Genomic DNA, 115,343 nt, shown 5'->3' with positions numbered 1-115,343 from the left:
AAGGACTATCCGCAGTGGCAGGAGGCCACCCTTCCCGGCGGCCTGGGCAACATCGTCGCCGGCCGGGTCGCGAACCGGCTCAACCTGCACGCGGTGAACTACACCGTGGACGCCGCCTGCGCGAGCTCCCTGGCGGCGGTGTCGGCCGGCGTGAACGAACTCGTCCTCGGTCGCGCCGATATGATCATCAGTGGTGGCGTCGACGCTCTGAACAACCCGTGCACGTTCGTGAGCTTCTGCAAGACGCCGGCCCTGTCGCCCACAGAGGACTGCCGGCCCTTCTCCGCGCAGGCCGACGGCACGCTGCTCGGCGAGGGCGTCGCGATGGTCGCGCTCAAGCGCCTCGACGACGCCCGTCGGGACGGCAACAAGATCTATGCCGTGATCCGCGGGATCGGCTCCTCGTCGGACGGGCGGGGCGCGGCGATCTACGCCCCGGCGCCGGGCGGCCAGGTCAGGGCGGTGCGGGCCGCCTACGCCGACGCCGGCTACGGGCCGGAGACGGTCGGGCTCGTCGAGGCGCACGGCACCGGCACCGTCGTCGGGGACCGCACCGAGGTCACCGCGCTGACCGAGGTGTTCGGCGCCGCCGAGCGCGACGGCGATCGCTGGTGCGCGCTGGGATCGGTGAAGTCGCAGATCGGGCACACGAAGTCGGCGGCAGGCGCGGCCGGGCTGCTCAAGGCCGTGTTCGCCCTGCACCATCACACCCTGCCGCCGACGATCAAGGCAGCGGAACCGAACGCCGATCTCTCGCTCGATTCCAGCCCCTTCTACCTCAGCACCGTCTGCCGCCCCTGGGTGCGCCCGGCGGACCACCCGCGCCGGGCCTCGGTGTCGAGCTTCGGCTTCGGCGGCATCAACTTCCACATCGCGCTGGAGGAGGCGCCGACCCACGCCGGCGGCGGGTCCGGCGATCTTGGCGTGCCCGGCGAGTCCAGTGCAACCGGCGAGTCCAGGGAAACCGGCGGCGGCCACGTCCGGCAGCCTCGTATGCCGCGGGCCGCCGGCAGCGAGCTGGTGCTGTTCGGTGCCGACACGCCCGAGCAGATCGTCGCCGCGCTTCGGGCGATCGACACCTCCCGGCCCACCGCGAGGATCGCGCGGGCGAGCCGGCGCGAGTTCGACTCCCGCCGCCCGGTCCGCCTCGCCCTGGTCGCCGGCTCCGCCGAGCAGCTCGGCACCCGGATCGACCAGGCCGCGAATCTGATCGGCCAGCGGCCGCGGGAGCCGTTCACCAACCCGCGTGGGCTGCACTACGCGACCTCGAACCACATGACCCCGAACCACGTGACCCCGAACTACGCGAGCCCGACCGACGAGTCCGGCACCGGCATCCCGCCCGTGCCGCCGCCGGCGGCGGCCCCGCCGGCGTTCCTCTTCCCCGGCCAGGGCAGCCAGTACGTCGGGATGGGCACGGACGTGGCGCTGCGATACCCTGCCGCGCAGGAGGTCTGGGACCGCCTCGGCGGCCTGCGTTTCGGCGGCACGCCGCTGCACGAGGTGGTGTTCCCGCCGCCGACCTTCGACGAGGCCGAGCGCGTCGCCAGGCAGAGCACGCTGACCGCCGCCGAATGGGCGCAGCCGGCGATCGCGCTGCACTCGCTGGCCCTGCTCGCCGTCCTCGACAGCTACGGGGTCCGCCCACCCTGCGTGGCCGGACACAGCTTCGGTGAGCTGACGGCACTGTGCGCCGCCGGCGTCCTCGACGCCGAATCGCTGGTCATCCTCGCCCGCCGGCGCGGCGAGCTGCTGCGCAACACCACCGAGCGGGCGGGCGGGCGGATGCTCGCCGCCGTTGCCACCCACGACGACGTCGCGGCGGCCCTCGACGGGCTGCCCGACCGGGACGTCTGGGTGGCCAACCACAACGCCCCGAGGCAGCTCGTGCTGTCCGGCGCGGCGGCGGCGCTGGAGACGGTGCAGGGCAAGCTCGCCGCCGAGGGCATCGCCACGCGGTGGCTGGAGACGGCGACCGCCTTCCACTGCCCCCTGGTCGCGCCGGCCCGCGACCCGCTGCGCGAGGTGCTCGAGGGCATCGAGATCCACCCGGCGCGCTGCGAGGTCATCGCGGGCTCCGACGGCCGGCCCTACCCGACCGACCCGGCGCTGATCCGGGAGCGGATCGTCGACCAGCTCACCGCGCAGGTGCTGTTCGTCGACCAGATCGAGACCATGTACGCCGACGGCGTGCGGACCTTCGTCGAGGTGGGCCCCGGCGGGGTCCTCACCGGTCTGGTCAACCAGATCCTCGACGGCCGGGAGCACCTCGCGATCAGCCTGGACCGCCGCGGCCAGGACGGCGACGCCATGCTGCAGTCCGCGCTCGGCCAGCTCGCCGTCCAGGGCGCGCGGCTGACCTTCGACGACCCGCCGCCCGCCCCTGCCGGTGGGCGGCGCCGGAAGCCGGTGATGACCATGCGGATCGACGGATCCAACTACGGCCGCAACTACCCACCGCCGTTGGGCGAGCCATCGCCCAACGGTGATCACCCAGCCCGGTCCGCCGCCACCGCCTCTCCCGCGACCGCCTCTCCCGCGACTGCCTCTCCGGCGACCGAGTCTCCCGCGCCTGTCGCTCCGACGACCGCCGCCGGGGTGGCCGTGCCGGCTCCGGCTCCGGCCGACGGCATCGCCGCCCCGCCGCGTCCCACCGTCCCCGCCGCACCTCCAGCCCCGGCATCGGCCGACGGCGCGATTCCGACCGCACCGACGGCACCGACCGCGGGACCGCCGACGCAGCCCGGCGCACCGTCGCCGGCCGCGGAAACCACGTCGACACCGCCGGCGACCGCGCAGGCGAGCGCGCCGCCGGCCGCGGGTCCGGTGCCGGCACCGCCGCCCGCCGAGCCGATGCCGGCACCCCCACCCGAGGAGCCGATGCCGGCTGCGTCGGCCGCGGAGCCGATGCCGGCGCCCCCGGCCGCGCAGCCGCCTCCCGCACCTGCCATAACCGGGACGCCGACCCCTGTGACCGGGTCGGGGGCGGCCGAGCCGACGCCCTTGGCGGCGTCCACCGTGCCGGCCACCACCACGGAGGCGCCGGCGGTTGCGCCGTCGCCCGATGCGGCCCTGGTGGGCGATGTCGTCGCCGGGCCGGGCTGGTGGGCCGCCTTCGTCGAGGCGCACCGGCAGACCGCCCAGGTCCAGGCCGCCTACCAGCACCTGATGACCGAGGCGCAGGTGGAGTTCCTGCGCACGACGGAGGCCATGTGCGCGCGGCTGGCCGGCGCACCCGCCATGGACCTGTCCCCGGCGCCCGGATACCTGCCGGCTGTGCCGGCGGTGAACCCCGCCGCGTTGCCACCGGCGGTCCCGCCGTCGGCGATGCCTGCGACGGCGATGCCTGCGTCGGCGATGCCTGCGTCGGCGATGCCTGCGACGGCGATGCCTGCCACGGCCATGCCTGCCACGGCCATGCCGCCGGTGCCGGAGGCGCCGGCGAGCACCGAGCCCCGGCCGGCCGAACCGGTCCAGGCCGGTCAGGCCATGACGGCGCCGCCCGCGGTGCCGGTGGCCGACCCGACGGTCGCGCCGCCCGCCTCCGCCGCGGTCGCCGTGCCGCCGGCACCCGCCCCGACCGCTCCCGTCTCCCGGCCCACGGCGACACCGCCCGCCACCATGCCCTCCGCCGGCGTGCCGCCGGTGGTGGCGCAGGGCACCGTCTCGGCCGTTGCCGCGGCGCCTGGCGTTGCTGCTGATCAGCCGGTCGGCGGCTCGCCCGCAGTTGCCCCGGCACCAGGCGATGTCGGGGCCGTGGGGGCGCCGGCGCCGCGCAGCGTCGAGGAGCTGGAGGCGTTGCTGCTCGACGTCGTCGCGGAGCGCACCGGATACCCCGTCTCCGCGCTGGCGATGGACATGGAGCTGGAGGGCGACCTCGGCATCGACTCGCTGAAGAAGGTCGAGATCCTCTCCGCGCTGCGCCAGCACGTCGGCGAGATCGCGGTCGACGTCAGCGAGGGCGACGCCCTGGCGCAGCTCACCGCGCTGCGCACCCTCGGCGAGGTCGTCGACCTCATGCGCAACCGGGCCGACGAGCCGCAACCGGCGGCGAGCGGACCGAGCGGGCCGGATCCGACCGGCCCCGGCACGGCGGCGGCCGCAGCCATCCCGGACCTCGCCGAGCGCCCCGCCGGGGACCCGACCAGGGCGGCGGCGACATCGGTGCAGGGCTCGACGGGCGTGGCGGCCGATGCCCCCTTTCCGGCCGGTTCCACAGGAGGGGCCGCCGGCTGGCCGCCGCTGACCCGGCTCGTGCCGGAGGTCAGGCCCGTCGCGGCCCCGGGGCTTGCTCCCCTCGGGCTGGGCGCGCGTCCGCTGACGATCGTCGACGGCGGCAGCGGCCTCGGGTCCGCGCTCGCCGCCGAGCTCGACCGGCACGGCATCGGCGCGGTCGTCACCGACAGCCCGCCGGACGCCGGGCCGGACGGGCCGGACGGGCCGGGCGGGCTGGCCGCCGACGCCGGCGGGGTGATCCTGCTCGGCGGGCTGGCGGCCGCCGACTCCGTCGAGCAGGCCCTCGACCGGCAGCGGGACGCCTTCCGCTGGGCGCGGGCCATGGCCTCGTCGTCGGCGGTGCACGGCGGGCTGTTCGTGACCGTGCAGGACACCGGCGGCGACCTCGGCCTCGACGGTCGGCAGGGGACGCGGGCCTGGCTCGGCGGGCTGGCCGCGCTGGCCCGCACCGCGGCCGCCGAATGGCCGGACGCGGCGGTCCGGGCGATCGACTGCGAACGGGCCGGGCGGGACCCGGCGTCGCTCGCCGCCGCTGTCGCCCACGAGCTGCGCCAGGGCGGGATGACCCCGGTCGTCGGCCTGCGCGCCGACGGCACCCGCCTCGTTGCGGGGGTGGCGCCGGCCCCGCCGGAGCCGGCGGACACGCACCCGCTTCGGCTCGCGCCCGGCGCGGTGATCGTCGCGACGGGCGGCGCCCGCGGCGTGACGGCCGCATCCCTGATCGAGCTGGCCCGGACCTGCCAGCCGCGGCTGGTCCTGCTGGGCCGCACGCCCCTGCTCGACGAGCCGGCCGGGCTCGCGGCCGCGACCGACGAGCCGTCGCTGGTGCGGCTGCTGGCCGAGCGCGACGACGCGGCGGCGGGCCCGGCCCGGCTGCGGGCGCAGGCGCGGGAGATCCTGGCCGCGCGGGAGGTGCACGCGACCCTCGCCGCCCTCCGGCGCGCCGGTTCGCAGGCCCGCTACCTGCCGGTGGACGTCCGCGACCCCGACGCGGTCGCCCGTGCCCTGGAGGAGGTCCGGGCGGACTGGGGGCCGGTCAGCGGACTCGTCCACGGAGCCGGCACGCTCGCCGACAAGCTGCTCGTCGACAAGACCGACGACGCTTTCGACCGGGTGTTCGACACGAAGGTGCGGGGTCTGCGGACGATGCTGGACGCGCTCGCCGACGATCCCGTGGAGCTGCTGTGCCTGTTCTCCTCGGTGGCGGGCTGGTTCGGCAACGCCGGCCAGGCCGACTACGCCATGGCGAACGCGACCCTGGACCAGGTCGCCGGCGCCTACCGGGCCGCGCATCCGGACTGCCTGGTGCGCTCGATCGCCTGGGGCCCCTGGGCCGGCGGGATGGTCGGACCGCTGCTCGCCGAGGTCTTCGCCAGCCGGGGGGTGCCGGCGCTCCCGGTCGCCCAGGGCGCGGCGGTGTTCGTCGACGAGATCACGGGCGTGCGCAGCGCCGGGACGCAGCCGCGGATCCTGCTCGGCGCGGGCGGCCCGGAGGCGCTCGGTGCCTCCGTCGACGGCCGGACCCGTTCGTCCGACGTCGGCGCGGCCGTGGGCAGCCTCGCGGGCGGCGAGTCCGGGCCGGCGGGCGGGGGATCCGGGCCGGCGGGCGGGGGGCCCGGGCCGGCGGTCGCCCGGCGGGTCCTCGGCCAGCTCTCGGTGCACGAACGCACCCATCCCTGGCTGACCGACCACAGCCCGGCCGACATCGCCGTGCTCCCGCTCGCGATGGCGCTGGACTGGCTCGCCCGCGGGGCCCGCGCGCTGCGCGGCGACGGCGAGGCCGGGATGGTGCTGCGCGACCTGCGGGTCCTGCGCAAGATCGCCTTCCCGCACCTGGCCGACACCGGGCACGAGCTGTACGTCAGCGTGACCGAGGCCGTGACCGAGGCCGGGGCCGGGGCCGGGGCTGGGGCTGGGGCCCCGGGCGCCGGTGACCTGCCCGCCGCCGGGGCCGGCGCGGCGCCGCTACCCGTGCTGCGCCTCGACGACGCCGACGGCATGCCTCACTACCAGGCCAAACTCGACGCCGCACAGCCACAGCCGGTGCCGGCGTCGGCGTGGCCGACCCCGGCAGGCCTCGCCGAGAAGGCAGCCGAGGTGTCGACGTGCCGGGACCTGATCTACCGCAGCGACGCGCTGTTCCACGGCCCGCGTTTCCAGGCGATCCAGTGGCTCAAGGGGATGTCGGAGCACGGCGCCGAGGGGTCCGTCGTCGGCGTGCGGGAGCTGGCGTGGGGCCTCGACGACTGGTACTTCGACGTCGCCGGCCTCGACGGCGGGATGCAGCTCGCCGGGCTGTGGGCCTGGCGGGTGCTCGGCGGCGCGTTGCCGGTCGCGGTCCGCGAGTGCCGCATCCACCGGCCGGGTCTGATGACCGGTGAGGCCCGCAGCGTCGTCACCGCCCGGGAGATCGACAACATCCACGCCCTGTGCGACGTGGTGGTCCTGGACGACGACGCCGCCCGGATCGAACTGATCGGGGTGGAACTGGTCCGCCGCCCCGACTGGATGCCCTCGTCCTGACCCACTTCTGACCCCAAAAAGGCGATCGAGCGGATGGTCGCGCGTGAAAGCGACCAGGGAAAGGAACCGGCGGTCAGGCCGTGAATCCGCCTGACCGTGCTGGTCGCTGCACGACCACTGACTCCAGGGCGCTGTCCGCGGAGGTCCCGGACGGGCGATCGATCGGCACCGGCTCATCGTCCCCCGGATCAGTCCGGCACGAGGCCCACACTGGGTCCTGCCGCCAGCTCGTCCCTCCGCGGTGTGATTGATATCCCCGCCGCGATGGTGAACCAAGACGCGCTGCGGAAACGCCCACGTGATTTCCGCTGGTCAGTGACGTCGGCAGGTATTGGGCGGCGCCCTCGACCACTGTCGCGTGGTCCCTTCGGGCGGAGAAGGGGATCTTCGTATAGGCACTTCCTGGTAGCATCCGGCTGGGGTTCGTCGCGCTAGTCTCCGTGTTGTCGCCGGATCGCACAGCGAACATCCCCGGCTGCTGCCGAGGATCCTCGGCCGATTCTCCAGTGAATCCCTGGGTGATTTACCGGCAGGGAACTACCCATCGACAAAAGGTGCAAAGATGCGAACCCTAGCTCTGCGGCGGATCCAGTTGACCGTGGCGGCCGTCGGTCTTCTCGTTGTCGCTTTCGGGATCGGCGGCATCGTCCCAGGGGGGATTCAATCCCCCCTGGGTCAGTCGCCCGCGAACCGCGGAGCCGTGAATCTTCTCGCCGACGGCGGCAACGGGGTGGATCACGGCAACGGAGTCGACCACGGCAACGGGGTGGATCACGGCACCGGGGCGGGCCGGGGGCATTAGGGCGCGTGCGGTTGCCGCGGGATCCGCCGCCGGCCGTCGGCTCGGCTCCTGGTCACCGACGACCGTCGGCGGCTCGCGGCCGCGGCCGCGCCGGACGTGCATTCGCCCACGGGACGCCGCCGCGTTCGTCGAGGCGTAGGGCGAGGCTGTAGCCGACGAGCACGATCAGGTGCAGCACGAACAGCCAGAAGCCGACCGCGACGGCCCCGCCGATGGCCCGGAAGCCGCCGAACGGCAGGCCCAGGTCCAGATGGAAAGACAGGAACAGCACGAACCCCTGCACGAAGCCGGCGACGAACGACCCGGTCGCCGCCGCCGCCCACAGCGTCGCCGTCCAGCCCGGCCGCCCCGGCCCCACCACCCGGTAGACGATCACGAGTGTCGCGGTCAGCGCCAGCCAGTCGGCCATGAACGCGACGACCACCCCGAGCCCCGCCGAGGCGTCGCTCTCGGCGAACAGCCGGGCCAGGGTCGGCGTCACGAGGAGCACCGGCAGCAGCAGTACCGGGGCGACGGCGAGCAGCGGCAGGACGCCGAGGCGACCCCGCCACCCGACGAGACCCTCGGTCGTTCCGGCGAGCCGGACGAAGGCCCGCCGCAGCCCCTCGCCGTAGAACGAGGCGGGCACCGCGGCGGCCACGACGACCAGCGGCGACATCGTCAGCGCCGCGTCGAACGCGGCGAGCACGACCGCCGGGGCGCCGAGACCACCCGGCAGCGCGCCGGCCAGGGAACAGCCGAGCTCCGCCGTGCGCGGCCGCCCCAGCAGCAGGCCGAGCAGGTTGACGGCCACCAGCACCCCGGGAACGATCGCGATCGCCGCGTAGTAAGTGACGCCCGCCGCGAGCAGTGCGAGGTCGTGGCCGCGCAGCGCGCCGACCACGTCCCGCCCCAGCACCGTCAACCAGCGCAGCCTCATAAACCAGCGCACCTCATAAACCAGCGCAGCCTCACGAGCCAGCGCAACCTCGTCAACCAACGCAGCCTCATGACGTCCCCGCAGTCAGCCGGCGGTCCTCATCCTGCCCGCCCCGGCCCTGCGCGGTGTTACTCGATGACCCGAAGGGTGGAGGGGACGTCCATCCGGCGGACCCGGCGGGCCGCGGCCAGCGGCGCGACCGCCACCGCGCCGACGCCGAGCAGCAGGATGACGACCAGGGTGCGGCCCGACAGGATCGCCTGCACGCCGAGGTCGGGCAGCGTCTCGGCGAGCAGCACCTCCACGGTGTAGCGCAGCGCCCAGTAGCCGGCGGCGATCCCCAGCAGCGTCCCGACCAGGCCCATCACCGCGCTCTCGGCGACGGTCAGGCCGAGCACGGTGCGGGTGGACAACCCGTAGGCGAGCATCGTCGCGTGCTCGCGGCGCCGCTCGTCCACGGCGATGCTCATCGCGTTGTAGGCGATGAGCACGGCCAGCAGGAGCACCACCACCTCGCCGATGCGCAGGATCCCGACGAAGCTGCGCAGCAGGGCCCGGATCTCCTCGATGCTCGCCGTCGCCGACACCACCGACGCCACTCCCGGGATGGCGGCCAGCGTCCGGGTGGCCGCGTCCCGCCCGTACCCGGCCGCCGGCTGCACGACGACCACGTTGGTGGTTCCGGCGAGCCGGAACGCGCCGGCGTCGGCGTTGTCGAGGAACACCACCGAGCGCACCGGGAAGGCGTGGATGCCGGCGATCCGCTGCGGCGTGTCGACGGTCCGGTAGCCGGTGCCGACCCGCTGCGGATGGCGCAGCGTGATCGTGTCGCCGGGGTGGACGCCCAGGTCGTGGGCGGCCTTCTGGGAGATCAGCAGCCCCCCGGTGGGAGACCCGGAGACGACCGAGGGCGACCACAGCCCGTGCCCGATGTCGAGGATGTAGGTGAGTACGTCGATCGGCGCGGCCGAGGTGTCGCCACCGGCCCGGGTGCCCGCCGCGGTGCCGGTCCGGGCCCCTGGGGCGATGCGGCTGGGCAGCGCCAGCGTGGGATCGGTCTCGGCGATGGCGGGGGAACGGCGCACGGCGTCCACCGTCGGGGAGTTCACCGGTTCGACCCGGGGCAGCATCACCCGCAGCCGGTCGGGGGCGCTGGTTGTCAGGTCCGCCTCGGCCCGGTTCGTGGTGCGGGTGAAGGTGTCCAGCTCGCCGGTGAAGACCACCAGGGCGGTGATCACCGCGGCGATCGCGACGGCGGTGAGCAGCAGCCGGCGCGGGGCGCGCGCCAGGTTGCGCAGCGGCATCTGGGCGAGGCTGCCCCCCGGCAGCCGGGCCCGGCCCAGCAGCCGGACCAGCGGTCCCGTCCCCCCGGCCACGGCGCTTGCCCGGATCGCCTGCACCGGCTCCACCCGCACCGCCCGCCACACCGGCGGCAGGGCGGCGAGCACCGGCAGGACCAGGCCCACGGCCGCGGCCCGGGCGAACACGCCGACCTGGAAGTTCGTGCGCCACACCGGCAGCGGCCACACTCCACGCAGCAGCGCGCCCATCGCGGCCCCCACGACGAGGCCCACCAGGACGCCGGCGACCACGCCGAGCACCCCGACCTGCGCGCCCAGCAGCAGCGGGCGCAGTGCGAGCCGGCGCGGTGCCACCCCGAGCGCCATCCCGATGCCGATCTCCCGGCGCTGTGCGTCGACGACCCGTCCGACCAGGTTGAACGCGGCGAACACCGCCCCGACCAGGACGAGGACGGCCAGCACGTCCCACAGCCGCTGATCGCTGTTCACGTCGTCGTAGAGGATCTGCCGGGTCTGGATGTCGTCCCGGTCGGTCACCGTCACGCTGGTGCCCGGCAGCGCGGCGGCCAGGGCCCGGGACAGCTCGGCGGCGAACGCGCCGGTGTTCGTGCCCGGTCGCAGGGTCAGCACCAGGTCGTTGACGGCGCCGGGCTGCCCGGTGAGCCGCTGCGCGGTCGGCAGCGACGTGTAGAGCACCCCGAATCCGGACTGGGTGACCAGGCCCGGCTGCTCGCCGGGCAGGATGAAGTACTCCGGCGACTGGCCCTGCCCGACGTAGCGCACCTCGCCGCCGCCGCTGGTCCGCACGGTGCCGGTCGGCGGGAGGTGGTTCGCGTTGGCGAAGGTACGGTCCAGCACGCCGACGTCGCGCCCGTCGTCGGCGGGGACCAGCCCGCGTCCCCGAGCCACCGAGACCGCGTCGACCGGCGGCCGGGCGGTCAGGTCGATGCCGACCAGCTCGCCGCGGGAGAGCACGGTGTGCCCGGGGCGGGAGGCGTCGATCTCGGTCGGTAGCACCAGTCGTTCGGCGTCGGCGGTGACGGCCGCCGCGGCCGGCAGCGACCGGACCACCGCCGCGAGCCGGCCCTGCGCCACCGTGGCCCCGGCCCCGACGGCGACCCGCAGATCGTGCACGTTCAGCCGGGCGTAGCTGGCGTCGTAGGACTGCCGCCGCCAGTGCGAGGAGCTGGTCAGGCCGGCGTAGAGCCCCGTGCCGAGGCCGATCATCACGGCGATCGCGACCACGAGCAGCAGGCGCTGGCGCAGCTCGCGCAGCGACCAGCGCCACCACAGCCCCGTCGATGCCATCCGTCCGCCGCCCGACTACCCGTCCGCCAGCGCGCACCCGTGCGCTGGCCTGTGCCCGGTCACCAGCGCAACTCCGTCACCGGCACCTGGCCGCCGGGCGGCGGGCCGTCGTGGACGATCCGCCCGCCGGACAGCTCGATCACCCGGTCCGCGACCCGGGCGATCTCCCGGTTGTGGGTGACGACGAGGACGGTCCGGCCCTGGGCGGACTGGCCGCGCAGCAACTCCAGGATGCGCACGCCGGTGGTGACGTCCAGCTCGCCGGTCGGCTCGTCGGCCAGCAGGATCGGGTTGCCGGTGGCGATGGCACGGGCGATCGCCACCCGCTGCTGCTCCCCGCCGGAGAGCTGGTGGGGGAAGTGCGCGGCGCGCTCGTCGAGTCCCACCCCGGCCAGCACCTCGTCGGTGACCTCGCCGGCCCGGTCCCGTCCGGCGACGTCCGCGCCGAAGCGGACGTTCTCCCGCGCGGTGAGCGCCGGGAACAGGTTGAACGACTGGAACACGAAGCTGACCGCCCGGCGGCGAACCTCCCGCCGGGTCCGCCGGGACGCGCTGGTGACGTCGACGCCGTCGAGCCGCACCGTCCCCGTGGTGGGGGTGTCCAACGTGCCGATCAGGTTGAGCAGCGTCGTCTTGCCGCATCCCGACGGCCCGAGGATCACCAGCAGGCCGCGGGCGCCGACCCGCAGGGTGACGTCCGCGAGCGCCGTGACGCCGGCCGCCCCGCCGTCGTACCGCTTCCCGACGCCGACCAGGTCGATGCGCACCGCCTCGGCTGTTCCGGTCTCGTCGGCTGTTCCGGTCTCGTCGGCTGTCCCGGTCTCGTCGGCTGTCCCGGTCTCGTCGGCTGTCCCGGTCTCGTCCGCCGTTCCGGTTTCGTCCGCCGTTCCGGTTTCGTCGGCCGTTTCGGTCTCCCGATCCGCCGGGCCGCCGGGCAATGCCACGCTCGGCCCCCTGTCGTCGCGGTCCCCGGCCTCCGGTCGCGCCGGGCTCGGGCCAGTATCGGCGCGGCCCGCACGGCGCCGGGGGAACCGGCCGGCGGCCGGATTGCGCGCGCCGCCGGGCAACGCCCCACGAATGCGGTGGCATCCACCGGGGCCCGCCGTCGGGCACGGCGGACCCCGGTGGATGGTGGTCCGGCGGCGGCGCCGCGCATCCGCCGGCGCCCCTGGCGGATGGGGGTGACGCGGCGGCCGCCACCGGTGGGGGAGTGGTCGGCGGACGGGGATGGTCAGGACGGGGATGGTCAGGACGGGAGCCGTCGGGAGGTGTCGGGGCGAGGGGAAGGGTGGCTGCCCGCCGGTGGGCGCCAGGGCGGACCCGCTCGCCGGTGAGGGTTACCGGGGGGTCGGACGCCGGCGCTGGGATGTCGGCGGGCAGCCGGTCTGGTGGGGATGGTGCATCCGGTGCGGGGATCTGGCGGGCTGCCCGCCGTGAGGGGTGCGGCGGGCAGCCCGCAGGTCCGACGCGGTGGGACCGGCGTTGGTCCGGCCCGCGCGGCCGTCGTGCGAGCCCGCCGCGGTCCGCCCTCCGCGGACCGCGGCGGGCCCGGCTAGCGGGTGGGGTGGCTGTGGTGGGGACGCGGTTGCGTGCTGCGGAACCGATCGGAGCCGCCCTCGCGCTGGCGGACCAGCGGCAGGGCGCTGCCGTGCACCGTGCGGAAGCCGGTCGGGCGCCGGTCGGTGGCCGCGTCGTCCACGCCGGCGTCCAGGTCGTCGATGGCGTGGGCGCGGACGGCCACCAGGATCTGGTCCCAGATCGTCTGCGGCAGCCGGTTCTCCCGCATGGTCCCGAGGTGGCGGAACCGGACGATCACCTCGTCCGGCAGGCCGCGGGCGACCTGGCCGCTGCCGGCCCCCCAGGAGGTCCAGCCGAGGGGTCCGTCGTGCGGGGTCAACCGGTCGAACACGCCGGTGCGGACGTCGTGGACGAACGGCGCCCACAGTGCGACGGGAATCCGGACCTCGCGGATCCGCCCGGCGTAGCGGTACCGGACGACCACGTCCGTATGCTGGCTGGCGAACTTCAGCCCGGGGGCGCAGGCCGGCCGCCGCCAACGCAGCGGCGGTTCCCCCGCGGTCCTGCCCGTACAGTCGCCCTGGCCCACCCGCCCGTCCATGGGTTCGTCTCCCGTCCTGGCCAGTCCGCCCGCGGCAACGGTCCACCGGGGGCCGCAGGCGGCCCATCGGGAGCCCGATGCGGGGGTGGGAGATGTGGTGGTCGGGCCCGTGCCGGTGGAGGACCGGCGTACGCAGACCCGGTGTGTGCGCTCGGTGCTGGTGCCCGGTGTGCGGGCAGGGTCCGGGAGAGGACCGGTGCGTGCGGTGCCCGTGGCCCTCTCCCGGTGTGCCTCACCGCCCATGAAGACCCGCGCGGCGATCCGCCCATCGCAGTGGGTGATCGAGTGCGGGCGGGGCAGCCACCCTCGGCGGAATCCGACGTCCCAGGAGGAGGATCCCGTCGACATCATCAGGTGTCCTCCTCGCCTCGGTAGCTGGGAAGCGGGCTGCGCGTCCGCCGGTGGACACATCACACCGTGCTGGGCGTATCTGGGACAGAGTGCAACGAGCCGTTGCGGCCGCGCGCATATTCGTTGCGCCTGATCGGCGGCTTCGGGCTTCGTCGGAGACGAGAACGCCGTGTTCGGTCGGTGATTACACACCGTCGTTGCCGGGCCGACCGCCATCAGGGCTCTCCCGCCGTGAGCGGAGAGGGTCGCCGACCAGCTCCGCCTACCTGTGGCGGTACTGCTGATGCCTGCCTGCGCGCATTCAGCCTACGAGAGTTCCGCGCAATTGGCATTGATCAAAGATGGTCTGTTTTGTTGTCGGGTGAGAATTGACTACCCGTGTCGTCGCCGTTGCGTGCGGGCAGAGGATATCAATTCGGCTTGGCCGTTGGAGGATCTGGGTGTGGGTGACGGTTGGGCTGTAGTTCACCCGGTGTGATACCGAGAAGGTGGCCCCTCCTGTCGGACCGCCGAGCGTCCGCCAGAACGTGTCCCGCCTCCGCGCCCGACCTCCGCGCCGGCCAGGCGCCCCACCTGCGGCGCCTGGCCACCGGTGGCGCGACTTGTCGAAACCCTACCTCGAAATGGCGGCCACTTCCGGGGCGCCGAACCGCCGTTACGGCAGCTCGGCGTCATCCGGCGGCTCGGCCCCATCTCCGAGTAGGGCGCCATCTCCGAGTAGGGCGCCATCTCTCCGAGTAAGGCGCCTTGCCGGAGTAGGGCGTCATGCCCGCGTGGGCCGAAAGTCGAGAGGGCCGGCGGGCAGGCCGGACGGGTCCGGCGGTTTCGCGCCGGACCCGCGGTTCACCAGGTCAGCACGAGCCGGCCGCGGACGCCGCCCTTCTCCAGGAGGTGGTGGGCCTCGGCGGCCTGCTCGACCGGAATGGTCTTCGCCACCCGCAGGGTGAGGGCGCCCTCCTCGACGAGCTGGCGCAGCCGGTCGAGCTTGGCCTGCTCGCGCGCGTAGGAACGCACCCACACCTGGTGGATCGTGATCCCACGCTCGGTCTCGCCCTGGAACGGGCGGACGGCGGCGAACCCGCCGCCGTCGCGGATCGCGCCGAGCAGGGCGTCGTTCTGGATCGAACCGTCCGCCAGCCCGTCCACCCCACCTGGCACCGCCGCCCGGATCCGCTGCGCGACGTCGTCGCCGCGGCGCACCACGATGTCGGCGCCGAGCCCCCGGACGAGCTCGGTGTCCGCCTCGGAGGCGTCGGCGACGACCCGCAGCCCATCGGCCTTGGCCAACTGGACGGTGTAGCCACCGAAGCAGCCGGCCGCCCCCGTCACCGCCAGCGTCTGACCGGGGGTGAGGCCCAGCAGGTCGAGCGCCAGCCGCGCGGTGAGCCCGTTCATCGGCAGCGTCGAGGCGGCCACGTCACCGACGCCCGCGGGGACCCGCGCGACGGACTCGGCCGGCACCACCACCTGCTCGGCGTAACCGCCGTTCGACGCGGCGGGAACGACGATCGCCATCACGTGGTCGCCGATCGCGAGATCCGTCGACACCCCCTCGCCGATCTCGTCGAGGACGCCGGCGACGTCCATCCCCGGCACGTAGGGCGGCGCCCATTTCGACAGCCATTTCGCCCGGTCACCGCTGCGGGTGAAGGTGTCCGTCGGACTCACGGTGGCGGCGGCGGACCGGATCCGGACCTCGCCCGGACCGGCATGCCGCTCGGGCACGTCCACGATGCGCAGGGCCTCCGGCCCGCCGAACTCGACCACTCCCACGGCTCTCATGACAGACGACCCTAACGCCGTCCACCCTCCCGCCGCGCTGGGAATGCGCTGGGGCGAGCCACGTGCGCCGCCGCAGTCGGACCGACGCATTCCGCCGCCGAAAGGGGCGGATGAACAACCCAGGCAAGACGCATTGTGGTCGACTCGGTACTCTTGCCGACATGGGGGTGGATCTCGGCGCCGATCGGTCCCTCCGGCGGATCGACCGGACCGTGGGGGCGGTGCTGCAGGCGCAGCGGGATCTCTCCGGATGGCTGGACGGCCGCCGCGGAGATGACCGGTTTCTCCGCTTTGGAAATCATTTCCGAATACTCGACGGGGTGCTGGGCGAGATGCTCGCCGCCCTGGCCGGCCGGGCCGGTTCCCTGCGGGAGCTGGGCGACAGCGGCGCGCGCTACGACGGATGCCGGTCGGCGGAGACGATGCTGACCGTCGTGCGGCGCACGTTCGACTGGTATCGCGAACGTTATGACCAGCGGCTCGACGAGCGGCTGGGCCCGATTCTGCTCGCCGCCGACGAACTCGTCCGGTCGTGCTGGTCGCAGCCGTTCGCGGCGATGGGGCTGCCCGCGCCGACCGGTCCGCTCGCCTACATCGACCCGCGTTTCAACGCCTTCGCCGTCACCCGGTCGAGCATGCCGGTGGCGCTGCGGCCGCCGGCCCGCACCGACGCGGTGGACGAGGCCGTCCGCGCCCTGCTGCGCGAGCTGCCGATCCCGGCGATCGCCCTGCCGGAATGGGCCACGCGCCAGGCGTGGTGGTTGGCCCCGGCGGCCCACGAGACCGGCCACCACGTCCAGCGGGACCTGATGGCGGGCCTGCCCGACCTGACCCGCGCCGCGCTGGACCACGCGGTGCGCGCAGCCTCGGGCGGTGACGCGGAGCTCGCCGCCCAGTGGTCGGGCTGGCAGGCGGAGCTCTTTGCCGACGCCTTCTCCGCCGTCATGATCGCCGATGCGGCGGCGTGGGCGGTCGACGAGCTCGAACACGCCGCGCCCACTCGCCTCGCCGGGCTGTCCCCACCCGGCCACCCGTACCCGCCGCCCCTGGTCCGCCGCGCTCTGCTCGGCGAGCTCGTCCGCCGCGTCCGCGGCGAGCACCCGGCCACCCATCCCATGGGCGTACTGACGACGGTCGCCGCGGCCGAGGCGTGGCTGGCGGACACGAACGCCGCCGGGCCGACCGCGGCCGAGCTGCGCCGGCACCTGGCCGTCGTGCCCGCCGTCGCCCAGGCCCTGCTCGCCCTGCCGATCGGCGCCCCCACGCTGCTCGCCGTCGCCGGCGTCGACCCGGCCTGGTTCGACCCCGGCGGCCGCATCGCGAGCTGGACGAGGGCCCTGCGCAGTGACCCGGTGCCGATTAGCCCGCATGCCCGCCGGTCGCGTCCGGCCGCGCGCCTGGCCGTGCAGGCCGGCGTCGCCGCGCACCTCGCCGTCGCCGGCGAGCAGCTCGACGACCTGCACCGTCGGTTCGCCGCACTGCTGCGCACCTGCGGCGAACCGGGGGTGCTCGCCGGCTCGCCCCCGCCCGGCGACGTGGCCGCTCTCGCCGCCCGCCTCACCACGTGGTTGCTCGCCCGCGGCGACACCCTGCCCGCCGAGGCCGATCTGCCCGCCGAGGCCGAGATGAAGGTTCGTTGACGATGACGGGATCTCGGCGAGGTCAACTGACGAACGGGGGTCCGCCGCGCCGCCCGGGAATCCGGTGGGCGGCGGACTCACGGGCGGAGGTGCGTGCGTGACGGCCCTGGAATCTTCGACCCTGGCCGAGGGACGGTGAGGATCCCCCGGGTCCTCGTCGACGTCGAGGACCGTGGGGACGGATGGACCGTGCACGTGCGGGGCGCGGGGATCACGGCTCGGTACGGGATGGCCGCGGTGGTGGTGACCGACGTCGACGGGCTGCCGCGGCGAGTGCCGACCTGGTGGGTCGAGCCGGCGGGTCCGCCCGCGCTGCCCACGCCCGCCGCGCCCGACGGCGCCGAGGGGACCGACGGTGCCGCCGCGCCCGACGGTGCCGCCGCGTGGGAACCGCTAGCCGACGCCGATCTCGTGGTGGGGCCGCAGCTCGCCGCGGGGCCGCGGCCCGGTGCCGGGTCGTCCCGTCCGCGTTCGCGTCCGCGGTGGGGCCGGGAGATGGGACTGTGGGCGGGCGCGCATCAGGATCATCCTCCCGGTCACGGTCACCCTGCGGCTCACGCCGGCCGTTCGGGCGGCTCGGCGCCCTCGGCGCTGTCCGTGCCCGGTGCGGGCCCGTCGTTCGGGCCGGGCGAAGCGGACCCGGCACTGGCCGCGGTGTGCGCCGGCGATCCGGGCGAGATCTCCGGCCTGCTGGCCCGGATCGCCGGCCGGGAGCTGCGCGACAACGACGCCCAGCTCTACGGCCGGTGGCTGTTCGAGTGCCTGCTCGCGCCGGTGTGGAGACGCCTGCTCGCCGCGCCCGCGGTGCACGCCGCCCGGGGGGTGGAGCTCGCATTGCGCTGGCCGGCGGACGACACGGCGCTGGCCGGCCTGGTGTGGGAGGCGATGCACGACGGGGAGGCGCCGCTCGCCGGGCATCCTCGGGCGCTCGTCGCCGTCACCCGGGTGGTGCCCGCCGCGACGCCGGCCCCGGCGACGATCCGGCGGGTGCCGCGGGTGCTGTTCGTCGCCGGTTCCGCCCTCGACGACGTGGTGATCCGCCCGGGGGCGATGTTCATGGGCCTGATGCGCGCCTTCGAGGCGGAGGGCCTGTGCGTCTCGCGGGCGATGACGAACGCGACGCTCGACGACATCGGCGAGGCGTGCGCGCACTTCGAGCCGGACGTCGTCCACCTGGTCGCGCACGGTGACATCAGCGAACACCGCGCGGTTCTCCGCGTCGCCGATCCCGGTGAACCGGACGGGTTCCGCTTCGTCGACGGCGAGACCCTGGCGCTCGCGCTGCGCGGCCCGGCGGGGATGCCGGTGGCGGTCATCCTGAGCGTCTGCGGCAGCGCCCGCCCCGGTGGCCCGGACGCGGGCGGCCCCGGCGACGGGCCGGCGGGAAACGGAAACGCCGATGCGCCTCCGGACGCGGCCCGGGCCGCCGGGCGGTCGCTCGCGGCCGAGCTCGCCGTGCGCGGCGTGCCGATCGTCGTCGCGATGTCCGGGGAGGTCAGCGAGCAGGCGAGCCGGTTGTTCACCCGCCGGTTCGTGCGAGCGGTGCAGCAGGGTGCTTCGGTGGTCGACGCCGCCGCGGCCGGGCGGCGTGCGGCGCTGCTGCACGGTGACCCGCCGAGCCGGTATCTCGACTGGGCGATGCCGACGCTCGTCCTCGCCGAGAACGTCCCTGCGGACCTGCGGGTGGTCGACCCGGCGCCGGTGCTCGGGCTGCGCCGGGCCGCCGAGAGCCTGGGGCTGCGCCAGGCGCCGGTGTTCATCGGCCATGACAGGGTGCTCGCGGCGACTGACGCGCTGACCGCCCCGGCGGCCGAAGCCTGCCCCGGGTTTGTCGCCGCGGTCGCCCAGGATTCGATGAGCGGCCTGGGTGGGAGCCGGCTGCTGCGCGAGGTCGGGCTGCGCCTGCTGCGCACGGGGCATCTGCCCCTGCTCATCGGCCCCTTCGGTGACGGCGCCGCGCCCCCGGACCTGCGTGCGGTTGTCAGCCAGATCCTCGAGAAGGCGATCATGATCGCCGAGGTGCTGGGGATCGACCCGCCGCCGCTGACCGTCCTCGACGCCGATCCCGACTCGCGGCTCGCGGGCACCGTCAGTCCGCAGGCGTTGCGCGGCGTCGGCACCGAGGCGCGGTTCGACTTGCTCTACGACGCGGTCGCGGAGTTCGCCGCCGGGTCGGCCCCGCTGCCCGGACCAGGGCTGCGCCACCGCCTCGCCCGCGACCTGGGCGCACTCGCCGACGCGGCCGTGGCCGCCGGCGAACCGTTCGGCGCGGCGACGCGGGTGGTCGTGCTCGGCGACGAGGTGCACCGGTGGGTCGGCGGGCTGCGGCCGCTGCTGGCGATGATCCGCCGCGACGGGCTGGGCAGCCCGGACCGGCCGATCCCCGTGGTCGTCACCGCCTCCCTGGTGGAGCAGGAGGGGGTGTTTCTCAAGGACTTCCGGGACGGTCAGGCCGGCCAGCCCGGCTTCGTTTTCCCGGAGCTGGCCCCGATGCCCCCGGCGAGCGCCATACTGGGATATCAGTGGGTGCTTCTCCACCCGTGGCATCCGAGTTATCCGTTCGTCTACACCGCCGCGCGGCACGCGTCACGGGCGAGAATCGAGAAGACCCTCGGGCGCTTGCAGGGCAAACCCACCGCTGTCCGCGAGGGCCTGTATTTCGTCGCCGCGATTCTCACCGATTACGAGGCCTTCGTCGCCGCCGACGACGAGGGCGCCCTGCGAGCCTACGAGGAGCAGGTCCGGTGAGGTCGTCGCCGCCCCCGCCCACCGGACGCCCCGCCGGGACGACCGGCCCCGGCGGCGATCCCACCGAGGATCCGCAGCCGGACGTCGGCGCGTTGCTGGCACGGGCACGCGTGGCCACCCTGGCGGCGTTCGAGCCGACCCGACTGTGTCGGCTGGCGCTGGTGCCCGAGTGGACGGACGCCACCGCCGCCCTGTTCGGCCTCGTGCCCGCCGACGAGCTGGCGGCGCTGCTCACCCGGCTCGACGAGGCCGGTCTGATCGAGCGGCGGCGTGCCCTCGGCCCCCGCCGGACGGTCCGGCAGGTGTTCTGGCTGCGGGCGTCCCGGCGCGACGAGGTCGGCCGCCACCTGCGCGAGCTGGGTCTCGACGTAGACGCCGAGGTCGACGCGCTCAGCGAGGTGATCGCGGCGGCGACCGAGGCGCCCGCGGGGGAGCTCGCCCGCGAGTTCGCGCCCTGGCTGGAGGTCGCCGTCCAGCACCGGCGCGACCATTCCGGGTCCAGCCTGTTCCAGCGGGTCGACAGCCTCGTCACCGCCGCCGGATCCGGCCCGGGCAGCCGCGTCGAACCGCCTGCGGGGCTGGCCGCCGCGGCCCGGCTCGTGGCCGCGGCGCGGACGATCGGCGCGGTCTGCGGGGGCACGCTCGCCGAGGCGGCCCGCCGGGCCGGCTGGCGGCTCGACCGGGCCCACCGCGACGCCCAGGATGCCGAATACCTGCGCGACTACCAGAACCGGGCCGAGGCCGAGGACGCGCTCGGTGAGCTGCTCGCCGAGGACGGGCCGAGCACGCCATGGGCGGTGCACCTGCTCGGCGCGGGCGGCATCGGCAAGACGATGGTGCTGCGCTACCTCGCCTCGGGCACGTTCGCGGCCGCGCGGGGCCTCGCGCCGTTCCCGGTCGCGCGCGTCGACTTCGACCATCTCGATCCCCGCTACCCCGAGCACCGGCCCGCCGAGGTGCTGCTCGCCCTCGCCGACGAGCTCGCCGGCTACGGGGCCAGCCGCGGCTGGTATCACTCGTACCGGCGTTTCCGCGACGCGGCGAACGCCCTGCACGAGCAGCTCGGCCGCACCGGCCCCGAGTCCGGGCCGCCCGGGCAGGTCTACGGCTCGGCGGTCTACCCGGACCACGGCCCGGTCCGGTCGACCGCGGGCGCGCTGCGGGCCGCCGCCGCGCAGACGATCCGGACCCTGTTCGACGACGTCGTCCGCACGTTCGCCCGGGTGCTGCGGGAACTGGGCCGGCCGCGGGTCGTTCTCGTGCTCGACACCTGCGAGGAACTCGCCAAGCTGTACGCGCCGGGCACCGCGGCCCCGGCCATCGACCGCACCTTCGACCTGCTGGAACGGCTGCACGCCGAGCTGCCGGGCGTCCGGGTCGTCCTCGCCGGTCGCCGCCCGCTCATCCCCCCGTCCGACGCGGGGCAGCGCGCCGCCGGGCCGGTCCTGTTGACCCGCGCCTACGTCCGGGTCGTCCCGGTCGCCGGCTTCACCGCCGCCGAGGCCCACCGCTACCTCGACGCACCGCGCAGCGAGCCGGACGCCGGGCTCGACGACATCGAGCTGGCCGCCTCCTCCCGGGCGACCATCCGGCCCGGTCACCTGGGGCGCCGGCGTGGCGGCGCGTTGCGCACCGCGCTGCTGGAACAGGCTCGCATGCCGCCCACCCCGGCGGGCGAGGTCCGCTACAACCCGTTCGAGCTCGCCGCCTACCGGGAGTGGATCGCCCGCGAGCCCGACCTCGACCCGGCCGTGCTGCGCGCCGCCGGCGATCCGCTGGTGGAACGGCGCATCATCGCCCGCCTCGCCGACGACAACGCCCGCGGCGCCCTCGCCATCGCCGCCGAGCTCGGCCGCTTCGACCTCGGCATGATCAGCCCCGCGCTGCGCCGGGCCGGTCTCGACCCGCAGGCCGCGTTCGACGGTCTCACCGCCCAGGAGTGGATCCACGTCCGCGCGCTGGGCTCCCGGGGTGAACCGCTGGTGATCGAGGTCGACGAACACCTGCGCGACCGCATTCGGATCGCCGTCGCAGCCGCCGCCGAGCCCGAGCGGTACCCGCTCGACCGGGCCCGGCTCGGCCGGGACGCGGCCGCGCTGGTCACCGCCGGTCCGCTGGCGGCGGTCACCGCCGAGGCCGTCGAGACCGCGGTGCGGCTGCTGCCGGTCACGGACGCCGCCGTCTTCTGGGCCGACCTGGAGGAACGGATCGTCGCGTCCGGCGAATGGGGCTGGGCGGCCCAGGTCTGCGTGCGCGCCGCCGGCGTCGAACGCCTGCGCGCCGACGGCCCCGCGCCCTCCCCGGCGCCGCGCCCGTCCGACCCGCCGCGCCCGTCCGACCCGCCGCGCCCGTCCGACCCGGACCGACGTTCGTCGAACCCGACGATCCTGGCGGCGATCCTCGCGACCCAGGCCGCCGCCCGCATCCACGTTGGGGATCATGCCGCGGTCCAGGCCCTGTGGGCCGGGGTGCTCGACCACGCGCCCCGCCATCCCCTGGCCGAGCACAGCGGCGTGCTTCTCGCCAGGGCCGTGCTCGGGCTGGTCGCCGCCGAGAATGCGTCCTCGCCGATCAGTGTCACCGCCTTGACCGATCCCCGGCCGACCTCCAACTGGCCCCGGCCGCCCGATGCCCGGTCGACCCGGCCCGCGGAGTCACGCGATTCCTCCGGCGGGCTTCTCATCGACGCCCTCGACGCCGTTCCCGCCGGGTCGCTGCTCGCGGCCGCGGAGGCCGTCGCCGAAGGCGGGCTGCCCGACAGCGGCCTGGCGGCAGGCCTTGACCGGTTCGGCGCCGACCACGCCCTGCCCGGCCGGGCCGTCACGGCCGCGTTGCTAGCGGGCTCCGTCGGCTACTTGGCGGCTGCGGCGGGGTACACGGCGGGCATCCTCCGGGGCCGGTCGAACGATCCCTCGGCGGCGGGGCCGGCCAACCGCCGGGAGATCGCTGATCTGCTCGGCGCCGCGCGCCGGGCGCCGGGCGCGGACGATCCGGCGGTCGCGCTTGTCACCGAACTCGTCGAGACCGTCCTGGCGTTACGCCTGCCTGCCGCGGCGGGCGCGTCGCCAGCCGCACTGCTCGCGGCGATCGAGCGGTTCGAACCGGCGGCCGCCCGGCAATGGGCCGACTGGGTGGTGCCCCCCGGGCTGGTCGATCGCGCCCATCTCGCCGTGCTGCTGCTGCTCGCCCGCGAGGCTCCACCGGTCGAGCCGCCCGATCTGTCCGCACACTGGCTGGACGAGATCCTTCGGCGCACCGGGGACATCGACGCCGAGCGGCGCGTCGCCGCGGCCGTCCACCTCACCCTCGACCATCATGTGATCTTCCGATCCACGCTCGAGCGCCTCAACGAGCATCTCGGCTACGTGGCCGGACGGCATCCGACGAGCTGGTTGCATCGTCAGATCCGCCCGCTCGCGGTCGAGGTCGCCGACGCGTGGGCGCTGCTCGACGAGCCGCACCGGGCGGCCGAGATCATCGTCGGGTACCGCGAGGCGGCGAGGGCGCAAGGCGACGACCTCGCCGCCGTCGAGCAGTGCGAGCTGGCCCTGCTGGCGCTGTGCCGCCGTTACCGGACCACGGAGTTCAGCCCGTCGATCCGCCAGCTCGCGCGGGCGGGCTCGGTACCGGTGCGGGCCGAGGCGTGGCTGGTGCTGACCCTGATCGGAGGGCAACGGCCGGACAGCCCCGCGGAGGCGGGTAGCTGGCACGCCTGGTGGCGCTGCCAGGACCACGAATCGCTGACCCGTCGGGCGTGGCCGGGTTCGCGGGTCGTCCTGCCGTCCCCGCCGCCGGCCGACGAGCCGGGCTCGCCAGCGGGGACGGGCGTGGTGGATCGCTTCGAGTGGCGGACTCTGGGCTTTGGATCGGCCGGGTCGACCGCCGATGACCCCGGGGACCTTGTCCGCCTCACCGACCCGCAGGCACGGCTGCGTGGTGCCGCGCTGCTGTGGGACCCGCGCCGCCCGTCCGGATCGTCCCTGCGCGCCCGGCGGTCGCCTTCGGGCGGCGACCCGGTGGCCCTCGTCCTGGCCGCGCTGCCGCCGCTGGCTGGCGCCCGCGCGGCGATGGCGGTCGCCGAGGTCCTCGCCCCGCGGCTGCCCGCGCACGCCGCTGCCCTGCTCATCCGCCCGTTCGATCCCGCGCCGACCTCCGCTGCGGAACGGATGCTGGAACGCCCGTCCGCTCTCGCGCCGCGTTCGGTGGCGGACCGGCTGCGGGACGCCGGTGACGAGTTCGGCGCCCAGTCCGCGGCCGTGCTCGGCGCCCGCCTGCGCCAGCGCGCCGGGCAGGCACCCGACCCGCAGACGGCCGCGCCGCCCTCGTGGCGGCTGGTTGCCTGGCCGGGCTGGCTCGAACGCCTCGCGCTGGCGCAGGCCGGGCCGAATCAGGGGCAGGCGGGAGGGGAGCGCCGGCCCACTGGCGGCCCGGCGGAGGTGACTCGACCGTCCCCGCCGCCCGAACTGTCCCTGGCGGTGGTGCCGCCACCCCCCTGGGATGACCCGCCGGTCCCGCCGGTCGCCGCTGCGGACCGCGGTGGCTGGGGCGGCCTGGACGACCCTGGCGAGCCGGACGACGATCGCGGGCCGCCCCGATCGGCCGATCCGTGGCGGCGATCCGAACCGGTCGCGGTGAGCCGCAGTCCCCGGCGACGGGCACGCATCGGGGTGGGAGTGGTCGCGGCGGTGCTGCTGGTCGTGGCCCTGGCTGCGCTGATCGTCGCGTTCCCGCGGTCCGGGCGCGCGGTCAGGACGGGCGGGGGCACCTCCTGGTGGGACGGGGACGTGGCGCTGCCCGCCCTGCTGATCCCCGGCATCCTGCTCGTACTGGCATCGGTGGCGACACTGTCCGCCTGGGCCGCCGGCGGCCTGCGGGAGGTGCTTGCGTCGCTGCTTTCCGGGCGCGGCGGTTCGCGTGGGGCCCGGCGTCGCAGCGCCGCCCCCGTCCCGCCGGACCGCCTGCGCCTGCGGGTCGGCTCACCGATCCAGATCCGGGACGGCCGGTACACGGCCATCGCCCTGCCCCCGCGCCTGGTGAAGCCGGTCGTCACCTCGGAACCGACCCGGAGCTGGTTGTTGTGGTCGGACCGGCCGTGGCCCCTGATCGACCGGGTCCTGCCCGCCCGGTTGCTGTGGCGGCTGGACGGGCAGCGGGCCACGTTCGTGCGCCGGCGCCGCTGGCGTGCCTGGGAGCGCCGACGCCTGTGGCTGATCCCGCTCGTGGTCGCGGACGAGGCGCGGGGCGAGGACTGGGAACGGCGGCTCGCCGCGACCGCACCGCCGCAGTCCGCCCGCACGATCGTCTTCGTGCGCTTCGGGTCCAGCGGCTTCCAGCCGGTCGGCAACCAGTTGGCCCGCTCGGGGCCGGCAGGTACCTTCCGCGGTCCGCGTCACCTGCGTCCCGACGACGGCCTGGCTGGCTCGGCCGTCATCGCACAGGCGATCGGTACTCCCGTGCGCACCATGTCGGGAATGCGTTTGCGGGTAAGCGACGACGCGTCGACCTCGTCCGCCGCGGATGAGGAGAACACGCTGGGGATCGAGGACCTCCACGTCGGTGACGTCCACCTCGCCGTGCTGCAGGCCGATCCGATGGACGGCGCGGCGGCGCCCCTGGGTGAGGATCGGGCGGGTTTCGTCGATCTGGCCATCGCCGCGCTCGACGCGGGGGCCCCGGCGGTGCTGGTGATTCCACCCCTGCCCGACGAGCTTGCGGCCGCGGTCGGTGCGGTGGTGCGCGAGACGGTCGATCTCGCGATGCGGGGCGGGCTCGGCCGCGCCGGACCGCTTCTGGCGCCGGTCTACGCCGCCCGCCGGGTCAAGGACCTGATCTACGAGGCCGCCTCCGACGACGGGCCGGTTCACCCGGATGCCACCGTGGCGGTCGATCCGCGTCCGGGCGACGATGTCCTGCTGCTGCGCTGACGGCCCCTGCGCCAGCCCGGGTGGGACGGGCCTCACCCGGGGTGGCCGCCGCTGTCAGGGGGCGAGCAGGGCGGCGAGGGTGAGGGCGGCGAGGGCGGGGTCGTCGCGGGCGGGCAGCAGGGCGATCACCTCGTCGGCGACGGTGGCGCCGGGGTCGCCGAAGGCGGCCTGTTCGGGGCCGGCGTCCAGGGCGGCGGCGATCGCGGCGGCGATCCGGGGGCGGTCGGACTCGACGTAGTCGGCGGACGTCCAGGCCAGGGTGACGGCCTCGGCGCGGTGGTCGGCGAACGCCCCCGCGCGCCCGTGCGCCCGCGCCAGCCGGGCCTGGCCGATCAGCGCCGTCATCGCCGGCGACAGCCAGACGTCGTGCTCGGTGCGGGTCTCGACCCGCACGACCAGGTAGTCGACCCCGGTCAGCCGCCGTTCTGCGTCACCGTGTGCGCCGCCGGCGCCGGCTGGGCCGCCGCGGACGGCGAGCCGGCCGTCGGCGTCGATCGTGAGCTCCCCGGGCAGCGAGCCGGGCGGGGCGTTCACGACGGCGAGGTGGCCGGCCTGCACCGGCTGGCCGCCGCCACCGGGACTGATCATCGCGTAGTGGACGCCGAGGACCGGATCGTCGCCGGACGCGCCGATCAGCGAGTCCAGGCCGGCGGAGATGGCGTTCGCCACCGACGCCGCGGTCGCCAGGGGCGGCCCGAGCAGCTCGGCGAAACCGGCGACGAGCGAGGCGGCCGTGCCCAGCGGACCCGTCTGGGTCGCCTGGTAGACCGCCGCCTCGATCTCCACGGTGCCGCCGTTGAACGGCAGCAGCGGGGTGATGGGGAAATCAAGCTGGTCGCCGGGCACCGCCCAGGCGGCGGCCGGCCGCGAGAACGTCGTGAACGCGACCGGCGCGCCGGCGCCGAACGTCAGCGACGCGCCGGCATGCAGCACCGGGAAGCGGTCGTTTCCCCAGCTCCGTGCCTTCGCGAGGAAACCCTCGGCGAGCCACAGCCGCAGATATCCCTGCGCCGGCCAGATCGGCGCCGATCCCGGTGCCGGCAGAAAACACGTCGTCACGTGTTCGGCGTCCGCGGCGAAGCCGCTTTTTATCCGTGCCCACAATCCCCCCGCCACATTGCGCAGCCTACCGTGGGCGGCATTCCCGCGGCCCGGTGCCGGAATCGGCGTGACAAGCCGGGCCGCCCGCGGTCAGGGGCCGTCCACCGGACGGAAGACCGCGACGGTGAAGTCCCCGCCGGGCAGTTCGGCGAACTCGGCCCGCACCCGCAGCCCGCAGCGCACCTGCGCCGGGTCGACGCCGACGATCCGGGCGGGCAGGCGCAGGCCGGCCTGCTCGTCGAGTTCGACGAGAGCCACCACGTAGGGCAGGTCGTCGAGATAGCCGGGCACGGTCGCCCGGTGCTGGACGATGAAGGAGTAGACGGTGCCGGTGCCGGCGACGTCGGTGAACCGGGTCGGCCCCGCGCACCGCCGGCACCGTTCGAGCGGTGGTTGCAGCCACAGCCCGCAGTGCCCGCAGCGGCACATGGCCAGCCGGCCCTCGGCCAGGGCCGCCCAGAAGGGCGCGGTCACCGCGTCCGGCACCGGCTGCGGCGGGAGGCTGAGCGGATCGGCCCCCACGCTCGGGCGCTCCTCGTGCGTCGTGGTCATGCCGCCGCCGTCCCGTAGACGAGGGCGCCGCCGAAGGGGCCGGCGCCGGAGGTGACCAGCGCCGTCTCGGCGCCGTGCACCTGGCGCTCCCCGGCGTCTCCGCGCAGTTGCAGGACCGCCTCGTAATGGTGGTTCAGGCCGTGGATGTAGCCCTCGGACAGCAGGCCGCCGTGCGGGTTGACGACGACGTCGCCGCCGTAGGTGGCCCGGCCGGCGCGGAAGTAGTCGCCGACCTCGCCCTTGGCGCAGAACCCGAAGTCCTCGAAGGTCGCCATCACGGTGAACGTGAAGCAGTCGTACATGCAGGCGACGTCGATGTCGGCGGGGCGCAGCCCGGTGCGCGACCACAGTCGGGGCGCGGTGTCCCGGGAGTACATGCAGCTCAGGTCGTCCCACTGGTCGACCGAGCCGCCGAAACGGTTGCTGTCGGCCGCGCCGAGCAGGTGGACGGGACGGTGTGGCAGGTCAGCGGCCCGCTCGGCGCTGGTCACCACGATCGCCACCGCGCCGTCGATCTCGTAACAGCAGTCGAACAGCCGGAACGGCTCGCTGATCCACCGGCTGTTCAGGTAGTCGTCGAGGGTGATGGGGGAGCGGGCCACCGCGTGCGGGTTGCGCACCGCGTGGTCGCGTTCCTGCACCGCGATGGCGCCCAGGTCCGCCGCGGTGGATCCGTACTCGTACTGGTGGCGACGGCAGAACATCGCGAACCACTGGGGCGGCACGAGGTAGCCATGCGGCCCCGCGAACTGCCCCTCGCCGTCGACCTCGACCCGTTCCAACGCCCGGCCGTACCGGGTCTGCGAGCCGAGCACCCGGTAGACGACGACCACCTCCGCCTGGCCGGTCAGCACCGCCGCGGCGGCCCCCGCCACGGTCGAGGTGACGATGTTGCCGCCGCCCAGGACGCTCAGGCTCCACCCGAGGTCGTCGACCCCGATGGCGTGGGCGACCTGGCTCGGGCCCGCGCTGTCACCCGTCGAGTAACAGGTGAAGCCGTCGACGTCGGCGGCGGTGAGCCCGCAGTCGGCGAGCGCCTCCCGCGCGGCCTGCGCGGCCATAGACAGCGTGGTGCGCCCCGAGGAGCGCACGAATGGCGACCGCCCGATCCCGACGACGGCCGCGCCCCCTAACGAACGACTCACTGCCCCTCCCGGCGCGTTCCCACGTCCCGGCGCGACGCCGACGCCCCGACGGACGTCGCTACCTCACCGCGAGTTTCTGACACTGTACTGCCAGAATCGTAGCCGCGTGCGGTGGTGGGGTCCAGCCCTGGCGCTGACGTCGGGCTCAGATCTCCAGGCCCGGCCAGGTCAAGGTGACCGGATGCGGGTGGGAGAGGTCGAGGATCTGGACGAGGTACTGCTGCCCGAAGTTGTTGGTGCGCAGCTCCTCGACCGTCTCCGGCGCCATCGCCCCCGTCGCCCCGTACAGGTCGCCCAGCCGCCGCAGGATCACCGCCAGCCGGTACGACGCGAAGACGAGGTGGAAGTCCAGATTCGCGGCCTCGCGGCCGACGAGCTCCTGCCATCGGCACACGGTCTGCGCCGGGCTGCCGATCCCCGGTAATCGCTCGACGCCGACCGACTCCGTGCTGCTGTAGTCCATGACCGTCCACCAGGCGAGGTCCGATTCGGCGCCGGCCAGGCACACCATGTCCCAGTCGAAGACCGCCGCCACGTCGAGCCCCCGGAACATCAGGTTCGGCAGCCGGGAGTCGCCCCAGGCCAGGGCGGTGATGCCGGTGGGCGGGAGGTGCGCGCTCAGCCACCGCTCGGCCGCGGCGATCACCGGATCGGTGCGCCCCCGCGCCACCCAGGCCGCGACGTCGAACCAGTGCGCGAGATCCTGCCGCAGGCCGTCGGGACCGAGGTGCGGACGGTCGAGGAACGCCACCTTCGCCGGATCGACCTGGTGCAGCCGGGCCATGACCTCGACCGCGTTGCGCCACAGCACGGCGCGATCGCTGGGGACCAGGTCATGCACCCAACCGGTGGTGTGGAACGGCGGGGTGTCCCCGGGCACGCGACCCTCCACGCGCTCCATGACGAAGAACGTCTCGCCGAGGACGCCGGTGTCCGTCTCCAGGCCGACGACCGCGGGAACCGGAATGCCCGGCTCGCGGCCCAACACCCGGTACATCTCGGCGTGAACGGTGAGGTCGGCGTCCTTGTAGAGGAAGTCGGGGGAGTTGACCCGCACGACGTAGCCCGCCGAGCGGACCACCCCGGCCTCGGTCCAGCTCGTCTCGCACAACAACGTCTCGTTGGCCACCCCGGCGGTCCTGGGCAGCGTCACCTCGGTGACGCGCAGATCGGACCGGTGCGGCAGGGCCGTCGAGAACCAGGACTCGAGCGCCTGCCGCGTCTTTTCCGGATCGCGCTGACGGTCCCGGGTCGGCAGCCCGGATTCGATGTAGCTGGCGTTCGTCAACTCCGGCAACGTGTTCTCCTCGCGGCGGGACGAATATGTGCTCGGCGGGATTTCTCGCCGAGCACCACAAAGGAGCCACCGGCACCCGCGGTTGTCGCATCGGACGCGGAACGTCCGCCGTTCGGCTGATCGCGGGAACGGTCATCACCTGCGCCGACCGGCGGGCGGCGGGATCGCGGCTGACCCGACGGCCGGCGATGACGCCGACGCACTGTATGGCAGTGAAGTGTCAGAGTCAATGACTGATCGTCGATGCTCCAGAGCTCGACTTACCCGGCCCTGACCTCGGTGGAGAGCTTCTGCTGAGAACCCTTGCGCGAACGGTTGGAATGATCCATAGTCTGGTCAGCCCGAGTCCGATCCTCTCGTCGACGTGGCAGTTGGATGCCAGAAAGTGTTCGGCGACGGATGGTGATCCGGCACGCCTTCACGGCTGGCCGGTGGTGCCTGTCGGTCAGTATTCGGGGGAACAGGAGGTGCGCCGCGATGCCGCAGGCCGATTCCTCGCCGCAGCCGTTCACGGTCCGCACGGATCAGGCCGTTCTCGACGATCTGGGCGACCGGTTGCGGCGCACCCGCTGGACCGATCAGATTCCCGGGACGGGCTGGGAGTACGGCACCGATCTGGACTACCTGCGGGACCTCTGCGAATACTGGGCGGACGGTTTCGACTGGCGGACCGCCGAGGCCCGGATCAATCGGTGGCCGCACGTTCTGACCACGGTCGACGGGACGCCCATCCACGCCATTCACGCCCGGTCGCCGCATCCCGGCGCCGTCCCGCTGCTGCTCATCCACGGCTGGCCCGGGTCGGTCATCGAGTTCCTCGACGTCATCGACCGGCTGGTGGACCCGCCGGCGCACGGCGGCGACCCCGCCGAGGCGTTCCACGTCGTCTGCCCGTCCCTGCCGGGATACGGCTGGTCCGGACCGACCCGCGAGGGTGGCTGGCACATCCGTCGGGTGGCCGACGCCCTCGTCGAGCTGATGGCCCGACTGGGCTACCAGCGTTTCGCCGCCCAGGGCGGCGACTGGGGTGGCATCGCCGCCAGCCTCCTCGGCGCGCACCATCCGGACCGGCTGCTGGCCATCCACCTCAACCTGGTCCTGGCGCCGCCGCCCGACGAGGCCGCCATGGCGGCGCTGAGCGACTCCGAGCGCGCCGCGCTGGAGAGGGTCGTGCGGTTCACCGAGACCGAGACCGGCTATCAGGCCATCCAGGGAACCAAGCCGCAGACGCTTGCCCACGGCCTGGCCGATTCGCCCGCGGGCCTGGCCGGCTGGATCGTCGAGAAGTTCCGGGCGTGGAGCGACTGCGACGGCGATGTGGAGAAGGCGATCAGCCGCGACGATCTGCTCACCAACATCACCACCTACTGGGTCACCGGCACGATCGGCTCGTCGGTGCGCCTCTACCGCGAGTCGATGCGGGCCGGCCTGTTCGACGCCCCGGACCGGCCGGTCACCGTGCCGACCGGGGTCGCGGTCTACCCGAGGGAGATCTTCACGCCGCCCCGGCGCTGCGTCGAGGCACACTACGACCTGCGCTACTGGAGCGAACTGCCCCGCGGCGGTCACTTCGCCGCCCTGGAGCAACCGGAGTTGTTCGCCGAGGACGTCCGGGCGTTCTTCCGCTCACTGCGCGACGGGGCCCATGAGATCGGCTAGCGTCGCGAACTCGGCGGTGACGTAGGACCCGAGGCTGCGGGACGGCGCACCCTGCAGCCAACGCTGCATCGCGCGCTGTTCGGCCAGGATCCCGATCGCGGCCAGCAGTTCACAGCTCTCGTCGGGCTGCGCGAGGCCGCGCCGCGTGGCGACCGCCCGGGCGATGAGCGCCCGATTGCCCTGCTGGTTGTCGTGCTCCTTGCCGCGCAGCAGGAACGACGAGGCGACTGCGACGTGGTAGAGCCTGATCCGCTCCCGCAGGCGGGCCACGCCGGGCGCGAGCGTGACGAAGGCCGCCCGCATCGCCTGGAACTCGGTCAGCGACTCCGGCTGGGCCAGGTACACACCGACGAAGGAACGGATGTAGTCGTCCTCGCCGAAGAAGAGCACGGACTCCTTCGTCGCGAAGTAGCGGAAGAAGGTGCGGGCGGAGACGCCGGCGCGCGCGGCGACCTGCTCGGTGGAGGTGGACTCGTACCCCTGCTCGGCGAACAGTTCCAGTGCGGCGTCGACGAGCGCCTGCCGAACCCGGGCCTTGTGCTCGGACCATGCCGCAGGGCGGGCCCGCACCGGCTGCGCGCCGCCGCGCACCGGCGTGCCGTCCACCGGGCGTCCTCCCTCGTCTCCGACGACCGCCTACCAGGCGGCGACTTGCTACCGGCGACGACCTGCTGCCAGGCAAGTGGCGGGCTGGCCCGGCCCGTGGCCGCCGGCCCGGCGTTGCCGCCCCGGCCGCGGAGCCCGGCGCGCGGGCGGACTAGCCGGCCCGCAGGTCCGAACGCTCGACGTAGACGTGGCCCACGTCGCCATCCCAGTCGCAGGAAGCCCAGTTGATAGCGTACGCCCGGCCGGGGGAGGCGACGCCGTAGGGAAGGCCGCCGGCGAACGTGGTCCACAGCCCGGTCCGAGTGGTGGCGGTCAGCTCCAGGCGCCGATCCTGCCAGGCGAGGCCGAACGGCAGCACCTCCCCGCTGGCGACCAGCCCGTCGAGCCGGGGCACGTCGACCACCCGGACATGCGTCAGCGCTCCGGCCTCGACGACGTAGCCGCCCTCCAGCGTGACCGTCCCGTCGGTCGACCAGTAGCGGGACAGCCCGAAGGCGCGGCCGCTGCCCGGGAACAGGCAGCCGGCGATGACGTGTCCGCCCCAGCCGTTGACCGAGTCGTCCCCGCGGGGGCCGCGGGAGTGGTCGCGCCAGCCGGTGCCGTCGAAGGCGACCTCGCGCCGGCCCCACCGCACCGTGCCGCGGGCGCGGTAGAGCTGCTCGTAGTGCTCCTTCGCCCACTGCTGCTGGTCCATGCCGCCGCGGCCGGTCGCCGCCTCGGCCGCCGTGTGCGCGTCCCACACGGGCGTCGCGCACTCGATTTCCAGTTCGAGCTGCAGGCGGACCTTCTCGCCGTCGTGGACGAGGCCGGTACGCATGCTCTCCTGCGGCGTGCGCAGGCAGAAGCCGTCAAAGGTGACCCGCCAGCGCAGGAACGGCTCCAGGCATTCGAAGCGCAGGTTGGCGCCGGCCGGGCGGCGGGCCGGATCGGTGCGGTGGTAGGCCCACATCGACAGCACGCCCTCGCCGTCCGGCAACGTGACGAGCGCGCGGTCCTCCCACAGCTCCCAGGCGTCGGCCACGGTGCCGAGATGCAGCCACATGCCGATGTTGTGGGTCGGGTCGTAGGGGGTGAACAACAGGTTCTCGGTCCAGGCCGGCACGGGCGGGCAGGACGCGGCGACCTGCTCGCGCTCCGGCGGCAGGCCGGCGGACAGATTCGCGACGCGCGGCTCGCCGCGCAGGGTGCTCATCGGGAACCTCGGGTGGAGGCGCGGGGCGCGGGCGGAGGTGTGGTGGCCACGCGTCCGCACGCTATCCGTTCGCCGCGGCGGAGTCCCGTGAATTCTGGCATGAGACTGACAGATTCTGTTCGTGCGAGCCCTGGGACCTCTCGTGAGGTCGACCGGCACGCCGGCCGGCCCGGCTGACCCGCTGTCGCGATCCGGTGGCACTTCCGTGCCGTTTGCAGGGATGGCGATCACACAGCGGGATGGCAGCATGACAGGTGTCAGCCACCGGATCGGGCGCCGTGCACCCCGGGCCGCTGGGATCGCATGGGACCGCTGAGACCGCGTGCCGGGGTCCGGCGCAACCTCGGATGCGGGCGAAACCCGCGGAGACTAGGTTGATTGGTGGGGATCATCCCGATTTGGGAGGACTGGTGACGGTGGAACCGGACGTGGGTGGCGGGGAGTCCGAGGTCGGGCCGTGGTGGAGGTCCTTGGCCGAGGAGCATCCGTCGATCGATCTGAAGACGGACAAGCCGCACACGGCCCGCATCTACGACTACTTCCTCGGCGGGAAGGACAACTTCCCCGCCGACCGGGTGGCCGCGGAGCAGGCGAGCGCCGCGTTCCCGAACGCCTCCGTCGCGGCCCGGCAGAACCGCGCGTTCATGGTGCGGGCGATCCGCCACCTCGCCGGCGAGGCCGGGATCCGGCAGTTCCTCGACATCGGCACCGGCATCCCCACCAGTCCGAACGTGCACGAGATCGCCCAGGCCATCACCCCGCAGGCGCGGGTCGTCTACACGGACAACGACCCGATCGTCCTGGCCCACGCCCGCGCGCTGCTGGCCAGCACCCCCCAGGGCCGGACCGCCTACCTCGACGCCGATCTCCACGACCCGCAGAGCATCCTGGCCGCCCCCGAGCTGCGCGAGACCCTCGATCTGAGCCTGCCCATCGCACTGTCGATGATCGCGGTGTTCCACTTCGTCCCGGACTCGGACGATCCGCACGGCATCATCCGCCGTCTCGTCGACGCGCTGCCGTCGGGCAGCTACCTGATCCTCACCAACGGCACCGCCGACTACGACCCGGCCACGCAGGATCTCGCCGTCGCCTATGAAAAGCAGGGGATCACCGTGCGGCTGCGCAGCCGCACCGAGGTCGAAGGTCTGTTCGGCGGCCTGGAGCTGATCGATCCGGGCGTCGAGCTGGTCCACCGCTGGCGCCCGGCCGCCCCCGACCCGCCCGGCCTCACCGACGCCCAGGTCAGCGTGTACGGCGGAATCGCCAGGAAGCCGTAGCCTCCCCGCGGACTTCTGTGGCGCTCGGAGGCGATTGATGGCGCCGCGGGGGCCTGAAGCCGCACCGCTGGGGGAAATCCTGTAGGCATGCAGCACGTCGTGGTCGGGGTCGACACCCGGGAGGCCGCCCCCGCCGCGCTCGTCTTCGCGGCCGACCTCGCGCAGCGGCTGGACGCCGAACTCGACGTCGTCCACGTCCAACTACTCGGCCCCGCGCAGATTCGCACAGTGGTCTCCACGGTGCCCGGTCGGCGCGTCTCCGAGCGGTTCCTCAAGGCCGAGGAGGACGCCCAGTCCAGGGCGGTCTGCACGTTGGCGGACCGCACGCTCGCGGACAGCGGCGTGCACTGGCGGTTCCATGTCCGGGCCGGGGATCCCGCGACCGAGCTGCTCGCCGTCGCCGACAGCGTCGACGCCTACGCGATCGTCATCGGCACCCGCCACGGCGGCGTCAGCGTCGCCCTGGAACGGCTGCTCACCGGCTCGGTCTCGCACCGCACGATCCACTGGACGCGCCGGCCCGTCCTGGTGGTCCCCACAGATGTCGACGACCAGCTCGGCGGGAACACCTGACCGGCCCGGGGCGGAGTCCCGGCCCGCCGGTCGGATCCGAGGGCGTCGGACAGTGCAAAACGCACCGCAACCGGCCCCCGCCTGGTGCGGACCTACTCGTCTTAGAGAGTGTTGGGTATCCGGGTGGCTACTCGTTGGTGAGGTCTTCGGTGAGGCGTCGAGCGGCTTCGGTCTCGATGGGACCGTGGGGCTCGACGTCCTCACCGGCGAGCCGGGCCGCCATGAGCCGGATCATCGCAACCTGGATCATGGCTTCGGCGTGCGCAGTCTTACGTTCGTAGTCGCGTGCCAAGCGTCTGCACCTGCCTAACCAGCCGAACGTTCGTTCCACCACCCACCGGCGGGGCAGCACCTGAAACCCTCGCACGTCGGCGTTACGCGGAACAGCGACGATCTCGATGTTCTCCTGCTCGGCCGCCCAGGCCACCAGAGAGGCATCGACGACGTTCACGTAGCCGCCGTCCACCCACACCAACCCGACCTGCGGGAACAGCTGGTGCAGACCGGTCAGTACCCGGCGGGCACCGGCCCGGTCCTGCACCGACGCGGAGTGCACGACCATCGTCAGCAGCAGCCCGCAGGTGTCGACCAGCAGGTGGCGTTTACGGCCGCGTACCCGCTTGCCCGCGTCGTAGCCGATCGCCTCACCGCCCTCGGCGGACTTCACCGACTGCGAGTCCAGCACCGCAGCCGACGGCTGCGGATCCCGCCCGTCGGCCAGACGGACCCGGTCGCGCAGGGTGTCGTGGACCCGCGCCCACGTCCCGTCCGCGGTCCAGTCCCGAAACCACCGGTAGGCCACGTCCCACGGCGCCAGGTCATGCGGCATCCGCCGCCACGAACAACCCGTTCCCAGCACGTACAGGATCGAGTCGATCACCAGGCGTCGGTCGTACTTCACCGGGGCACCGCCGCGGCGCGGGTCCCGCACAGGCAACAACGGTCCGATCACCGCCCACTGCCCGTCCGTCAACGACGTGTCGTAGGCAGCCTTACACGAACAGACACACACCGGTCCGATCGTGACCGGAAGATCCTCGCGGACACCCCACGACACGCCACCCCACCAGCACCATCACACTTCGAACATCCTCAGTTACCCAACACTCTCTTAGAGCTAGGTGGTGGTGGCCGCGGGGTGGTGGCGGGCCGGGCTGGTGTGGATCGTGGCGGCCGACAGGCGGCGGATGTGGCGCAGCAGGTGCGCCTCGGCGGCGTGGGCGACGTCATGGGCGGCGGTCAGGGTGAGGTCCGCGTCGACGGTGATGTCGGCCTCGGCACGCAGGGTGCGCCCGATCCAGCGCAGCCGGAGCTCGCGGACGGCCTCGACGCCCTCGGTGTGCAGCATGGTGTCGGTCGCCTCGGCGACCACGCCCGGGTCGACGGCGTCCATGAGCCGGGCGCCGACGACCCGGGCGGCGGACCGCAGGACCCCGAGGATCGCCACGGTGATCGCCAGGCCGACCACGGGGTCGGCCCAGCGCCACCCCACGGCGACCCCGGCGGCACCGAACAGGACCGCGAGGCTGGTGAAGCCGTCCGTGCGGGCGTGCAGCCCGTCGGCGACGAGCGCGGCGGAACCGATCTGGTGACCGACGCGGATGCGGTAGCGGGCCACGATTTCGTTGCCGACGAAGCCCACGACCGCGGCCGCGGCGACCACCCCCAGACGGTCGACGTGTTCGGGGTGGACCAGGCGGTCGATCGACGTCCAGGCCGCGACTACGCATGACAGCGTGATCATCGCCAGGACGGCGAGGCCGGCGAGATCCTCGGCGCGGCCGAAACCGTAGGTGAACCGGGCCGTGGCCGGCCGCCGCGCGAGGGTGAACGCGATGAGCAACGGAACGGCGGTCAGCGCGTCGGCGACGTTGTGCAGGGTGTCGCCGAGTAGCGCCACCGATCCGGACAGCGCCACCACCACGGCCTGCCCGACCGCGGTCGCACCGAGACCGGCCAGGCTGATCAGCAGTGCGTGCCGGCCGGCGGCGTCCGCCTCCAGCGCATCGTCGATCTGGTCGGCGCTGTCATGGCTGTGCCCACCGACCATTCCCGAGATGCCGTCGCGAAGCCGCGCCCACCGCCCGACTGCGCCATGCTCGTGTCCGCCCCGGTGCTCGTGATCGCCCCGGTGCTCGTGATCGTGGCGGTGCTCGTGATCGTGGCGATGCTCGTGATCGTGGCGATGCCCGCCGTGGTCATGGCCAGGACCGGATCCCATGCCCGCACCGTAACCGCAAACGATCAGCGCGGCACTGTCGCACCTGCCACCTCATCGCACCGGCCGCCTTGGCCGGTCAACCCAGAGCGGTGTACGACCTCGCGGCGTGGTATCGACATTGCTTTCCGAGACGCCGAGGGCTATACAGGCATTAGCACTCGGTCAGGTCGAGTGCCAACCTCTGGCGCGACGGGTGCCTGGGCCCACGACGTGGCCCATCGTTTTCGTTGCTTGGCCCCGCTGGCGGCCGGCACTCCTCCCCGTAGGCATGAGCCTCAGGAGGATTTATCCCCATGTCAAAGATGATCGCCTTCGATGAGGAGGCTCGGCGCGGCCTGGAGCGCGGCATGAACCAGCTGGCCGATGCGGTCAAGGTCACGCTCGGTCCGAAGGGTCGCAACGTCGTTCTGGAGAAGAAGTGGGGCGTTCCCACGATCACCAACGACGGTGTGAGCATCGCGAAGGAGATCGAGCTCGAGGATCCGTACGAGAAGATCGGTGCGGAGCTCGTCAAGGAAGTCGCGAAGAAGACCAACGACGTCGCGGGTGACGGCACGACGACCGCGACGATCCTGGCTCAGGCTCTGGTGCGTGAGGGTCTGCGCAACGTGGCCGCCGGCGCGAACCCGCTGGGCCTGAAGAAGGGCATCGAGGTCGCGGTCGAGCGGGTCTCCGAGGAGCTGTCGAAGCAGGCCAAGGAGGTCGAGACCAAGGAGCAGATCGCCTCGACCGCGTCGATCTCCGCGGGTGACTCGGCGATCGGTGGTCTGATCGCCGAGGCGTTGGACAAGGTCGGTAAGGAGGGTGTGGTCACCGTCGAGGAGAGCAACACCTTCGGTCTGGAGCTTGAGCTCACCGAGGGTATGCGCTTCGACAAGGGCTACATCTCGCCGTACTTCGTCACCGACGCGGACCGTCAGGAAGCCGTCCTCGACGACCCGTACATCCTGATCGTCAACAGCAAGATCGCCGCGGTGAAGGACCTGCTCCCGTTGTTGGAGAAGGTCATGCAGACCTCGAAGCCGCTGGTCATCATCTCCGAGGACGTCGAGGGCGAGGCGTTGGCGACCCTGGTCGTCAACAAGATCCGTGGCACGTTCAAGAGTGTCGCGGTGAAGGCGCCGGGGTTCGGGGACCGTCGTAAGGCGATCCTGGGGGACATCGCGATCCTCACCGGCGGGCAGGTGATCTCCGAGGATGTGGGTCTGAAGCTGGAGAGCACCTCGCTGGACCTGTTGGGCCGCGCCCGGAAGGTCGTCGTCACCAAGGACGAGACGACCGTCGTGGAGGGTTCGGGTGACCCCGACCAGATCGCCGGTCGGGTCAGCCAGATCCGCAACGAGATCGACAAGTCGGACTCCGACTACGACCGGGAGAAGCTCCAGGAGCGTCTCGCGAAGCTCGCCGGGGGTGTCGCGGTCATCAAGGTCGGCGCGGCGACCGAGGTCGAGCTGAAGGAGAAGAAGCACCGCATCGAGGACGCGGTGTCCAACGCGAAGGCCGCCGTCGAGGAAGGCATCGTCGCCGGGGGTGGCGTCGCGCTGCTCCAGGCCTCGATCACCGCCTTCGAGAAGCTCGACCTGTCCGGCGACGAGGCCACCGGCGCGAGGATCGTGGCCCTGGCGCTGGCCGCCCCGCTCCGCCAGATCGCGGGCAACGCCGGCTTCGAGGGTGGTGTCGTCGTCGAGAAGGTTCGGGAGCTGCCGGTCGGGCACGGCCTGAACGCGGCCACCGGCGAGTACGTCGACCTGATCGCTACCGGCATCATCGACCCGGTGAAGGTCACCCGCTCGGCGCTGCAGAACGCCGCGTCGATCGCCGGCCTGTTCCTCACCGTCGAGGTCGTCGTGGCGGACCGTCCGTCGGCCGGTGGCGCCGGGGGCGGGGACGGGGACGGCGCGGGTGCCATGGCGGGTATGGGCTTCTGACGCGCCGGCCTGCCGCACCGCGCATCCACGCCGAGCATCGCGCTCGCGTGCCCGCCGGCCGACTCGGTGTCGGCACCTGACGGAAGGTGGGCCTCCGTGCCCCTCCGCTACGGCTTTCTCAGCACCTACCCCCCGACACAGTGCGGCCTCGCCACCTTCACGGCGGCGCTGTTCGACGAACTGACGAGCACGGCGCCCGGCGCCTCCAGCGGGGTGGTCCGGCTGCTTGACGCCCCCGCGGGGCCCAACCCGCGGCCGGCCGCCGTCGTGGGGGACCTGGTGGCCGGGACCCCGGGCGGCCCGCGCCGCGCGGCCCGGCTCCTGAACGGCTTCGACGTCGTGGTCGTGCAGCACGAGTACGGGGTCTACGGCGGCCGGGACGGCGACGAGGTGATCGAGGTCCTCGACAACCTCGAGGTACCGGTGGTGGTCGTCCTGCACACCGTGCTCGTGCGCCCGACCCCGCACCAGCGCGAGGTCCTGGAGGCGCTGGTCGCGTCCGCGGACGCGGTCGTCGTGATGACCGAGACCGCGCGGGTCCGGTTGGTCGACGGGTACCGGGCCCACCCGCACCGGGTGTCGGTCATCCCGCACGGCGCGGCCGAGAACCGGCGCGCCGCGCCGACGCGGTCCGCCCGGCCGACCGTCCTCACCTGGGGCCTGCTCGGCCCAGGCAAAGGCATCGAATGGGGTATCGCGGCGATGGCGGAGCTGGCCGACCTCGACCCGGCTCCGCGTTACCTCGTCGCGGGCCTGACCCATCCCAAGGTGCTCGCCCGGGAGGGCGAGGCGTACCGCGACGGGCTTGCCGCGCTGGCCGGTCGGCTCGGCGTGACCGATTCGGTCGTCTTCGACCACCGCTACCTCGACCCGGGATCACTCGCCGAGCTGGTGAGCGGCGCCGACGTCGTCCTGCTCCCCTACGACTCCGTCGACCAGGTGACCTCCGGCATCCTCATCGAGGCGGTCACGGCGCTGCGGCCCGTCGTCGCCACCCGCTTCCCGCACGCGGTCGAACTGCTCGGCGACGGCACCGGCCTGCTCGTACCCCACGGTGACGTGGCGGCGATCGCGGCGGCGGTGCGCAGCATCATCACCGACGACGGCGTCGTCCGTGGGCTGGCGAGCGCCACCGCCGCCCACGCACCCGAGCTGCTGTGGCCCGCGGTGGCGCAGCGCTACCGCCGGCTGGCGGCCGGGTTGGCCGCCCGCACCGGAAGCAGGCCGGGCGTCGCGCCCGCGTCCCAGCGGGCTCCTGAGACGGTGCCCACGTCCACGCCCACGACGGCTACGGCAACCGCAACCGCAACCGCGACCGCGACGGCGAGCCGGTGACGGCCGCGATCTCGTTCAACCATCTTCTCCGGCTCAGCGACGACATCGGCCTGTTCGAGCATGCGCTCGGCTCGATCCCACGCCGGGAGTACGGGTACTGCGTGGACGACGTCGCGCGCGGGCTCGTCGTCCTCTCCCGCGAGCCGTCGCCACCGCTGGAGCTCATCCGACTGCTCGAGCGCTATCTCACCTTCGTGCTGGCGGCGCAGGCGCCGGACGGGACGATCGTCAACCGGCGGGACACCGAGGGTCGCTGGCTGGACAACCCCGAGGTCGGCGACTGCTGGGGGCGGGCCCTGTGGGGGCTGGGCACCGCGGCGGCCCTGGCGCCCACCATGCGGCTGCGGGCGCTGGCCCGCGACGGGTTCCATGCCAGCGCCGCCCGCCGTTCCCCCTGGCCTCGGGCCATGACGTTCGCCGCCCTCGGCGCCGGCGAGATGCTGCTCGCCCACCCGGATGACACCGCGGCCCGTGCACTGCTCACGGACGCCGTCAGCGCGATCGGCCCGATCGGCGACGATCCCGCGTGGCCGTGGCCCGAGCCCACGCTGCGCTACGCCAACGCGGCGGTGCCGGAGGCGCTGATCCTCGCCGGCGTGTGCCTGCCCGACCCCACGGCGCTCGCGGACGGCTTACGGCTGCTGGCCTGGCTGCTCCACGTGGAGACCCGGGGCGGGACGCTGTCGCCGACTCCCGTCGACGGCCGGCGCCCCCAGGGTGATCGCAGGCCCGGCTTCGACCAGCAGCCCATCGAGGCCGCGGCCATCGCGGACGCCTGCGCGCGGGCCCACGTGGCGACCGGCCGGAACCGGTGGCTCACCGGTCTCGAGCGGGCGCACGGATGGTTCCTCGGCGAGAACGACAACGGCACCCCGCTGATCGACGTCGCGACCGGCGGTTGCCACGACGGTCTCGAACCCGAGGGATGCAACGCCAACCAGGGGGCGGAGTCCACCCTCGCCCTGCTCTCGACAGCGCAGCACGCTCGCCGCCTGCTCGCGTCGAGGACCCCGTGACCCCTGAATCCGACGCCGTGACCGTTGCGCCCGACCCCGTGACCTTGGAGTCGGACCTGGTCACCCGGCATCCACCGACGCTGACGGCGGACCCCGGCAGGGTCATCGCGAAGCTCTTCCTCCCCGGTGAGGAGGGCGGCGAGCTGCACTCCCGGGCCGCGGGCATCGTGGCCAGGGTGCTCGACCTGGGCGACGACGAGGTCGACGGCCTCGTCGCCACCCTGCTCGACCGCTTCGAGCCCCGCCACCGGGACTACCGGGGCATCCTGACGCGGCACGCCGCGATCGTCGCTCCCCGGGTCCGTGCGCCGGCAGAGCTCTCGCCCGCGCGCACGCTGCTGCTCGGTGCGTGCTTCACCGCCGAGTACGCGGTGGAGGGCGCGGCCGTCACCAATCCCTCGGCGGTCGCGCACCCCGACCAGTCGGGGCTTCCGGCCGGCGCGCTGCGGCTGGCGCTCAGCCTGCGTGCCGTCGGCGAGGGCCACCTGTCCTCGATCGGCTTCGCGGTCGGCGTGATCGGCCCGGGCCCGGTGGTGCGGCTGGAGCCGCGCACCGGCCCGCTCACCACGGGCATGGCAGTGCCGGTCACCTGGGAGCACGGTCGGCTGCGTGCCCTGCTCACCGACCACGGCCTCGACGACGAGGTGACGCGTTCGGTCCTCGACGCCCTCGACCGGAGCCTGGCGGACGGTGACCTCGAACAGGCTTTCGCCAGCATGCCCGCGGATCTCCTGCGCCGTCCCCAGGCCGCCGGCATCCTGGCCGGGATCCGGTCCGTCGCCGGAACGCTGCGAAGAGTCGAGTTCCCGGCGGACAGCGGTCTCGCGCAACGGGTGCTGTGGCCCACCGTCGCCAGCGAGAGCAAGGGAATGGAGGACGCGCGGTTCGTCCGCTTCACCGCGCCGGACGGGACCGTCGACTACCGGGCGACCTACACCGCCTATGACGGCACCGACATCCGGCCGAGGCTGCTCACCAGCCCCGATCTGCGGACGTTCACGACCTCGCCGCTCACCGGCCCGGCAGCCCGGAACAAGGGGATGGCGCTGTTTCCCCGCCTCGTCGGCGGCCGTCACCTCGCACTCTGCCGATCCGACGGGGAGACCACCGGTCTGACAGCCTCGGATGACGGGCTGGTCTGGGAACCGTTCCGCTCGGTCCACGAGCCGACGGCGACCTTCGAACTCATCCAGGTCGGCAACTGCGGTTCACCCATCGAGACGTCGGCGGGCTGGCTCGTCCTCACCCACGGCGTCGGGCCGATGCGCACCTACACGGTGGGGGCGATCCTGCTCGATCTGGCGGACCCGTCCACCGTGGTCGCGGCACTGTCCGAGCCGCTGCTCACCCCGATCGCGACCGAGGCCGAGGGCTACGTCCCCAACGTCGTCTACTCCTGCGGCGGCCTGGTCCACGACGGCCGGCTGTGGCTGCCCCACGGGATCGGTGACTCGCGGGTCGGGATGGCGAGCGTGCCCGTCGAGGCCCTGCTCGCGCGGATGATCCCCCGAGCCTGACCCGACGGGCCCGACCCCCCGGGGCGGCCCGAACCGCGGGACCTGTCAGTCGAGGATGCGTCCGTAGACGGCGAGATAGTCGGTGACCATGCGAGCCGTCGAGAACCGCCGGCTCGCCATGGCCCGGCAGGCGGCGCGGTCGAGGCCGGCGGCCCGATCCACCGCGGCCGCCGCCGCCGTCGGGCCGTCGACCAGGAACCCGGTCACCCCCTCGTCGACGATCTCCGGCATGGCCCCGCGCGGGTAGGTGACTACCGGTGTGCCGCAGGCCATCGCCTCCACGACCGCGAGGCCGAACGGTTCGTCGAACGCGATCGGATGGAGCAGCGCCGCGGCGCACCCCAGCACCTCGGCTCGCCGGGACGGCCCCACCGGCCCGAGATAGCTGACCGCGTCCCCGTCGACGTGGGGCAGCACCTGCTCGGCGAAGTAATGCTCGTCCTGGACGATCCCGCAGATCACCAGCCGCCGGCCGGCCATCCGGGCGATCTCGATGGCCGCCGCGGTGCCCTTGTCGGGATGGATCCGGCCGAGTACCACCAGGTCCTCGCCGCCGGCCGCCGAGAACGGCAGGGCCGCCAGGTCGATGCCGTGGTGCACCGTCGCGACGTAGTCCAGTTCGGGGCTGCGATCGGCGTCGGAGATGGACACGTAGGCGGAGGCCGCCCGGCTGTAGGCGGGGATGATGCGCGGGTCCGAGAACCCGTGGACCGTCGTGACCATCGGCGCCCGGGCATGGGCCGCGAACGCCAGCGGCAGCCAGTCGAGATGACTGTGCACGAGGTCGAATTCGCCGGAGCGGGCCAGCGCGTGGGACACGTGCAACGCCTCCCACACCCGGCCGTCGAGCGTCGGGTCCTCGGCGTACCCGTGCGGGCATACGCCATCCAGCTTCCCGGCCGTGCGCGAGTCCAACGTCGCGAACAAGGTGACATCGACGCCACGCGCCACCAGGCCCTCCGCGAGGTGGCTGGCGATCTGCTCCCACGGGCCGTAGTGCCGCGGCGGGGTGCGCCACGCCACCGGCGCCAGCATCGCGACCTTCACTCCGCGCCCCGCGTCGCCCTGTCGATCACCATGCTAAGCCGCCTCGAAGCCGGGAGTCTCCACGGACCGTCCGCGAGCAGTATGGGCCTGCCCCGCATCCCGCCGGACAGATGAGAACGTACGAGGCGCGTCGCGACTTGTCCCGATGCGGAGCCGGTGGGGAGCCGATCGGTTACGATCCGGTTGGATCCAGGGCCGGAGGTGATCCAGTTTGGCGGAGCCGGGCACGTCTGCGCACTACGAGCGCCTGGCCGGCGCCTATGACGAGAACTGGACCTACAGCGACGCCTTCCTCGATTGGATGGCGCGGGAGATGTCCGGGGCGCTCGCGCTGACCTCACGGGACCGGATCATCGATATCGGCTGCGGGACCGGGCTGTACACCCGCGGCATCCTTCATCTGGTCCGACCGTCGACACCGATCCTCTGTGTCGACCCGTCTGAGGCGATGCTGAGCCAGCTTCCCGTGGATCCGGGGCTTCGCCCGGTATGTGCGTCGGCCGAACAGCTCGCAGGTGTGGACGGGTCCGAGGCGGAGTTGGCCGTTGAGTCTGGATCGATCGACGCGGTGATGGTCAAAGAGGCGATCCATCATGTCGCCCCGGCCGCCCGGGCACGGGTCGTCGCCGGGCTCACGGACCTTCTCGGCGCTGACGGCCGTTTCCTCGTCGTGATGTTGCCGACCCGGATCGCCTATCCGCTGTTCGACGCGGCTCTGGAACGCTTCGAGGATCTGCAGCCGGATCCGTCCGACATCGCGGATCACATGCGGGATGCCGGGCTGTCCGCCAGCCTCAGCTACCGTAACTACCTGTTGACCATCCCGAAGGATCGATATCTCGCGATGGTCGGGAGCCGGTACATGTCGTTGCTCTCGACGTTCGATGATGACGAGATCCGAGCAGGTGTGGAGGAGATCGATGCCCGTCACCCGGAGACGGTGCTGTCCTTCCCGGACCGTTTCGCCTTCGTGCTTGGCACGCGGAGGAGGTCCGTCTCGTGACGGAGACTGTTGATGACCGGCTTCATCGGCTGCAGGGCGAACTGAACGGCCACGACCGTATCGCGCGGCATCTTGGGCTCGATTTCACCCGGCCGATCAAGTCGTTGGGCGACGGCTATCCGGAGAACACCGTATCGCTCGTCGGGAAGATAGCCGAGCGGTTGCTGAAGCAGCTGTGGACGCATCACGACGTCCCAGGGGATCCGTCCGGCCGGGCGCTGAACGACCTGATCAAAGGCTGTCGGCCGCATATTCGCAGCACCAACGTTATCAACGCGTTCACTGACATCCAGCGGCTGCGGAACCGGTCCTCGCACGATGGCTACGAGATCGCCGAGGAGGACGGCCTCCTTGCGGTGCGTCGGCTCCTCGACGTCCTCGACTGGTTCACCAGTACCGGCGTCACCGCGATCATCGGGGACGCACCCAGCCTTGATCCGCTGGTCGAGCAGAAGGCCGAGTTTCTCTCGGGTCTCTACGCGACCCTCGGCTATAAGGCGATCAAGCGGTTCGAGCTGTCCGAGAGCACCGTCTACCAGTTGTTCTGCCGGCAGGTGGGGCTGCAGGCCGAGTATGTGGAGATCATGCTCAGCCGCAGTCTGGAGGAGCTGAACCAACTGCTCGTCGCGACCGGCGGAGAGCTTCTCAACACCCAGCTTCCGAAGCACACCCGATTCTTGATCGTCGAGGACGAGCCGTCCGAGGACGTTGCCCCGTTCGCGGACGGTGAGATCCGCATCGTGGCCTATGAGCGATTCATCGAGAGAATCGTCGACGTCCCGTCACACCTGTCCGAACTGGCGCTCGGCTACCCGCAGACACATCCGCGCGATGGCGCGTCGCTCAGGATATCCGCTGACGTCCTGGAAGCTGATCAGCATACCGGCGAGATGACGGTCACCGCCACCTACGACGCGGGAGAGATACTCCGGCGTCTCGCGGGGACCTCGGCGAACATCCTCGTCCTCGGTGGTCCGGGAAGCGGGAAAACGACGCTTTTGAAACAACTGGCGGCGGACGGCTCAGTGCCGGCGCGACACCGCTACCGTTTCTATCTGGACATGAGCCTGAAGGAGCCGGACGAGGATTTCGGGGATTTCGTCACCCGGATCCTCAATCCGTACATGACGGTCCCAAGGAACCGGGTCTTCGACGTCTTCCTGTACCTGATCCGGGCCGGGTCCGTACTGTGTGTGCTCGACGCGATCGACGAGGCGGTGCCGAACACGAGCCTGGACGCCTTCCTCGGCGTGTTCTCCGACGTCGCGCAGGCGCTGTCCGCCGAGTCGACGGTCGTGATGTCCTCGCGCTACTCGTTCCTCGCTGACTCGCCCGAGGCTCGACGGTTGCTCAACAACTCATCGCTGATCTCCGAGCGACTCGTGCAGCAACTACACGCGGGCGGGGTCGATCCGCTGGAGCTCCCACGGTTCAGCGTCGTCCGGCTCAGTGATCTGAAACTTCGTACGGACGACGAGCGGGTCTACGCGGCCTCGCCACTGGAACTGCGCCTCGCCCAGCTGACCGGCCGGCTCGCCCAGGGACCTGAAGCCTATGCGAGTGGGCACCTGTCGGACCTGGTAGCGACCCGAGTCGACCAGGTATTGAACTCCGTTGGGCTCCCTGAGCTCCTGCCGAAGCTGCAGGATTACTTCGGTCCCGCGTTCCTGGCGGACCAGGCCGTTTTCACCCTGGCCGACATCTGCACCCACGCGGGCATCGAGTGCTTTGCCGAGGGACGGGTCACGTGGGAGACGTTCCTGCTCGCGCCCCTGTTTCGCCCGGCCGGTGCGGGCACCGTGGCGCTGGTGCACACCGTCTTCCAGGAGTACTTCGCGGCTCGCTACCTGCGAACGGCGGCCGGACGGGGGGCCGCGGCCGGCAACGCCGAACCAATCCTGACCGAACAGGTCCGGGAGTTCCTCGTCCACCTCGGCGCCGAGACCATCCCCGCACCACCGCTGACCCTGCCGGCCGCGACCTACCTGGTCGGGCCGAGTCACCGCCTCCTGCTCCGGACCATCGAGAGGCCGGTGCTGTTCGACGAGTTCCCGGTGACCGTCGGGCGGTACAAGGCATTCCTCGCCGCGGTCGCGGCGCAGGGTTGTGCGCAGTGGGACCATCCCGACGTCCCGCCCGGTCACAGCCACGAACCCTGGCAGGAACGGCTCCGCAACCCCGAATACTTCACCGACCCGAGATACGACGACCACCCGGTCAACTGCGTGAACTGGTGGAGCGCCTTCGCCTTCGCCCGCTTCGAAGGGAAGCGGCTCCCGACCTGCGTCGAGTGGGAGGCCGCCGCCCGCGGCACGGACGGCAGGCTTTTTCCTTGGGGCGACGACCTCGATCTGGCCGCGGTCAACTGCGCCGACTCCTGGAGCGGCCGGCCGCTGGTGACCTACGAGGTGTGGAAAGAGGAGATCGACGGCGGCCGGCTGCGGGACTGCGTCCCGACCGCGGTCACCGACCATCCCGCGAACCTGTCGCCGTTCGGCGTGCGCGGCATGTCCGGCAACGTTTGGGAGTGGACCGAGACCGTCTTCGACGGCATCAACTCAGCCGTCATCTGCGGCGGCTCCTACGACAACCCGTACCGGGCCGTCCAGACCTCGTCCAAGGCGCTGTACCTGCGGCGAGGCAGCAGCAACGCCGTCGGGTTCCGCTGTGTACGGGAGGTTTGATGACCACGACCAGCGCGCCTGACAGCGGGCAGCGGTTCGGCCGGATCGTCGATCGCCAGCCGCTGGGCAGCGGACCCCACCGGGTCACCGCGACCTACCTCGTCCGCGACGACGAGACCGGAGAGATCCACGGCTTCGACTACAGCGACATCGTCACTGAAGGATTCCGCACGATCATCGTCGGGGAACGGGTGCGGTTCGAGGTCGACCCGCCCACCGGTCGCGCTCACTTCGTGATCAGACTCGATCTGCCGGAGGTCGACGAATTCTACCGGTAGGCCCGGCGGGCCGGCATTCCTTCGTCGCCGTCCATCCCGCCTCGATCATCGGCACGCCGGACTGGCCGGAAGGTCCGCTGCCGTTGCGGCACCAGGAGACGCAGGCCACGGCCGCCGTCCGCAGCACCTATTTCAGTGCCGCCTGCGCCCGCATTCTCTACGGAACGCCGGATCGTCCCAGCCGCTGGCACCGGCTCACCGACGAGGCCGCCGGCCCGCTGTTCGGAGTGGAACTTCTCCTGCCCAGCGCCGAACGCCCGGACCGGGCCTTCGCGATCTTTCACCTGCGGGCCGACGGGTCAATGCTCCTCGACGTCCTGCGCGCCGTCGCCGGCCGACGCGGCAGCACCGCGGCACCCCCCGACTTCGCTGCGGTCCTGCCGTCCTGGGCCTGCCTCGCCTCACCGGCGAGAGCGTTCACGGTCGCATTCCAGACCTTCGCGAACGCCGACCCGCCGCCACCCCCGGATGCCGTCCGCATCGACTCGTGGACGACCGCGGACACCTGGCTGTGGCACCTGGCCTCACGCACCACCAACACGGACTTCCCACCCGACCCCGAGCATGCCGATCAGCTCCTCGACGGCCGAGTGATCCTCTCCGCAGACTGGCGCGGTGTGGTCAACCGGGACGGCGCCGCGTTCGTCGGGCTGCGACCCGACCGCGGAGCCGAGGACATCTACTTCGGCTTCGCCCAGCTCTACGCCCACACCGCATACCTTGATGCCCTGCTCGTCGGCATGATTCAGAACGCCAACATCACCGAGATGATCGACGAGGCCGCCCGCGCCTTCGAGGCCGACGACCTTCCCCGCCACCTCGCCCGGCTCGAGGCACGCGCCGCCCGGTTCCGCAATATCTACTGGCTGCGCGACACCAGCAGCCATGGACCCGCGAACACCATTCTCACCGCCTACCAGGAACAGCACCACCTGCCCGAACGGTTCGACGCCGTGCTCACCGAGATCGTCGACCTGACCCGGATCGCCCAGACGCAGGAAGGCCAGCAGGTCGGCGCGGCCCTCGGCGTCCTCACAGTGATCGGCCTGCCTTTCGGCGCCGCGTTCGCGGTGCTGCAGGTTCTGGGCGCGAACTCGGCGCTCGCCCTGACCATCGGCGTACTTGCCGCTCTTGTCGGTTCCGGCACCCTGCTCCTCACCCGCTTCGGCCGTCTCCTCCTCCGCTCCCTGCGCAGCTCGGAATGATCATCTTTCCGCCGCTACTACTTCGCGCCGCGGCTTCCGGACCAGACGTGCCCGGACGACTCGCCGGAGTCAAGCTGCCCGAATGCCGGTACCGCGGTCGACGAAATCCTGCCCGTTCTGTGACGCATGCGCGCAGAGCTTGGTCGGGAAAGCGTCGGGCACGTCCGTTTTCCGGGTCACCGGCCTGTCTGCTGGCTGCTCGCCCAGTCCTTCGCTGATGAGGACGCCGACGGGACCGAGTGCTGCTGCGCAACATCGCCGCTAACCAGGTACCGATCAGCCCTGCCGCGGTGTGGCGGGAGCTCGGCGGCATCCACGGTGTAAACGCCATCGACGGGGAGGGCGGGTTCATCGACTTCGGCGATCTGGTCACCGCGGCGACGCGGGTCAGGGACGCCCGGGTCAGGCGACCCGACCGGCCAGCGGGGCAGCCGACCGGCGTCGAGCCCGGCGTCGAGCCCGGCAGCGACCCGGCGGCGCGCATCGGTGCCGCCGCATCCGACGCCATCAAGGCCGAGCAGTCCGGTATCTGACTCGTCCTCCGCATGCCAACCCGCACCTGTGCGGGTGCCGACCGCCATCCTCGCCTGCTGCGCGCGTTCGGACATCGAGCCGGCGCGTTCCGCACGCGGAAGGCATATTCTACGGATGGTAGAACTTTCGACGAGCCGTAGAAGATCGGTTGGTCGGCCCGGCGCGGGGTGACGGAGGTGTCCGGATGATCGAGGTGGTCGATGTGATCGGCGTGGGGCGATGACCACGACGGGTGGGCTGGTGCTGGCGGCCGGCTCCACCGACCTGGCTCGGGCGCAGACGGCGTTCTCGCTGGCGTTCCACATCTGTTTCGCCGTGTTCGGCGTTGGGATGCCGTGGCTGCTGCTCTACACCGAGGGCCGCTGGCTGCGCACGGGCGATCCGGTCTGGCTCGCCCTGACGAGGAAGTGGTCACGGGCCTTCGCCGTCCTGTTCGCGGTGGGGGCGGTGTCGGGCACCGTGCTGTCGTTCGAGTTCGGGCTGCTGTGGCCGGCGTTCATGGCCCGCTACGGCGGGGTGCTGGGACTGTCGTTCACCCTGGAGGGGTTTGCCTTCTTCGCCGAGGCGATCTTCATCGGGATGTACCTGTACGGCTGGCGGCGCCTGTCGCCGCGGGCGCACTGGCTGACGCTGTGGCCCATCGCCATCGCGGGCACGCTGTCGACCCTGTTCATCATCACGGCGAACGCGTGGATGAACGTGCCCGGCCGAGTCCACGAGGTCGGCGGTCGGGTCGTCTCCGCCGAGCCGCTGGCGCCCATGCTCAGCCCGGCCGCCCCCAGCCAGGTGGTGCACATGCTGCTCGCCGCGCTGATGTGCACCGGCGGCGTGGTCGCCGGCGTCTACGCCGTCGGCATGCTGCGCGGCCGCCGGGACGCCTACCATCACCGCGGCCTACGGGTCGGGTTGGCCGTCGTGCTGGTCTGCGCCCCGCTGCAGCTCGTCTCCGGGGACTGGGCGGCGCGGGTGGTGGGCGACCGACAGCCGGTGAAACTGGCCGCGATGGAGGGACTGCTGCGCACCCAGACCGGCGCGCCGCTGACCATCGGCGGCTTCTACGACGACGCCACCGGCAAGGTCCGCTTCGGCATCGAGGTGCCGAAGCTGCTGTCGCTGATCGAGGGGCTGCACGTCGACCACAAGATCACCGGGCTGGACGCCGCGCCGCCGGCAGAACGCCCCAACGCCCTGCTGGTGCACTCGGCGTTCACGGTGATGGTCGGTCTCGGCAGCGCACTCATCGCGCTGGCGGCGCTGGTCGCGCTGGTCATGATCCGGCGGCGGCGGCGTGGCCGGCGTCCCCTGCTGCCGACCGGCCGGCTCTGGCTGTGGGCCGCCGCGGCCACCGGACCCGCCGCGATGCTGGCGATGCTCGCCGGCTGGGAGGTGACGGAGGGCGGTCGGCAGCCGTGGATCGTCTACGGCCGGATGCGGGTGTCGGATGCCGTCACCGCCGCGGGGGGCGTCGCCTGGACCTTCACCGGCACCGTCCTGCTCTACCTGAGCCTGGCCGCGGCGCTGGTGCTCATCCTGCGCCGGATGGCGACCGGCGGCCCGGGTCCGGAGGTCCTCGCCGCGCCGTCCCCGCGCCCGCCGCTCGACGACGATTCCGGTGTCGGTCCCGGCGGTCCAGGCGGCCCTGGCGGCGATGCGGGCGAGGGCACCGGTGCCGGTGGCGGGGCCGGCTCGAATGGCAGCGCCAGGGACGGCGACGACGCGGCCGGTTCGGTGCCGGCCGGTCCGGTGCCGGTCGGGGGAGGGAGGCGGCGATGACCGCGGCCGATCTGCTGCTGGGCGTCATGGTCGGCGGGCTGACGGCGTACGCGCTGCTGGCCGGCGCCGACTTCGGGGGCGGCGTGTGGGACCTGCTCGCCCGCGGCCGCCACGCCGCCGACGAACGCCGTCTGATCGCCACCTCGCTCGGGCCCGTGTGGGAGGCCAACCACGTGTGGCTGATCTTCGTCCTGGTGGCGCTGTTCAGCGGCTTCCCGGCGGCGTTCGGGATCATCGGGTCGACCCTGCAGGTGCCCCTGATCTGCGCCCTGGTCGGGATCGTGCTGCGCGGCTCGGCGTACGTCTACCGCGCCTACGGCGCCGGCGCCGCCGGGCCGGACCACTGGTGGGGGCACGTGTTCGCCGTCGCCTCGACCATCACCCCCTTCTCGCTGGGCGTGACCGGCGCGGCCCTGGCCAGCGGCGAGCTGGCCACCGACGGGCCGCTGCGCCCCATGACGAGCGCCTTCGGGCTGGTGTGCGGCCTGTTCGCCGTCACCGTGACGGCGTTCCTCGCCGCCGTCTACCTGTGCCGGGACGCGGCGGCGTCGCCGGCGACCGAGCATCTCGTGCCCGGGTTCCGTCGCCGGGCGCTGGGCGGGGCACTCGCCTCCGGGGCGCTGGCCGCCGTCCTGCTGCCGCTGCTGTGGTCCGACGCTCCCGCCGTCGCCCACCGCTTCGGAGACCGGTCGATCCCGTTCGCCGTGGCCTCGGCCGCCGGTGGGATCGCCGCGCTCGTGCTGCTCTGGCGGCGCCGGTTCACCGCCGCGCGGATCGCCGCGGGCCTGGCCGTCGCCGGGGTGCTGTGGGGCTGGGCGGCGGCCCAGTACCCGGACCTGGTGGTCGGCCACGCCACGATCGCCTCGGCCGCGGCCCCCGAAGCCAATCTGATCGCCATGCTCGTCGCGATCGGGCTCGGCATGGCCGTGATCGTGCCCTCGACGATCCTGCTGTTCCGGCTGTTCTCCCGCCCAGACGCCGCGGACGCCCACCACACCTGACCGCGCCTCGCCGACCTGCGGCGTCGGCCTGCGCGGGGCGTCGGCCTGCGCGGGGCGTCGGCATCTGCCCGGCCGACCCAGCGGTGCTGGACGTTGGCGCTCGGCCGGCGTACGGTGCACCGGGCCGGGCCGGTGGGCGGCAGTGGCAGACTGATCGATGTGCATGAGGGTGACGCCGGGCCGGCGACGGGACCGGACCACGCCGAGATCGACAGGATCGTCGAGGCCGTCGTGACCATCCTCGACAATGAGCCGCTGTTCGCCGAGCCGGCGAGCCTGAGCATGCTCGCCGGGATGACGGGAAGGCAGCTCGGGCTCCCCCTGCAGGTTCCGAGTGTGTCGTTTCGACGGCAGTGGCTGCTCGCCTTCGTCTCGGAATGTGCCGCCACCGACGGCGGCCTTGATGCCATGGCCTCGGTCGTCGGGCAGATGGATGGTCGGGGGCGGGTGTACCGGGTGGTCGACTCGCTTGTGCGCGGCGCCGCCGGGCGGTCTCCGACTGCGAACGGGCAGCGGCGGAAGCCTCCGTTCCCTGGGCCCGTGTCGAAGAGCCTGACCGTCGGCGAGGAGATCGCCCTCGCCGACGTCTACAGCGATCCGGCCGCCGCGCGCCGGCTGCTGGATCGCGCCGGGCTGCCGTACCGCCGCCAGCCCAGGCCCGAGCGGAGCAGCGAGGCCTTCTGGTCGGAAGTGAACCGGCTGGTCATCGATGGTGCGTTCCCGGACGGGCGGGTGCGCATTCTTCGGGAAGCCGCAGCCGACTACCCGGCGAATCCCTGGTTCTCCGCCGGCTGAACCCGGCCGCCCCCGTCATCGGCCCTGCCCGCCGGCAGGGTGCTGTTGCCGGCCGGCAGAGGTCCTGCCCGCGACAGAGTGTTTCGGCGCGGCCGTGAGCCTTTGCTGGTACGCCGCGGACACCGCCGCCGCTGCCGCTGCCGCCATCCCACGGCGGGGTTCCACGGCGGGGTTCCACGGCCGGGACATGGGGCGCCCGCGGCCGGGATAGGCGTGTCCTTGCGGCGGGGACCGTGAACGTCTGGGACGAACTGCGTACCGCGCTCAGCGGGTCCGTGGCGTTGGACGTGCGGCGAGATTTCCAGGTTGCCACCGGCGACCGCGAGACGGCACCTCCCTGGTATGGCGACACCGCCTGGCAGGTGTTCGTCCATCTCGTCAACCGAGGTACCTCCCCGTTGGACGAGGGGTTCAGTGGGTCAGGATGGCGTGCATCTCCCAGACCAGGATCTCGGCGGGCTCGACGCCGGTGACCCGCTGGCCGGCGATGCCGGTGAACCGGACCGCGTCACCGGCGTGCAGCGGGCCGGCTCCCTCGAGCGTGACTTCGCCGCGGGCGACGAACAGGTGCAGGTAGGGGGCGTCGGGTAGCTGGATGTTCTGCCCGGTGCCGAGACGGGCGACGTGCAGTGCGGCGTGCCGATTGCGGATCCGGATCGCGCTGGCGCCGTCGTGGCGCTGCATCCCGGAGGCGACGGGGACGAGGTCGCCGCCGAGGAGTTCGCTGTCGATCTCGAGTTGCTCGTAGCTCGGGGTGATGCCCCGCTCGTCGGGGACGACCCACATCTGGACGAAGTGCACAGGCTCGTCGTGCGGCTCGCCGCCGCCGGCGAGGCGCCAGGCGTCGTTCTTCTCCGAGTGCAGGATGCCTCGCCCGGCGCTCATCCGTTGCGCCAGCCCCGGGTAGATGACACCGGAGGTTCCGGTGGAGTCCTGGTGGACCAGCGAGCCGCGCAGCACCCAGGTGACGATCTCCATGTCGCGGTGCGGGTGGGTCTCGAACCCCGCGCCCACGCGGACCGTGTCGTCGTTGCTGACCAGCAGCAGTCCGTGGTGGGTGTTGGTCGGGTCGTAGTGGTGGCCGAAGGAGAAGGAGTGCTTCGAGTCGAGCCAGTCGATCTTCGTCGTCGGGCGCTCGGCGGCGCGGCGGATGTCGACCTTGGGCTGCGGTGTCACGCTGGCCATGATGGACCCTTCCCATCTTCATGACGTGTCATCTAAACTAGATGACGTGTCAAGCAGATCTGGGGGCGGTGCATTCCCGGCGGAGCCCGTGCGGTGGCTCGACGAGCGCGAGCAGCGGGTCTGGCGTCGGTACCTGCTCATGACCAGCCAGCTCACCGCGCAGATGAACCGCCAGCTCGCCGCCGACGCGGGGCTCTCGCTCGCCGACTACGAGGTCCTCGTCCGCCTCACCGACGTCCCCGCCGGGCGCCTCCGGGTGACCAGGCTCGCGCGCGATCTGTCCTGGGAGCAGAGCCGGCTGTCCCACCACGTCTCCCGGATGGCGCGCCGTGGCCTGGTCGCCCGGGAGGAGTGCGCCGACGACGGCCGTGGTGCCCTGGTGGCGCTGACCGAGCACGGGCGGACGGCGATCGAGCACGCCGCCCCGGCGCACGTCGCCTTCGTCCGGGCCGGTGTCTTCGACGCCCTCACCGACGCCCAGGTGGACGCCCTCGACGCCATCCTCGGCTCGGTCCTGTCGGGCCTCCTCCCCGACGACCCCCGGCCGGCCTCCGACGGCGCTGCCGACCAGAACATCTCGGCTGGTCAGGAGGCCTGAGACGCCATGCCCAGGTCCCGGCCGGTAACCGCCGTCTGGACCCCGGTCGGAGGGCAGCCACCGGGCCTCGCTGGCGGCAAACCTTGTACTACACGGGCCGCAAGATAGGTACTGGTATGCCCGCAGAATGCGTACTGCGGGCTTCGCGGATCATGTAGCGTTGCCGTATGGCGACGTCAGGGTACGTGTCGCGGATCGCCGACGGTCCGCTGACCGGCCTGCTCGCCGAGCTGCCCGCTGTCATGGTCACGGGCCCGCGCGCGGCAGGGAAGACGACCTCGGCCCGGCGGATCGCCGGCGACATCCTGCGGCTCGATGACCCCGCGGTGGCCGCGGCGGTGGCCGCGAGTCCGGACGCCGCCCTGCGCCGCGTGCGTGAACCCGTCCTTCTCGACGAATGGCAGGAGGTGCCGGCGATCCTGGGCGCGGTCAAGCGCGCGGTCGACGACGATCCCCGCCCCGGTCGCTTTCTCCTCACCGGCAGCGTCGAAGCCGACTTCACCACCCGCCAGTGGCCCGGAACAGGTCGCGTCGTCCGGTTGGTGCTGCATGGGCTCACCGAGCGGGAGATCTCCGGTTCCGTCGACCAGCCGAGCCTGCTCGACCTGCTCCTGCACTCGGACCTCTCCCTACTGCGTGTCTCCGGCCCGCCTCTGAGCCTGGACGACTACGTCGACCTGGCGCTGCGCAGCGGTTTCCCCGAGGCCGCGCTGTACCTCAGCACACCCGGACGGCTCGCCTGGCTGGACGCGTACATCGATCATGTCGTCACCCGGGACGTGGTGGCCGCGGGGGAGCAGCGGGATCCCGTCCGGCTGCGCCGCTACCTGGAGGTTCTCGGGCTCTCGACGGCCGGGCTCCCCGCCGACGGCACGGTCTACCAGGCCGCCGGCATCAACCAGCGGACCGCGGATGCCTACGACCGGATTCTGACTGCTCTCTATCTGATCGATCTCGTCCCGGCGTGGTCGACGAACCGGCTGAACAGACTGACCAAGCGAGCGAAGCGATACCTGACCGATCCCGCGCTCGCGCTGGCCGCCGCCCGGGTGGACGAGCGCAGCGTCCTGCGGGACGGGGATCTGCTTGGCCGGATGCTCGACACCTTCGTCGTCGCCCAGCTGCGGCCGGAGGTGACGCTTCTGTATCCGCGGGCCCGGCTGCATCACCTCCGCTCCCGCGACGGCCACGAGGTCGATGTCATCATCGACCTCGGTGGAGGCCAGGTGATCGCCATGGAAATCAAGGCCTCGTCGGCGCCGTCCGCTCGGGATGCCCGCCACCTCGTGTGGCTGCGTGATCAACTCGGTGAGGATTTCCGCGCCGGCGTCGTGTTCCACACCGGCCCGATGCCCTTCGACCTCGATGACCGCATCTGGGCGCTGCCCATCAGCGCCCTGTGGGCAGCCCGGACCGATTAGAGCCTGTTCCGAGTCTGGATCATAAGTAGGGTGATCGTCTTTCGTTCGGGTGCTCCAGCTGGTAGCACGGTTGTATGACGCGTGGCGATCTGACCGACGGCGAGTGGGAGTTGATCGAGCCGCACCTCCCGCTGGGGGCGTCCGGGCCGATCCCTGACCTGCGCAGCTATGTCAACGCGGTGATGTGGAGGTTCCGTACCGGTAGCCCCTGGCGGGACGTGCCGGAGCGCTATGGTTCCTGGTCGACGATCTACGACCGGTTCCGTATGTGGGCGCGTGACGGGGTCTTCCAGACCCTCATGGACGCGATGATCACCGAGGCGGCGGCCCGCGGCGAGGTTGATCTCAGCCTGGTCAGCGTGGACTCCACCGTCGCCCGCGCGCATCACCACGCGGCGGGCATGGTGATCGACCCGGATCTGTTGGAGGACCTGGAGAAGGCCCTGACGGAGGAAAAGGGGCTTCACCAACCGGACAAAACGACCCGGTAGCGGGGGTGTCCACGAGTGGAGAGGACACCGGGCAGGCACGGCGCGCGGTACGCCGCCGCCACAGGGCCCGGCTGACGGCCGCCGAGCTGGGACGCTCCCGGGGCGGGCTGACCAGCAAGGTGCACCTCGCGGCCGACCGGCGCTGCCGCCCGCTGCCCCTCATCCTCACCCCCGGACAGGCCGCGGACAGCCCGCGTCTCCTCCCGGTCCTGAAGAAGATCAGGATGCGGGGGCCGGTCGGCCGTCCCAGGACCCGGCCGGACGCGGTCGCCGCCGACAAGGCCTACTCCTGTCGGGCCCACCGCGCCGACCTGCGCGCCCGGAAGATCCGGGCGGTGATCCCGGAGAAGGCCGACCAGATGGCCAACCGGACCAGGCGCGGCAGCGCCGGAGGCCGCCCGGTCAGCCACGACGCCACGCTCTACAAGGACCGCAACACCGTGGAACGCGGCATCAACAAGATCAAGGAATGGCGGGGTCTGGCCACCCGCTACGACAAGACACCCGAAAGCTACACCGCGGGACTCCACTTACGCGGGTCCATCCTCTGGCTACGCAGCCCGCCAACCACATGATCCGAACCCAGAACAGGCCCTAGCTGAGATCATTGCCCGGGCCGGGAGACCCGACGCGGAACCTGGCGCGGTCCCACGGCGCGTTCCCGGCCCGGGTGCCTGTGCGGACCTCTACACCCCGAGCGCGTCGAAGAGCATGGGCAGCGAGGCGTGCAGCTCCTGGTTCCAGTAGGGCCAGTCGTGCAGGCCGGGGCTGTAGAAGTGGGTGGTGAGCAGCGGATCGCTGGTGGCGCCGGGATGTGCGTCGAGGTAGGCGGACTCGAGCCGGTCGGCGAAGGCATGGCTCTCGCCGTTCGCGAGCGGCTCCAGGTTGACCAGGCCGGGGTCGGGGTCGTTCGGACCCTGGGTACCGTCTCCCGACGAGACGTAGACCGGGATGGCCGTCAGGCTGTCGACCAGGTGGTAGGGGTCGTGCTGTTGCCAGGTCGCGGCCCCGGACGACGTCGTCGGATCGCCCCACAGCGCGTTGATGTTCTTCGCCGACGCCGCCAGCAGAGTCTGGATGGTCTGGTAATCCCCGAAGGGATGCAGGAGACCGCTGTAGGCCGCCAGTGCCTTGAAATAGCCGGGGTGGCGCCCGGCGTAGGACAGCGAGCCGAACCCACCCATGGACATGCCGGCGGCGACCCGGTCGGATCCGGCGCGGTAGTTGCGTTCGAGTAGCTGCCGCACCTCGACCATGTGGAAGGTCTCCCACTTCGCCGGGTCCGATACCCAGTCGCTGTAGAAGCCGATGTTCCCGGCGTCCGGCATGACGGTGAGGACGTCGTGGCCGGCGGTCCGGCTCTCGATGTCGGTGTTGGCGGTCCAGGCCGTGTGGTCGGAGGTCGAGCTGCTGTTCGCTCCGCCGTGCAGCAGGTAGAGGAGTGGCCAGGTCCGGCCGGTCTGGGCACTGTAGTCCGTCGGCAGCAGGAGCCGCACGGTCTCGTCGGCGTTCATGGCCGTCGAGTGGATCGTCAGGTCGACCAGGCGCGAATCGCCGGACACCGGATAGGTCACGCAGGTGATCGACGAACCGTCGTCACTGCTGCTTCCGACCGTCTGACAGGTCGCCGCCTGCCCCGGAGAACTCGCGGCGACCAGGCCGACCAGCGCACTCACCACGACGGCCGAAGGCAGTACGGTCCACCGTCTCCATCTCCGTGTCCTCATGCCCTGGGACGCTAATCCGCCTCGATCCAGCCAGGTCGCGAATCAGGACGAACCTGGACCGGTTTGTCCGATCCCGGATCGAATTGGATGAACATGAATAACCTGGTTGAAGGTAGCCTTGCCCTCGTGGTCGCCGTCAGTGGAGACGTCCCGCCGCCTCGGCGGCCGGGTGGGGTCCAGGCCGCGAGCGGATCTGCTCCGGGCACCGCCGTGCCGCCCGGCCCCGACCCGAACTCCGCCCGGACGCCGGCGGAGTTCGTCCGCCAGCTGCGTCTACTCAAAGCCTGGTCAGGAGATCCCTCCTACGAGGAGCTTCGGCGGCGGACGGGAATCGCCCGCAGCACGATTGCCGCCGGCCTGAGCCCGGAACGCGGTCGGCTGCCGTCGCTGGATCTCGTAACCCGATTCGTCCGTGCCTGCGGGCTCTCCGACGGCGAGGCCCGCCGTTGGGAGCAGGCCTGGCGCGCCCTGCGCGCCCTCGGATCCGACCAGCGGGCCGCCGAGCGGGTCGCGTCTCCCTCCACCGTCGACCCCGCGGAGGAGCTGATCGGACGAGCCCGGGAGCAGGCCGAACTGCTGGACCTGGTGACGGGCCGACGGCTGGTCACCGTCCTGGGACCGCCGGGGGTCGGCAAGTCGTCGTTGGCCCGCCAGCTCGCCCGGACGATCCGGGCCGCTGGGCCGGACCAGGGTTGCCTCGGCGGGGTGCGGTGGGCGGCGCTCGCGTCGGCGCGCAACGAGCGGGAGATCGTCCGGGCGATCGGCTCGGCGTTCGGGCTGCGCGCGACCGGTAACCCGAGCGGCGATCCGAGCGGCGAGGAGGACCTGCTCCGGGCCGTCGAGCGGGCCGCGGGCCGGGAACGGTCGCTGCTGGTGCTGGACGACTGCGAACACGTGGCGCCGGCGTGCGCAGGGCTCGTCAGACACCTGTTGTCCTCCTGCCCGGGGCTTACCGTGCTCGCCACCTCCCGGCGGGTGCTGGCCGTGGGCGAGGAACTGGTGTGGCCGCTGGGGGGACTGGAGCTACCGGCGCCGGGTGGTCCGGTCGACGCGCGCGTGGCCTCGGTGGCCTTGTTCCTGCGGCGGGCGTCGGACGCGGCACCGATCCGCCCGGTCACCGGCGCAGACCTCGACACGGTGGCCCGGATCTGCCGGCAGCTCGACGGCGTGCCCCTGGCGCTGGAGCTGGCCGCCGCGCGGCTGCGCGTGCTGACCGTCGCCGACCTGGCCGATCGGCTGGAAACCGATCTCACCCTGCTGAGCGTCGGCGATGGGACCGACCGCCATGCGACGCTGCGGGCGGCCGTCGGCTGGTCCTACCGGCTTCTCGACCCGGACGCCCAGCGGCTGCTGGCCAGGCTGTCGGTGTTCCGCGGCGGGTTCGACCTCCCCGCCGCGCAGGCCATGGCCGAGACCGCCCTGGTTGCGGGTGCCGCAGCCCTGGCGGCATCGATCAACCCGGTACCGGTCTCCCCGGTACCGGTCTCCCCGGTGCCGGTCTCCCCGAGGTCGATCCTGCCGGCGTCCGTCATGCGGGCGCCGGACCTGCAGACATCTGTCGTCCCGACCCCTGACCCGCGGGCGCCGGTCTGGCAGACGCCGATCCCACCGACGTCGATCCCACCGACGCCGATCCTGCAGACGCTGGTCGTTCTCGTCGACCAGTCCCTGGTGCTGCCGTACGAGCGGGACGGCGCGCCGCGCTACCGGCTGCCGGAGATGGTGCGGGACTTCGCGGCGCTGCGGCTGAGGGACTTCGGCGAGGCGGATTCGGCCCGCCACCGCCAGCTTGACCACTGTCTGAAGGTGCTGCGCGACAGCCACGCGCTGGCGGAGTTCGATGCCCGGCTGCGCCGGTGGCGGGGCCACTCGTCCGACGTCGGCAATCTGCGGACGGTGCTCGAACACGCCTACGCGACCCGGCCGTCGGAGGCGGTGGAGCTCACCAGCCTGGCCTTCGAGTACTGGGCCGCCGGCGGATCCGCCGTGGTGGAGTGCGAGCGATGGGCGGTTGCCGCCTGGGAGAAACGCGACCAGGTGCCGCCTGCGCTGCGCTGCCTCGCCCGGCTACGGCTCGGGCAGGCCCACGCGATCCGCGCCGAGTACGCCGCCGCGGCCGCGTGCACCGCCGACCTCGACGCGCTGGCCGAGGACTGGCCGCGGGAACACGCCGAGGCGATGGGCCAGAACCTGTTCTACCGGTTGTGCATTCTGGACGCCTCCGCGCTCGGTGCCGTCCCGGACGCGGTCGCCCTGGTCGACGCGGCGCTGCGGGCGAACGCCGGCAGGCCCGCCGCTGACCCGGCCGATCTCGGCGGAGCAGGGCGTCCTGGAGCGGCATCGTCCGGTGCGGTGGCGCTACGCATCCTGGAGCCGGGCGCGGCCGAACCGCTCGCGTTCGTGCTGGTCTGTGCCGCGAGCGTGCTTGTCACCTGGGGCCGCTACCAGTCGGCGCAGCTGCTGTGCGACCAGTCCGAACGGCTTTCCGACCGGCTGAGCGCTCCGGTCCGGTCGTATCGGACGATAGTCAGGCTGCTGGCAGCGACCGGCGACCGGAACCTGCTGGCCGCGGCGGCCGCGGCGGCCGAGCTGACACCGTCCGACCTCGCCGTCGGGGCGGCCCTCAGCCCCGATCGGGCGGTCGTCGCACTCGGACAGCATGCGCTCGCCGTCGGAGACCTTCCTCGCGCACGCACCGCCCTTCGACCCGTGCTGTCGCATGCCCGACCGGCGTGGCTGTCGCGCGACCACGCGCCGCGGACCCTGCTCGCCGAGGTCGAGCGACGCTCGGGCGACCTCGCCGCCGCGCGCAGGTACCTGTGCGCGGCGCTCGACGCCGTGCTGCCCAGCGACGACTACTACAGCGCGCTGCTCGCCGTCCTGGTCGCCGCGCTGCTCGCCACCAGCCTCGGTGACCGGGCCGCCGCGGCCGAGCTGACCGCCCGGTGGAACACCGCCCGCGGCCGGGCGGGTCTACCGGCGCCGGTGGGATTCGCCGAGCAGGTCCGCGGGCTCGGGCTCGATCCCCGGCCCAGCGCTCCCGCCCCCGGTTACCGCTGGGACGCAACGCCGCTGCGCGCGCTGGTCGAGGACTCCCTGCGCTGGTGCGCCGCCGGCTAGCCGCGGCTGGCCGCTCCGATCGTGGCGCTCCTCATTTCCGTATCCTGTCGGAGCCGTTGGCTACCGTGAAGGGCGTGTTCGGTCGCTGAGCGCGGGCGGCCGAGGAGGAACCACAGTGGAGTCAGCGGGATGACGTCGACGCATCGGGTGCCACCCGAGATGTTCCGGTTCGCCACCGAGCAGAATGCCGACCTGTACACGGCCGTCCTGCAGGTGTTCGGCGAGGCGAACGAGCGGTTGGAGACCGCGCTCGGTCCGGACGGTATCGAGCAGCGGCTGGCCTCCGTCGGGTTCTTCCGGGTCCCCGGTCAGGACGAGCTCGGCCGCGCCCTGTCCCAACTGGGTAAATGGCAGCTGCTCGATGTCATTCAGAACCACGGCGCCGACTACTCCACGGCCGCCGAGTACGAGCGCGGCAACCTCCAGTACTCGCTGACCCGGCGTGGGGAGGCCGCGTTCGCCGGCGTCCAGCATGCGCTGGCGGTGCTGGCGTCGGCGGGCGCGTTGCAGACCGCGGTCCTGGACGCCATCGTGGACAGACTCGACGCGTTGTACGCCCTGATGCTCGACGAGACCTCGTCAGACCGAAGGATCTTCACGACGCTTAGCGAGCTGGAGAGCCATCTGGAAGCCCTGCGGGCGAACACGAAGCAGTTCAACGGCGAACTGCAGCGGCTCCTGCGGGCGGAGAACGCCGACCTCGGTACCTTTCACGAGGTGAAGCGGGCGACGGTGACCTACCTCCAGGAGTTCGTCACCGACCTCGATCACCGGTCGCGTGCCATCCGCGACGCGGTCCGCCGGGTCGAGTCCCAGGGCGTCGGTGCGTTACGCGGGCGGGCGCTGCTCGGTGCCGAGCTGTCACCGATGGGCATAGACGATCCGAAGCCGGACTGGCTGGAGCACCGCAGGCTGCGCTGGGAGGGCCTGCGGCTGTGGTTCGATCCGCAGGACGGCTCACCACCGCGGGCGGCGCAGTTGCACACGGTGGCCCGGCGGGCCATTGTCGCCCTGCTCGCGACCCTGGAACGCATCGGGGAGTCGCGGCGGCGGTCGTCGAGCGCGGCGCGCGACTTCCGCGTGCTCGCCCGCGCGTTCGCCTCCGCACCCGCCGAGGACGATCTGCACCGGCTCTGGGGCGCGGCCTTCGGGCTGACACCGGCCCGCCACGCACACCTGCGCCACGTCGATCCCGAACTGGTGCCGACGGGCGTGAGCTGGGCGGTAGCGCCGCCGGTCGAGGTGTCGACCCTGCTGCGGCGTGGCGGCAGGGCCGAGCGGTTCTCCCGGCCGGGGCGGGTCCGTGACGTCGCCGCGATCCGCCGTGAGCGACAGGAACGGGCGCGTCGGGAGCGCGTCGACCTGGAGGCGGCCTGGGAGCGGCTGCGCACCGACGGTCCCGTTCGCCTGTCGGCGGTGCGCGAGCTCGACCACGAGGGGCTCGCGCGCCTGCTGGACCTGCTGGGCCATGCGCTCGACGGGCCGCTCGACAGCTCGGGTGCGCGCCGCGCCGTCACAGCCGACGGGCGGGTGGAGATCGTCGCGCGTCCGACGGGGGACGGCCGGCTCGCGATGATCCGCACGCCGCGTGGTGTCCTCACCGCGCCCGATCACATCGTCGACATCGCCGTCCTCGGCCGGCCCGCGCGCGCCCCCGAGAGCGCGGCGGAGACGGCGAGATGAGCTCATCGGCGAACCAGCACGTCCGGGAGGAGCGCGAGGACGTCGCGCGGGGCATCCGGCTGCTGCTCGCCAGCCCGCTGCTGACGGCGGCCGGGGACCCGGAGGGGTTCACGATCGTGCGGCGTCGGCGCGGACCGATCAGCGACTGGTTCGACTACTTCTGCGGGTGGCAGCTCGTCGTCGAGCCTCGGGCCGGCTACGCCAGGCTGGTGAAGATCCGCTCGGAGCCGGATCCGTCGCGCTCGGCCCGGCGATCGCGGTCGACGCGGGCGCCCTTCGACCGGCGCCGGTACGTGCTGTTCTGCGTCGTGGCCGCGGAACTGATGGGCGGGCCCGTCACCACCATCGGGCTGCTGGCCGACCGGGTCGCGTCCGCCTGCGCGGCCGATCCGGCGCTGCCGCCCTTCGACACGGCGAGCCGCGCCGAGCGGATGGCCTACGTCGACGCGCTGAGACTCCTGGAGCAGCTCGGCGTCGTGAGCGCCGTGGACGGCGTCACCGACGCGTACGTGCAGTCCGAGGACGCGAAGGTGCTGTATCGGGTCGACACCACCCGCCTGGTCGGGCTGCTCGCCGCGCCGACGGCCCCGTCGCGGGTGGCACCGGGGGCGAGCCCGGTCGGCGACGTGGGGGAGGGGATCGGCCTGGACGCGCTCATCGCCGGCATGCTTGTCGAGCCTCGGTACGGGGACGCGGCGTCCGCGGGGCCGACGGTCTCCGACGCCCGGCGGAACCTGTGGCTACGCCATTCAGTGATCCGGCGCCTGGTCGACGACCCGGTCGTGTACCGCTCGGAGCTCACCGAGGCGCAGCTGGCCTACCTGGCCACGCAGACCGGCCGCGCCCAGGCCCGGCGGGCGGCCGAGATCGCCGGCTTCGAGCTGGAGGAGCGGGCCGAGGGATACCTGCTCGTCGACCCGGACGGGATCGCGACCGACAGCCGGTTCCCCGACGACGCGAGCAATGCCAAGATCGCGGCACTGGTGCTGCTCGACGCGTTGCGGGCCGCACCAGCCGGTCTCACCACCGAACAGCTGACGGTCGAGGCGGGGCGGATGCTGGCGCGGCTGCCGTCCTGGGCGAGGACGTACCGGTCCGAGGACGGCGCCCAGCGGCTCGCCGAGGACGCCGTCGCCGAGCTGCGGATGTTCGGGCTCGCCGCGCTGGACGCCGGCCACGCCGGCCAGGCCGGGGCGTCGGCCGTCGTGCGCGCGCTGCCCGCGGCGGCGCGCTACCGCGACCATCGCGAGGACCGGTCGCGGCTGGAGAACGCCCTGCCCCGTTCCGGGGGTGCCGGGCGGGGTGAGGGGATCGAAGCGTGAGTGTCACCAGGCTGCCCGCCCGCCCGGTGTCGCCCGGGCCCGCCGCTCGAGCCGCTCGCTGGCGGCCGCACCGGGCCGGAATCGTGAACGTCTGGCGCTACTACGACGAGACGTTCCATTTCCATCGGGGCCGGCTGCTGCTGCGCGGCCGCAACGGCACCGGGAAGTCCAAGGCGCTGGAGCTGCTGCTGCCGTACCTGCTCGACGCCAACCTCCAACCTCGGCGGCTGTCGACGTTCGGCGGGTCGGAACGCACGATGCACTGGAACCTGATGGGGGACGGCGCCAGCGGTCGGACCCGCGTCGGCTACGTCTGGATCGAGTTTCGCTTCGGCGAGCTTCCCGAGCGCGGTACGGGCGACGAGGCCGGCCCGGTCGCCGGCCCGGTCGTGGGCCCGGTCGCCGATCCGGCCCGGGCCCTCGGCCCGGATCTCGGCGCCGACGAGGGGCCGGGCACGATCGGCGAGCGCTGGTTCACCTGCGGTGCGCGACTCCAGGCGTCCATGCACACGACGACGGCGTCGGCGGACTACTTCACGACCACGAGGCGGATCGGCCTGCCCGGCGGTCTGAGCGTCGTCGACGACGCGAACGCCCCGTTGACCCGCAAGCGGCTCGTCGCCGACCTCGACGACTCGGGACAGGTGTACGACAACGCGGCCGACTACCGGGCGGCCATCCGCGCCGAGCTGTTCGGTGGCCTCAACGAGCAGCGCTACAGCGGTCTGATCACCGCCATGTTGCAGCTGCGGACGCCGAAGCTGTCGGAGCGACTCGACCCGTCCCTGCTGTCGACGCTGCTGTCCCGCGCGCTGCCGCCGCTGGGTACCGCCGAGATCGCCGAACTGGCCGAGGGGTTCGAACGGCTGGACCGCCAGCGGGAGAGCGTGCGCCGCCTCGACGAGGAGGTCGACGCCGCGCGCGTGCTGGCTGACCGTCAGCGGACGTACGCCAGCCGGGTGCTGCGCGCGGCCGCCGGTGGCCTCATCTCCGCCACCAGCGCCATGGACGAGGTCACCCGCACGGCCCGGGAGAGCCAGGAGGAGTACGAGCGCGTCGTCGCGGAACGCGACTCGCTCGGCGAGCGGACCGCGGCCGCCGAGACCGAGCGCGACACCCACGGCGCACGGATCGAGGGCCTGATGCTCAGCGAGGCATACCAGGTCGGCGGGCAGCTCGACGAGCTGCGCCGGGACGCCCGGGAGGCGGCGGCCCGGGCGCGGGAGGCACGTCGGCAGGCGGATGGGGCGGGCGCCCGGGCGGACGACGACGAGGGGACCGCCCGTCGGACCCAGACGGGCGCGGCGCGTTGCGAGTCCGCGTTCGCGGCCGCACGGGACGCTGCTCGCACCGCCGCCGACCGCGCCGGCATGGCCGCGGCCTACGACGAGGTCACGACCGTCGTCGCGGACGGGAGCGACGACGACCATCCGGCCGCGCGGGGCTCCATGCCTCGGGCCCCCGCCCAGCCGGCCGCCGCCCCGCAGGCCCCCGCGGGGCGGGTCGGGGCGGTGCGGCCGCGCTCGCTGTTGCGGGCGGCAGTCGACGCCCGCAGCCGTCAGATCAGTGCCGTGCGCCGCGCGCTGAGCGAGCATGGGTTGGCCGTCGACGCGCGGATCGGCGCCGAGCAGAGCCTGGAACAGGCGCGCGAGGCGTTGGCGCTCGCGACGACCGCGCGGGACGAGGCGGTGGCGGCGTACGGCCACGAGCTGACTGCGCTCGGCGAGGCGCTGGCCAGGTGGGCCGACGGCTGCGCAGAACTGCGCTTCGACGACCCGACCGCGCTGCTCGACGCCACCGAGGCCGAACCCGACGTGCTGAGGATCGTCGACGACGTCGCCGGCTCGGTGCTGGAGGCGGTTGCCGCCCGAGCGGCCGAGCTGTCCCGGGACCGGCAGGATCGTGCCGACAAGCGCGCCGAGCACGCGGCGGAACTGGAACGCCTCACGACGGTCGCCGAGCTGCCTCCGGCCGCCCCGCCGACCCGGACCGCCGACCGCAGCGCACTGCCCGGCGCGCCGCTGTGGCGGCTGGTGTCCTTCCAGGACGCCGTCGCCCCCGACGTCCAGGCGGGCATCGAGGCGGCGCTGCAGGCATCCGGCCTGCTCGACGCCTGGGTGTTCCCGGCGGGCGGGCTCGTCGTTTCCGGGCATGACACGACCATCGACATCGACCTCGTCGTCCCGGCCGCCGACGGCGGCCTGGGCGCCCTGCTCGTGCCCGAGCCGGACACGGCTGTGCCCGCTGACCGCGTACGTCGCCTGCTCGCAGGGATCGCCGTCGGCACCACCGCGCCCGACGGGCATCCGGTCGCGGTCGGCGCCGATGGGACCTGGCGGCTGGCGGCGGCCCGCGGCAGCTGGTCGAAACCCGAACCCGCCCACATCGGTGCGCTGGCGCGCGACCGGGCCCGCCGCCGCCGCATCGAGGAGTTGACCGAGCTGATCGGTGCCGTCGTCGACGCGCTGGCACGCATCGACGGTGAGCTCGGTGCGCTGGCGTCGCGGCGGGAACGGGTCGCCGCGGACCGGCGTGCCCGGCCGAGCCACCGCGCCGTCCACGACGCGCGCGCAGTGCTGGAGACCGCGGAGGCGAAGCTGGGAGCGCGCGCCGACATGGTCAACCAGACGCTCGAACAGGTGCAGGTACGGGTCGCGGCGGTGAGCGCCGCCACCCGCGCCCTGACCGCGACGGGTGCCGAGCACGGGCTGCCGACCGACCCGGATTCCCTCGACACCGTCGAAGAGGCCGTCGGCACCTTCCGTCGGCTCGCTGACGACTGGCTCGACCGTCACCACGATGCCGTCGCCGCCCGGCGGGCCGCGGCCGTCGCGGCCGAGGTGGCCGCCGCCTCCCGGGAGAGCGCACTCATGCTCGCCACGTCCTCGGCCGAACGAGACGGCGAGGTCCAGCGCGTCCGGGCGAAGCTCGACGGGGTCGAGGCCGCCATCGGGCCTGGCTACCGGCAGGTTCTCGACGAGATCGCCGCCCTGCGCAGCCGGATCGCGGATCTGGCGGCACAGCGCGCGACGATGGCGCAGTCGCTGCGCATCCTCGACAGCCGCGCCGGTGAACTCAACACGAAGCGTGTCGTGGACCGGGAGCGCCGTGACACGGCCGTCGCCAACCGGGATGCCCAGGCGGCCCGGTTCCGCCGGCTCGGGAACAGCACCCTGGCCGCCGACGCGCGTCTCGACCCGCCGCTTTCCGGGGCGGACGGGGTGCGGGTCACCCTCGAGGCCGCGCGCTCGGTCGCCGCCGGGCTCGCGAACACCCCGCACGCCGCGCGGAACATCAAGGAGGCAGAGACCCGCCTGACCGACGCCGTGCACCAGTGCCGGCAGACCCTCGCCGACCGGGCGGAACTCGTCCTGGACCCCGACGAGGACGTCCAGATCCTCACCGCGACGGTCGACGGCGTCCGGGTCGGCGCCGCCCACCTCCACGACAGCGTCCGCGACGAGCGGGACCGTGCCCGTGCCGAGATCACCGACGGTGAGCGCGACCTGTTCGACCGGACACTGACCGGCAACACCCGCCGGCACATCGCGGACCGGATCCGCCAGGCCAACGCACTCGTCGCGGACATGAACGTCCGCTTGGAGCGGGTGCGCACCGCGTCGCGGATCGCCGTCCAGATTCTGTGGCGGGTCGACCCGACCCTGCCCGCGGCGACCCGCGATGCCCGTGACCTGCTGCTGAGGGATCCGAGCCAGCTCGGCGAGTCCGACCGCGAGACCCTGCACGCGTTCCTGCGTGGACGGCTGGACGAGGCCCGTGACAGCGACGATGCGATCGGCTGGGAGGACCTGCTGCTGCAGGTCTTCGACTACACCGCGTGGCACCAGTTCATCGTCCGCATCGACCGCGGCACCGAGCAGGGCTGGCAGCCGCTGACCAAGAAGCTGCACGGTGCGCTGTCCGGGGGCGAGAAGGCCATCGCGCTGCACCTGCCCCTGTTCGCGGCGCTCGCCGCGCACTACCAGTCCGCGCCGGGTGCGCCGCGCCTGATCCTGCTGGACGAAGTCTTCGTCGGCGTCGACAGCACGAACCGGGGCCAGGTGTTCGAGCTGCTCGCCTCCCTCGACCTCGACCTGATGATCACCTCCGACCACGAGTGGTGCATGTACCGCGAGCTTGACGGGATCGCGATCCACACCCTCATCACCGGGGACGGGAGCGATGACGCCGTGACGACGGCCCGCTTCACCTGGGACGGCCTGCGCCTCACCGACGCCGACGGCGACCCGCTGTGACCCCGCACGCCGCGCAGCGGCCCACGATCGCCGCCGCCCTGGACCGACCGGCCCTCGCGCCGCTCTGGGATGCGGTGCACGCCCGCCTCTCGACGGGGCGGCCGGTGCTCTCCGTCCGCATCGGGCCACTCGACGACGACCAGCAGGCCGCGCTCGCCGACCTGCTCGGCCTGGACCGGCTGCCCGGCGACGTCGCCACAGTCCGCCTCGATCGCCTCCACGCGGTGCTGCGCTCGTCCTTCGGAGTCGACACCCGCATCGTCGTCGAGACACTGCGAGGCCCGATCGGGGACCGCGCCGGCGCGCGGGCCGCCACCGAACGCGCCCGGCGTGAGTTGTGGGCATGGCTGTCCGCGCATCCCGTCGTCACCGCCGAGCCCGCGCTGGCGACCTGGGTCGCCGATGTCCGGCGGGCGGGAATCGTCGACAGCTCGGTCGACGGAACCCGCGCGCTGCTCGACGCGGCGCTGCGCGTCGTCGCCGCCCTCCCGGCCGACGGACGGCCCCTGCCCGCCCTCGCCGACGCGATCCTCGGACGCACCCACGCCCTCGACGACGGGACGCGGCTGTCCACGCTGGTGCTGCGCGCGTTGGCCGCCCTGTACGGCGTCGCGGCACCGACCGACGCAGACACGCGCCGCGCGTTGTGGGAGCGCGCCGGGGTGGCCAACGACGAGGTGTCCGCGCAGGTGCTCGTCGCCGGCCTGCGCCCGACCGGCGACGACGCGCTCAGCCGCGCCCTGCTGCTGTGGGCCGAGGCCGGGCAGGCCAGCGTCGTCACGCTGGCCCAGGTGAGAGCCTGGCCCGCGCTGCGGGTCTGCGCGGGACCGGTGTGGATCGTCGAGAACCCCTCGCTCGTCACCATGGCGATCGCCCGTTTCGGGGCGTCCTGCCCCCCGCTCGTCTGCACCGCGGGCTGGCCGTCCGGCGCCGCGATCATGCTGCTGCGCAGCCTCGCCGCCGCCGGCGCCCACCTGCACTACCACGGTGACTTCGACGGCGACGGGCTGCGGATCGCCGCGCACGTGATGGCGCGAACCGACGCCAAGCCGTGGCGCATGGCCACCGCCGACTACCTCGCCGCCGTGGCGGACGGGGCCGCCGTGGCGGACGGGGCCGCCGTGGCGGACGGGGCCGCCGTGTCGGCCGGGGCGGAGGTGGCGGACGGGCGGGCCTGCGCGCCTGCCGAGGGCCCGGTTCTCGCGGCGCGGCCCGGCCAGGTCAGCGAGGCGCCCTGGGACGCCGACCTCGCTGCCGCCCTGCGCGCTCGGAACCTGGCGATTCCCGAGGAACGGCTCGCGCCCCTCCTGCTCGCCGACCTCGCCCCCCTCGTCGCGGGTAGCACTGCCGCGCGATGCTCGGCAGCCGGCTGCGCTGGCACAAACTGAGGTGCTGCCCGTTCCACGGACACGGATCGCCAGTGTGCCTTTCGGGAACGCCGCACTGGCCACGGCCGCGGTCTGCTCAGGGACCCGGGGCCACGTCCGCGACGACGCCGCTTGACCGCCGGACCACCGTTCGTGCCCTCGGCCCGATGGCGAGCCTGCGGTAGGCGTCCCGCCCGACGACCGTTCGCGGCGAGGACTCGCCGCACGTGGGGCCGCCCCGACTCGTCACGGCGAGCGCGGCGGCCGTCACACCCGCGAACACGCAAATCGGTGCGCGGCTCATCGCACTGCGATACCGTCGCCCCCGAACATCCGACATATCCGGCGCATGATGGGATCCCGGTCTCGCCGCGGTGGCATCCCCTCCTCCGAGGAGTCCTCCACATGCCGAATCGACGTTCATTCCTGCTCGGCACGTCCGCCACGATGGTCGGCGGCGCCGCCACGCTCGTTGCCGGCGGCGGCAGTGGCCCCACCACGCTGGCGGCCACCCGCGCGGCCGCGCAGACCTCTCCGGCCGCCAGCGGCGCCCTGCCGCTGACCATCGTCAACCACACCTACCGCTACGCCAACGACCAGATCTGGATCTACCTCGTAGGCACCGACCTGAACACCGGCCAGCAGATCTTCGTCCGCCCGGACGGCACCGTCGCCCGGCTCTCGCTGGCCGCCAACGGGCCGGACGGCTTCGCCGACCTGTCCATCCCGCTCGTGGCGGACGGCGACACACCCTTCGCCATTCCTGCCGACATGTCCGGACGGGTCTACGTCTCGACCGGTTCGAAGCTGAGGTTCCGGGTCGTCACCGACGCCGCCGGCAACGCGGCCCTGCAACACCCGGCCGGCTGGGTGCGCGACGATCCGAGCTACGCCGTGATACACGACTTCATGGAGTTCACCCACAACGCGACCGGCATGTTCTGCAACACCACCATGGTCGACATGTTCAGCGTCCCGCTGTCGATCCGGCTGCGCGGCACGGCCGACCAGAGCACCGGCCAGCTCACCGCCGGCGGGCGGGCCGCGATCCTCGCCGCGCTCCGGGCCGATGCCACGTTCGCCCCGCTGGTGGTTGACGACGTCCGGGTGATCGCGCCCGGGCACGGCATCGACGCCGGAATCTTTCCAGCGACCTACTACGACTCCTACATCGACGCGGTGTGGAATGCCTACGCGTCGCGTCCGCTCACCGTCGCCGCCGGCCCGCGCACCGTCACCGGGTCGGTGACCGGCGATCTGCTGCGCTTCGACGGCGGGGTGGCGCCGTTCGCCCGGCCGAGCACCCGCGACGTTCTGTACTGCGCCGGCGCGCTCGCGGCCCCGAACGACGGGGGCACCGGGCCGGTCGCCGCCGTGCTCGGCGCGGCCTTCAACCGCTCGACGCTGCTGACGCAGCCGTCCCAGCCGGCAACCGATCCGGCCAGATTCTACCGTGATCCGGTTACCAATCACTACGCGCGGGTCATGCACGAGAACACCGCGGACGGGAAGGCGTACGGATTCCCCTTCGACGATGTCGCAGGCCTGGCGTCCTATGTCCAGGACACCGCGCCGACCTCGGTCACGCTGTCCCTCACTCCGTTCTGAACCGACACCGTCGCCCGCGGCCGGGAAGCCGACGGTCGAGCAGCGCGGACTTCCTCGAAAATGCCCGGGCGCGATCCCGCTCGTTCATGATCTGCGGCTACCCGGCGCTACCCACCGCGGCGGTGTAGCGCATCGGGAAGGCGCCGCCGGCTTCACCCCGGGGAACGGCCCCACCCGCCGACAAATCACCCTCACCAGCGTCACCTACCAAGGCCACCTCACCATCACCCACCCCGACCACCTCCGCCACACCCTCACCCACGGCGTCGGCACAGCCAAAGGACTCGGCTGCGGCCTCCTCACCATCGCAAAGACCCGCGCCGCATCCTGAAATCCCGGCCCGTCGAAGATCTGCGCGGCCCGCGGTGATCACCCGAGCCCGCCCGTCAAGGTTGTGAGGTGGTCAACGGTCTGGGGCACCGCCCAATCTCACCGATACAAAACCCGGAAGCCCAGCCGAGAAAGCGCAGGTCACGAAGGGGTCCGCCCCGCACGCGCGGGGATCATCGGTCGGGTGATCTCGTCGTCCGGCGTGGGATGGGTCCGCCCCGCACGCGCGGGGATCATCCCGTATATCGGCTCGACGTCTGGGCTGGCCTCCTGTCCGCCCCGCACGCGCGCGAATCATCCTCCCGGGAGGATTCCCGCGCGGAGCATTCACGAGTCTGCCCTGCATGCGCGAGGATCGTTCTCCGGGGGATCAATGGTCGCCGGCGGTGCTTCTCGTCCGCCCGTATGCGCGGGGATCATCCGTTGCGGCAAGGCGTCGTTCCTGCGGCGCGAGTGGCTCGCTCCGCACGTCGCCGCGCCCAGCCGCAGCATCGAGGCTTCATTTGTGTGCGGTGTAGTACGCGACTCCGTGCCGATCTGGACCGATCTGGACCGGACATCCACATACCCGCATGAGGATTAAACAGAACAGGAGTGTGGATAATAGCTATCATCCCGCGGGGCCAGCATCGTCGTATCGTGGCGCGCTGAATTATGGGTGCAAAATTTCCGACTTCGGGCACCCCACGGTTTGCGCGAAGCTGAAGAGCGACCGTGCCATTCAAATGACCGTCGCACCCACGCAGGGCTGTCACACGCATCTGCGGCGACCCAACGGGCGATGGAGTGAACGAGGCTCGACAGGTCCTGTGAGCAAGGTCACTCGATAACGCTGCGTGACGATCACCGGCGAGCGATGACGACTGATGCTGTGGGACGAGAGTAGGGGGTTAACGGGGGGCAACCCGCAGATGAAGATCGCTGGCGAAGCGGATCCCTTGCGGGGCAGTGAGAACGGGTGCGCCGTCAGGGACTTGAACCCCGAACCCGCGGATTAAGAGTAGCGGGCGCTTCGTCCGCGGACGTCCGTCGACGTCCACCAGGTCGGCGCGACCTGGGCTTCGGCCCCGGTCCGTGTCCGCCAGTGTCCACCGCCGTCCGCCGGGGTCACGTCCGGTGGCGTGGTGTACGGAGGGTGACTCCGCGTGATCCTTGGTTTAGTTTATGCGGTGAGTGTTTCTGGTGTCACGCTGATCTCGGGTGTGTCGGCCGGCGTGTTCCCCGCGTCGGCTTTCCCGAGGATTTCCAGGCCGAAATAGCGGTGGGTTTCGATCCACTCGTCGTGTTGCTCGGCCAGGACCGCGCCGACGAGACGTATGATCGCACCACGGTCCGGGAAGATACCCACGACGTCGGTCCGCCGGCGGATCTCCTTGTTCAGCCGTTCCTGCGGATTCGACGACCAGATCTGCCGCCAGATCTCCCGCGGGTAGCCGGTGAACGCGAGCAGATCCGCTTTCGCCTCTTCCAGATGTGCGGCGGCGCGCGGTAGTTTCTCGGTGAGAGCGTCGACGACCCGGTCGAACTGCACGGCCACCTCGTTCGCGTCCGCCTGATCAAAGATTGTCCGGACCAATGTTGCGACCCACGGCTGCGACGACTTCGGTGTGAACGTCAACAAGTCGCGCAGGTAATGCGTCCGGCATCTTTGCCACGACGCGCCCGGCAGCGTCGCCCCGATCGCCGCGACCAGGCCCCGGTGGGCGTCCGAGGTCACCAGGCGGACCCCGGACAGGCCGCGGGCGACCAGCCCGCGGAAGAACGCCAGCCAGCCGGCCCCGTCCTCGCTGGACACGACGTCGAGGCCGAGGATCTCCCGGTGCCCATCGCCGTTGACCCCGACCGCGAGCAGGCAGTGGACGTTCACGACCCGGCCGTCCTCGCGGACCTTCATCGTCAACGCATCCGCCTGCACGAACCGGTACGGCCCGGCGTCCAGCGGCCTCGAGCGGAACGCCTCGACCTGGCCGTCGAGATGCTTCGCCAACTCCGACACCTGCGACTTCGAGATATGCGCCACCCCGAGCTGTTCCACGAGCTTGTCCACTCTTCTCGTGGAAACACCGAGCAGATAGGACGTCGCGACCACCGAGATCAACGCCTGTTCCGCCCGCCGCCGGCGTGTCAGCAGCCATTCCGGGAAGTACGAACCGGACCGCAGCTTCGGAATTGCTAGATCAATCGTCCCGGCGCGCGTGTCCCACTCCCGCATCCGGTACCCATTCCGACGATTCGTCCGATCCGGTGATATCTCCCCGTACTCCGCACCACAGATCCCATCTGCCTCAGCGCCCATCAACGCCTCCGCAAACGCCTTCACCATCGAACCCAACAGATCCGGACTCGCCGCCACCAGTTCCTTGCCCAGCCCGTCGGCGTCGGTCACAGTCGGACGCACGGCCATCGCGTTTCCTCCTCATCGAGTTGCCTTCGCATGTTTCTCGAGAGGATCACGCGGTGGCCGTCCCACGTCACGGACCGCCACTCCGGCGAGTCGTCAGACGATCACAACCCGTACACCACGTCTGTGGACTCAACTTCCGCCGGCTTGGGTACAGCGATGGGTACATGGTCGCCCGGGTTTCAACAGAGCAGAGAGCAAGGCATGCCGGGCTCAACCTGGTTTGGCTCGAACGAACTGGTCCCCGCCGCAACGGGCCAGCAAGCGGAGAGGCTCCCGGCTGACGGAGACTCAAGGGAAAGTGGCCGATCAACGCTGACAACTGTTGATCTGGACGTCAGGGGTACGCGAACCCGTTGTCGTACTTGCCCTCCGCCGGAAGGTCGAGGTAAATTCTATGCCTCGTTGCCTTCGGTGAGGGTATCCGTAGCCGTCGACTGAATTCCGTTGATGCATGTGACGGGCTTGGCTACGGCCGTCCCAGCCTGGAATAGGCAGAGTCTCCCCAGGTAGACGGCTTGAGGTGACCATGCTGTTACACTGTTCAGATCGGACCAAGATATGAAGCGCAGGGTCGGTATCAGAGCGAGAATATTAGCCTGCTCCCTAACAGGGTGTTCGATCCTGTGGGTTCTGTCTTGTTCGGGTTTATGTTCCTCGCCAGGTTGAGGTGGATTCGCCGGTGGCGCGGCGGGCCATGAGGTCGATCATCGCAAGGTTGATCATGGCTTCGGAGCGGGTGGGGTGGGCTTCGTAGTCGCGGGCGAGGCGGCGGTAGCCCATCAGCCAGCCGAAGGTACGTTCCACAATCCAACGGTGTGGAAGAGGAATGAACCCTGTGGTTGTGGGGTCGCGGTGGACGGTGTCGACGTCGATGCCCAGCCCGGCGGCGTGCTCGATGACCATGGTGCGGTAGGCGCTGTCAGCCCAGGCTTTACGGATTCTGGAATGGGTGGCGGCAACGGTGGTCAGTACCTGGAGGCCGGCACGGCTGTCGGAGGTGCCGGCGGTGGTGACCAGGACGGTGAGCAGCAGCCCGAGGGTATCGACGATGATGGTGCGTTTCCGTCCGATGATCTTCTTTCCGGGGTCGATGCCCTGGGTGGCAGCCGGAACGGTGGGGGCGGTCTTGACGCTCTGGGAGTCGATCACGCAGGCGGTGGGTTCAGGGTCGTGGCCTGCGTCGGTGCGGACGTGGCACCGGGTCAGGGCGACGAGCTGGTCGAGGATGCCGTCGTTGTGCCAGTGGGCGAAGTAGCCGTAGACGGTTTCCCAGGGCGGGTAGTCGTGGGGAAGGTAGCGCCAGGGGATACCGGTCCGGTCGACATACAGGATCGCGTTCAGGATGCTGCGTAGGTCATGCGCCGGGGGGCGTCCGATGGTCAGGCCTTTGCGGTGTCGTTCGGCGCGCCAGGCGGTCAGCACGGGCTCGACCAGTCTCCATCGGGCGTCGGACAGGTCGCTGGGGTAGCGTCGCTGCTCGGTCATGGTTGTGGCCTACCGCGGACCGGCGGTGGCTACCCGGATTTCTTTCCGTCACTGGCAAGGTCGTAGACCGTCAGATGGCGGGATGAGACAGGATCTTTCGGCGCTAACGCGGCGCTGTCATGGGCGTCATATCGGCCAAAGCAGCTTGGATCGCGCATGGATCTCGGCGTAAAACTGCTATGCGTGACCATCGGTGGGAAACGAACCAGTCGACAATCCCCGGAGAGGGATCAAACGCCCTTTAAGAAGGTGTTTGAGATCTCCGGCTGGTAGCTGGCTGTGATGTTCGGGGTGTGCAATGGGTGTGCACTCACCGGGAAGGGGCCTGACCGGGTCGTTGGGCGGGTGACGGTCAGGGGATGCCGCGACGTCACCGTCACCGCTATCCGTCTGATCTGAGCGATACCCAGTGGGCGTTGGTCGAGCCGCTGCTGCCGCCGGCGGCGTCGATCGGCCGCCGCGAGAAGCACGACCGTCGCGATCTCGTCGACGCCATCCTGTACGTCGTGCGCAACGGCTGTGCGTGGCGGGCGCTGCCGTCGGACTATCCGCCGTGGCAGACGGTCTACTACTACTTCGCCCGCTGGCACGATCTGGGTGTGACCGAACGTGTCCACGACGCCCTGCGGGATCAGGCTCGCCGGCAGGACGGACGTGACCCGGAACCGACGGCGGGGATCATCGACTCCCAGTCGGTGAAGGGCGCCGACACCGTTCCCGCGGTCTCCCGCGGCTACGACGCGGGCAAGAAAATCAACGGCCGTAAGCGGTTTGTCGTCGTGGACACTTTGGGTCTGCTGCTGGCCGTGCTGGTCGTGCCCGCGAGCACGCACGACACCGTCGGCGGCCGGCGGCTTCTCCTCGACACCTATTTCGCCGGCCGGCGGTTACGGCTGGTGTTCGCCGACGGCGGGTTCGCCGGCACGTTCGTCGACTGGGCCGCCCGCATCCTGACTCTGACCGTGCAGGTCGTACGCAAGCCGGCCGGACAGAAGGGCTTCGCCGTCCTGCCACGGCGCTGGGTCGTGGAACGCACTCTCTCCTGGATCACCGCGCATCGCCGGCACGCCCGCGACTACGAACGCCGCCCCGACCACGCCGAATCCCTCATCCGCTGGGCCATGATCAGCACCATGGTCCGTCGCATCGACCGGCGCACCCCCGCCCACCGGCCCGGTCCCCGACCGCTACAGAGAATCATCTAACCGACGATCTCAAACACCTTCTAAGGGCTCTCCTCTGCAAGCAAGCACCGTACAGCGGGGGTGGTCATGAACGATTACGACAGGTGTCACGCTGCAATCGAAGTGCTAGCTGCAGAGTTGAGTACCGAGAGAACTAGAAATGAAGCAACAACGCGACTTCAGGTGATTAACCGTCTTCTGCTGGACTGCCTTGGCTGGCAACCGGAGGACATTACCGCGGAAGAATATATTGACGGGGACTACATCGATTATTCTGTAGGGCGACCGCATGCAATGATCGTCGAAGCAAAAAGGGAAGGTCTCTGCTTTGAGGTCCCTGCCGGCCTTGCGCAACAGCGCAATGTAGCGTTGAGTGCGATCATTTCATACAGTGATGTAAATAAGAAAGCAATAGAGCAAGTAATGGGCTACTGTCAGAAATCTGGTGTTCAGATAGCCGTACTCTGCAATGGGCACCAAATAGTAGCTTTCCTAGCCGTTCGTCTGGATGGAGTCCCTCCACTGAAGGGCAGGGCGCTACTGTTTGGTTCCCCTGCCGAGATGGTTCACGATTTTCCGACTTTGTGGGATGCGCTCTCGAAGCCGGGACTGGCATTCTCGGGGCTGAAAAGACGCCTTACAACGACGCCAGGGATGACCGCTCCCCCCGAAAAGCTTTCTCAGCGAATCCTAAACTACCCCGGATTCCGGCTCCGGAGTGCTCGGGAGACCGACCTGAAGATTCTCGGAGATCTTCTTCTTCAAGATGTTGTTAGCTCGGACGCGGTATCGGAAGAATTTCTCAAAGAATGTTACTGCACAAGTGGCGCCCTCTCTCAATACACGCTGGTCAGTCGCGAAATTCTGCAAGCAAGATATGCGGCGGTACGGGCAGGTACTTCAGCCGACCTGCAGCCTATAACCAGCAAAAAGCCCAAAGGAAAAAAGAGGCCAGCGCATCCCGAGCTTAAGCCAGATATCGTTGCCGCCGCACTCGCGCGTCGCCCCATCATTTTGTTGGGCGATGTAGGAGTAGGCAAGACGATTTTCATCCGCCGCCTGGTCACTGTGGACGCCTCTGAGGTCCTTGCTGATGCAATTGTATTTTATATAGATTTCGGGAAAGAGCCGGCATTGGCGACAGACCTTAATTCTTACGTCGTGCAACGTTTTGAAGAGCAACTCCTCTCTGACTACGATATTGATATCATGGAAGACCGATTTGTGCGTGCGGTATACAACGGCGAGATAAACCGATTTCGTCGCGGTATCTATCGGAAGCTATACGAGTCAAATTCTCCGGCATATGAAGACAAAGAGCTTGATATGCTTCACAATAAGACCGTCGATCGGGCCAACCATGTTCGACAAAGCCTAGCGCATTTGCGTGCAACATCCATGCAAGATTTTGTGTTCATACTCGATAACATCGACCAGCGCCCGTTTGCCTTTCAGGAAGAAGTCTTCCTAATTGGTCAGAGCCTCGCCGAAACTTGGCCAGGAACTGTATTTGTGGCGTTGCGGCCGGATACTTTCAACGCTTCACGTGAACAGGGATCTCTTGCTGCATATCAACCCCGAGTATTCACCGTATTGCCTCCTCGGATTGAGCAGGTAATAGTCAGAAGACTTTCGTTTGCTCGTAAGCAATTGACGGAAACTGGTCGGCTCGCCAATTTTCCTACCGGACTGACGATCGATTCCGAATCGCTCGTAGTTTATCTGGATGTTCTCATAGATGCCTTTGCAGAGAACACGGATTTGATAGAGCTAGTCGAAAATCTGGCGGGAGGAAATGTCCGTCGCTCTTTGGACTTTTTAAGTACATTTGTTGGAAGTGGCTATGTCTCGGCCAACCGCATTCTTGAGATACACCGTGGGGGTGGTCGATATGTCATCCCGCTACACGAGTTCATTCGCGCAATCGTCTATGGGGAGTTCGACTACTACGATCCAAGCTCCTCTCCCGTTCTGAATCTTTTTGATATTCACACCGACGATGGGAGAGAACATTTTCTCCTTCCTATGATCCTGTCGCTAACTCAACGCTTGGGTGAATCTACAGGAAGTGACGGCTTCATAGAGACGTCTCGACTTTATGGGCAGCTTCAAGCCGCAGGATTTCTCGCAGAGCAAATAGATTTCCATATTCGGCGTGGCATTGAAAAAAACGTCCTTGAGTACAAGGCTGGGGCCGGAGCGCTTGGCTCCAGCCGCGTCACCACAGTTGGAAGCTACATGTATAAGCGCCTGATTGCCAAATTTACCTATTTTGACGCAATGATCATAGACACGCCGATTACAGATTTGAGCTTTCGTACGGAGCTTCGCGATGCTCGTAGTCTCAGCGATAGAATTAGTCGGGTCGAGCTATTTCGCCTTTATCTGGATGAGCAGTGGGAAAAGATATCTGGTCAATCGTCCGTATTTGATTGGCTAGTTGTTAGTGCGGATCTTCTGCGCGATATGAAGAGAATTGGAGAAAGGGCCGCGATTGATGTTTCTTGGCTGGGAATACGGAGGGTTTAGCAAGAGGCTCTTGACGGATATTCGCGTTTCATGTATGATTATCGAGAACTTCAAAGGCGGCGAACATTTGCCGCTGACGCTGTTGCCTAGAGTGAGGGGAGCGACATGCGTCTCTAACTTGGAGATCATATGCCTTGGAAGCCTGCCGTCCAATGACGGCAGGCTTCCTGTGTCTCGGGCTGACGATCGCGCTCTCGTAGATCTAGAGCGCGACAGCGGGCGCTTCTGAGGCTGGGTCAGGTTGGTCGCCGCGAACACTCCAGAGGGGGTGGTGGGCCGCGACGCGCCCGGCGAGCACGGCCGTTCACGGCCGCGCGCAGGCGGTCGCGCGGCGCGGTGGCCGCCGTTCTTGATCCTAAACCGGGGGATTCGGCAACGTGCTGCGGTTTGGTCCCGGTCGGATGCCCGGCCTGGTGGCGCTCGTGGTCGTGGCTCAGCCGGTGAAGTCGATGTGGTGGCGGATGTCCCAGCGGTAGGCATGGCCGTCGCGGCGGAGTTCGAGGAGGTCGACGCTGGTTACGGGCAGGCTGATCGGCGGTCGGGTGCGTAGGTCGGTGAGTCGGCGGATGACCTCGGCGGCTGGTGGGGTGGCGTTGCAGTAGGTGACGCTGATGTGCGGCTTGAACCGGGCTGGCTCGTCGGACACCTTGTCCGAACCAAGGATCGCGCCGATGGCGGTGCGCAGTCGGTCGCGGAGGTCGGCGACGGGCTGCCAGGGGGCGGTGCGCAGGAACGTTCCGCCTGGGTAGGCGGCGATCGGCCCGACGGTGAGAGTGAAGGGTTCGACGTCCGCGCACTGCTCGCCCGCGGCCTTCCCGAGCGCGGCCACCTGGTCGGCGGTCATCTCGTCGGCGAATGCCACTCCTTGCACGGTCATGTGTAGGCCGTCGACGGGCACCGGGTCCAGGTAGTCCAGGTCGGCAAGGTTCTGCTGGAACCCGGCCACGTAGTCGGTGAGCGCCTGGTCGTGGAAGACGAGATACCAGGTGAGGTAGTGCCGGTCGGGTCTCCAGCCGGGGCGCCACCACCAGTGGTCGGCCATCCGGTCGGTGTGGCGGAACGTCTCCCAGTCGGCGGCGTCGACCTGCTGCTCGGGTGTGGGTGGCACGGCCCAACAGGCTATGCGGTGGGCAGGCGCCAGGCTTTGACTGCCTCGTGCACGTTCGCGATCTCCGGGACAGTCCGCCACTGGGCCGCGGTTGTCAGGAAGTCCTTGGCTCGGCGGGCGACTACCTCGGATCGCAGGTCGGCTCCGATGGCGAGTGCTTCGCTGACCAGTACTCCGGCCCGGTCGGGTTCGGGTGATGGTCCGGCGAGGTAGGTCATGCTGGCGTCGACGAGGGTCAGGGCGTGGCTGGCAGTGGAGTCGGCGGCAGCGAAGATGGGGATCGCCTGGTCGGTGAACTCCCGTGCCCGTAGATGGGCACCGGCGGCGAGGTAGGCGCTGGCGGCGTTCCCGGCGATGCGGGAGGCGGTGAACGGGTCGAAGGACAGGAAGTAGCCGACCGGGTCGGCGTCCTCGATCTTCGCGTGGGCGGCGAGCGCCCGACCCACTGCCTCGTCTACTCCGGCCGCGTCGCCCAGCTTGCCGAGGGTGCGGGCTTCTCCGCTGATGGCGAGGCGGATGGAGGCGGGGCCGCCGCGGGCGTAGCGCTGCCCGTCGCGGGCGAGGTCGAGTGCTTCGCGGTATCGGCCGCCGTAGTAGGCGATGAAGCTCTGCGTGCCGCGGACCCACGCGGCGAGGTCACCATGCCCGGCGGCCTTGGCAAGGCTCATCGCCTCGTTGCAGTAGGCGCGGGCCACCAGCTCGTTCCCGAGGTCGAACGCGAGATAGCCAAGGAGACCCGAGAGTTTCCCGCCGATCAGATAGAGATGGGCACGCTGGGAGGGGTGCTGATGTCCGGTGAGGAGTTCGGCAACCCATCGGCGCTGCTTCAACGCGACCGGGTAGACGGTGGCGGCATCGCTGGTCTCGTAGCGGCGGCCGACGACCTCGATGCTCGTCTCCAATTGGTCCAGCGCTGTGTCATCGACGTTGGACGCGGCGAAAGCCTGCATCCGCCGGGTGACTTCTTCCAACTCCTCGTCGATCGCCCATGCGGCGCCGACCGCGAGGACTGTCCGCCGGTTCGGGCCGTTGGCTGGTTCGACCTCGGCCGACTTGGGCGCTGCGAGTCCAAGCCGTTCGCGGGGGATGTCGAGTCCTTCGGCGAACTTCTCGAAGGTGTCGATGCCGCTGACGTGCCGCTTGCCGTTGAGGATGAGGCTGATCGTCGGCTGGGGGACGCCGGTCATGGTGGCGATCTGGGGTTGGGATGCGCCGGTCCACCGCTTGTAGATCGTCAGGATTGCCTGCATGTCGCGCTCGGCGAGGGCGGCGGCCATGTCGGGCCGGTCCCAGAGGCCCGCAGGGGCGGTGGGAAGCGGGCGTCGTCGGGTCATGGTGGGCGGCTCCCGTCAGGTGACGGTTCTACTGGGCGGCGATGTGTGCACCGTAGGCCAGTGTATCCACGCTGGGTATTCAGCCGCGTATCTATTCCGAACTGCGTCGTGGCGTCAGCGTACGTCCAGGCCGTCCCGTTGTCGCCTTGATCGCGCGGTGGGGCGCCGTCCGCACATCGACGCGGCAGGAAGGACGACATGACGACGGATGCGACACCCGCGGAGGTCAGGGCGGTGGAGCCGTCGGGGACCCGGGGCATGGCGAACGCGGTGGCGTTCGGGGTGGTGCGGTTCGAGCCTGGTGGGAGTGGGCTGGTTCGGGACACGGTGCTGACGTTCCCGTCGGCGGCGGATGCCGACCGGTTCGCCTCCGATCGGGGCTGGTCGGACTATCAGGTGTGCCCGTTGCGGTTCCTGACCGAGTCGCCTCCCGACTCGTCCGCAGGATGGATGGTGCCCGGCGGACCGTTGGAACACCTGGTGGCCCGACGTCGGCGGATTCGGTGAGCTGGCCGGCCTCTGCGCGGGGAGAGGAGACGGGAGTACCTCGGCCGGCGGTGGCGATGCTGCCGTGGGGAGAGGGGGAATGGGCGCTCGTCGTGCAGCCGGGATCGGACTCGGCGGACCTGTTCCGGGCGATGGCGGACATGCCCTCCGGGCTGGAGTTCGCCACGGCCTACGGGGATGTTGACCTGGTCATGGTCTATCGGATGCGCCATCCGGAGGTACTGTCCCGGCGGGATCTGCTGACGTTGCAGGGCTCGGTGTTGCCGATGCCGGATGCGGTGCCGGACCGGGCGCGGTGGATGACGTCCGGTGAGCAGGAAGCGTACAAGGCCGGCTACGCCGAGGCGCTGACCACGGTGCGGCTGTTTCTGAGCCGTCTCGCCGGGGTCGATCCGGAGCCGGGGGCGGGTGATGCTTCGGCTGCGTCGTCAGATTCGGCCGCGTCGTCGGATGTGGCCCCGCCGGGCTGAGTCGAGCACGGTCGATACGGCTGCGGGCCGGACCTGCACGCGGAGCTATTCCGCTGCCGGGTCCGGCCCGTTGTCGTGTTCGCCGGGCTGCTCCAGGCCGTCGCCGTCATCCGGGACGGGCACGTGCAGACGGGCGCCGATGGTCGCCACCTGCCGTTCGATCCGCAGCAGTACCTCAAGGATCTGCCGATCGATCGGGGCTGGCAGGGCAGTCACGGTCTGCGGGGGTGCGCCGAGCAGAACGGTCAACAGGTGGTCATCGGGCCAGTCCAGGGCGCGGGAGATCGCCACAAGGGTGGTGTCGTGCGCCCGGCGGCGGCTCGTCCCGCGCTGTAGCTCCCGCAGGGTGGCCACGGACACCCCGGATGCGGTGGCAAGAGCCTGCTGTGTGATGCGCCGTTCTCGCATGCGTGCGGTGATGGCCTCGCCGACTGCTTTCCAGTCCTCGGCCGCGGTGTCGCGCACCATCTCCGATCATCACCCCCGCCGTGTTTGTCGCCCGTCAAACGATAGTGCGCTCTGTGCGCTGTCCGGAAGGCTGTCGTGACGCGGGGCGCGTTTCCATAGCGGGACGTTATCCCTTCGCGTATATGCGCTTGGCGAGCGCTCGGCGAGCGGAGCATTGTGGGTTCTGTCCGACCGCGGCCGGAGCACCGGCGGCGGGGCTGAACCCTACGGAGGCTGATAGTTCATGGCGGTGCCGTCGCGTATTCCGGTGCGTTTCGAGGACGTGTTTCCGGCGGGTGCGTTTGTGCTGGGGGTGGAGGCGTCGAACGACTATGACAAGGTGAAGGCGAACCTGCCGGACGTGCAGGCACGGGACAAGGACACCGGCGAGCGGGTGTGGGTGGTGCGGGTGTTGGACGCGGACCCGGCGGCCCGGCAGGCCGAGGTGAAGGTGAAGATCACCGGTGAGGTGCAGCCGGTTCCGCCGGAGGTGATGCCGGGGACGCCGTTTCGGCCGGTGGTGTTCGAGGGTTTGACGGTGACGCCGTGGGTGGACACCAACGGGTCTCGTCCGCGGCAGGGTTTCGCGTTTCGGGCGGCGGCGATGGTGGCCGTGGGCCAGTCGGGCCGGCGCGCGTCGGCGGTCGCGGCATGAGCGGCGGAGAGCGGACGCCGTCGTACCTGTCGGTGGGCCTGTCCGTTGGCGGGGACTGGCGGGTGACCTGCCACACCTACCCGGACCGCGGGCCGATCCTGGCCGTCGATGCCGCCGGGATGTCGCTGGTCGTCTCGGCGAAGCAGGACACCCCGAACACCGATCAGATCAACTTCGCTTATGCGCTGCTGGCCGGAGTGAACGACTACCTCAACGCCTGCGAGACCCGCCAGTTCGAGGCGGAGGAATCAGCAGACCCGGCGACGGAGAAACGCGCCGCATAGCACTACCACTCTCTTTTTCCGGCCGGCGGCCCAGAGGGTTCCCATAATTCAAGCCCGCCTGCCACGATTCCTGCCCTTCTCTCCTGTCGTTTCGCGCGCTCGAAATCAGGTGGTATTTGTCATGTCCAGAATCAGGGGTGACCGGCCGGCGCCGCGCATTCCGACCCGTGCGGACAAGGTGCGGGTGCCGTTGTGGATGCTGCTGCTGGCCGTCGCGGGCAAGGGCCTGTGGCTGGCGGTCCGCTGGTGCTTCCGGCACCGGGTCGCGGTCACGGTCGTGGTCGGGCTGCTGCTGTTCGTCCACCGGTTCGGACTGCTCGGTCTCGCCGCGCTGGCCGGCGGGCTGGTCGTGGTGGTGCTGGTTTGGGCGCGGCTGCACCCGCGGTCGTGCTCCTGGCTGGGCCGCTGGCTGTGGGGCCGGACGCGGCTGGCGTTCGTCTACCGGTGGCGCTGGCGAGCGGCGATGGTCCACACCGACCTGGCCATCCGCATGCCGACCTCGAACGCCGATCAGGTGACGTTCGACGAGTACTTCCCGCGTATCCGCACGATCTACTCCACGCGGGCTGTGGATGTGCTGCGGGTGGAACTGCTGCCCGGTCAGACCCCCGAGCAGTGGGCGGAGCAGGGCGAGGCGCTGCGGCACATCTTCCGGGCCCGGCGCTGCCAGGTGCAGGCCGAGACGTTCCGCTTCGTCCGGCTGCACTTCCACCACCGTGACACCCTCACCCGCCCCGTCACCCCGGCCCGGCTCGACGGGATGAGCAGCGGTCCGGGCGATGCCGACCCTGACGCGGCCGGCGTCGACTCGGACCGCGCACCCGTCCACACCGCTTACGCCCGGCTCGTCGCCGGACTGTCGGCGGTCCCCGTGGGCCGATGTGAGGACGGATCGCCCTGGACGCTGCCCGTGCGTGGGACGCATGTCCTCGTCGCCGGTGCCACCGGCGCGGGTAAGGGCTCGGTGCTGTGGTCGGCGTTGCGGGGCCTCGGCCCGGCGGTGCGGGCGGGGCTGGTGGAGCTGTGGGTGTGCGACCCGAAGGGCGGGATGGAACTGGCCTTCGGCCGGGCGATGTTCACCCGGTTTGCCACCACGACGGACACGATCGCCGCTCTCCTCGACGACGCCGTGGGCGTGATGCAGGATCGGACCGCCCGCCTGTCCGGCGTGACCCGACTCCACACTCCGACGACCACAGAGCCGCTGATCGTGCTGGTGGTCGACGAGATCGCCTCGCTGACCGCGTACGTGACCGACCGGGAGCTGAAGAAGCGGATCGGTGCGGCGTTGCCGCTGCTGCTGTCGCAGGGACGGGCACCCGGGGTGGTGGTCCTGGCCGCGGTGCAGGACCCACGCAAGGAGGTGCTCCCGTTCCGGGATCTGTTCCCGGTGCGGGTGGCGCTGCGGATGACCGAACCCGACCAGGCCGACCTGGTCCTTGGTTCCGGTGCCCGGGACCGGGGCGCCCGTGCCGAGGAGATCCCGCTGTCCCTGCCCGGGGTCGGCTACGTCCTGCATGACGGCAACCCCGACCCGATCCGGGTCCGGGCCGCGTTCATCGACGACGACGAGATCACCCGCACCGTGCACACTTACCGACCGGCGGCGGCCGGCGGCTGGGTGCCTGATCTCGACGCATTCAGCGGCCACGACCCCGACGATGCCCCCGATCCCCTCGACCGGCTCGACGATGCCGCGTGACCGCGCCGCTCCTCGGACCTGACCCGGCTGCTCCCGTCCCTGCCCCTGGGGGTGGTGAGCGTCCGGGTTCCCGTGCCGCCCGGATGCGGATGCCCCTCGCCCGGCACGTCGTCGAAGCCGTCGCCCTGGAGAACGGTGTCTGTATCCGGCCGATGCCGATGCGCCGGACCAACCTGGACACCGGCGAAACGCAGATCATCCCCGTGCCGTGCGGCGCCACTTTGGCATCGAAATGTCCTCCGTGTGCGGAGCGTGCTCGTCGGCTGCGGATGGCGCAGTGCAAGACTGGCTGGCACCTCGACGACGAACCCCTCCCCGACCCCGACCCGCCCACCGACGACGCCAAAGCCCTGGCCGCCCTGCGCGCGGACCTCGAAGCGGCCCGCGCCGACGTCCTGGCGGCCGGCGACACCTTCCAGGCCGGTGAGATCGACGAGCTGATCGGCCAGGTCGACGACGAACTGACCGCCTTGGGTGTGCGTGGCAAGGCTGCCCCCGACAACCGGGACCGGCCACGCCGCGTCCGCTCGACCCGGCGGCGCCAGGATGCCCCCGACCTGCCCCGGCTCCCCGTCGACCGGCGCACGGTGGGGCGGACCTTCACCGCGGCGGACGGGACGGTGTGGCGGCCGTCGATGTTCCTCACCCTGACCTGCGACACCTACGGACGGGTACACAAGGACGGAACCCCGGTCGATCCTGCGTCGTACGACTACCGGCGGGCCGCGCGGGACGCGATCCACTTCCCGAAGCTGATCGATCGGTTCTGGCAGAACCTGCGTCGCGCGGTCGGCTGGGATGTGCAGTACTTCGCCGCGTTGGAACCACAGAAGCGCCTCGCGCCGCATCTGCACGCGGCGATTCGCGGCACCGTGCCCCGGGTGATGCTGCGCCTGGTGGCGGCGGCGACCTATCACCAGGTGTGGTGGCCGTCGGTCGACCGGCCGGTCTACGACGACCACCGGCTACCGGTCTGGAACGAGGATGCGGCCGGCTACGTCGACCCCGACACCGGGGCGCCGCTGCTGTCCTGGGATGCGGCGCTCGACGGCATCGGCGAGGACGACGAACCCGCCCACGTCGTCCGCTTCGGCCCGCAACTGCGCGCGGATGGGGTCACCGCGAACACGGCCACCACCGGCCGGATGATCGGCTACCTGACCAAGTACCTGACCAAAAGCCTCGACGCCTGCCACGACATCGCCAGCGACGCGCAACGGCGCCACGTCGACCGGCTCGCCGACGCGCTGCGCCACGAACCGTGCTCCCCGACCTGCGCGAACTGGCTGCGTTACGGCATCCAACCCCGCAACGCCCGCCCCGGGCTGGTACCCGGACGGTGCAAGGGCAAGGTCCACCGGCGGGAGACCCTCGGCTTCGGCGGCCGGCGCGTCCTGGTCTCGCGGCGCTGGTCCGGCAAGACCCTCACCGACCACCGGCACGACCGGGTCGCGTTCATCCGGCAACAGCTTGAAGCCCTCGGCCAGACCGGCGACGGCCCGGCCGGCGAGCCTGCCGCGGACCGCACCGCCTGGCAGCTCCTCCGACCCGGCGACCCGGCCGCACCCCGCCGCGAACACCTCCTGTTGCACGCCGTCGCGCAGCGCCACGCCTGGCGGGCTCAACTCGACGCGGCCCGTGCTGCGGCTGGCGGCGGCCTTCTTCCGGCAACCGGCCCACCGCTGCCCGACGCCGCCTGAACCCCCACCCTCGGACATCCACGGAGAGGACCCGTGACCAAGCTCCTGCTCACCCCGACCGAGGCCGCGGAACTCCTCGGCGTCAGCCGCAGCACCGTCTACGAGCTGATGAACTCTGGCGACATCGAATCCGTGCGCATCGGCCGGTCGCGGCGCATCCCCTCGGCCGCGCTGGTCACCTTCGTCGCCCGGCTGCGCGGCGAAGGACACGCCGCATGACCAGCAAACGGTCCCACGCCCGGGCCCGCGGACCGCCAGCGGCGGGCGCGGCTTCTCGGCAATCAAGACGGTCCCGGCGGGTGCTACCAACACCCGGCCGGGACCTGAGCCCCACCCCTTGGGAAAAGCAAGGAGAGAGACCTGTGCCTATCTTCTCGTCCGACGCGCACGGCGCATGGCGGACCCCCGGCGACGACCACCCGATGCTCCTCGCCCGGGTCGACCACAACGGCGACCACGAACTCACCATCCGCCCCGGCGCGGACATCGGCGACCTGGTCGCCCTGCTCGCCACCCTGCCGCCGAACGCCTTCTTCACCGAACACTACGGCGACGTCGACGCGGTCCTGATCTTCCGACCGGTCCCGGGACGTCCGGCAACCACCCCGGCCGGCGGGAACCCCGCGGCGGGTCCGGCGGCGGCAAGCGTCATCCGCCCGTAGCGGCACCTGTCGCCCCACCCATTTTTCTTCCGTTCTCTGGTGGCGCCTGAAGCTGTCGGGGTGTCGGACGGGTCCAGGGTCGACCGAAGGCCGATCGCGTAGCGACGCGCAGCGCCCTGGATGCGGCCGGCGCCCCGGCAGACCATTCCTGCGCCAGAGAACCGGAACCCCACCGGCACCGGGCAACGCCAACCCGCGGCCCGCGGTCCTGTTCCCGTTCTTCTTCCGGCAAGGAGCTGTGCTCACCATGCCCACCCACCCCCCGGCGGCGCCCAGGATGACCCTCGTTCAGGCGCTGACCGACCACCTCGACCGGGCCGCCCACGGCCAGGGACGCGCCTACCCGCAGACCGACGGCGAGACCAAGTTCGCCTGCGACATGGAAGACAGCCCCTTCGGCTGCCCTTGGTGCGACGCGGTCGAATGGCCGGGCGGCAACCCGCTGGACGTGGCCTGATGGCCGCGCGGTCGGCCGGTGGAGACGACCGGCAGAAGCGGCGACGCTCGCAGGGCGAGGGCGCCTTGTTTCAGCGGTCCAGCGATGGCATGTGGGTCGGTCGCCTGGATCTCGGCTGGGAGGGCGGTAAACGCGTCCGGAAGACGGTCTACGCCAAGACCGAGAAGGAATGCCGGCAGAAGCTCGACAAGGTCAAGCGCGCGGCGGAACTCGGCGTCAACGTCACCGCCGAGCGCCGGACGACGGCGGTCTGGCTGGGGGAGTGGCTGGAAATCAAGGAAGGGGACGGAACGCGGGCCTCGACGCTCCGCGCCTACCGCTGGCTGATCAACACGCACATTATCCCGGTGATCGGCCGTGTCCAGCTCGACAAGCTCACCCCGCTGGACGTGCGGCGGCTCGTCAGCACGGCGAGGAAGGCCGGCCTGTCCGCGGGAAGTGTCCGGCACGTGCACAGCCTGATCCGCAACTCCCTGGCGGAAGCCGAACGGCTCGACCTGGTCGCGCGCAACGTGGCGAAGGCGGTCAAGGCGCCCCCCGTGCCCCATCGTGAGGTGCGCGCGCTGCGGCCGGAAGAGGCACGCCGGCTCGTCGAGGTCCTCCGCGGTGAACGGCTCGAAGTGGTCTTCGCCTGCGGCCTGATGCTGGGGCTACGGCGCGGCGAAATTCTCGGCCTGCGCTGGACGGACGTGGACTTGGACGGCGCCACGCTCCATGTCCGGCAGACGCTGCAACGGGTGGACGGCTCGTTGCGGTTCGTCCCGGCAAAGACGGACCGTTCGCACCGGAAGCTGCCGATCCCGCCCCGGCTGGTGACGATCCTGCGGCGCCACCGGGCCACGCAGACGGCGGAACGGACGGGGCTCGGCGACGCGTGGACGGAAACGGGGCTGGTATTCACCTCGTCGGTCGGCACGCCCCTGGAGCCGCGCAACGTCAACCGGCGGTTCGAGGTCCTGCGCCGTCAGGCCGACCTGCCGCGGCTTCGGCTGCATGACCTTCGCCACGCGTTCGCGTCGATGCTCTTCGCCGAGGGGGTGCCGGCCCGGACGGTGATGGAGCTGCTCGGGCACTCCACGATCCAGCTCACCATGAACACCTACACCCACGTGATGCCCGAGACGCAGCGCGACGCGGTCGACCGACTTGACCGGATCTTCGGCGAGCCGACGCACAGTGACGACGACGAGGCCGACGAGGACGACGGCGAAGGACTGGCGGACTGACGCTGTACCCAAGGGAAGCCAGGGCGCCCCGGACGGCTGTGTACCTCGCGCAGCGGCCCGGGGCGTCTGCCGTCTCTGCCACCAGGGCACGGAGAACTAGGGTACAAACTTGGGTACAGTGATCACTCTAAATACATCACCGAAAGTCATATGACCTGGTGGGAGCGGGTGCGCCGTCAGGGACTTGAACCCCGAACCCGCGGATTAAGAGTCCGCTGCTCTGCCAATTGAGCTAACGGCGCGTCGCCTTCGCGTTCCCCTGCGGTTGCCGCGTCGACATGGAGAACTGTACCAGGCGTCGCGGGGTGTGTGGTCGGGGGGGTGGTGGGTCGGACCTGCGTGCCGAGGCGCTCCGGGCGGAGGGCGGCGACGTCCCCCGTGGGACCAGGGTGGGCGGGCGGATCCGGGGCAGAGTGTGGTCCGGGCCCGGAGCGGTCCGGGCATCAACCGGGTTCCGGGGATGTTTCGCTGATAGACATAGCTGACCGCGATCGGATGCCGTGCGACGTACGGTCGGGGCGGGGCTGACGGTAGGCGTCCATGCGCTCCGTGGCGTCCCCGGGCCGCCCGCGGCTCGTGCCCGGTACCGGCCGGCGCCCGCGCCCCGGCCCGTGCACGGCCGGATCCGTCGGAACCTGCTGACCTGGAGGTCCACCGCGAGCCCCGAACCATCCTCAGCCGAGACGCCCCGCCTCGCCGGCGAGCCGTCTCGCTCCGCGCATCCCGCTGCCGATCCGCCCCGACCGGGCGAATCGGAGCTTCCGCACCAGAGCCGCCGCCCCGCCGCAACGATGGACGAGTCCCCGGCGCGGACAGACGAGTCCCCGGCGGCGAGCGAGATCGCGCCGGCGAGCCAGAGCCCCGGGGCGAGCGAGTCCCCGGTGGCGAGCGAGAGGCCGGCCCGAGCGGACGGCCCACAGCGTGACCAGCCGGATCGCTGGCTGCGCCGGCTTGGGCGGCAGGTCATGGTCTACCGCCGCAACGTCATCCTCGCGTTCGGTGCGGCGCTGCTCGGCACGCTCGTCACCGCCGCCGTCCCGCTGGTCGAGCGGCAGGTCATCGACAACGTCGTCGTCACCCACCGGCACTCGCTGACCCCGTACCTGATCGTCCTGCTGGCCGCGGGTGTGGCCATTTTCGCCACCGCGTTCGTTCGGCGGTATGTGGGCGGCCGGCTGTCGCTCGACGTCCAGTACGACCTGCGTGACGAGGTCTTCAGCACCATCGAGCGGCTCGACGGGGCCCGGCAGGACCAGGTCCAGACCGGGCAGGTGGTCAGCCGGGCGATCTCGGACGTCGGCGCCATCCAGGGGCTGCTGTCGTACCTGCCGATGGTCGTCGGCAACCTGGTGCTGTTCATCGCCTCCCTGGTCGCGATGGCGTGGCTGTCGCCGCTGCTGACCCTCATCGCCCTCGCCATGGGGCCGGCGCTGTTCCTGCTCGGCCTCCGGGCACGCAGGACCGTGTTCCCCGCCACCTGGGCGGCCCAGCAGCAGGCCGGGGAGGTCGCGGGGGCCGTCGAGGAGGCGGTCGCGGGCGTGCGGGTGGTGAAGGGCTTCGGGCAGGAAGATCGGGAGCTCGGGCGGCTCGCCGGGCACGCCCGGACGCTGTTTGCGCTGCGGATGCGGGCCGTGAAGATCACCAGCCGGTTCGGCGCGGCGATGCAGGCAGTGCCCGCGCTCGGGCAGGTCGCGGTGCTGGCGCTCGGCGGCTGGCTGGCGCTCACCGACCGGATCACCCTCGGTACCTTCCTCGCCTTCAGCACCTACCTCGGGGCGCTCATCGGCCCGACCCGCACCCTCGCCGGCCTGCTCACCGTCGGCCAGCAGGCCAAGGCCAGCACGGTGCGCATCTTCGAGATCATCGACTCCCATCCGGAGATCACTGACGCGCCGGACGCCACCGTCCTCGACACCGCTCGCGGGCTGATCGAGCTGGACGGGGTGACCTTCGGCTACCTGCCGTCGCGGCCGGTGCTGCGTGACATCAGCCTGCGCATCTCCCCGGGCGAGACGGTGGCCCTCGTCGGCACCTCCGGCTCCGGCAAGTCGACGATCTCCCAGCTCCTGCCCCGCTTCTACGATCCGCAGGGCGGCACGGTCCGCCTCGACGGCCACGACGTCCGCACGCTGACGCTGGCCTCGCTGCGTGACCAGATCGGGGTGGTGTTCGAGGACAGCTTCCTGTTCTCCGACACGGTCCGGGCGAACATCTCCTACGGCCGGCCCGACGCCACCGACGACCAGATCGTCGAGGCGGCCCGGGCCTCGCAGGCCGACGGCTTCATCCGCGACCTGCCGAACGGCTACGACACCGTCGTCGGCGAGCAGGGCCTGACCCTCTCCGGTGGCCAGCGCCAGCGGGTCGCGCTCGCCCGCGCGCTGCTGACCGACCCGCGGGTGCTGCTCCTCGACGACGCCACCTCCGCGATCGACGCCCGGATCGAGGCCGAGATCCACGCCACGCTGCGTGAGGTCATGCGGGGACGCACCACGCTGCTCATCGCGCACCGCCGCTCCACCCTGCGCCTGGCCGACCGGATCGCCGTGCTCGACGCCGGCCGCATCGTCGACGTCGGCACCGAGGACGACCTGGCCGCTCGCAGCCCCCTGTTCCGCCGCCTGCTCGCCGGCCCCGGCGACACCCTCGCCGAGGACATCGAGGACGCCGAGGACATCGAGAACATCGAGGACGCCGAGGACATCGAGAACATCGAGGACGCCGAGGACATCGAGGACATCAAGCCCGGCCAGAAGGAGCAGCTCGTCCCGCCGCCCGGCTCGGTGGTGACAGGAGCGGGGGGCAGGCCACCGTCCGGCCGGGCGTTCGGCGCGGCGCGGTCGGGGCCTCCGTCCGGCGCCGTGCCGTCGGACTCGGGGCTCGGAGCGGTGCCGTCGGGGCGTGGGTTCGGTTCCGTCCCGGGGGGACGGGGGTTCGGCGGGGGACGATCGGGACGGGTGCTCAGCGGCGGCGGGGCCTTCGGGGACGTGCCGGCGACGCCGGAGCTGCTCGCCCGGGTCGACGCCCTGCCGCCGGCCCGCGACGACCCGCGGGTCGACCAGGCCAGCGCCGCGGCGCCCGACCCGGACTTCACGCTGCGCCGACTGCTGTCCTGGGTACGCGTCCCGCTCGTGGTGGGGCTGCTGCTGGTCGCCCTCGACGCCGTCGCCGGCCTCGCCGTGCCGGCGCTGGTCCGCCACGCGGTCGACGCGGGCGTGAGCGCGCATGCGCGGGATGTGCTGTTCGCCACCGCGGGCGTCGCGCTCGCCGTCACCCTCGCCGACTGGCTCGTCCAGATCTGGCAGACCCGGGTCACCGGACGGATGGGCGAGCGGCTGCTCTACGTGCTGCGGGTCAAGACGTTCGCCCAGTTGCAGCGGCTCGGGCTCGACTACTACGAGCGCGAGCTCGCCGGGCGGATCATGACCCGGATGACGACCGACGTCGACGCCCTGTCGACGTTCCTTCAGACCGGCCTGGTCACCGCGATCGTCAGCCTGCTGTCCTTCTTCGGCGTGCTGATCGCGCTGCTGCTGCTCGACGCCCAGCTCGCCCTCGTGGTCATCGCCGTGCTACCGGTGCTGATCGCGGTGACGGTGGTGTTCCGGCGCCGCTCCTCGGCCGCCTACACCGAGTCCCGGGAGCGGGTCAGCGCGGTCAACGCCTCCCTGCAGGAGAACCTGACGGGGCTGCGCGTCGCGCAGGCGTTCGGGCGCGAGCAGGTCAACCAGGAGCGGTTCCGCGGGCTCGCCGACTCCTACCGCAGCTCGCGGATGCGGGCACAACGGATGATCGCGCTCTACTTCCCCTTCGTGGAGTTCCTCTCCCGTATCGCGGGCGCCCTCGTGCTGGGCATCGGCGCGCATCTCGCCGTGCACGGATCGCTCTCGGCGGGTGCGCTGCTGGCTTTCCTGCTGTACGTCAACCTGTTCTTCTCGCCGGTGCAGCAGCTTTCCCAGGTGTTCGACGGCTACCAGCAGGCGATGGTCGGCCTGCGCCGGCTGTCCGACCTGCTGCGCACCCCGACGTCGACGCCACCGGCCGAGCACCCCCGCCCGGTCGGCCGTCTGTCCGGCGAGGTGGTACTGGACGACGTGCACTTCGCCTACACCATCGCCGGTGGCGCGGCGGCCGCCGATACACACCGCGTGGCGGGGAACGCCGTCGACGGGGTGAGCCTGCGCATCGCTCCCGGCGAGACCGTCGCGTTCGTCGGTGAGACCGGCGCCGGCAAGTCCACGGTGGTCAAGCTCATCGCCCGGTACTACGACGTCACCGGCGGGGCGATCCGGATCGACGGCGTCGACCTGCGCGAGTTCGACCTGTCGGCCTACCGCCGCCGGCTCGGCGTCGTCCCGCAGGAGCCGTTCGTGTTCTCCGGCACGATCCGTGACGCCATCGCCTACGCCCGGCCCGACGCCGCCGACGACGAGGTGCGCGCCGCGGCCCGCGCGGTCGGCGCCGACAGTTTCATCGACACCCTGCCCGACGGCTACGACCATCCCGTCGGGGAGCGGGGCCGCGGCCTGTCCGCCGGGCAGCGCCAGCTCCTGGCGCTCGCCCGCGCCGAGCTCGCCGACCCCGACATCCTGCTGTTCGACGAGGCGACCGCCGCCCTGGACCTCGCCACCGAGGCGGCGGTCACCGCCGCCGCCGAAGCGGTCACCACCCGGCGGACCACGATCGTCATCGCCCACCGGCTCACCACCGCCGCCCGCGCCGACCGGGTGGTGGTGATGGCCGACGGCCGCGTCGCCGAGCAGGGGACGCACGCCGAGCTCGTCCACGCCGGCGGCCCCTACGCCCGCCTGTGGGCGGCCTTCACCGACGTCGATGTACCGCCCGCCGACGCCGCACCGCCCGAGGCTGGGCCGTCAGGGGCCGACCTCCAGGCCGGCGAGGCTCCGGCGGAGTCCGGGATGGCGGACCATTCCGTGATGTCATGATTCGACGCTCCGCCGGTGGGGATGCCCTTGGCAGGGCGGACGGAACGTCCGCCGGTCACCCTGCCGGTCCCGCCGCTGCGGCCGGGACGGCGACGTCCATCGGAGGAGGGGACTCATGACCACGAACGGTCTGGTGGTTGACGTCGCATGGCCGGAGCTGCCCCGCGGCATCGCGGGCCCGGACGAGCTCGCCGATCAGCTCGACGCCAGCCTGCGGGACCGGGCTGGCATCACCTCCGTCGACCAGCACGGTCTCGCCGTGCGGGTCTACCACCCGCAGGAGGTCGAGGCGCTCGCCGCCGACCTGGCCGACCGACTGTCCGTCATCGGCATGTCCGACCGCACCTACCTGTCGTGGCGCGACGACCTGGGCGTGCACCGACGCTCGGTGACCGGCCGACGGATGGCCACGACCGGCCGACGGGTCGCCTGAGCCGCTGGACATCCTGAGTCCTTGAGTCCTGAGTGATCAGTGGCCTCAGGCCCGTCCCGGCCCGGCGCCCGATCGGCTAGGTCCGCCCTGCGCGTCCGCCCTGCGCGCCGGCCACCCGTCGCCCGTCGTCACCGGTGGTGCCGTCGCTGTCGGTGCCGTCCCGGTCGGTGCCGCTCCCGTCGGTGCCGTCGGGCTGGTTGAGGGCTTCACGGGCGATCGCGGTGCCGTAGCGGACCGCGCCGGGGGAGGGCACCGGGCAGGCGGTCATCGGCGGCTGGACCAGCGGGCAGAAGTGGGTGCCGTCCGGGCTGCGCACCGTGACCATCCCGCCGGGGCCGCAGGTCTCCCCGACGGCACAGGGCAGCGTCGTGGAGTAGCGCCCGTCCGCGGTGATCGTCCGGCCGGCGGGGGCGACGCGGGTGTGCTGGTGGGTCGCGGCGATCTGCCGCCACACCCGGTCCAGCGGGGTGAGTCCGGCGGCGTCGACCGGCTGGTCGCGCCGGGGCGGGGCGTCGACGAGAACGACCTCGGCGCCCCGACCGGTCAGCAGTTCGACCGCCCGCGTGACGTCCTCCCGGTAGGCGGTCACCAGGTCCCGCCCCTGCATGCACGCCGTGCCCTGGTTACCGGAGAAGGCCAGCGCGGCCACGGTCGGCCGCCAGCGTCGGGCCTGGTCGCGGATGTCGGTCAGCCAGTCGCAGGCGGCGGTGCCGCCCCAGGTACGCACCAGGACCTGGCTGTGACCGTCGGCGCGCACCGTCCGGCTGAACGACGCACCCGCCTCCCAGGCCAACGAGTCGCCCCACATCGCCACCCGCGGATGGTCGTGCGAGGTGCGGTTGACGGCCACCGCTCCCGCCACGAGCACGACCGCGACGACGAACAACCAGCCGATCGGGCCCAGCCGTCCGATCCGCACGCTGCGCCCTTCCTCGACGCGCCCCACCCGCGGCGCCCTCCCGACATCGCCCGCCCGCCCCGACGCCAACCCCCGCCGGGCGGGCAGGCGCGCAACCCATGCCGGTCGGGCATCGACCGGCATCCCTCCATGGTGCCTACCGGTCGGCGCGGTCGAGGCACTACCCGCGTATCTACTGACCCGTTGGGTGTGCCCTGGGTGGCACGTGGGTGGCGTGCGCCGCGGCCGGGCCCTGGGAGACGCGGGTGGCCGTCACCACTCGCCCGCGGCGCGCAGCCGGTGCGGCCGGCCGTCGGGGTCGTAGAGCACCTGGTAGAGCGGGGCGGACCAGGCTCGGCTCAACCGGCTCAGCCGGGCCGGGCTGTGCGGCCGGACCCGACCCGGCGGCCGGTCCCCGACCCGCCCGCCGGCATGCCAGGCGGCCAGGTCCTCGGCGCGGGCGCGGAACGCCGCGAAGCCGGACTCCGGGGCGAGCAGCTCGTCGTCCGGGCCCTCCCAGTCCAGATGCTCGCGCCACAGCCGCAGCCGCAGGTCCCGAGCGAACACCCGGGCGCCGTCGCCCAACCCCGCCGGATCGCGCGGCTCGCGCGGATCCAGCGTGTCGTCGATCGTCGCGACGGCCAGCTCGCTGTCGTGCGTCCACGACCGGCGGTTGAGATTGTCCGACCCCACCGACGCCCACACGTCGTCGACCGTCACCGCCTTGGCATGCACGTACACGGGGGTGCCGGCATGGTTCTCGACGTCGTACACCCCGACCCGGTCGCCACCGGCCGCCCGGCACAGCTCCAGCGCCTGCTCCCGGCCGACCAGGTTCGGCGGCAGCGAGAACCGCCCGCCCTGGGTGGGATGGCGCGGCACCACGATGATCAGATGCAGCTCCGGGGAGCGGCGCAGCGCGTCGGCGAACAGCCGGGCGACCTCGGCGGACCACATGTACTGGTCCTCCAGGTAGATCAGCCGGCGGGCGCGGCGGAGCACCTTCTGGTAGGCGCGGGCGATCGAGCGTTCGCCCGCGCGGGCGAACGGGTACGCCGGGTGCAGCTTGCGGGGGTAGGTCCGCAGGATCTGGACGTTGTGCGGGCCGGCCGCCGGCGGATCGGGCTGCTGGTCCGGCAGCTCGTCGGTCCGGGTGGCCACCGGGCGGATCCGGTAGAACAGCCGCCGCAGCGGGTTCGGGCTGTCCAGGCTCGCCGGGTCGTCCCACCGCTCGCGGAAGGTGTGCTCCAGGTCGCCGACGGCCGGACCGCGCACCTCCACCTGGATGTCGTGCCAGGGCGGGGCGTCGCCGTACGGGGCGGCCATCGGCTGGCTCTGCGGGTCGCCCGCGTGGGCCGCGTCGTCGCGCCGGTTGTAGCACAGGTCGATCCCGCCGGCGAAGGCAACGCCGGCCGCCGGATCACCGGCGGGACGCGCGACCACCAGCTTCTGGTGGTGGGAGCCGCCGCGGCGCACCCGCTGATCCAGCACGACCCGCGCCCCGGAGCTGGTGAGCTGCTCGGCGAGCAGCCGGTTCGGTTTCGAGCTGAACGACAGCAGCTCCAGGTGGGACCGCCACATCAGGCCGCGGACCGCCACCCCGCGCCGGGCCGCCCGGCCCAGCACCTCGCCGACCTCCGAGCCGGCGCCGTCCAGGCGCTGGTCGAGGTCCCCGCGCCAGTCGGTGAACAGCAGCAGGTCGCCGTCGCCGAGTCCCTCGACGGTCTCCAGCAGGCGGGTGAAGTAGTCCCGGCCGTGCACGAGCGGCACGACGAGGTTGCCGGTGGTCCACGGCCGGCCGTCGGGATGGCGCCGGTCGAGGTCGGTACTCGGGTTCGCGCGCTCCTCGGTGGTCAGGAACCACACGGCGAGCACCGCCGTGCCGTCCGGCCTGACGGTGGCCGTCCCATCGTCGGGCTCGCGGGCGGGCGGGGCAGCCGGCGTCGGCTGCGGCGGCAGGGTCCGCGGCGCCGGCGGGGCGGCCGAGACCGGTAACACGCCCGGCGCCATGGCCCTCCCGTCGCTTTCCGCTGTCACGTCGCCCGCCACCCCGTCACTCGCCACCCCGTCACTCGCCACCCCGTCGCCCGCCACCAGGTCGCCCGCCACCACGTCGTTCGCCCCCACCGCGGACGCATCTCCCGCCTGTGCCATGGATCCGTTCACCGATCCTTCCCCCGGGATGCAACCACCATTCCCGGCGAGTCATCCGATTCCTCGTCAACCGGGTGCGGCCGTCCGCCGCGTCCTGCTCGCCGCCGTCCGTCGTCAGATCCGCGCGCCCTTGGAGCGGTTACACCGCCGGCACAGGAGCTGCAGATTGTTGACGCTGGACGCGCCGCCGCGGCTGAACGGGATCACGTGGTCGAACTCCAGGTGTTCGCCGCCCCCGCACTCGACGCACACCCCGCCGTCGCGCCGCCACACCTCCGCCTTCACCGCCTGCGGGATCGCCCGGCTCGCCCGGCTGCCCGGCGCGATGACCTGCCGCCGGGCGACTCGCAGGATCCCGGCCAGCACCGCGGCGACGTACTGCGGGTCGTCCACGAGGTAGCTGCCCGAGCCGCGGGTCGTGGTGGCGGAGATGTCGACGCACCCGCCCCGCGCCTCCACCTCGACGATCTTCGACAGGCCGAGCTCGGCGCCCCGCCCGGTCTCACCGAGGAAGCGCAGCTTGCGGTTGGTGGCGAGCAGCCGACCCGGGGCGTGGCGGGGGCCGGCCGCGGCCTGCTGGACCAGGGTGGCCGACACGTCGAGGTGCACGATCTCGTCGAGGTCGAGGTGCAGGGAACCCGCGGGCAGCCGGGGCAGCTCGCCGGCGCCGATCCGGGTCAGCTCCAGGCCCCGGGCGAGGCGGTGGCGCAGCGCGTCGAGCTCCGGGCCGGCCAGGTGCAGCCGCGTGGCCGCGGCCTCGATGCGGTCGACCTCGTCCGGCTCGATCACCCCGTCGGCGAACGCGAAAGCCGCCAGCCGTTCCAGGTGTGCCTGCCCGACCGCCTGGACGATCTCCCAGCCCGCCGACTCCGGAATCCGCTGGTAGCGCAGGTCGGCCCACAGCGGTTCGAGGTCGGCGCCGGTCGGGTCGTCCCGCGTCAGCGACGACACCACGCGGGCGCGCCAGTCCCACAGGTACGCCCGGATCGCCTGCGCACACTCCTCGCAGGCCGGCGGCCCGCCGAGCAGTCGCCACCGCTTGCGTGCGCCGCACCGTCCGCAGCTCGAGTCCGACTCCGTGAGGATCGGCGTGGGCGGACCCTGCCAGCGGTCCCCGTCCCACCAGCGCATGTGGTCCCGGCGCACCGGATCGGGGTACCAGTCCGCCCGTATCCGCCGCGCCGGACGTGGTGAGCGGCTCCGCGGCACCTCCGCCTGCGCCGCGGCCTCGTCCCCGGCGCCCACCTCGTCCCCGGCGCCGGCCTCGTCCCCGGCGCCGGCCTCGTCCTCGCCGGCCGAGATGGTGTCCGCGTCCACCTCGGGCAGGACCAGGGTGGGCTCCGCACCGGTCGGCTCGTCGTCGGTGGGGTCGTGCTCGCGGACGTTGATGCCGAAGCCGCGGGCCAGGCCGGCGAGGCCGCTGTCCCAGCCCTGGGCGATGGCGCGGAACCGCCAGCCGCCCGCCCGGCGGTAGAGCTCCCCGAGCACCAGCGCGGTGACCGGCCCGTCGGCTTCCGCGACGAACCGGGCCACCGGCCGGCCCGCCCGGTCGGTCAGCTCGACGGCGAGGTCGGCCAGGTCGGCGAACGTTCCCGCGTCGAGGGACCCGGCGATCACGATCCTGCTCACCGCCGGCTCCACCCGGGGCAGCGTCACCACGAGACCGGCCGTCCCAGGGCCCGCGGCGGTCAGGGCGACCGCGCCCGAGGGGTGGCTCGGCGCGTTGAAGAACACGAAGTCGCCGTCGGAGCGAACCCGCTCCTCCTCGGTGACGAGGACGGCGCAGACGTCCACCACCCGGCCCGGCGCCCAGCCGACCGCGACGCGCAGCACCCCGGCGGGAACGGGTGCGTTGGCGCCCTTCTGCAGGGTCGGGGCCAGGGTCATGAGGCCTTCCGCGGGTTGGTGGCGGCGACGGCCGCCCGCCACCGGCGGCTGCCGTCGACACGTCTGCGTGGAAGGAATGTATGCCGATCGGCCCGCACGGCGGTCGGTCCTGACATATCGGGCCGCTGGCCGGGTCGCGCTGGGGGAGCGGCGGCACGTGTGGCAGAGTTTGGCCTCATGACGCGGTCCGTCACGACGCGCGGGTCCATCGTGGGACGCCGCGCCGCCCGCACGGCGGTGGCGCTGAGTGCCACGGCAGGCCTCACCTACGGCCTGCCCTCGCTGGCGACCCTGCGCCGGCTGCGGCTGCGGGTCACCCCGGCGCTCGCCGGGGTCGGCGCCGGCGACCACGTCGCGCTCACCTTCGACGACGGGCCCGATCCTGTCTCGACCCCGCAGTTCCTCGACGTGCTCGCCGAGCTCGACGTCCGCTCGACGTTCTTCGTCCTCGGCAGCCTGCTGGAGCGCTCGCCGAGTCTGGCCCGGGAGATGGTCGCCGCCGGTCACGAGCTCGCCGTGCACGGCTGGGACCACCGCCCGATGCTGCTGCGCGGCCCGCGGTCGACCCGCGACCAGCTCGTGCGCACCCGCGATCTGGTCGCCGAGGTCACCGGGCGCACCCCGCGCTTCGTCCGGCCGCCGCACGGCATCCTCTCCACCGGACTGCTCGTCGCCGCCCGCGACCTGGAACTGACGCCGGTGCTGTGGTCGGCGTGGGGCCGGGACTGGACGGCCGAGGCGACCCCGCGCAGCGTCCTGGACACCCTCGCGCCCGACCTGCGCGGCGGGGCCACCGTGCTGCTGCACGACTGCGACTGCACGTCGGCGCCCGGCGCCTGGCGCAGCGCGCTCGGCGCCCTGCCGGAGATCGCCGCCCGCTGCGACGACGCCGGCCTGCGCCTCGGCCCCCTCGCCGAGCACGGCCTGCGGGGCCGCTGACCCGCCAGCCCGCTACTGGCTGCTACCAGGTGCGGACGATGTCGCGTCCGGCCCCGGCGTCCGGCCAGAACGACGGGGCCGCCCCGGCGAGCAGCTCACGGACCGACCGGCCGAGCGCGCCCAACGCGGCGAAGGCGAGCGCGCCACCGGTCGAGATCCGCGCGGCGCCGAGCTCGGCCAGCTCCGCCACGCCCGGCCCGCCCGGCATCAGCAGGACGTTGACCGGGCGCTCCAGCTCCGCCAACAGGCTGCGGATGGCCGCCGCGCTGCGCAGCCCCGGGGCGTAGAGGACGTCCGCGCCGGCCTGCTGGTAGCGCTGCAACCGGTCGATCGTGTCGGCGAGGTCGTCCCGGCCGTGCAGGTGGTTCTCGGCGCGGGCGGTGAGCACGAGCCGCCCGGCCGCCGCCTCGACCGCGGCGGCGATCCGCTCGGTGGCCAGGCCGACCTCGTGGATCGAGCCCTGCGGGTCGCCGGTGAAGTCCTCGATCGAGCACCCGGCGAGCCCCGCATCCACCGCGGCCCGCACCGTCGCCGCGACGTCGGCCGGCTCGGCGCCGTAGCCGTTCTCCAGGTCGGCGGAGACCGGTACCTCCACGGCGGCGACGAGCGCGGCGGCGTGCCCGAGCGCCTCGTCGCGGGTCACCGACCGGTCGGGCCGGCCGAGCGTGCCGGCGAACCCGCTGCTCGTCGTCCCGACCGCCAGGCAGCCGACCTCGGCGAGCGCCCGCGCCGTCCCCGCGTCCCAGGCGTTCGGCATGATCAGCGGCGCCCCGGGCCGGTGCAGCTCCCGGAACCGTTTGGTCCGCGCAGCCGCAGCCGCAGCCGCAGCCGCAGCCGCAGCCGCAGCCGCAGCCGCGGCCGTCACGGCGCCGCCACCGCTCGCACCGCGGCCCGCCCTCGGGCGGACCGGACGGTGCGGAATCCCTGCCAGGTAAAGCTCATCACAGGGTGCAGCGTAGGACACCGAGACTCGTGCGGAGGACCGTCCGCCCCAGGGGGCCGCGTCGACGCTGCCCCTCAGACCTCGGGGTAGAGGGAGTAGCTGGGGAAGTTGCCGACGAGGCGCTCGTTGGGGTCGGGCCCGACGGTGACGGCCCGGGCGAGGTGGGCGCCGCCGACGAACGCGCCCTTCCAGGACGCGCCGCGCCCGCCGAACGGCTCGTCGCGGTCGCCGCGCGAACGCGGCTTGTTGACGCCGACCTTGAACGCCTGCAGCTCCCCGGCGAGCCGGTGGGCGTACGACTCGTCGTCGCAGGCCAGGGAGGCGACCAGCGCGCCGTTGGAGGCGTTCATGGCCGCCAGCAGCTCGGCCTCGGAGTCGACGACGATGATCGTGTCGACCGGCCCGAACGGCTCGGCGTGGTGCAGCGCGCTGGAGGCGGGCGGGTGCAGGATCGCCACCGGCGGGACGTAGGCGGAGGTGTCCTGCCCGGGGATGAACCGGCCGTCGGCGATGTCGCCGCGGTAGAGCGGCACGCCGCCCTTCGTGATCGCCTCGTCGACCTTCGCGGCGAGTTCCGAGGCCTTGTCGGCGGTGATGACCGGACCGTAGTCCAGCTCGGGCAGCGGGTCGTCGTCGGCGGCGACGGCCAGCGGATGGCCGAACCGGACGCCGGAGACCACCGGTAGGTACATCGCGAGGAAGCGGTCGAACAACTGGCGCTGGACGACGTAGCGCGGGTAGGCGGTGCAGCGCTGCTTGCCGTACTCGAAGCCCTTCTTCAGATGGGCGGCGAGGGTGTCCCACTGGGAGAAGTCCCAGATGCCCCAGGCGTTGAGCCCCTCCTGCTCGAGGAAGTGGCGCTTGCCGGTGTCGACGAGGGCGGCGGCGACCTGCCCGCCGGCGGAGCGGCCGCCGACGAACGCCAGGCAGCCGATCTCCGGGGCGCGCACCAGCGCCGAGGACAGCCGCGAACCCGACCCGCTCACCAGCGAGACCGGCAGGCCCTCCCGGCGGGCCAGGGCGCTGGCCAGGGTCAGGCAAGCGGCGCCGCCGTCGGTGGGGGTCTTCGCGATCGTGCCGTTGCCGGCGAGCATCTGGACCAGCATGGCGTGCATGAGCACGCTCATCGGGTAGTTCCAGCTCGCGATGTTGCTGACCGGGCCCGGCAGCGGGCCGCGGCCGGCGATCATGCCGTCGATCTCGTCGAGGTACCAGCGGACGCCGTCGAGGGCGCGGTCGACGTCGGTGAGGGCGAGGCGCCAGGGCTTGCCGATCTCCCAGACGAGCAGCAGCGCGAGCAGCTCGCGGTGGGCGTCCATCGCGTCGACCGCGGCGCGGACGCGGGCCTTGCGCTCAGCCAGCGCTACGTCGCGCCACTCCTTGTGGTCGTCGAGGGCGGCCCTGATCGCCTCGTGCGCCTCGTCCTGTCCCAGCATGGGCGGCCCGGCGATCGGCGAGCCGTCGACGGGGGAGTGGCTGTGCAGGGGATTGCCGGTGCGGCGCCACTCGCCGCCCCACAGGTTGCGCAGGCGGTCGGAGTCGAACGCCTCCGGGGCGATCTCGTGGCATCGGGCGAACGCGTCGGACCAGGTCGTGCCCGGCTTGATGTGGAGTCGCGGCTGGGGGGTGCTGGTGGTCGCGGCCATACACATGAGATTGACGGTCAACCGCCGGATGCGCCACCAGACGAGTGCCATATATCGCACATCCGATAATTCGATCGAGCGCAGATATCGAGGCTGACCGATTGACGCACGGTTAATTGACTCGACAAGCGCTCATTAGGCGACCGGACGCGGATCGTCCGATTTGGCGTGACCCCGAGCCCGCATCCGGCCGTGGCATCCGGTCGGGCGCCAACGCCCCTGACCGGCCGAAACCGCTGCCGTTCCGGTGCCGAAGCCGGCGATCCGGGTGGGCGGAGACCGTCCACCGCGTACTATTTCCGGCATGTCGGATGCGTTAATGGGGGGAGACGCAGGCGTCACTCGGGCGCTGTCACGACCTCTGGTGTGTACTTCATCACGTAGAGTGGAAGGGTGTCCGAACCATCTTTCGTTCGCGTCCGCGTCGTCGCCCGGACGATTCGATCCTGATTCCCGGATGTGTGATGACGGCCAGTGTCATGCCGCCGTCGGCCGCTGAAGCCGACTCCGTCGAGGACTCCGCACCGATCCGGGTCCTCGTTGTAGACGATCATGAGCTTTTTCTGCAGGGCCTGCAGACGGTCCTGGAGATCGAGGAGGACATCAGCGTCGTCGGTCGTGCCGGCGACGGTCAGGAGGCGCTGACCCTGGCCTCCGGCACGTCGCCGGACATCGTGCTGATGGACGTGCGCATGCCCGGCCGGGACGGGATCGCCGCGGCCGGGGCGATCAAGCGCGCGGTGCCGCGCACCCGGATCGTGATGCTCACCGTGTCGGACGAGGAGTCCGACCTGTTCGAGGCAATCAAGGCGGGTGCCGTCGGGTACCTGCTCAAGTCGATCCCGCCGCACGAGGTGGCCGACGCCGTCCGCGCCGTGCACAACGGGCAGAGCCTGATCAGCCCGTCGATGGCGTCGAAGCTGATGGTCGAGTTCGCCACGATGGCCCGCGGCACCGAGGACCGCCCCCGCGTGAACGCCCCGCACCTGACCGCCCGCGAACTCGAGGTGCTCAAGCTCGTCGCGGAGGGCCGCGCGAACCGCGAGATCGCCCGCAAGCTGTTCATCAGCGAGAACACGGTCAAGAACCACGTGCGCAACATCCTGGACAAGCTTCAACTGCACTCGCGGATGGAGGCCGTGATGTACGCGGTGCGCCAGGGCCTGTTCGACATCGAGTGACGCCCGGCTCCGGGAGCAGCACATGTTGACCCGCAAATAGATCAACATGTGCTCTGACCTGGGGTGGGTGACGGGACTTGAACCCGCGACCACCGGGACCACAACCCGGTGCTCTACCAGCTGAGCTACACCCACCATGACCAATGACCACGCCTGGCGCGACCGATCGGGACGCGCCGGCAATCCCTTACCGGTGCGGGTCCCGAGTGTGCCGCCTGGGGCGTCTCACCGAGCGAAGCCATCGTACCGGTCGAGGTCGCCTCGTGGGCAGGGGGGTCGTCGGTGATGTGAGCGTCACGTTGCGTTCGCGCGGTCCGGGGCGGTCGACGGGGTGCCCTCCACCGCGGCGCCGCCGGGCGGGGCGGTCGGCGCGGCCGGGGTGGGGGTGCCGGTGGGGAGCGCGGCGAGGATGGCGTCGGTCTGGGCACGGACCTCGGCCGCGATCGTCCGTGCCTGCTCGGTGCCGGGGCCGGGCGGCGGTACGAACAGCGCCTGCCGGTAGTAGCGCAGCTCCTCGATGCTCTCCTGGATGTCGGCCAGGGCCCGGTGGCCGCCACGCTTGACCGGCGCCGCGTAGTACGTCCGCACGTACCAACGCCGGGCCAGCTCCTTGATCGACGAGACGTCGATCATGCGGTAGTGGAGATGGGCGTCCAGCGCCGGCATGTGGCGGGCGAGGAAGGTGCGGTCGGTGGCGATCGAGTTGCCGCACAGCGGCGCCTTGCGCACCTCCGGCACGCGGGCGCGGACATAGTCGAGGACCTGCGCCTGCGCGTCCGCCACGGTCAGCGTGGAGGCGCGGACGGCGGCGGTCAGGCCAGAGCTCTGGTGCATCTCGCGCACGACGGGCACCATCGCCTCGAGGGCCTCGTCCGGCGCCGAGATGACCAGGTCGATGCCCTCGTCGAGGATATTTAGCTCACTGTCCGTAACCAGGCAGGCTACTTCCAGTAGCAGATCCGACGCGGCATCCAGGCCCGTCATCTCGCAGTCGATCCACACCAGACGATCCATCCCGTTGACACTAGGGTCTGCGGCTCGCAACGTCACGCGCACCCCCGGGAGGTGGACGGCGTAGTCGGGCAAACGGTGGCGGATGTCAGCCGGTCATGCCCGCGTCGTTACTCACGGTAAACGTTATGGAGATGTGATCGTTGGCCACCTGGGTCGGGATGGCGGTCAGGGTGTACTCCCCATCCGGGACCTCGGTGGTCTTCCAGCCGCCGATGTGGGGGCTGAACACGTAGGGCGGCTGGCTCGTATCCAGCCGGAACGGGGCGATGGGCCCGTTGAGCACGAATTCCAGCGGGCCGCTGTAACGGGTCGACACCACCCGGATGGCCCGGAAGCCGGAGATCCGCTCACCCGGGCGGATGCCGGTGAAGGCGAGCGGCGTGGTCGCCGGCTGCGACGGGGCCACGGTGACGAGCCGATCGGCGCCGGTGACGGTGACGGCCGAGTGCCGCTGTGGCTGGTTCTTGTCGTACCCGAAGACCAGGATCGGCATGAGTATCAGCGCAGCGAAGAACAGCGCCAAGCCGATCCAACCTCGCCTGAGGGCGTCCACGTCGTCCGGGTCCCTCCGCCACGCCGGCCCATCGGGGAGATCCGATCACTCTAATGGGCCGGTTCGCGGTGCTGACCGGCGCCCTCGTCTCGGACCGGCAGCGGGCGGGCGCCGTCAGCGGGTGCGCCGCCGACGGCCGGGGGGCCTGCTTGGCGGGCGGGCCGGGCCGCGGTTGTCGCGCGGTCGTTGGCGCACCCCTTGTCGACTGAGCCCCAGGATGCGCTGCTGTGCGATGCGCTCCTGCCGAAGACAGCGGCCACTATCCACGCCCCGACCGTAGTCGTGTTCGGGGTCCTGCGCGCCCGGCGTCACATGGTGTTTACCTCGCCCACGGCGTGTCGCTTGCAAGCCGTATGCGGTCTTGTCCGGCCACGCCGGTCTCGCCCGCGCGATCCGCCCAGCTCACGGCAGGCGGCCGCCCGCCGTCCGGCCGGTGTTCGGGGACACCGGCCGGACCACGGGAGGGCCAGGGCGTGATCAGGCGGCCAGGGCCGTGGGAGAGTGCCCGGCGTGCCCCGGCGACCGGTCGCCGGGGTCGGCGTCGAACGCGGGCTCCAGCGCCAGGTCCAGCACCTCCCGGACGTCGGTCACCAGGTGGACGGTGAGCGCGTCACGCACCGGGGCAGGCACGTCGTCGAGGTCCGGCCCGTTGCGCTGGGGCAGCAGCACGGTGGTCAGGCCGGCCCGGTGCGCGGCGAGCAGCTTCTGCTTCACCCCGCCGATCGGCAGCACCCGCCCGGTCAGTGACACCTCGCCGGTCATGGCCACGTCCGCCCGGACCGGCCGGCCGGACAGCAGCGACGCGAGCGCCGTCGTCATCGTCACCCCGGCGCTGGGCCCGTCCTTCGGCACGGCGCCCGCGGGGACGTGCACGTGGACGCCGCGGTCGGCGAGGTCGCCGACGGGCAGCTCCAGCTCCACCCCGTGCGAGCGCAGGTAGGACAGGGCGATCTGCGCCGACTCCTTCATCACGTCGCCGAGCTGGCCGGTCAGCGTGATGCCGGCGCCGCCGGTCTCCGCGTCGGCCAGGGAGGCCTCGACGAACAGCACGTCGCCGCCGGCGCCGGTGACCGCCAGGCCCGTCGCGACCCCGGGCAGGGCCGTGCGCTCCGCCGACTCCGGCGTGTGGCGAGGGCGGCCGAGGTAGCCGGTCAGATCCCCGGCGTCGATCGCGACCGGCAGGGCGGCCTTGCCGAGCGCCACCCGGGCGACGACCTTGCGCAGCAGCCGGGCGATCGAGCGCTCCAGGTCGCGCACCCCGGCCTCGCGGGTGTACTCCCCGGCCAGCGCGTGCAGGGCGTCGTCGCCGACGGTCACGTCGCCCTCGGCGAGCCCCGCCCGGTCGAGCTGGCGGCGCAGCAGGTGATCGCGGGCGATGACGACCTTCTCGTCCTCGGTGTATCCGTCGAGGCGGATGAGCTCCATCCGGTCCAGCAGCGGCGCCGGGATGGCCTCCAGGACGTTCGCCGTGGCCAGGAACAGCACGTCGGACAGGTCCAGCTCCACCTCGAGGTAGTGGTCGCGGAACGTGTGGTTCTGCTCGGGGTCGAGCACCTCCAGCAGCGCCGCCGTCGGGTCGCCCCGGTAGTCCGCGCCGAGCTTGTCGACCTCGTCCAGCAGCACCACCGGGTTCATCGAGCCGGCCTCGCGGATCGCCCGCACGATGCGGCCGGGCAGCGCCCCGACGTAGGTGCGCCGGTGGCCGCGGATCTCGGCCTCGTCGCGCACGCCGCCGAGCGCCACCCGGACGAACGAGCGGCCCATGGCCCGCGCGATCGACTCGCCGAGCGACGTCTTGCCGACCCCGGGCGGGCCGGCCAGCGCCAGCACCGCGCCGCCGCGCCGGCCGCCGACGACCCCGAGTCCGGCGTCCGCGCGCCGCCGGCGCACCGCGAGGTGCTCGATGATGCGGTCCTTGACGTCGTCGAGACCGGAGTGGTCGGCGTCGAGCACGGCACGGGCCGCGGTGATGTCGTAGGAGTCCTCGGCGCGAACGTTCCAGGGCAGGTCGAGGACGGTGTCGAGCCAGGTGCGGATCCAGCCGCCCTCGGGCGAGGACTCGGCCGTGCGCTCCAGCTTGTCGACCTCCTTGACCGCCGCCGCCCGCACCTTCTCGGGCAGGTCCGCGGCTTCGACCCGAGCCCGGTAGGCGGCCGGCTCCGAGCCGCTCGCTCCGTCGGCGCCACCGTCCGGGCCGTCCAGCTCGGCCAGCTCCTTGCGGACGGCCTCGAGCTGGCGGCGCAGCAGGAACTCGCGCTGCTGGCGATCCATGCCCTCCTGGACGTCGCGGCGGATCGTCTCGGCGACGTCCAGCTCGGCCAGGTGCTCCTTCGTCCAGGCCAACAGCCGCTCCAGGCGGGTGCCGACCGCCGGCGTGCCGAGCAGCTCGATCTTCTGCGCCGTGGTCAGGTAGGCGGCGTAGCCGGCCGTGTCGGCGAGCGTGGCGGGATCGCTGATCGCCGACACCGAGTCGACGACCTGCCAGGCACCGCGCTGGCGCAGCAGGTCCGTGACCAGCGCCCGGTACTCCTTGGCGAGCTTCTCCACCCGGGCGGCCTCGTCGGCCGGGGAGCCGGCGCGGGGGCCGGCCGGATCGTCGAGCGCGCCGAACGGAGCGGCCGCGTCGTCGTCGTCGTCGACGACGACCGCGTCCACCCACTGCACGCCCGCGCCGCTTCCGGCCTCGGCACCATCGCCGGACGCCTCGGCACCATCGCCGGACGTGGCGCCGGACGTGGCGCCGCCGGTGCCGCGGCCGGCCGGGGCCGGCCGCTCGCCGCCGACGTGTGCTCGCGCCGTGCCGCGCACGACGGCCGCGGAACCGCCGCGCGGCAGCCGGCCGACCTGCTCGATCACTCCGACCACGGCGACCTCGGCGAGTTCGCCGTCGACGCGGGGGACGAGCAGCACCTCGGCGGGCCGGCCGGCGGCGCGGCTGGAGATCCCCGGCGCACGGGCGTCGGGGGAGCCGCTGGACCCGCCCGCACGGGCGGCGTCCACGGCGGCTCGGGTCTGCTCGTCGGACATGTCGAGGGACACGACCATGCCGGGGAGAACAACGGCGTCGTCGAGCGGCAGGACGGGCAACACCCGGATCTGTGGCATGTGGTCCACCCTCACGTGAGGAAGTTGAGTCACCTGCACTGAAGTCATCTCAGCCTACAGTTGTTCCCGAGGTTGCTCGCCGAGAGCGAACATCCGCGGCGGGAAGGACTGCGGCGAGGCCGTGGTTGTGGGAGTCAGGTAGTTGCGTGTACAACTGTTGAGGACGTCGGGACGGGCCCGCTCAGGCCGGCCCGCCGGCGGCCGCAAGCACAGCCAGGAGGACGACATGCCCGCCGTCACCGCCGACACCGTCCGGCTGCCCCGGCTGGCCGAGCCCGCGCTCGGCGCCGTCGACCGCCCGGTGCGCACGATCACGACCGCGCCCAGCGGCTTCGAGGGCGAGGGGTTCCCGGTCCGTCGCGCCTTCGCGGGCGTCCGGCTCACCGACCTCGACCCGTTCATCCACATGGATCAGATGGGCGCGGTCGACTACGGCCCCGGCGAGCCCAAGGGCACTCCGTGGCACCCGCACCGCGGTTTCGAGACTGTCACCTACATGATCGACGGTACCTTCCAGCACCAGGACTCCCACGGCGGCGGCGGCCTCATCACGGACGGCGCGACGCAGTGGATGACCGCCGGCGCGGGCATCCTGCACATCGAGACCCCGCCGGAGGAGCTGGTCGTGCGCGGGGGCCTGTTCCACGGCATCCAGCTCTGGGTGAACCTCCCGGCCCGGGACAAGTTCACCCCGCCGCGCTACCAGAACCTCGAGGCCGGGCAGGTGGAACTGGCCGCCTCGCCGGACGGCGGCGCGTTGCTGCGCGTCATCGCGGGCGAGGTGGGCGAGCACCGGGGTCCCGGTTCGACGCACACGCCGATCTCCGTCGTCCACGCGACGGTGAGCCCCGGGGCGCGGGTGCACGTCCCCTGGAACCCGGAGTTCAACGCGCTCGCCTACGTCCTCGGCGGCCGCGGCACGGTCGGCCCGGCGGGTCGGCCGATCGAGGCCGGGCAGCTCGCCGTCCTCGGTGCCGGGGACCTGGTGTCGGTGGCCGCCGACGCGCGGCAGGACGCGGCGACGCCGGCACTCGAGGTCCTGCTCCTGGGCGGGCGCCCGATCCGCGAGCACGTCGAGGCGTACGGGCCGTTCGTCATGAACACCCGGGCGGAACTGATCCAGGCCGTCGAGGACTTCCAGGCCGGCAAGCTCGGCGTCATCCCGGCCGGCGCGCTCATGCCGCACCGCGGCTGAGACCGCTCGCGGTCCGGGCCGGTGGGGTGATCCGACCCGGACCGTCTTTGTGTCATTCGGACGATCTGTACCCTCGCGTTCCCGGAATGGCTCGTTCGGATAATTGTCTCGGTATGCTGGATCAGCATCCGGATGACGGGACCGGACGTCCGGTGACGACTCTCCCGCGAACAGCCGCCGGGGGGATGATGCCGGCGGCGCACGCGCAAACGCGATGCGCGTGGGGTCCGTGCCGTCGCTGACCGGCCGCGCTGGCATGGGCGAGGGGGCGTCGTGTTGCAGGAACCTGAACCGGTGGTAGGCGGGCCCGCTCGGGATCCGCGGCCGCGCCGGATGGAATGGCCGCCGACGAGCGTCCTCGGCCGGATGGCGGCGGAAAGTCGCGCGGAGATTCTGCGGCTCGGTTCGTATCGTGAATACGCGAGCGAAGAGGTCGTCATGCACGAGGGCGACCGCACGAACTTCGTCGTCCTGCTGCTCAACGGCTGGGTGAAGGTCACCGCCGCCACCGAGAACGGCGGGTTCGCCCTGCTCGCGATCCGGCATGGGGGTGACCTCGTCGGTGAGCTCGCCGGGCTCGATTCCGAGCCGCGGGTCGCGACCGTGACCGCGGCCGGCGCCGTGCTCGCGAAGGTTGTTCGGGCGGACGCCTTCGTCGCGTTCCTGCGCCGTCAGCCCGACGTGCACCAGGTGCTGAGCAGCACGATCGCGGCGAAACTGCGCTCGGCGACCCGGCGGCGGGTCGAGTTCGGCGGCTGCTCGGTCGCGGTGCGGGTGGCGAGGGTGATCCTGGAGCTGGAGCGGGCCTACGGCGGCTCGTCGCCGGATGGGCACCGTTCCGTCGGGGTCTCGCTCACCCAGCCGGAGCTCGCCGCCCTCGTGGGCGCCGCCGAGCCGACGGTCCACAAGGTGCTCCGGGACCTGCGCCAGCGAGGCGTCCTCGCCACCGGCTACCGGGCTGTGGTGATCCAGGATCTCGACGCGCTGCGGCTCGCCGCAAACCCGTGAGAATACGGGGCGGCCGTCCTCGTTCCCGGTGACGCTGAACCTCCCCGGCTCCGACCCGCGGAGGTTCAGCGTGAGTGAAAGGCCACCGGGCATCCGGCGGTTGTGCGTCGCGATGGAGATCGACGGGGACGCCGGCGAGATACCCGGCGTGCTACGGCCGCCGCGGTGGCGGCGGGATCTCGGCGCCGTCATCGAGGAACTCGGTCGCGTCGCCGCCCTGGACCGGGCGCACTGGAACCCGCCCGCCGTGGGCGGCGGGGAAATCGCCTTCCTGCCGCCCGGAATCGACGAGGGGCGATTCGTCGCGGCATTCGTCGACACGCTGCGTTCCGCCATCGCCCGGCTGAACGACGGCGTGCCGCGGACGGAACGGGTTCGCCTGCGGGTGGCGCTGCACCAGGGAATCACCTTCCTCGACGAAGCGGGCTTTTCCGGGCGGGCGGTGGTGAAGGTCGCCGCGCTACGCGACTGTGCCGCGTTACGCGCCGAGCTGCGGCGCCATCCGAGTGTCGATCTCGCCCTGGCGGTGTCCGGGGAGCTCTTTGACGACGTGGTCGAACACGACTACCCGGGGTTGCGTGGCCGCGACTTCCGCCCGGAGCAGGCGGGGCTGGCGTCGGGGCCCGGCGTCGACGCCTGGGTGCTCACACCCGGCCTCACCGGGGCGACGGCCTGGCCCGCCGCCGCGCCGGCCACCCGGGACCCGGCCGCCGCCCGTCGCCCGGAACCGCCCCGGCGGGCGGCGGGACCCCCGCTGTCCGCCGTCGTCGCGACGCCTGCCAGGGCCTGGCCGGTCCACGCCCGCTGAACCCTCGGGGCCGTGGTGGCTCGGGCAGACTGGCGGGATGTTGCGACACGTCACGGCGGTGCGTTATGCGACGCCGCTGCGGGAGGGCGGGAGTCTGCCCGGCCTGATGGAGGGCGACGACCTCGGCACCTGGGTCGTCAAGTTCAGCGGCGCCGGGCAGGGGCCGAAGGCGCTGGTCGCCGAGGTGATCGTCGGCGAGCTCGCCCGCGAGCTCGGGCTCGCGGTGCCCGAGCTCGTCGGAATCGACGTCGACCCCGAGCTCGGCCGCACCGAGCCGGACCAGGAGGTCCAGGACCTGCTTCGGGCCAGCGCCGGGCTCAACCTCGGCATGGACTACCTGCCCGGGTCCATCACCTACGATCCACTGGCCTTCGACGTCACGCCCGAGACCGCGGCCCGGGTGCTCTGGCTCGACGCCCTGACCCTCAATGTCGACAGGTCCTGGCGCAACCCGAACCTGCTGGTCTGGGGCGGGCGCCTGTGGTTGATCGACCACGGCGCGGCCCTGTATCCCCACCACGACTGGGCGAGCGCGGCCGCGGCGGTCGGCCGGGTCCTGCCCGGCATCGCCGACCACGTGCTCCTGCCGGTCGTGGCCGCGCAACCCGCGACGTTCGCCGCCGCCGACGCCGCGCTGGCCCCGCGGATCGACGCGGAGCTGCTGACCGCGGTGCTCGCCAGGGTGCCCGACGCCTGGCTGGACGTCCCTCGCGCCGACTACGTCCACTGGCTGCTGGCGCGGGTCGCGGCGCGGCAGCCCTGGCATGATGCGGTCGGCGCGGCGCTGGTCGGCGCTCGCCCGGCGGCCGTTGTGGTGGGGTCGGGGCGACCGGACTGGCTGCGCGCGGGGGACTGGCTGCGGACCGGCGGGGCGGCGGCGGAGAACCGCGATGCGTGAGCTGTTCGAGTACGCGGTGATCAGGATCGTCCCGCGGGTGGAACGGGGCGAGTTCGTCAACGTCGGAGTGATGCTGTACTGCCAGCGCTCCCGCTATCTGGACCTGCGCTGCCGGCTCGACGAGGCGCGCCTGGGAGTCCTCGACCCCTACCTCGACCCGGCGGTCGTCGTCGCCCATCTGACTGCGTTTCGCGCCGTCTGCTGCGGCGGCGAGCAGGCCGGCCCGGCCGGGCGGCTCACCGCCGGCGAGCGCTTCCGCTGGCTGACCGCTCCGCGCAGCACCGTCGTGCAGACCTCGCCCGTCCACACCGGCCTGACCGGAGACCCGGAGGCCGAACTGAACCGCCTCGCCGCCCTGCTGGTCGACCCGCCGGGCCCTCCGTCCCCCCTGCCCGCTCCCGCCACCAAGACCCCCTGACCCGCCGCAACCGCCCACGTCACCGCAGCCGCCCGCACCTCCTTCGCCGCCGGGGTGCCCGCGGGCCGGTTGCGGTGCGTCTCACGCGCTCTGGAGCGTGCGTGTGGATCGTGCGCTTCGCACCGCGACTCCCGCGTGCCGCGACCGGCCGTTGCCGGTGCGTGTTCGTGGCCGACGGTTCGAGGACGCCGAGGGCGGAACGGTGGGAAGATCCGCTCCGCCCGCCGGCGCCGCGCTGGCCTGGTACCCGGTTACTGGCAGTGGCCGTCGTCGGCGAGATTGTCACCGGGGGGTGGTGGGACGGCCCGGGTGGCCTCGCGCGTCACCACAATGTGCTGTAGCGGATCGCGGACTGGTTGTTCTTGAACAGGCAGTGCTCGGTGTCGACCGGACGGTAGAGATTTGAGCCGATGTTCGGCGGCTCGCAGGTGTTGAAGTAGTTCTCGTAGTACAACCCCTTGCCGGCCCGTTCCCGCAGCCAGTCCCACATGAACTGGATGTAGTTCGGGTTGTCGCCGGCGCCGTCGTCGTCGCGACCGCTGACCACGCCCCATTCCCCGACGCCGAAGAGCTTCCCGTGCTGGCGGGCGAAGTTGTACAGCCAGGTGATGCCGCCGGTCTCGTTTGCCTGCTTGGTGAACTCCGCCAGTGTCCGCGACG

The 115,343-nt window shown here is 72.0% G+C and carries 81 protein-coding genes, 2 tRNA genes and 1 pseudogene (2 of these 84 cut by a window edge); 51 read left to right on the top strand and 33 right to left on the bottom strand.

Features of this window, described 5'->3' with window-relative positions:
* A protein-coding gene (locus AC5R91_RS12150) for an SDR family NAD(P)-dependent oxidoreductase (protein ID WP_495397254.1) crosses the window boundary here: on the top strand, positions 1-6,759 show its 3' portion. Its footprint begins 510 nt before the window's first position; 6,759 of the gene's 7,269 nt are visible here — the last part of the coding sequence; its start codon lies off the left edge, out of view; it ends in the stop codon at positions 6,757-6,759.
* Between the two features lie 571 nt (positions 6,760-7,330).
* On the opposite strand, the gene AC5R91_RS12145 is transcribed toward AC5R91_RS12150, so the two are convergent.
* The 6 genes from AC5R91_RS12145 to AC5R91_RS12120 form a co-directional block, all read right to left on the bottom strand.
* Complete coding sequence (locus tag AC5R91_RS12145) at positions 7,331-7,534, bottom strand: hypothetical protein (RefSeq protein ID WP_495397253.1); 204 nt, start codon at positions 7,532-7,534, stop codon at positions 7,331-7,333.
* Positions 7,535-7,613: 79 nt separating this feature from the next.
* Complete coding sequence (locus tag AC5R91_RS12140) at positions 7,614-8,540, bottom strand: YhjD/YihY/BrkB family envelope integrity protein (RefSeq protein ID WP_495397252.1); 927 nt, start codon at positions 8,538-8,540, stop codon at positions 7,614-7,616.
* A gap of 68 nt (positions 8,541-8,608) precedes the next feature.
* Positions 8,609-11,089, bottom strand: a complete 2,481-nt coding sequence (locus AC5R91_RS12135) for an ABC transporter permease (RefSeq protein WP_495397251.1) — start codon at positions 11,087-11,089, stop codon at positions 8,609-8,611.
* Positions 11,090-11,148: 59 nt separating this feature from the next.
* On the bottom strand, positions 11,149-12,027 hold the full coding sequence (locus tag AC5R91_RS12130; RefSeq protein ID WP_495397950.1) for an ABC transporter ATP-binding protein: 879 nt from the start codon (positions 12,025-12,027) through the stop codon (positions 11,149-11,151).
* Positions 12,028-12,641: 614 nt separating this feature from the next.
* Positions 12,642-13,208 carry a hypothetical protein gene (locus AC5R91_RS12125; protein ID WP_495397250.1) on the bottom strand — a complete coding sequence of 189 codons (567 nt, stop codon included), beginning with the start codon at positions 13,206-13,208 and terminating at the stop codon, positions 12,642-12,644.
* Positions 13,209-14,402: 1,194 nt separating this feature from the next.
* Complete coding sequence (locus AC5R91_RS12120) at positions 14,403-15,341, bottom strand: NADP-dependent oxidoreductase (RefSeq protein ID WP_495397249.1); 939 nt, start codon at positions 15,339-15,341, stop codon at positions 14,403-14,405.
* Positions 15,342-15,562: 221 nt separating this feature from the next.
* Here AC5R91_RS12120 and AC5R91_RS12115 point away from each other — a divergent pair, with 221 nt between their 5' ends.
* From AC5R91_RS12115 to AC5R91_RS12105, 3 genes are all read left to right on the top strand, one after another.
* Complete coding sequence (locus tag AC5R91_RS12115; RefSeq protein WP_495397248.1) at positions 15,563-16,981, top strand: serine/threonine-protein kinase; 1,419 nt, start codon at positions 15,563-15,565, stop codon at positions 16,979-16,981.
* A gap of 135 nt (positions 16,982-17,116) precedes the next feature.
* On the top strand, positions 17,117-19,729 hold the full coding sequence (locus AC5R91_RS12110; RefSeq protein ID WP_495397247.1) for a CHAT domain-containing protein: 2,613 nt from the start codon (positions 17,117-17,119) through the stop codon (positions 19,727-19,729).
* Positions 19,726-25,653, top strand: a complete 5,928-nt coding sequence (locus AC5R91_RS12105; protein WP_495397246.1) for a hypothetical protein — start codon at positions 19,726-19,728, stop codon at positions 25,651-25,653. Before AC5R91_RS12110 ends, AC5R91_RS12105 begins: the two co-directional genes overlap by 4 nt.
* 54 nt (positions 25,654-25,707) lie before the next feature.
* Here AC5R91_RS12105 and AC5R91_RS12100 read toward each other — a convergent pair whose 3' ends face one another.
* The 4 genes from AC5R91_RS12100 to AC5R91_RS12085 form a co-directional block, all read right to left on the bottom strand.
* Complete coding sequence (locus AC5R91_RS12100) at positions 25,708-26,769, bottom strand: hypothetical protein (RefSeq protein WP_495397245.1); 1,062 nt, start codon at positions 26,767-26,769, stop codon at positions 25,708-25,710.
* A 75-nt stretch (positions 26,770-26,844) separates the two neighbouring features.
* The gene (locus AC5R91_RS12095) at positions 26,845-27,306 is read right to left on the bottom strand and encodes a Zn-ribbon domain-containing OB-fold protein (protein WP_495397244.1); all 462 of its coding nucleotides are present in this window, start codon (positions 27,304-27,306) and stop codon (positions 26,845-26,847) included.
* The gene (locus AC5R91_RS12090; RefSeq protein ID WP_495397243.1) at positions 27,303-28,451 is read right to left on the bottom strand and encodes a thiolase C-terminal domain-containing protein; all 1,149 of its coding nucleotides are present in this window, start codon (positions 28,449-28,451) and stop codon (positions 27,303-27,305) included. The genes AC5R91_RS12095 and AC5R91_RS12090 overlap by 4 nt, the downstream gene beginning before the upstream one ends.
* 145 nt (positions 28,452-28,596) lie before the next feature.
* The gene (locus AC5R91_RS12085) at positions 28,597-29,748 is read right to left on the bottom strand and encodes a phosphotransferase family protein (protein WP_495397242.1); all 1,152 of its coding nucleotides are present in this window, start codon (positions 29,746-29,748) and stop codon (positions 28,597-28,599) included.
* A gap of 477 nt (positions 29,749-30,225) precedes the next feature.
* Here AC5R91_RS12085 and AC5R91_RS12080 point away from each other — a divergent pair, with 477 nt between their 5' ends.
* On the top strand, positions 30,226-31,407 hold the full coding sequence (locus tag AC5R91_RS12080; RefSeq protein WP_495397241.1) for an epoxide hydrolase family protein: 1,182 nt from the start codon (positions 30,226-30,228) through the stop codon (positions 31,405-31,407).
* On the opposite strand, the gene AC5R91_RS12075 is transcribed toward AC5R91_RS12080, so the two are convergent.
* Positions 31,375-32,013, bottom strand: a complete 639-nt coding sequence (locus AC5R91_RS12075; RefSeq protein ID WP_495397240.1) for a TetR family transcriptional regulator — start codon at positions 32,011-32,013, stop codon at positions 31,375-31,377. The genes AC5R91_RS12080 and AC5R91_RS12075 overlap by 33 nt on opposite strands.
* 151 nt (positions 32,014-32,164) lie before the next feature.
* Positions 32,165-33,205, bottom strand: coding sequence for a DUF7064 domain-containing protein (locus AC5R91_RS12070; protein ID WP_495397239.1), 1,041 nt, complete (start codon positions 33,203-33,205; stop codon positions 32,165-32,167).
* 410 nt (positions 33,206-33,615) lie between these two features.
* Here AC5R91_RS12070 and AC5R91_RS12065 point away from each other — a divergent pair, with 410 nt between their 5' ends.
* Complete coding sequence (locus tag AC5R91_RS12065; protein WP_495397238.1) at positions 33,616-34,485, top strand: SAM-dependent methyltransferase; 870 nt, start codon at positions 33,616-33,618, stop codon at positions 34,483-34,485.
* 87 nt (positions 34,486-34,572) lie between these two features.
* Positions 34,573-35,058 carry a universal stress protein gene (locus tag AC5R91_RS12060; protein WP_495397237.1) on the top strand — a complete coding sequence of 162 codons (486 nt, stop codon included), beginning with the start codon at positions 34,573-34,575 and terminating at the stop codon, positions 35,056-35,058.
* A 127-nt stretch (positions 35,059-35,185) separates the two neighbouring features.
* On the opposite strand, the gene AC5R91_RS12055 is transcribed toward AC5R91_RS12060, so the two are convergent.
* Together AC5R91_RS12055 and AC5R91_RS12050 are read right to left on the bottom strand one after the other, a co-directional pair.
* Positions 35,186-36,031: an IS5 family transposase gene (locus AC5R91_RS12055; protein ID WP_495393875.1), complete on the bottom strand. Its 846-nt coding sequence runs from the start codon at positions 36,029-36,031 to the stop codon at positions 35,186-35,188.
* 144 nt (positions 36,032-36,175) lie between these two features.
* Positions 36,176-37,279 (bottom strand): cation diffusion facilitator family transporter, encoded by a 1,104-nt coding sequence (locus AC5R91_RS12050; RefSeq protein WP_495397236.1) that lies wholly within the window; start codon positions 37,277-37,279, stop codon positions 36,176-36,178.
* Between the two features lie 293 nt (positions 37,280-37,572).
* Here AC5R91_RS12050 and groL point away from each other — a divergent pair, with 293 nt between their 5' ends.
* From groL to AC5R91_RS12030, 4 genes are all read left to right on the top strand, one after another.
* Positions 37,573-39,207 (top strand): chaperonin GroEL, encoded by a 1,635-nt coding sequence (gene groL / locus AC5R91_RS12045; RefSeq protein ID WP_495397235.1) that lies wholly within the window; start codon positions 37,573-37,575, stop codon positions 39,205-39,207.
* A 96-nt stretch (positions 39,208-39,303) separates the two neighbouring features.
* Positions 39,304-40,542 (top strand): glycosyltransferase, encoded by a 1,239-nt coding sequence (locus AC5R91_RS12040; RefSeq protein WP_495397234.1) that lies wholly within the window; start codon positions 39,304-39,306, stop codon positions 40,540-40,542.
* Positions 40,539-41,558, top strand: a complete 1,020-nt coding sequence (locus tag AC5R91_RS12035; protein WP_495397233.1) for a glycosyltransferase — start codon at positions 40,539-40,541, stop codon at positions 41,556-41,558. Before AC5R91_RS12040 ends, AC5R91_RS12035 begins: the two co-directional genes overlap by 4 nt.
* Positions 41,555-43,075, top strand: a complete 1,521-nt coding sequence (locus AC5R91_RS12030; RefSeq protein ID WP_495397232.1) for a glycoside hydrolase family 130 protein — start codon at positions 41,555-41,557, stop codon at positions 43,073-43,075. The genes AC5R91_RS12035 and AC5R91_RS12030 overlap by 4 nt, the downstream gene beginning before the upstream one ends.
* Before the next feature lie 45 nt (positions 43,076-43,120).
* Here the strand turns inward: AC5R91_RS12030 and AC5R91_RS12025 are convergent, their stop codons facing one another.
* Complete coding sequence (locus AC5R91_RS12025) at positions 43,121-44,110, bottom strand: glycosyltransferase family 4 protein (RefSeq protein WP_495397231.1); 990 nt, start codon at positions 44,108-44,110, stop codon at positions 43,121-43,123.
* 223 nt (positions 44,111-44,333) lie between these two features.
* On the opposite strand from AC5R91_RS12025, the gene AC5R91_RS12020 reads away from it, so the two are divergent.
* From AC5R91_RS12020 to AC5R91_RS11980, 9 genes are all read left to right on the top strand, one after another.
* Positions 44,334-45,125 (top strand): class I SAM-dependent methyltransferase, encoded by a 792-nt coding sequence (locus AC5R91_RS12020; RefSeq protein WP_495397230.1) that lies wholly within the window; start codon positions 44,334-44,336, stop codon positions 45,123-45,125.
* A complete protein-coding gene (locus tag AC5R91_RS12015) occupies positions 45,122-47,809 on the top strand; it encodes an SUMF1/EgtB/PvdO family nonheme iron enzyme (protein WP_495397229.1) in 2,688 nt (895 codons plus the stop codon). The genes AC5R91_RS12020 and AC5R91_RS12015 overlap by 4 nt, the downstream gene beginning before the upstream one ends.
* Positions 47,809-48,087, top strand: coding sequence for a hypothetical protein (locus AC5R91_RS12010; protein ID WP_495397228.1), 279 nt, complete (start codon positions 47,809-47,811; stop codon positions 48,085-48,087). The genes AC5R91_RS12015 and AC5R91_RS12010 overlap by 1 nt, the downstream gene beginning before the upstream one ends.
* Positions 48,088-48,170: 83 nt before the next feature.
* Positions 48,171-49,292, top strand: coding sequence for a hypothetical protein (locus AC5R91_RS12005; RefSeq protein ID WP_495397227.1), 1,122 nt, complete (start codon positions 48,171-48,173; stop codon positions 49,290-49,292).
* Positions 49,293-49,531: 239 nt separating this feature from the next.
* Positions 49,532-49,825: a hypothetical protein gene (locus tag AC5R91_RS12000; protein ID WP_495397226.1), complete on the top strand. Its 294-nt coding sequence runs from the start codon at positions 49,532-49,534 to the stop codon at positions 49,823-49,825.
* Between the two features lie 220 nt (positions 49,826-50,045).
* Positions 50,046-51,599 (top strand): cytochrome ubiquinol oxidase subunit I, encoded by a 1,554-nt coding sequence (locus AC5R91_RS11995; protein ID WP_495397225.1) that lies wholly within the window; start codon positions 50,046-50,048, stop codon positions 51,597-51,599.
* Positions 51,596-52,600: a cytochrome d ubiquinol oxidase subunit II gene (locus AC5R91_RS11990; protein WP_495397224.1), complete on the top strand. Its 1,005-nt coding sequence runs from the start codon at positions 51,596-51,598 to the stop codon at positions 52,598-52,600. The genes AC5R91_RS11995 and AC5R91_RS11990 overlap by 4 nt, the downstream gene beginning before the upstream one ends.
* A 159-nt stretch (positions 52,601-52,759) precedes the next feature.
* Positions 52,760-53,395 carry an effector-associated domain EAD1-containing protein gene (locus AC5R91_RS11985; protein WP_495397223.1) on the top strand — a complete coding sequence of 212 codons (636 nt, stop codon included), beginning with the start codon at positions 52,760-52,762 and terminating at the stop codon, positions 53,393-53,395.
* 233 nt (positions 53,396-53,628) lie between these two features.
* Positions 53,629-53,868 carry a hypothetical protein gene (locus tag AC5R91_RS11980; RefSeq protein WP_495397222.1) on the top strand — a complete coding sequence of 80 codons (240 nt, stop codon included), beginning with the start codon at positions 53,629-53,631 and terminating at the stop codon, positions 53,866-53,868.
* Here AC5R91_RS11980 and AC5R91_RS11975 read toward each other — a convergent pair.
* Complete coding sequence (locus tag AC5R91_RS11975; RefSeq protein ID WP_495397221.1) at positions 53,807-54,580, bottom strand: pirin family protein; 774 nt, start codon at positions 54,578-54,580, stop codon at positions 53,807-53,809. The two genes, AC5R91_RS11980 and AC5R91_RS11975, sit on opposite strands and share 62 nt — an antisense overlap.
* A gap of 88 nt (positions 54,581-54,668) precedes the next feature.
* On the opposite strand from AC5R91_RS11975, the gene AC5R91_RS11970 reads away from it, so the two are divergent.
* The 3 genes and pseudogenes from AC5R91_RS11970 to AC5R91_RS11960 all read left to right on the top strand — a co-directional run bounded on the left by AC5R91_RS11970 (position 54,669) and on the right by AC5R91_RS11960 (position 57,665).
* Entirely contained in the window at positions 54,669-55,178 is a 510-nt protein-coding gene (locus AC5R91_RS11970) for a MarR family winged helix-turn-helix transcriptional regulator (RefSeq protein ID WP_495397220.1), read from the top strand.
* A gap of 167 nt (positions 55,179-55,345) precedes the next feature.
* Positions 55,346-56,599, top strand: a complete 1,254-nt coding sequence (locus AC5R91_RS11965) for an ATP-binding protein (RefSeq protein WP_495397219.1) — start codon at positions 55,346-55,348, stop codon at positions 56,597-56,599.
* A gap of 74 nt (positions 56,600-56,673) precedes the next feature.
* Positions 56,674-57,665: pseudogene (locus tag AC5R91_RS11960) on the top strand (IS5 family transposase).
* A 111-nt stretch (positions 57,666-57,776) separates the two neighbouring features.
* Here AC5R91_RS11960 and AC5R91_RS11955 read toward each other — a convergent pair.
* Positions 57,777-58,766, bottom strand: coding sequence for an alpha/beta hydrolase (locus tag AC5R91_RS11955; RefSeq protein ID WP_495397218.1), 990 nt, complete (start codon positions 58,764-58,766; stop codon positions 57,777-57,779).
* 144 nt (positions 58,767-58,910) lie between these two features.
* Here AC5R91_RS11955 and AC5R91_RS11950 point away from each other — a divergent pair, with 144 nt between their 5' ends.
* From AC5R91_RS11950 to AC5R91_RS11920, 7 genes are all read left to right on the top strand, one after another.
* Positions 58,911-61,937: an ATP-binding protein gene (locus AC5R91_RS11950; RefSeq protein ID WP_495397217.1), complete on the top strand. Its 3,027-nt coding sequence runs from the start codon at positions 58,911-58,913 to the stop codon at positions 61,935-61,937.
* A gap of 129 nt (positions 61,938-62,066) precedes the next feature.
* Positions 62,067-63,620 (top strand): TIGR02677 family protein, encoded by a 1,554-nt coding sequence (locus AC5R91_RS11945; RefSeq protein WP_495397216.1) that lies wholly within the window; start codon positions 62,067-62,069, stop codon positions 63,618-63,620.
* Positions 63,617-64,942 (top strand): TIGR02678 family protein, encoded by a 1,326-nt coding sequence (locus AC5R91_RS11940; protein WP_495397215.1) that lies wholly within the window; start codon positions 63,617-63,619, stop codon positions 64,940-64,942. The genes AC5R91_RS11945 and AC5R91_RS11940 overlap by 4 nt, the downstream gene beginning before the upstream one ends.
* Positions 64,939-69,198, top strand: coding sequence for a TIGR02680 family protein (locus AC5R91_RS11935; protein WP_495397214.1), 4,260 nt, complete (start codon positions 64,939-64,941; stop codon positions 69,196-69,198). The genes AC5R91_RS11940 and AC5R91_RS11935 overlap by 4 nt, the downstream gene beginning before the upstream one ends.
* Complete coding sequence (locus AC5R91_RS11930) at positions 69,195-70,586, top strand: TIGR02679 family protein (protein ID WP_495397213.1); 1,392 nt, start codon at positions 69,195-69,197, stop codon at positions 70,584-70,586. Before AC5R91_RS11935 ends, AC5R91_RS11930 begins: the two co-directional genes overlap by 4 nt.
* Before the next feature lie 384 nt (positions 70,587-70,970).
* Positions 70,971-72,173 (top strand): beta-1,3-glucanase family protein, encoded by a 1,203-nt coding sequence (locus tag AC5R91_RS11925; RefSeq protein WP_495397212.1) that lies wholly within the window; start codon positions 70,971-70,973, stop codon positions 72,171-72,173.
* Positions 72,100-72,504, top strand: a complete 405-nt coding sequence (locus AC5R91_RS11920; RefSeq protein ID WP_495397211.1) for a type I-E CRISPR-associated protein Cas6/Cse3/CasE — start codon at positions 72,100-72,102, stop codon at positions 72,502-72,504. The genes AC5R91_RS11925 and AC5R91_RS11920 overlap by 74 nt, the downstream gene beginning before the upstream one ends.
* A 1,161-nt stretch (positions 72,505-73,665) precedes the next feature.
* Here the strand turns inward: AC5R91_RS11920 and AC5R91_RS11915 are convergent.
* Positions 73,666-74,907, bottom strand: coding sequence for an IS256 family transposase (locus tag AC5R91_RS11915; protein WP_495392706.1), 1,242 nt, complete (start codon positions 74,905-74,907; stop codon positions 73,666-73,668).
* 645 nt (positions 74,908-75,552) lie between these two features.
* Complete coding sequence (locus tag AC5R91_RS11910) at positions 75,553-76,392, bottom strand: IS5 family transposase (protein ID WP_495392532.1); 840 nt, start codon at positions 76,390-76,392, stop codon at positions 75,553-75,555.
* A 359-nt stretch (positions 76,393-76,751) separates the two neighbouring features.
* Between AC5R91_RS11910 and AC5R91_RS11905 the strand changes: the two genes are divergently transcribed.
* Together AC5R91_RS11905 and AC5R91_RS11900 are read left to right on the top strand one after the other, a co-directional pair.
* A complete protein-coding gene (locus AC5R91_RS11905; RefSeq protein WP_495392703.1) occupies positions 76,752-77,597 on the top strand; it encodes an IS5 family transposase in 846 nt (281 codons plus the stop codon).
* A gap of 66 nt (positions 77,598-77,663) precedes the next feature.
* A complete protein-coding gene (locus AC5R91_RS11900) occupies positions 77,664-80,105 on the top strand; it encodes a hypothetical protein (protein WP_495397210.1) in 2,442 nt (813 codons plus the stop codon).
* Positions 80,106-80,538: 433 nt separating this feature from the next.
* On the opposite strand, the gene AC5R91_RS11895 is transcribed toward AC5R91_RS11900, so the two are convergent.
* Both AC5R91_RS11895 and AC5R91_RS11890 read right to left on the bottom strand, forming a co-directional pair.
* Positions 80,539-81,213, bottom strand: coding sequence for a 2'-5' RNA ligase family protein (locus AC5R91_RS11895; protein WP_495397209.1), 675 nt, complete (start codon positions 81,211-81,213; stop codon positions 80,539-80,541).
* A gap of 11 nt (positions 81,214-81,224) precedes the next feature.
* Complete coding sequence (locus AC5R91_RS11890; RefSeq protein WP_044886746.1) at positions 81,225-82,547, bottom strand: helix-turn-helix domain-containing protein; 1,323 nt, start codon at positions 82,545-82,547, stop codon at positions 81,225-81,227.
* 198 nt (positions 82,548-82,745) lie between these two features.
* Between AC5R91_RS11890 and AC5R91_RS11885 the strand changes: the two genes are divergently transcribed.
* The gene (locus tag AC5R91_RS11885) at positions 82,746-83,054 is read left to right on the top strand and encodes a hypothetical protein (protein ID WP_495397208.1); all 309 of its coding nucleotides are present in this window, start codon (positions 82,746-82,748) and stop codon (positions 83,052-83,054) included.
* Between the two features lie 56 nt (positions 83,055-83,110).
* On the top strand, positions 83,111-83,524 hold the full coding sequence (locus tag AC5R91_RS11880; protein ID WP_495397207.1) for a hypothetical protein: 414 nt from the start codon (positions 83,111-83,113) through the stop codon (positions 83,522-83,524).
* A gap of 45 nt (positions 83,525-83,569) precedes the next feature.
* Here AC5R91_RS11880 and AC5R91_RS11875 read toward each other — a convergent pair whose 3' ends face one another.
* On the bottom strand, positions 83,570-83,992 hold the full coding sequence (locus AC5R91_RS11875; RefSeq protein WP_495397206.1) for a helix-turn-helix domain-containing protein: 423 nt from the start codon (positions 83,990-83,992) through the stop codon (positions 83,570-83,572).
* A 223-nt stretch (positions 83,993-84,215) separates the two neighbouring features.
* Here AC5R91_RS11875 and AC5R91_RS11870 point away from each other — a divergent pair, with 223 nt between their 5' ends.
* The 8 genes from AC5R91_RS11870 (at position 84,216) to AC5R91_RS11835 (ending at position 90,657) form a co-directional block, all read left to right on the top strand.
* Positions 84,216-84,626 (top strand): plasmid replication, integration and excision activator, encoded by a 411-nt coding sequence (locus AC5R91_RS11870; protein ID WP_495397205.1) that lies wholly within the window; start codon positions 84,216-84,218, stop codon positions 84,624-84,626.
* Positions 84,623-84,910, top strand: a complete 288-nt coding sequence (locus tag AC5R91_RS11865) for a hypothetical protein (RefSeq protein WP_044886741.1) — start codon at positions 84,623-84,625, stop codon at positions 84,908-84,910. The genes AC5R91_RS11870 and AC5R91_RS11865 overlap by 4 nt, the downstream gene beginning before the upstream one ends.
* Positions 84,911-85,031: 121 nt before the next feature.
* A complete protein-coding gene (locus AC5R91_RS11860; protein WP_495397204.1) occupies positions 85,032-86,612 on the top strand; it encodes an FtsK/SpoIIIE domain-containing protein in 1,581 nt (526 codons plus the stop codon).
* Positions 86,609-88,312, top strand: a complete 1,704-nt coding sequence (locus AC5R91_RS11855) for a replication initiator (protein WP_495397203.1) — start codon at positions 86,609-86,611, stop codon at positions 88,310-88,312. The genes AC5R91_RS11860 and AC5R91_RS11855 overlap by 4 nt, the downstream gene beginning before the upstream one ends.
* Before the next feature lie 33 nt (positions 88,313-88,345).
* Positions 88,346-88,531, top strand: coding sequence for a helix-turn-helix domain-containing protein (locus AC5R91_RS11850; protein WP_495397202.1), 186 nt, complete (start codon positions 88,346-88,348; stop codon positions 88,529-88,531).
* Positions 88,532-88,674: 143 nt separating this feature from the next.
* Complete coding sequence (locus AC5R91_RS11845; RefSeq protein WP_136449009.1) at positions 88,675-88,974, top strand: hypothetical protein; 300 nt, start codon at positions 88,675-88,677, stop codon at positions 88,972-88,974.
* Positions 88,975-89,221: 247 nt separating this feature from the next.
* The gene (locus tag AC5R91_RS11840; RefSeq protein WP_495397201.1) at positions 89,222-89,431 is read left to right on the top strand and encodes a hypothetical protein; all 210 of its coding nucleotides are present in this window, start codon (positions 89,222-89,224) and stop codon (positions 89,429-89,431) included.
* Positions 89,431-90,657 carry a tyrosine-type recombinase/integrase gene (locus tag AC5R91_RS11835; RefSeq protein ID WP_495397200.1) on the top strand — a complete coding sequence of 409 codons (1,227 nt, stop codon included), beginning with the start codon at positions 89,431-89,433 and terminating at the stop codon, positions 90,655-90,657. The genes AC5R91_RS11840 and AC5R91_RS11835 overlap by 1 nt, the downstream gene beginning before the upstream one ends.
* Positions 90,658-90,826: 169 nt before the next feature.
* Here AC5R91_RS11835 and AC5R91_RS11830 read toward each other — a convergent pair.
* Positions 90,827-90,899: transfer RNA gene (locus AC5R91_RS11830), tRNA-Lys, on the bottom strand.
* Between the two features lie 723 nt (positions 90,900-91,622).
* Between AC5R91_RS11830 and AC5R91_RS11825 the strand changes: the two genes are divergently transcribed.
* Together AC5R91_RS11825 and AC5R91_RS11820 are read left to right on the top strand one after the other, a co-directional pair.
* On the top strand, positions 91,623-95,603 hold the full coding sequence (locus AC5R91_RS11825; protein ID WP_495397949.1) for an ABC transporter ATP-binding protein: 3,981 nt from the start codon (positions 91,623-91,625) through the stop codon (positions 95,601-95,603).
* Between the two features lie 115 nt (positions 95,604-95,718).
* Positions 95,719-96,036 (top strand): hypothetical protein, encoded by a 318-nt coding sequence (locus AC5R91_RS11820; RefSeq protein ID WP_041938981.1) that lies wholly within the window; start codon positions 95,719-95,721, stop codon positions 96,034-96,036.
* A gap of 76 nt (positions 96,037-96,112) precedes the next feature.
* Here the strand turns inward: AC5R91_RS11820 and AC5R91_RS11815 are convergent, their stop codons facing one another.
* The 3 genes from AC5R91_RS11815 to AC5R91_RS11805 all read right to left on the bottom strand — a co-directional run bounded on the left by AC5R91_RS11815 (position 96,113) and on the right by AC5R91_RS11805 (position 100,975).
* Positions 96,113-96,955, bottom strand: coding sequence for a DUF459 domain-containing protein (locus AC5R91_RS11815; RefSeq protein WP_495397199.1), 843 nt, complete (start codon positions 96,953-96,955; stop codon positions 96,113-96,115).
* A 252-nt stretch (positions 96,956-97,207) separates the two neighbouring features.
* Positions 97,208-99,088, bottom strand: a complete 1,881-nt coding sequence (locus AC5R91_RS11810; RefSeq protein ID WP_495397198.1) for a phospholipase D family protein — start codon at positions 99,086-99,088, stop codon at positions 97,208-97,210.
* A 114-nt stretch (positions 99,089-99,202) separates the two neighbouring features.
* Entirely contained in the window at positions 99,203-100,975 is a 1,773-nt protein-coding gene (locus AC5R91_RS11805; protein WP_495397197.1) for a TerD family protein, read from the bottom strand.
* Positions 100,976-101,152: 177 nt separating this feature from the next.
* On the opposite strand from AC5R91_RS11805, the gene AC5R91_RS11800 reads away from it, so the two are divergent.
* A complete protein-coding gene (locus AC5R91_RS11800; RefSeq protein WP_495397196.1) occupies positions 101,153-101,914 on the top strand; it encodes a polysaccharide deacetylase family protein in 762 nt (253 codons plus the stop codon).
* Positions 101,915-101,936: 22 nt separating this feature from the next.
* On the opposite strand, the gene AC5R91_RS11795 is transcribed toward AC5R91_RS11800, so the two are convergent.
* Both AC5R91_RS11795 and AC5R91_RS11790 read right to left on the bottom strand, forming a co-directional pair.
* On the bottom strand, positions 101,937-102,779 hold the full coding sequence (locus tag AC5R91_RS11795) for an isocitrate lyase/PEP mutase family protein (protein ID WP_495397195.1): 843 nt from the start codon (positions 102,777-102,779) through the stop codon (positions 101,937-101,939).
* Between the two features lie 152 nt (positions 102,780-102,931).
* Complete coding sequence (locus AC5R91_RS11790) at positions 102,932-104,503, bottom strand: aldehyde dehydrogenase family protein (protein ID WP_495397948.1); 1,572 nt, start codon at positions 104,501-104,503, stop codon at positions 102,932-102,934.
* Positions 104,504-104,967: 464 nt separating this feature from the next.
* Here AC5R91_RS11790 and AC5R91_RS11785 point away from each other — a divergent pair, with 464 nt between their 5' ends.
* Entirely contained in the window at positions 104,968-105,684 is a 717-nt protein-coding gene (locus AC5R91_RS11785; protein ID WP_495397194.1) for a response regulator, read from the top strand.
* Positions 105,685-105,743: 59 nt separating this feature from the next.
* Here the strand turns inward: AC5R91_RS11785 and AC5R91_RS11780 are convergent.
* The 4 genes from AC5R91_RS11780 to lon form a co-directional block, all read right to left on the bottom strand.
* Positions 105,744-105,819, bottom strand: a tRNA-His gene (locus AC5R91_RS11780).
* 159 nt (positions 105,820-105,978) lie between these two features.
* Positions 105,979-106,668, bottom strand: coding sequence for an oligoribonuclease (orn, locus tag AC5R91_RS11775; protein ID WP_495397193.1), 690 nt, complete (start codon positions 106,666-106,668; stop codon positions 105,979-105,981).
* A gap of 115 nt (positions 106,669-106,783) precedes the next feature.
* Positions 106,784-107,251, bottom strand: a complete 468-nt coding sequence (locus AC5R91_RS11770) for a hypothetical protein (protein WP_495397192.1) — start codon at positions 107,249-107,251, stop codon at positions 106,784-106,786.
* Positions 107,252-107,728: 477 nt separating this feature from the next.
* Entirely contained in the window at positions 107,729-110,356 is a 2,628-nt protein-coding gene (lon, locus tag AC5R91_RS11765) for an endopeptidase La (RefSeq protein WP_495397191.1), read from the bottom strand.
* Positions 110,357-110,582: 226 nt separating this feature from the next.
* On the opposite strand from lon, the gene AC5R91_RS11760 reads away from it, so the two are divergent.
* The 5 genes from AC5R91_RS11760 (at position 110,583) to AC5R91_RS11740 (ending at position 114,683) form a co-directional block, all read left to right on the top strand.
* Complete coding sequence (locus AC5R91_RS11760) at positions 110,583-111,551, top strand: pirin family protein (protein ID WP_495397190.1); 969 nt, start codon at positions 110,583-110,585, stop codon at positions 111,549-111,551.
* A 333-nt stretch (positions 111,552-111,884) separates the two neighbouring features.
* Complete coding sequence (locus tag AC5R91_RS11755) at positions 111,885-112,559, top strand: Crp/Fnr family transcriptional regulator (RefSeq protein WP_495397947.1); 675 nt, start codon at positions 111,885-111,887, stop codon at positions 112,557-112,559.
* 70 nt (positions 112,560-112,629) lie between these two features.
* Positions 112,630-113,367, top strand: coding sequence for a hypothetical protein (locus AC5R91_RS11750; protein ID WP_495397189.1), 738 nt, complete (start codon positions 112,630-112,632; stop codon positions 113,365-113,367).
* Between the two features lie 37 nt (positions 113,368-113,404).
* On the top strand, positions 113,405-114,265 hold the full coding sequence (locus AC5R91_RS11745) for a HipA family kinase (protein WP_495397188.1): 861 nt from the start codon (positions 113,405-113,407) through the stop codon (positions 114,263-114,265).
* Entirely contained in the window at positions 114,258-114,683 is a 426-nt protein-coding gene (locus AC5R91_RS11740) for a DUF3037 domain-containing protein (protein WP_495397187.1), read from the top strand. The genes AC5R91_RS11745 and AC5R91_RS11740 overlap by 8 nt, the downstream gene beginning before the upstream one ends.
* Positions 114,684-115,005: 322 nt before the next feature.
* Here AC5R91_RS11740 and AC5R91_RS11735 read toward each other — a convergent pair whose 3' ends face one another.
* A protein-coding gene (locus AC5R91_RS11735; protein ID WP_495397186.1) for a glycoside hydrolase family 26 protein crosses the window boundary here: on the bottom strand, positions 115,006-115,343 show its 3' end. It continues 1,054 nt past the right edge of the window; only the last 338 of its 1,392 coding nucleotides appear in the window; its start codon lies beyond the right edge, outside the window; the stop codon is at positions 115,006-115,008.

Source organism: Frankia sp. BMG5.60, from assembly GCF_059428125.1.
The sequence above is the reverse complement of the archived record's forward strand: the minus strand, read 5'-3'. Positions and strand labels throughout refer to the sequence as shown.

Excerpts from the sequence above, each read along its gene's own strand:
- AC5R91_RS12010 (WP_495397228.1), top strand. The coding sequence starts at position 47,809 with ATGACCACGACCAGCGCGCCTGACAGCGGGCAGCGGTTCGGCCGGATC.
- AC5R91_RS11870 (WP_495397205.1), top strand. The coding sequence starts at position 84,216 with ATGGCGGTGCCGTCGCGTATTCCGGTGCGTTTCGAGGACGTGTTTCCG.
- AC5R91_RS11820 (WP_041938981.1), top strand. The coding sequence starts at position 95,719 with ATGACCACGAACGGTCTGGTGGTTGACGTCGCATGGCCGGAGCTGCCC.
- AC5R91_RS12060 (WP_495397237.1), top strand. The coding sequence starts at position 34,573 with ATGCAGCACGTCGTGGTCGGGGTCGACACCCGGGAGGCCGCCCCCGCC.
- AC5R91_RS11915 (WP_495392706.1), bottom strand. The coding sequence starts at position 74,907 with ATGGCCGTGCGTCCGACTGTGACCGACGCCGACGGGCTGGGCAAGGAA.
- AC5R91_RS11945 (WP_495397216.1), top strand. The coding sequence starts at position 62,067 with ATGACGTCGACGCATCGGGTGCCACCCGAGATGTTCCGGTTCGCCACC.
- AC5R91_RS12025 (WP_495397231.1), bottom strand. The coding sequence starts at position 44,110 with ATGCTGGCGCCGGTGGCGTGGCGCACCCCGCCGCGGCACTACGGCCCG.
- lon (WP_495397191.1), bottom strand. The coding sequence starts at position 110,356 with ATGCCACAGATCCGGGTGTTGCCCGTCCTGCCGCTCGACGACGCCGTT.
- AC5R91_RS11920 (WP_495397211.1), top strand. The coding sequence starts at position 72,100 with ATGTCGCAGGCCTGGCGTCCTATGTCCAGGACACCGCGCCGACCTCGG.
- AC5R91_RS12125 (WP_495397250.1), bottom strand. The coding sequence starts at position 13,208 with ATGGACGGGCGGGTGGGCCAGGGCGACTGTACGGGCAGGACCGCGGGG.
- AC5R91_RS11755 (WP_495397947.1), top strand. The coding sequence starts at position 111,885 with ATGGAATGGCCGCCGACGAGCGTCCTCGGCCGGATGGCGGCGGAAAGT.
- AC5R91_RS11745 (WP_495397188.1), top strand. The coding sequence starts at position 113,405 with ATGTTGCGACACGTCACGGCGGTGCGTTATGCGACGCCGCTGCGGGAG.
- AC5R91_RS11940 (WP_495397215.1), top strand. The coding sequence starts at position 63,617 with ATGAGCTCATCGGCGAACCAGCACGTCCGGGAGGAGCGCGAGGACGTC.
- AC5R91_RS11875 (WP_495397206.1), bottom strand. The coding sequence starts at position 83,992 with ATGGTGCGCGACACCGCGGCCGAGGACTGGAAAGCAGTCGGCGAGGCC.
- AC5R91_RS12135 (WP_495397251.1), bottom strand. The coding sequence starts at position 11,089 with ATGGCATCGACGGGGCTGTGGTGGCGCTGGTCGCTGCGCGAGCTGCGC.
- AC5R91_RS11885 (WP_495397208.1), top strand. The coding sequence starts at position 82,746 with ATGACGACGGATGCGACACCCGCGGAGGTCAGGGCGGTGGAGCCGTCG.
- AC5R91_RS11865 (WP_044886741.1), top strand. The coding sequence starts at position 84,623 with ATGAGCGGCGGAGAGCGGACGCCGTCGTACCTGTCGGTGGGCCTGTCC.
- AC5R91_RS11900 (WP_495397210.1), top strand. The coding sequence starts at position 77,664 with ATGAACGATTACGACAGGTGTCACGCTGCAATCGAAGTGCTAGCTGCA.
- AC5R91_RS11905 (WP_495392703.1), top strand. The coding sequence starts at position 76,752 with ATGCCGCGACGTCACCGTCACCGCTATCCGTCTGATCTGAGCGATACC.
- AC5R91_RS12120 (WP_495397249.1), bottom strand. The coding sequence starts at position 15,341 with ATGAGAGCCGTGGGAGTGGTCGAGTTCGGCGGGCCGGAGGCCCTGCGC.
- AC5R91_RS11975 (WP_495397221.1), bottom strand. The coding sequence starts at position 54,580 with ATGGCCAGCGTGACACCGCAGCCCAAGGTCGACATCCGCCGCGCCGCC.
- AC5R91_RS11760 (WP_495397190.1), top strand. The coding sequence starts at position 110,583 with ATGCCCGCCGTCACCGCCGACACCGTCCGGCTGCCCCGGCTGGCCGAG.
- AC5R91_RS11805 (WP_495397197.1), bottom strand. The coding sequence starts at position 100,975 with ATGACCCTGGCCCCGACCCTGCAGAAGGGCGCCAACGCACCCGTTCCC.
- groL (WP_495397235.1), top strand. The coding sequence starts at position 37,573 with ATGTCAAAGATGATCGCCTTCGATGAGGAGGCTCGGCGCGGCCTGGAG.
- AC5R91_RS11790 (WP_495397948.1), bottom strand. The coding sequence starts at position 104,503 with ATGGCCGCGACCACCAGCACCCCCCAGCCGCGACTCCACATCAAGCCG.
- AC5R91_RS11740 (WP_495397187.1), top strand. The coding sequence starts at position 114,258 with ATGCGTGAGCTGTTCGAGTACGCGGTGATCAGGATCGTCCCGCGGGTG.
- AC5R91_RS11835 (WP_495397200.1), top strand. The coding sequence starts at position 89,431 with ATGGCCGCGCGGTCGGCCGGTGGAGACGACCGGCAGAAGCGGCGACGC.
- AC5R91_RS11965 (WP_495397219.1), top strand. The coding sequence starts at position 55,346 with ATGGCGACGTCAGGGTACGTGTCGCGGATCGCCGACGGTCCGCTGACC.
- AC5R91_RS11890 (WP_044886746.1), bottom strand. The coding sequence starts at position 82,547 with ATGACCCGACGACGCCCGCTTCCCACCGCCCCTGCGGGCCTCTGGGAC.
- AC5R91_RS11995 (WP_495397225.1), top strand. The coding sequence starts at position 50,046 with ATGACCACGACGGGTGGGCTGGTGCTGGCGGCCGGCTCCACCGACCTG.
- AC5R91_RS12070 (WP_495397239.1), bottom strand. The coding sequence starts at position 33,205 with ATGAGCACCCTGCGCGGCGAGCCGCGCGTCGCGAATCTGTCCGCCGGC.
- AC5R91_RS11990 (WP_495397224.1), top strand. The coding sequence starts at position 51,596 with ATGACCGCGGCCGATCTGCTGCTGGGCGTCATGGTCGGCGGGCTGACG.
- AC5R91_RS11840 (WP_495397201.1), top strand. The coding sequence starts at position 89,222 with ATGCCCACCCACCCCCCGGCGGCGCCCAGGATGACCCTCGTTCAGGCG.
- AC5R91_RS11950 (WP_495397217.1), top strand. The coding sequence starts at position 58,911 with ATGAATAACCTGGTTGAAGGTAGCCTTGCCCTCGTGGTCGCCGTCAGT.
- AC5R91_RS11825 (WP_495397949.1), top strand. The coding sequence starts at position 91,623 with ATGGTCTACCGCCGCAACGTCATCCTCGCGTTCGGTGCGGCGCTGCTC.
- AC5R91_RS12050 (WP_495397236.1), bottom strand. The coding sequence starts at position 37,279 with ATGGGATCCGGTCCTGGCCATGACCACGGCGGGCATCGCCACGATCAC.
- orn (WP_495397193.1), bottom strand. The coding sequence starts at position 106,668 with ATGACGGGCCTGGATGCCGCGTCGGATCTGCTACTGGAAGTAGCCTGC.
- AC5R91_RS11860 (WP_495397204.1), top strand. The coding sequence starts at position 85,032 with ATGTCCAGAATCAGGGGTGACCGGCCGGCGCCGCGCATTCCGACCCGT.
- AC5R91_RS11785 (WP_495397194.1), top strand. The coding sequence starts at position 104,968 with ATGACGGCCAGTGTCATGCCGCCGTCGGCCGCTGAAGCCGACTCCGTC.
- AC5R91_RS11925 (WP_495397212.1), top strand. The coding sequence starts at position 70,971 with ATGCCGAATCGACGTTCATTCCTGCTCGGCACGTCCGCCACGATGGTC.
- AC5R91_RS11880 (WP_495397207.1), top strand. The coding sequence starts at position 83,111 with ATGCTGCCGTGGGGAGAGGGGGAATGGGCGCTCGTCGTGCAGCCGGGA.
- AC5R91_RS11800 (WP_495397196.1), top strand. The coding sequence starts at position 101,153 with ATGACGCGGTCCGTCACGACGCGCGGGTCCATCGTGGGACGCCGCGCC.
- AC5R91_RS11810 (WP_495397198.1), bottom strand. The coding sequence starts at position 99,088 with ATGGCACAGGCGGGAGATGCGTCCGCGGTGGGGGCGAACGACGTGGTG.
- AC5R91_RS12080 (WP_495397241.1), top strand. The coding sequence starts at position 30,226 with ATGCCGCAGGCCGATTCCTCGCCGCAGCCGTTCACGGTCCGCACGGAT.
- AC5R91_RS11910 (WP_495392532.1), bottom strand. The coding sequence starts at position 76,392 with ATGACCGAGCAGCGACGCTACCCCAGCGACCTGTCCGACGCCCGATGG.
- AC5R91_RS12095 (WP_495397244.1), bottom strand. The coding sequence starts at position 27,306 with ATGACCACGACGCACGAGGAGCGCCCGAGCGTGGGGGCCGATCCGCTC.